This window comes from Serratia sp. MF1(2023) (assembly GCF_030954545.1).
GTDB lineage: Bacteria > Pseudomonadota > Gammaproteobacteria > Enterobacterales > Enterobacteriaceae > Serratia > Serratia sarumanii.
This window is the reverse complement of sequence record NZ_JAVHUX010000018.1, coordinates 55,606-167,502: the sequence shown is the minus strand read 5'-3', so window position 1 is coordinate 167,502 and position 111,897 is coordinate 55,606. Positions and strand designations below refer to the sequence as shown.

Annotated in this window: 116 protein-coding genes and 1 riboswitch (2 of these 117 cut by a window edge); of the genes, 76 read left to right on the top strand and 40 right to left on the bottom strand. The window is 59.6% G+C overall.

Annotated features, from left to right (window positions below; translation table 11 throughout):
* The 23 genes from REA38_RS10770 to REA38_RS10660 all read left to right on the top strand — a co-directional run.
* Positions 1-612, top strand: the 3' portion of a protein-coding gene (locus REA38_RS10770) for a polysaccharide export protein (RefSeq protein WP_033647730.1). Its footprint begins 522 nt before the window's first position; the window shows 612 of its 1,134 coding nt (coding positions 523-1,134); its start codon lies off the left edge, out of view; the stop codon is at positions 610-612.
* A 27-nt stretch (positions 613-639) separates the two neighbouring features.
* Positions 640-2,820 (top strand): polysaccharide biosynthesis tyrosine autokinase, encoded by a 2,181-nt coding sequence (locus REA38_RS10765; protein ID WP_033647729.1) that lies wholly within the window; start codon positions 640-642, stop codon positions 2,818-2,820.
* Between the two features lie 4 nt (positions 2,821-2,824).
* Complete coding sequence (locus REA38_RS10760) at positions 2,825-4,123, top strand: flippase (protein WP_033634932.1); 1,299 nt, start codon at positions 2,825-2,827, stop codon at positions 4,121-4,123.
* Positions 4,104-4,952: an ATP-grasp fold amidoligase family protein gene (locus REA38_RS10755; protein WP_033647726.1), complete on the top strand. Its 849-nt coding sequence runs from the start codon at positions 4,104-4,106 to the stop codon at positions 4,950-4,952. Before REA38_RS10760 ends, REA38_RS10755 begins: the two co-directional genes overlap by 20 nt.
* 6 nt (positions 4,953-4,958) lie before the next feature.
* A complete protein-coding gene (locus REA38_RS10750) occupies positions 4,959-6,113 on the top strand; it encodes a hypothetical protein (RefSeq protein WP_033647724.1) in 1,155 nt (384 codons plus the stop codon).
* A 3-nt stretch (positions 6,114-6,116) separates the two neighbouring features.
* Positions 6,117-7,022, top strand: coding sequence for a glycosyltransferase family A protein (locus tag REA38_RS10745; protein WP_033647723.1), 906 nt, complete (start codon positions 6,117-6,119; stop codon positions 7,020-7,022).
* A gap of 1 nt (position 7,023) precedes the next feature.
* A complete protein-coding gene (locus REA38_RS10740; RefSeq protein WP_033653670.1) occupies positions 7,024-8,079 on the top strand; it encodes a glycosyltransferase family 4 protein in 1,056 nt (351 codons plus the stop codon).
* A 7-nt stretch (positions 8,080-8,086) separates the two neighbouring features.
* Positions 8,087-8,830, top strand: coding sequence for a glycosyltransferase family 2 protein (locus tag REA38_RS10735; RefSeq protein WP_033634927.1), 744 nt, complete (start codon positions 8,087-8,089; stop codon positions 8,828-8,830).
* Between the two features lie 11 nt (positions 8,831-8,841).
* Positions 8,842-10,701, top strand: a complete 1,860-nt coding sequence (locus REA38_RS10730) for a carbohydrate-binding protein CenC (protein ID WP_374213784.1) — start codon at positions 8,842-8,844, stop codon at positions 10,699-10,701.
* A gap of 292 nt (positions 10,702-10,993) precedes the next feature.
* Complete coding sequence (locus REA38_RS10725) at positions 10,994-14,755, top strand: nitrate reductase subunit alpha (RefSeq protein ID WP_197801975.1); 3,762 nt, start codon at positions 10,994-10,996, stop codon at positions 14,753-14,755.
* The gene (gene narH, locus REA38_RS10720) at positions 14,752-16,296 is read left to right on the top strand and encodes a nitrate reductase subunit beta (protein WP_308885849.1); all 1,545 of its coding nucleotides are present in this window, start codon (positions 14,752-14,754) and stop codon (positions 16,294-16,296) included. The genes REA38_RS10725 and narH overlap by 4 nt, the downstream gene beginning before the upstream one ends.
* Entirely contained in the window at positions 16,293-17,015 is a 723-nt protein-coding gene (gene narJ, locus REA38_RS10715) for a nitrate reductase molybdenum cofactor assembly chaperone (protein ID WP_060438561.1), read from the top strand. The genes narH and narJ overlap by 4 nt, the downstream gene beginning before the upstream one ends.
* A gap of 2 nt (positions 17,016-17,017) precedes the next feature.
* Positions 17,018-17,695 (top strand): respiratory nitrate reductase subunit gamma, encoded by a 678-nt coding sequence (gene narI / locus REA38_RS10710; protein ID WP_025303199.1) that lies wholly within the window; start codon positions 17,018-17,020, stop codon positions 17,693-17,695.
* A 279-nt stretch (positions 17,696-17,974) separates the two neighbouring features.
* A complete protein-coding gene (locus REA38_RS10705; protein ID WP_060423503.1) occupies positions 17,975-18,982 on the top strand; it encodes a 3-oxoacyl-[acyl-carrier-protein] synthase III C-terminal domain-containing protein in 1,008 nt (335 codons plus the stop codon).
* Positions 18,979-19,995, top strand: a complete 1,017-nt coding sequence (locus REA38_RS10700; protein ID WP_308885848.1) for an NAD(P)-dependent oxidoreductase — start codon at positions 18,979-18,981, stop codon at positions 19,993-19,995. Before REA38_RS10705 ends, REA38_RS10700 begins: the two co-directional genes overlap by 4 nt.
* On the top strand, positions 19,988-20,794 hold the full coding sequence (locus tag REA38_RS10695) for an MBL fold metallo-hydrolase (RefSeq protein ID WP_060443116.1): 807 nt from the start codon (positions 19,988-19,990) through the stop codon (positions 20,792-20,794). The genes REA38_RS10700 and REA38_RS10695 overlap by 8 nt, the downstream gene beginning before the upstream one ends.
* Entirely contained in the window at positions 20,791-22,077 is a 1,287-nt protein-coding gene (locus REA38_RS10690; protein ID WP_039565606.1) for a F390 synthetase-related protein, read from the top strand. Before REA38_RS10695 ends, REA38_RS10690 begins: the two co-directional genes overlap by 4 nt.
* Entirely contained in the window at positions 22,074-22,691 is a 618-nt protein-coding gene (locus tag REA38_RS10685; RefSeq protein WP_308885847.1) for a phosphatase PAP2 family protein, read from the top strand. The genes REA38_RS10690 and REA38_RS10685 overlap by 4 nt, the downstream gene beginning before the upstream one ends.
* A complete protein-coding gene (locus REA38_RS10680; RefSeq protein WP_308885846.1) occupies positions 22,688-23,821 on the top strand; it encodes a sterol desaturase family protein in 1,134 nt (377 codons plus the stop codon). The genes REA38_RS10685 and REA38_RS10680 overlap by 4 nt, the downstream gene beginning before the upstream one ends.
* Complete coding sequence (locus REA38_RS10675; RefSeq protein WP_308885845.1) at positions 23,814-24,896, top strand: acyl-CoA desaturase; 1,083 nt, start codon at positions 23,814-23,816, stop codon at positions 24,894-24,896. The genes REA38_RS10680 and REA38_RS10675 overlap by 8 nt, the downstream gene beginning before the upstream one ends.
* Positions 24,893-25,978 (top strand): acyl-CoA desaturase, encoded by a 1,086-nt coding sequence (locus REA38_RS10670; protein ID WP_308885844.1) that lies wholly within the window; start codon positions 24,893-24,895, stop codon positions 25,976-25,978. The genes REA38_RS10675 and REA38_RS10670 overlap by 4 nt, the downstream gene beginning before the upstream one ends.
* A 106-nt stretch (positions 25,979-26,084) precedes the next feature.
* Complete coding sequence (locus REA38_RS10665) at positions 26,085-26,309, top strand: hypothetical protein (RefSeq protein WP_025303190.1); 225 nt, start codon at positions 26,085-26,087, stop codon at positions 26,307-26,309.
* Positions 26,306-26,572: a hypothetical protein gene (locus REA38_RS10660; RefSeq protein WP_308885843.1), complete on the top strand. Its 267-nt coding sequence runs from the start codon at positions 26,306-26,308 to the stop codon at positions 26,570-26,572. Before REA38_RS10665 ends, REA38_RS10660 begins: the two co-directional genes overlap by 4 nt.
* Positions 26,573-26,581: 9 nt before the next feature.
* On the opposite strand, the gene REA38_RS10655 is transcribed toward REA38_RS10660, so the two are convergent.
* From REA38_RS10655 to REA38_RS10645, 3 genes are read right to left on the bottom strand one after another with little or no spacing between them, the layout of a single operon-like run.
* Positions 26,582-26,734, bottom strand: coding sequence for a DUF2474 domain-containing protein (locus REA38_RS10655; protein WP_071605360.1), 153 nt, complete (start codon positions 26,732-26,734; stop codon positions 26,582-26,584).
* 14 nt (positions 26,735-26,748) lie between these two features.
* Positions 26,749-27,756, bottom strand: a complete 1,008-nt coding sequence (gene cydB / locus REA38_RS10650; RefSeq protein WP_308885842.1) for a cytochrome d ubiquinol oxidase subunit II — start codon at positions 27,754-27,756, stop codon at positions 26,749-26,751.
* Between the two features lie 2 nt (positions 27,757-27,758).
* Positions 27,759-29,159: a cytochrome ubiquinol oxidase subunit I gene (locus tag REA38_RS10645; RefSeq protein WP_033647706.1), complete on the bottom strand. Its 1,401-nt coding sequence runs from the start codon at positions 29,157-29,159 to the stop codon at positions 27,759-27,761.
* A 144-nt stretch (positions 29,160-29,303) separates the two neighbouring features.
* On the opposite strand from REA38_RS10645, the gene REA38_RS10640 reads away from it, so the two are divergent.
* Positions 29,304-30,722, top strand: coding sequence for a PLP-dependent aminotransferase family protein (locus REA38_RS10640; RefSeq protein ID WP_033647705.1), 1,419 nt, complete (start codon positions 29,304-29,306; stop codon positions 30,720-30,722).
* Positions 30,723-30,737: 15 nt separating this feature from the next.
* Here the strand turns inward: REA38_RS10640 and REA38_RS10635 are convergent, their stop codons facing one another.
* Positions 30,738-31,712 carry an alpha/beta hydrolase gene (locus REA38_RS10635; RefSeq protein WP_308885841.1) on the bottom strand — a complete coding sequence of 325 codons (975 nt, stop codon included), beginning with the start codon at positions 31,710-31,712 and terminating at the stop codon, positions 30,738-30,740.
* A gap of 655 nt (positions 31,713-32,367) precedes the next feature.
* On the opposite strand from REA38_RS10635, the gene REA38_RS10630 reads away from it, so the two are divergent.
* From REA38_RS10630 to ompC, 6 genes are all read left to right on the top strand, one after another.
* Complete coding sequence (locus REA38_RS10630) at positions 32,368-33,582, top strand: aspartate aminotransferase family protein (RefSeq protein ID WP_033647702.1); 1,215 nt, start codon at positions 32,368-32,370, stop codon at positions 33,580-33,582.
* A gap of 52 nt (positions 33,583-33,634) precedes the next feature.
* A complete protein-coding gene (gene astA / locus REA38_RS10625) occupies positions 33,635-34,669 on the top strand; it encodes an arginine N-succinyltransferase (protein ID WP_308885840.1) in 1,035 nt (344 codons plus the stop codon).
* Complete coding sequence (gene astD, locus REA38_RS10620) at positions 34,669-36,141, top strand: succinylglutamate-semialdehyde dehydrogenase (protein ID WP_103798923.1); 1,473 nt, start codon at positions 34,669-34,671, stop codon at positions 36,139-36,141. Before astA ends, astD begins: the two co-directional genes overlap by 1 nt.
* A 52-nt stretch (positions 36,142-36,193) precedes the next feature.
* The gene (gene astB, locus REA38_RS10615; RefSeq protein WP_193146343.1) at positions 36,194-37,534 is read left to right on the top strand and encodes an N-succinylarginine dihydrolase; all 1,341 of its coding nucleotides are present in this window, start codon (positions 36,194-36,196) and stop codon (positions 37,532-37,534) included.
* A gap of 10 nt (positions 37,535-37,544) precedes the next feature.
* Positions 37,545-38,528, top strand: a complete 984-nt coding sequence (gene astE / locus REA38_RS10610; RefSeq protein ID WP_308885839.1) for a succinylglutamate desuccinylase — start codon at positions 37,545-37,547, stop codon at positions 38,526-38,528.
* A 567-nt stretch (positions 38,529-39,095) separates the two neighbouring features.
* Positions 39,096-40,178, top strand: a complete 1,083-nt coding sequence (ompC, locus tag REA38_RS10605) for a porin OmpC (protein WP_308325800.1) — start codon at positions 39,096-39,098, stop codon at positions 40,176-40,178.
* A gap of 241 nt (positions 40,179-40,419) precedes the next feature.
* Here ompC and REA38_RS10600 read toward each other — a convergent pair whose 3' ends face one another.
* Both REA38_RS10600 and REA38_RS10595 read right to left on the bottom strand, forming a co-directional pair.
* On the bottom strand, positions 40,420-40,644 hold the full coding sequence (locus REA38_RS10600; protein ID WP_033634903.1) for a biofilm development regulator YmgB/AriR family protein: 225 nt from the start codon (positions 40,642-40,644) through the stop codon (positions 40,420-40,422).
* Between the two features lie 123 nt (positions 40,645-40,767).
* Positions 40,768-40,959 carry a YebW family protein gene (locus REA38_RS10595; protein WP_004934567.1) on the bottom strand — a complete coding sequence of 64 codons (192 nt, stop codon included), beginning with the start codon at positions 40,957-40,959 and terminating at the stop codon, positions 40,768-40,770.
* Between the two features lie 228 nt (positions 40,960-41,187).
* On the opposite strand from REA38_RS10595, the gene lysM reads away from it, so the two are divergent.
* The 5 genes from lysM (at position 41,188) to REA38_RS10570 (ending at position 44,070) form a co-directional block, all read left to right on the top strand.
* Positions 41,188-41,634: a peptidoglycan-binding protein LysM gene (gene lysM, locus REA38_RS10590; protein WP_308885838.1), complete on the top strand. Its 447-nt coding sequence runs from the start codon at positions 41,188-41,190 to the stop codon at positions 41,632-41,634.
* Positions 41,635-41,913: 279 nt separating this feature from the next.
* A complete protein-coding gene (locus REA38_RS10585; protein ID WP_162846225.1) occupies positions 41,914-42,054 on the top strand; it encodes a hypothetical protein in 141 nt (46 codons plus the stop codon).
* 23 nt (positions 42,055-42,077) lie between these two features.
* Positions 42,078-42,242, top strand: coding sequence for a hypothetical protein (locus tag REA38_RS10580; RefSeq protein ID WP_162846224.1), 165 nt, complete (start codon positions 42,078-42,080; stop codon positions 42,240-42,242).
* 105 nt (positions 42,243-42,347) lie between these two features.
* On the top strand, positions 42,348-43,289 hold the full coding sequence (locus REA38_RS10575; RefSeq protein ID WP_308885837.1) for a pirin family protein: 942 nt from the start codon (positions 42,348-42,350) through the stop codon (positions 43,287-43,289).
* Positions 43,290-43,716: 427 nt separating this feature from the next.
* Entirely contained in the window at positions 43,717-44,070 is a 354-nt protein-coding gene (locus REA38_RS10570; protein WP_060451630.1) for a DUF1304 domain-containing protein, read from the top strand.
* 21 nt (positions 44,071-44,091) lie between these two features.
* On the opposite strand, the gene REA38_RS10565 is transcribed toward REA38_RS10570, so the two are convergent.
* Both REA38_RS10565 and REA38_RS10560 read right to left on the bottom strand, forming a co-directional pair.
* Positions 44,092-44,478, bottom strand: coding sequence for a helix-turn-helix domain-containing protein (locus tag REA38_RS10565; RefSeq protein ID WP_004927697.1), 387 nt, complete (start codon positions 44,476-44,478; stop codon positions 44,092-44,094).
* A 447-nt stretch (positions 44,479-44,925) separates the two neighbouring features.
* On the bottom strand, positions 44,926-45,138 hold the full coding sequence (locus tag REA38_RS10560; protein ID WP_004927694.1) for a YccJ family protein: 213 nt from the start codon (positions 45,136-45,138) through the stop codon (positions 44,926-44,928).
* A gap of 184 nt (positions 45,139-45,322) precedes the next feature.
* Between REA38_RS10560 and REA38_RS10555 the strand changes: the two genes are divergently transcribed.
* On the top strand, positions 45,323-45,562 hold the full coding sequence (locus tag REA38_RS10555) for a DUF2766 family protein (protein WP_004927692.1): 240 nt from the start codon (positions 45,323-45,325) through the stop codon (positions 45,560-45,562).
* A gap of 40 nt (positions 45,563-45,602) precedes the next feature.
* On the opposite strand, the gene REA38_RS10550 is transcribed toward REA38_RS10555, so the two are convergent.
* Positions 45,603-45,836, bottom strand: a complete 234-nt coding sequence (locus tag REA38_RS10550) for a YobH family protein (RefSeq protein ID WP_004927690.1) — start codon at positions 45,834-45,836, stop codon at positions 45,603-45,605.
* A gap of 161 nt (positions 45,837-45,997) precedes the next feature.
* On the opposite strand from REA38_RS10550, the gene REA38_RS10545 reads away from it, so the two are divergent.
* Together REA38_RS10545 and REA38_RS10540 are read left to right on the top strand one after the other, a co-directional pair.
* Positions 45,998-46,156, top strand: coding sequence for a PhoP/PhoQ regulator MgrB (locus REA38_RS10545; protein WP_004927688.1), 159 nt, complete (start codon positions 45,998-46,000; stop codon positions 46,154-46,156).
* An 81-nt stretch (positions 46,157-46,237) separates the two neighbouring features.
* Positions 46,238-46,513: a YebO family protein gene (locus tag REA38_RS10540; protein WP_033647694.1), complete on the top strand. Its 276-nt coding sequence runs from the start codon at positions 46,238-46,240 to the stop codon at positions 46,511-46,513.
* A gap of 36 nt (positions 46,514-46,549) precedes the next feature.
* Here the strand turns inward: REA38_RS10540 and fos are convergent, their stop codons facing one another.
* On the bottom strand, positions 46,550-46,957 hold the full coding sequence (gene fos, locus REA38_RS10535; RefSeq protein ID WP_308885836.1) for a fosfomycin resistance glutathione transferase: 408 nt from the start codon (positions 46,955-46,957) through the stop codon (positions 46,550-46,552).
* 170 nt (positions 46,958-47,127) lie between these two features.
* Here fos and REA38_RS10530 point away from each other — a divergent pair, with 170 nt between their 5' ends.
* The 3 genes from REA38_RS10530 (at position 47,128) to REA38_RS10520 (ending at position 49,278) form a co-directional block, all read left to right on the top strand.
* On the top strand, positions 47,128-47,430 hold the full coding sequence (locus tag REA38_RS10530) for a phage protein NinX family protein (protein ID WP_004927682.1): 303 nt from the start codon (positions 47,128-47,130) through the stop codon (positions 47,428-47,430).
* A gap of 74 nt (positions 47,431-47,504) precedes the next feature.
* Positions 47,505-47,741, top strand: coding sequence for a DUF4060 family protein (locus tag REA38_RS10525; protein WP_025303167.1), 237 nt, complete (start codon positions 47,505-47,507; stop codon positions 47,739-47,741).
* Positions 47,742-47,916: 175 nt separating this feature from the next.
* On the top strand, positions 47,917-49,278 hold the full coding sequence (locus REA38_RS10520) for an amino acid permease (RefSeq protein ID WP_033634896.1): 1,362 nt from the start codon (positions 47,917-47,919) through the stop codon (positions 49,276-49,278).
* A gap of 46 nt (positions 49,279-49,324) precedes the next feature.
* Here the strand turns inward: REA38_RS10520 and REA38_RS10515 are convergent, their stop codons facing one another.
* Positions 49,325-49,615 (bottom strand): hypothetical protein, encoded by a 291-nt coding sequence (locus REA38_RS10515; protein WP_033647690.1) that lies wholly within the window; start codon positions 49,613-49,615, stop codon positions 49,325-49,327.
* Between the two features lie 220 nt (positions 49,616-49,835).
* Here REA38_RS10515 and REA38_RS10510 point away from each other — a divergent pair, with 220 nt between their 5' ends.
* The 3 genes from REA38_RS10510 (at position 49,836) to cspE (ending at position 51,920) form a co-directional block, all read left to right on the top strand.
* Positions 49,836-50,870 carry an MBL fold metallo-hydrolase gene (locus REA38_RS10510; protein WP_308885835.1) on the top strand — a complete coding sequence of 345 codons (1,035 nt, stop codon included), beginning with the start codon at positions 49,836-49,838 and terminating at the stop codon, positions 50,868-50,870.
* A 682-nt stretch (positions 50,871-51,552) separates the two neighbouring features.
* Positions 51,553-51,669 carry a DUF2627 domain-containing protein gene (locus tag REA38_RS10505; RefSeq protein ID WP_002211058.1) on the top strand — a complete coding sequence of 39 codons (117 nt, stop codon included), beginning with the start codon at positions 51,553-51,555 and terminating at the stop codon, positions 51,667-51,669.
* Between the two features lie 41 nt (positions 51,670-51,710).
* Positions 51,711-51,920, top strand: coding sequence for a transcription antiterminator/RNA stability regulator CspE (cspE, locus tag REA38_RS10500; protein ID WP_002221949.1), 210 nt, complete (start codon positions 51,711-51,713; stop codon positions 51,918-51,920).
* Positions 51,921-51,972: 52 nt separating this feature from the next.
* Here the strand turns inward: cspE and REA38_RS10495 are convergent, their stop codons facing one another.
* Entirely contained in the window at positions 51,973-52,689 is a 717-nt protein-coding gene (locus REA38_RS10495; RefSeq protein WP_172904719.1) for a polyphenol oxidase family protein, read from the bottom strand.
* Positions 52,690-52,850: 161 nt separating this feature from the next.
* Between REA38_RS10495 and rlmA the strand changes: the two genes are divergently transcribed.
* On the top strand, positions 52,851-53,669 hold the full coding sequence (rlmA, locus tag REA38_RS10490; RefSeq protein ID WP_033654426.1) for a 23S rRNA (guanine(745)-N(1))-methyltransferase: 819 nt from the start codon (positions 52,851-52,853) through the stop codon (positions 53,667-53,669).
* A 64-nt stretch (positions 53,670-53,733) separates the two neighbouring features.
* Here the strand turns inward: rlmA and mntP are convergent, their stop codons facing one another.
* From mntP to manX, 5 genes are all read right to left on the bottom strand, one after another.
* Positions 53,734-54,303, bottom strand: a complete 570-nt coding sequence (gene mntP / locus REA38_RS10485; RefSeq protein ID WP_033647683.1) for a manganese efflux pump MntP — start codon at positions 54,301-54,303, stop codon at positions 53,734-53,736.
* Between the two features lie 7 nt (positions 54,304-54,310).
* A riboswitch (yybP-ykoY riboswitch) is annotated at positions 54,311-54,498 on the bottom strand.
* Positions 54,499-54,716: 218 nt separating this feature from the next.
* On the bottom strand, positions 54,717-55,175 hold the full coding sequence (locus tag REA38_RS10480) for a DUF986 family protein (RefSeq protein WP_033647681.1): 459 nt from the start codon (positions 55,173-55,175) through the stop codon (positions 54,717-54,719).
* A gap of 54 nt (positions 55,176-55,229) precedes the next feature.
* The gene (locus REA38_RS10475) at positions 55,230-56,072 is read right to left on the bottom strand and encodes a PTS mannose transporter subunit IID (RefSeq protein WP_033634889.1); all 843 of its coding nucleotides are present in this window, start codon (positions 56,070-56,072) and stop codon (positions 55,230-55,232) included.
* 15 nt (positions 56,073-56,087) lie between these two features.
* Complete coding sequence (locus tag REA38_RS10470; RefSeq protein ID WP_033634888.1) at positions 56,088-56,888, bottom strand: PTS mannose/fructose/sorbose transporter subunit IIC; 801 nt, start codon at positions 56,886-56,888, stop codon at positions 56,088-56,090.
* Positions 56,889-56,944: 56 nt separating this feature from the next.
* Complete coding sequence (manX, locus tag REA38_RS10465) at positions 56,945-57,904, bottom strand: PTS mannose transporter subunit IIAB (RefSeq protein ID WP_101427026.1); 960 nt, start codon at positions 57,902-57,904, stop codon at positions 56,945-56,947.
* A gap of 563 nt (positions 57,905-58,467) precedes the next feature.
* Between manX and REA38_RS10460 the strand changes: the two genes are divergently transcribed.
* Positions 58,468-60,012 (top strand): TerC family protein, encoded by a 1,545-nt coding sequence (locus REA38_RS10460; protein WP_033634886.1) that lies wholly within the window; start codon positions 58,468-58,470, stop codon positions 60,010-60,012.
* Positions 60,013-60,028: 16 nt separating this feature from the next.
* Here REA38_RS10460 and REA38_RS10455 read toward each other — a convergent pair whose 3' ends face one another.
* The 4 genes from REA38_RS10455 to pabB all read right to left on the bottom strand — a co-directional run bounded on the left by REA38_RS10455 (position 60,029) and on the right by pabB (position 65,642).
* Positions 60,029-61,615: an EAL domain-containing protein gene (locus REA38_RS10455; protein WP_033634885.1), complete on the bottom strand. Its 1,587-nt coding sequence runs from the start codon at positions 61,613-61,615 to the stop codon at positions 60,029-60,031.
* A 267-nt stretch (positions 61,616-61,882) separates the two neighbouring features.
* Positions 61,883-63,247 carry an L-serine ammonia-lyase gene (gene sdaA, locus REA38_RS10450; protein ID WP_033634884.1) on the bottom strand — a complete coding sequence of 455 codons (1,365 nt, stop codon included), beginning with the start codon at positions 63,245-63,247 and terminating at the stop codon, positions 61,883-61,885.
* Positions 63,248-63,693: 446 nt separating this feature from the next.
* Complete coding sequence (locus REA38_RS10445; RefSeq protein ID WP_033654422.1) at positions 63,694-64,272, bottom strand: CoA pyrophosphatase; 579 nt, start codon at positions 64,270-64,272, stop codon at positions 63,694-63,696.
* Positions 64,269-65,642, bottom strand: a complete 1,374-nt coding sequence (pabB, locus tag REA38_RS10440) for an aminodeoxychorismate synthase component 1 (protein ID WP_308885834.1) — start codon at positions 65,640-65,642, stop codon at positions 64,269-64,271. Before pabB ends, REA38_RS10445 begins: the two co-directional genes overlap by 4 nt.
* Before the next feature lie 519 nt (positions 65,643-66,161).
* Between pabB and REA38_RS10435 the strand changes: the two genes are divergently transcribed.
* Together REA38_RS10435 and REA38_RS10430 are read left to right on the top strand one after the other, a co-directional pair.
* Positions 66,162-67,163: a glycosyltransferase gene (locus REA38_RS10435; protein ID WP_308885833.1), complete on the top strand. Its 1,002-nt coding sequence runs from the start codon at positions 66,162-66,164 to the stop codon at positions 67,161-67,163.
* A 70-nt stretch (positions 67,164-67,233) separates the two neighbouring features.
* Positions 67,234-67,479: a YoaH family protein gene (locus REA38_RS10430; protein ID WP_308885832.1), complete on the top strand. Its 246-nt coding sequence runs from the start codon at positions 67,234-67,236 to the stop codon at positions 67,477-67,479.
* 34 nt (positions 67,480-67,513) lie between these two features.
* On the opposite strand, the gene purT is transcribed toward REA38_RS10430, so the two are convergent.
* A complete protein-coding gene (gene purT / locus REA38_RS10425) occupies positions 67,514-68,692 on the bottom strand; it encodes a formate-dependent phosphoribosylglycinamide formyltransferase (protein WP_041035497.1) in 1,179 nt (392 codons plus the stop codon).
* 246 nt (positions 68,693-68,938) lie between these two features.
* Here purT and cspC point away from each other — a divergent pair, with 246 nt between their 5' ends.
* The 5 genes from cspC (at position 68,939) to yebF (ending at position 71,868) form a co-directional block, all read left to right on the top strand.
* The gene (gene cspC / locus REA38_RS10420) at positions 68,939-69,148 is read left to right on the top strand and encodes a cold shock-like protein CspC (RefSeq protein WP_004927572.1); all 210 of its coding nucleotides are present in this window, start codon (positions 68,939-68,941) and stop codon (positions 69,146-69,148) included.
* 147 nt (positions 69,149-69,295) lie between these two features.
* Entirely contained in the window at positions 69,296-70,678 is a 1,383-nt protein-coding gene (dbpA, locus tag REA38_RS10415; protein WP_060421399.1) for an ATP-dependent RNA helicase DbpA, read from the top strand.
* Positions 70,679-70,766: 88 nt separating this feature from the next.
* Positions 70,767-71,090, top strand: coding sequence for a YebG family protein (locus REA38_RS10410; RefSeq protein ID WP_039565715.1), 324 nt, complete (start codon positions 70,767-70,769; stop codon positions 71,088-71,090).
* Positions 71,091-71,129: 39 nt separating this feature from the next.
* Positions 71,130-71,438 (top strand): N(4)-acetylcytidine aminohydrolase, encoded by a 309-nt coding sequence (yqfB, locus tag REA38_RS10405; protein WP_004927562.1) that lies wholly within the window; start codon positions 71,130-71,132, stop codon positions 71,436-71,438.
* A gap of 70 nt (positions 71,439-71,508) precedes the next feature.
* Positions 71,509-71,868: a protein YebF gene (gene yebF / locus REA38_RS10400; protein WP_039565729.1), complete on the top strand. Its 360-nt coding sequence runs from the start codon at positions 71,509-71,511 to the stop codon at positions 71,866-71,868.
* Between the two features lie 56 nt (positions 71,869-71,924).
* On the opposite strand, the gene REA38_RS10395 is transcribed toward yebF, so the two are convergent.
* The 5 genes from REA38_RS10395 to mdtH form a co-directional block, all read right to left on the bottom strand.
* The gene (locus REA38_RS10395; RefSeq protein WP_004927555.1) at positions 71,925-72,488 is read right to left on the bottom strand and encodes a lipoprotein; all 564 of its coding nucleotides are present in this window, start codon (positions 72,486-72,488) and stop codon (positions 71,925-71,927) included.
* A 152-nt stretch (positions 72,489-72,640) separates the two neighbouring features.
* Entirely contained in the window at positions 72,641-74,281 is a 1,641-nt protein-coding gene (locus tag REA38_RS10390; protein WP_308885830.1) for an AarF/UbiB family protein, read from the bottom strand.
* Positions 74,282-74,313: 32 nt separating this feature from the next.
* Positions 74,314-74,961 (bottom strand): glutaredoxin 2, encoded by a 648-nt coding sequence (grxB, locus tag REA38_RS10385; protein ID WP_039565736.1) that lies wholly within the window; start codon positions 74,959-74,961, stop codon positions 74,314-74,316.
* Between the two features lie 127 nt (positions 74,962-75,088).
* Positions 75,089-75,337, bottom strand: coding sequence for a hypothetical protein (locus tag REA38_RS10380; RefSeq protein ID WP_308885829.1), 249 nt, complete (start codon positions 75,335-75,337; stop codon positions 75,089-75,091).
* 73 nt (positions 75,338-75,410) lie between these two features.
* Complete coding sequence (gene mdtH / locus REA38_RS10375) at positions 75,411-76,616, bottom strand: multidrug efflux MFS transporter MdtH (protein ID WP_308885828.1); 1,206 nt, start codon at positions 76,614-76,616, stop codon at positions 75,411-75,413.
* Between the two features lie 346 nt (positions 76,617-76,962).
* On the opposite strand from mdtH, the gene rimJ reads away from it, so the two are divergent.
* The 4 genes from rimJ (at position 76,963) to murJ (ending at position 80,759) form a co-directional block, all read left to right on the top strand.
* Entirely contained in the window at positions 76,963-77,547 is a 585-nt protein-coding gene (gene rimJ / locus REA38_RS10370) for a ribosomal protein S5-alanine N-acetyltransferase (protein WP_033638511.1), read from the top strand.
* Positions 77,548-77,556: 9 nt separating this feature from the next.
* On the top strand, positions 77,557-78,204 hold the full coding sequence (locus tag REA38_RS10365; RefSeq protein WP_033647660.1) for a YceH family protein: 648 nt from the start codon (positions 77,557-77,559) through the stop codon (positions 78,202-78,204).
* On the top strand, positions 78,197-79,117 hold the full coding sequence (locus tag REA38_RS10360) for a Gfo/Idh/MocA family oxidoreductase (protein WP_308885827.1): 921 nt from the start codon (positions 78,197-78,199) through the stop codon (positions 79,115-79,117). The genes REA38_RS10365 and REA38_RS10360 overlap by 8 nt, the downstream gene beginning before the upstream one ends.
* A 106-nt stretch (positions 79,118-79,223) precedes the next feature.
* The gene (gene murJ / locus REA38_RS10355) at positions 79,224-80,759 is read left to right on the top strand and encodes a murein biosynthesis integral membrane protein MurJ (protein WP_033654412.1); all 1,536 of its coding nucleotides are present in this window, start codon (positions 79,224-79,226) and stop codon (positions 80,757-80,759) included.
* A 62-nt stretch (positions 80,760-80,821) separates the two neighbouring features.
* On the opposite strand, the gene argS is transcribed toward murJ, so the two are convergent.
* Positions 80,822-82,552, bottom strand: coding sequence for an arginine--tRNA ligase (gene argS / locus REA38_RS10350; protein WP_033634864.1), 1,731 nt, complete (start codon positions 82,550-82,552; stop codon positions 80,822-80,824).
* An 829-nt stretch (positions 82,553-83,381) separates the two neighbouring features.
* Between argS and REA38_RS10345 the strand changes: the two genes are divergently transcribed.
* Positions 83,382-83,948 carry a VOC family protein gene (locus tag REA38_RS10345; RefSeq protein WP_033647652.1) on the top strand — a complete coding sequence of 189 codons (567 nt, stop codon included), beginning with the start codon at positions 83,382-83,384 and terminating at the stop codon, positions 83,946-83,948.
* Here the strand turns inward: REA38_RS10345 and REA38_RS10340 are convergent.
* Entirely contained in the window at positions 83,945-85,093 is a 1,149-nt protein-coding gene (locus tag REA38_RS10340; protein ID WP_074026455.1) for a MalY/PatB family protein, read from the bottom strand. The genes REA38_RS10345 and REA38_RS10340 overlap by 4 nt on opposite strands.
* Positions 85,094-85,194: 101 nt before the next feature.
* On the opposite strand from REA38_RS10340, the gene cutC reads away from it, so the two are divergent.
* The 3 genes from cutC to REA38_RS10325 all read left to right on the top strand — a co-directional run bounded on the left by cutC (position 85,195) and on the right by REA38_RS10325 (position 88,615).
* Positions 85,195-85,953, top strand: a complete 759-nt coding sequence (gene cutC, locus REA38_RS10335; RefSeq protein ID WP_033634860.1) for a copper homeostasis protein CutC — start codon at positions 85,195-85,197, stop codon at positions 85,951-85,953.
* Between the two features lie 428 nt (positions 85,954-86,381).
* A complete protein-coding gene (locus REA38_RS10330) occupies positions 86,382-86,786 on the top strand; it encodes a hypothetical protein (RefSeq protein WP_033654407.1) in 405 nt (134 codons plus the stop codon).
* Positions 86,783-88,615: an FKBP-type peptidyl-prolyl cis-trans isomerase N-terminal domain-containing protein gene (locus tag REA38_RS10325; RefSeq protein ID WP_308885826.1), complete on the top strand. Its 1,833-nt coding sequence runs from the start codon at positions 86,783-86,785 to the stop codon at positions 88,613-88,615. Before REA38_RS10330 ends, REA38_RS10325 begins: the two co-directional genes overlap by 4 nt.
* Positions 88,616-88,651: 36 nt before the next feature.
* On the opposite strand, the gene cmoB is transcribed toward REA38_RS10325, so the two are convergent.
* The 5 genes from cmoB to REA38_RS10300 all read right to left on the bottom strand — a co-directional run bounded on the left by cmoB (position 88,652) and on the right by REA38_RS10300 (position 92,411).
* Entirely contained in the window at positions 88,652-89,623 is a 972-nt protein-coding gene (cmoB, locus tag REA38_RS10320; protein ID WP_033634857.1) for a tRNA 5-methoxyuridine(34)/uridine 5-oxyacetic acid(34) synthase CmoB, read from the bottom strand.
* Positions 89,620-90,363 carry a carboxy-S-adenosyl-L-methionine synthase CmoA gene (gene cmoA, locus REA38_RS10315; protein WP_033634856.1) on the bottom strand — a complete coding sequence of 248 codons (744 nt, stop codon included), beginning with the start codon at positions 90,361-90,363 and terminating at the stop codon, positions 89,620-89,622. The genes cmoB and cmoA overlap by 4 nt, the downstream gene beginning before the upstream one ends.
* Positions 90,364-90,465: 102 nt before the next feature.
* On the bottom strand, positions 90,466-90,861 hold the full coding sequence (locus REA38_RS10310) for an MAPEG family protein (protein WP_004932387.1): 396 nt from the start codon (positions 90,859-90,861) through the stop codon (positions 90,466-90,468).
* 102 nt (positions 90,862-90,963) lie between these two features.
* Positions 90,964-91,779: a DUF72 domain-containing protein gene (locus tag REA38_RS10305; RefSeq protein WP_086581081.1), complete on the bottom strand. Its 816-nt coding sequence runs from the start codon at positions 91,777-91,779 to the stop codon at positions 90,964-90,966.
* Between the two features lie 53 nt (positions 91,780-91,832).
* Entirely contained in the window at positions 91,833-92,411 is a 579-nt protein-coding gene (locus REA38_RS10300) for a hydrolase (protein WP_033638510.1), read from the bottom strand.
* Positions 92,412-92,626: 215 nt separating this feature from the next.
* Between REA38_RS10300 and REA38_RS10295 the strand changes: the two genes are divergently transcribed.
* From REA38_RS10295 to ruvB, 7 genes are all read left to right on the top strand, one after another.
* The gene (locus tag REA38_RS10295; RefSeq protein ID WP_320204121.1) at positions 92,627-92,857 is read left to right on the top strand and encodes a zinc ribbon domain-containing protein; all 231 of its coding nucleotides are present in this window, start codon (positions 92,627-92,629) and stop codon (positions 92,855-92,857) included.
* 74 nt (positions 92,858-92,931) lie between these two features.
* Positions 92,932-94,716 (top strand): aspartate--tRNA ligase, encoded by a 1,785-nt coding sequence (gene aspS / locus REA38_RS10290; RefSeq protein WP_049196085.1) that lies wholly within the window; start codon positions 92,932-92,934, stop codon positions 94,714-94,716.
* A complete protein-coding gene (gene nudB, locus REA38_RS10285) occupies positions 94,716-95,162 on the top strand; it encodes a dihydroneopterin triphosphate diphosphatase (RefSeq protein ID WP_004932373.1) in 447 nt (148 codons plus the stop codon). Before aspS ends, nudB begins: the two co-directional genes overlap by 1 nt.
* Positions 95,163-95,181: 19 nt before the next feature.
* The gene (locus REA38_RS10280) at positions 95,182-95,925 is read left to right on the top strand and encodes a YebC/PmpR family DNA-binding transcriptional regulator (protein WP_004932370.1); all 744 of its coding nucleotides are present in this window, start codon (positions 95,182-95,184) and stop codon (positions 95,923-95,925) included.
* A gap of 57 nt (positions 95,926-95,982) precedes the next feature.
* Positions 95,983-96,504: a crossover junction endodeoxyribonuclease RuvC gene (ruvC, locus tag REA38_RS10275; RefSeq protein WP_033634853.1), complete on the top strand. Its 522-nt coding sequence runs from the start codon at positions 95,983-95,985 to the stop codon at positions 96,502-96,504.
* 112 nt (positions 96,505-96,616) lie between these two features.
* Positions 96,617-97,231, top strand: a complete 615-nt coding sequence (gene ruvA, locus REA38_RS10270; protein ID WP_033634852.1) for a Holliday junction branch migration protein RuvA — start codon at positions 96,617-96,619, stop codon at positions 97,229-97,231.
* A gap of 19 nt (positions 97,232-97,250) precedes the next feature.
* Complete coding sequence (gene ruvB / locus REA38_RS10265; RefSeq protein WP_049196087.1) at positions 97,251-98,255, top strand: Holliday junction branch migration DNA helicase RuvB; 1,005 nt, start codon at positions 97,251-97,253, stop codon at positions 98,253-98,255.
* 66 nt (positions 98,256-98,321) lie between these two features.
* Here the strand turns inward: ruvB and znuB are convergent, their stop codons facing one another.
* Both znuB and znuC read right to left on the bottom strand, forming a co-directional pair.
* Positions 98,322-99,107, bottom strand: a complete 786-nt coding sequence (gene znuB, locus REA38_RS10260) for a zinc ABC transporter permease subunit ZnuB (protein ID WP_033634849.1) — start codon at positions 99,105-99,107, stop codon at positions 98,322-98,324.
* On the bottom strand, positions 99,104-99,862 hold the full coding sequence (gene znuC, locus REA38_RS10255) for a zinc ABC transporter ATP-binding protein ZnuC (RefSeq protein ID WP_004932357.1): 759 nt from the start codon (positions 99,860-99,862) through the stop codon (positions 99,104-99,106). The genes znuB and znuC overlap by 4 nt, the downstream gene beginning before the upstream one ends.
* A 78-nt stretch (positions 99,863-99,940) precedes the next feature.
* On the opposite strand from znuC, the gene znuA reads away from it, so the two are divergent.
* The 3 genes from znuA (at position 99,941) to lpxM (ending at position 103,349) form a co-directional block, all read left to right on the top strand.
* Positions 99,941-100,885: a zinc ABC transporter substrate-binding protein ZnuA gene (gene znuA, locus REA38_RS10250; RefSeq protein WP_033654440.1), complete on the top strand. Its 945-nt coding sequence runs from the start codon at positions 99,941-99,943 to the stop codon at positions 100,883-100,885.
* Positions 100,886-100,906: 21 nt separating this feature from the next.
* Positions 100,907-102,229: a murein DD-endopeptidase MepM gene (gene mepM / locus REA38_RS10245; protein WP_033634847.1), complete on the top strand. Its 1,323-nt coding sequence runs from the start codon at positions 100,907-100,909 to the stop codon at positions 102,227-102,229.
* Positions 102,230-102,380: 151 nt separating this feature from the next.
* A complete protein-coding gene (gene lpxM / locus REA38_RS10240; protein WP_033638507.1) occupies positions 102,381-103,349 on the top strand; it encodes a lauroyl-Kdo(2)-lipid IV(A) myristoyltransferase in 969 nt (322 codons plus the stop codon).
* A gap of 49 nt (positions 103,350-103,398) precedes the next feature.
* Here the strand turns inward: lpxM and REA38_RS10235 are convergent, their stop codons facing one another.
* The 3 genes from REA38_RS10235 to REA38_RS10225 form a co-directional block, all read right to left on the bottom strand.
* A complete protein-coding gene (locus REA38_RS10235; RefSeq protein WP_197846314.1) occupies positions 103,399-104,280 on the bottom strand; it encodes a leucine-rich repeat domain-containing protein in 882 nt (293 codons plus the stop codon).
* A gap of 85 nt (positions 104,281-104,365) precedes the next feature.
* The gene (pyk, locus tag REA38_RS10230; RefSeq protein WP_019452801.1) at positions 104,366-105,808 is read right to left on the bottom strand and encodes a pyruvate kinase; all 1,443 of its coding nucleotides are present in this window, start codon (positions 105,806-105,808) and stop codon (positions 104,366-104,368) included.
* A gap of 189 nt (positions 105,809-105,997) precedes the next feature.
* Positions 105,998-106,870, bottom strand: coding sequence for a MurR/RpiR family transcriptional regulator (locus REA38_RS10225; protein ID WP_033634845.1), 873 nt, complete (start codon positions 106,868-106,870; stop codon positions 105,998-106,000).
* A gap of 448 nt (positions 106,871-107,318) precedes the next feature.
* Between REA38_RS10225 and zwf the strand changes: the two genes are divergently transcribed.
* The 4 genes from zwf to mdtI all read left to right on the top strand — a co-directional run bounded on the left by zwf (position 107,319) and on the right by mdtI (position 110,824).
* Positions 107,319-108,794 carry a glucose-6-phosphate dehydrogenase gene (gene zwf / locus REA38_RS10220; protein WP_308885824.1) on the top strand — a complete coding sequence of 492 codons (1,476 nt, stop codon included), beginning with the start codon at positions 107,319-107,321 and terminating at the stop codon, positions 108,792-108,794.
* 153 nt (positions 108,795-108,947) lie between these two features.
* Positions 108,948-109,589: a bifunctional 4-hydroxy-2-oxoglutarate aldolase/2-dehydro-3-deoxy-phosphogluconate aldolase gene (locus REA38_RS10215; protein WP_033634842.1), complete on the top strand. Its 642-nt coding sequence runs from the start codon at positions 108,948-108,950 to the stop codon at positions 109,587-109,589.
* Between the two features lie 550 nt (positions 109,590-110,139).
* Complete coding sequence (gene mdtJ, locus REA38_RS10210; RefSeq protein ID WP_033634840.1) at positions 110,140-110,508, top strand: multidrug/spermidine efflux SMR transporter subunit MdtJ; 369 nt, start codon at positions 110,140-110,142, stop codon at positions 110,506-110,508.
* Positions 110,495-110,824, top strand: coding sequence for a multidrug/spermidine efflux SMR transporter subunit MdtI (gene mdtI, locus REA38_RS10205; RefSeq protein WP_033634839.1), 330 nt, complete (start codon positions 110,495-110,497; stop codon positions 110,822-110,824). The genes mdtJ and mdtI overlap by 14 nt, the downstream gene beginning before the upstream one ends.
* A 62-nt stretch (positions 110,825-110,886) precedes the next feature.
* Here the strand turns inward: mdtI and REA38_RS10200 are convergent, their stop codons facing one another.
* Positions 110,887-111,231, bottom strand: coding sequence for a RidA family protein (locus REA38_RS10200; protein WP_033634838.1), 345 nt, complete (start codon positions 111,229-111,231; stop codon positions 110,887-110,889).
* Positions 111,232-111,364: 133 nt separating this feature from the next.
* Here REA38_RS10200 and REA38_RS10195 point away from each other — a divergent pair, with 133 nt between their 5' ends.
* Positions 111,365-111,897, top strand: the 5' end (the start) of a protein-coding gene (locus REA38_RS10195; RefSeq protein WP_308885822.1) for an ATP-dependent DNA helicase. It continues 1,384 nt past the right edge of the window; only the first 533 of its 1,917 coding nucleotides appear in the window; it begins with the start codon at positions 111,365-111,367; the stop codon falls past the right edge of the window.

Genomic DNA, 111,897 nt, shown 5'->3' with positions numbered 1-111,897 from the left:
GTGACCGGCGAAGTGAAAACCTCCGGCCAACAGGCGATCACCAACGTGCCGTTGACCATTCTGGACGCGATCAACGCCGCCGGCGGCCTGACGGACAACGCCGACTGGCGCAACGTGGTGCTGACCCATCAGGGCAAAGAGCGGGCTATTTCGCTGCAGGCGCTGATGCAGCGTGGCGACATCAGTCAGAACGCGCTGCTGCAGCCGGGCGACATCCTCTACATCCCGCGCAATGACGAATTGAAAGTGTTCGTGATGGGCGAGGTGGGCAAGCAAGCGACGCTGAAGATGGATCGCAGCGGCATGACCCTGACCGAAGCCCTCGGATCTTCCGAAGGGATCAGCCAGACGGTGGCGGATGCGACCGGGGTGTTCGTGATCCGGCCGAGCGGCGGTAAAACGCCGCAGCGGCTGGCGACGCTGTATCAGTTCGATCTCTCCGACGCCAGCGCGCTGGCGATGGGCGCTGAATTTCAGCTGCAACCTTACGACGTTGTGTACGTCACTGCGGCGCCGATCGCGCGCTGGAACCGTTTGATCAGCCAGCTGGTGCCGACCATCAGCAGCTTTAACGATCTCAGCGAGGCTACCTTGCGCGTGCGCAACTGGTAACTCCGCAGGGTGAATAAGGAACAGAAGATGAAAAACAATGCGCTGTCCGTGATGGTGGCCGAACAAGATGAAAAGCTGGAGTGGGAGCGGCTGATCGGGCCGCTGTGGGATAACCGTTGGCGGATCGCCGTCGTGACCGGTTTGGCCGGCGTGCTGGGCGTCGCCTACGCCCTGTTGGCCACCCCGGTGTATCAGGCCACGGCGGTGGTGCAGGTGGAGAAGCAGCTGTCCGGCGATTCGCTGCTGCGTGAAACGCTGGACAGCACGATGGGGCAAAGCTCGGCGACGCAGGATGAGGTGACGCTGGCCAAGTCACGCTACGTGCTCGGCAAAACGGTGGACGCCCTCGGCCTGACGGTGCGCGTCAGCCCGGACTATTTCCCGGTGTTCGGCAAAGGCCTTGCCCGGTTGAGCGGTGAAAAGCCGCCGGTGCTGAACATCACCACGCTGACGACGCCGGCGGACATGCAGGGCGAAGCGCTGACGCTGACGGTGCGCGACGGGCAGCATTACGAATTGAGCCATGACGGCGACAAACTGTTCAGCGGCGTGGTCGGGCAGCCGGTGGCGCAGGGCGGTTGGAACATGACCGTCTCGGCGCTGGACGCGGCGCCGGGCGCCAGCTTTACCGTGGTCAAAGTCGCGCGTCAAGAAGCGGTGGACGATCTGCGCAAATACCTGGACGTGGTACCGGGCGGCAAGGACAGCGGCATCATGGCCTTTACGCTGCCGAGCGAAGATCCGCAGAGCGCCGAGGCGATGCTGAAGAACATCACCGACAACTACCTGCAACAGAACGTGGATCGCAAAACGGAAGAGGCGCAGCGCATGCTGGCGTTCCTGCAAGAGCAATTGCCGCAAACGCAAACCTCGTTGAACAATGCCGAAACCCAGCTCAATCAGTTCCGCCAGCAAAACGACTCGGTGGATCTGTCGCTGGAAGCCAAATCGGTGCTGGATACTCAGGTGCAGCTCGAAGCCCAGCTCAATGAGCTGACCTTCAAGGAAGCGGAGATCTCCAAGCTCTATACCCGCGCGCACCCGGCTTACCGGGCGCTGCTGGAAAAGCGCGCCACGCTGGAGGCGGAAAAGGCGCGGCTGGGTAAACAGGTGCAGACGCTACCGAAAATGCAGCAGGAGATCCTGCGCCTCACCCGCGACGTGCAGGTGGATCAGCAGGTTTACATGCAGCTGATGAACAAGCAGCAGGAGCTGAGCATCAGCAAGGCCGGCACGGTGGGCAACGTTCGCATCATCGACGAAGCGGAAACCGCTATCCGGCCGATTAAGCCGCAGAAGATGCTGATCGTCTTGTTGGCGCTGCTGCTGGGGGCGGGAGGCGCCGCCTCGGTGGTGCTGCTGCGCGCGGCTTTCCATCGCGGCATCAATGATATCGATACCCTGGAGAAGCGGGGCATCAACGTCTACGCCACGGTGCCGCTGTCGCCGTGGCAGGTCAAGCGCAACCGCGAGCAGCGTCATTTGCTGCCCAAATCCGGCGGCCGGCGCTTGCCGATCCTGGCGGTGGCCGAACCGACGGATCTGTCGGTGGAAGCGATCCGCAGCCTGCGCACCAGCCTGCATTTCGCCATGATGGAGGCCAAAAACAACATTCTGATGGTCTCCGGCGCCAGCCCGGAAAGCGGCAAGAGCTTTACCAGCACCAACCTGGCGGTGGTGGTGGCGCAGGCCGGGCAGCGGGTGCTGTTGATCGACGCCGATATGCGCAAAGGCTTCCTGCATCGCTGGTTGGCGGATGATGGGCATCAGGGCCTGTCCGACATGCTGGTGGGCAACGTGACGGCGGAACAGGCGGTGCGGAAAACCGCCATCGCCAACCTGGACTTCGTGCCGCGCGGCCAGGTGCCGCCGAACCCGTCCGAACTGCTGATGCATCGCCGTTTCGCCGATTTTCTGCGCTGGGCCGGGCAAAACTACGATCTGGTGCTGATCGACACGCCGCCGATTCTGGCGGTGACGGACGCGGCGATCGTCGGCAATCACGCGGGCACCTCGCTGCTGGTGGTGCGCTTTGAGGTGAATACCGTCAAGCAGATCGAAACCAGCATGCGCCGCTTCGAACAGAATGGGGTGACGATCAAGGGCGTGATCCTCAACGGCATGGTGAAGAAGGCGGCAACCGACATGAGCTATTACAACTTCGCCTACCCAAGCCATCGGGAAGAACGCCCGCAGGCAGGGGAGTAAGCGGGTGAAGGCCATTATCACCAATGCCCTGTGGCTGATGCTCGAACGCGTTTCGCTCAGCCTGTCCGGCATCTTCGTCTCCATTTACGTTGCGCGCTATCTGGGGCCCGCGCAGTTTGGCGCGCTCAACTATCTGTTGGCGACGATCGCCATCGTGGTGCCACTGGTGCAGTTGGGCGCCGACAGCATCATTTTCAACCGCGTCGCCCGCCGACAGCCGAGCGGCATTCGCCTGATGCTGGCGTCAATACGCCTGCGCCGCCGGCTGTTCCTGGTGGTGGCGCTGCCGATACTGATATGGAGCTATTTCAGCCAAACGCCCGCCAGCCAACTGATGACGCTGTTGCTGCTTGTCAGCGCCTATTTCTCGATTCAGGACGTGTACAAGATTTATTACGATGCCCGCCTGCAGTCGAAACGCAATACGCTGATCAACAACCTGGCGCTGCTGCTGTCGATCGGGCTGCGGCTGGCGCTGGTGAGCGCCGCGCTGCCGCTGGTGTGGTTCGCGGTACCCTACATCCTCAGCAGCGCCGTGCCTTACCTGGTGCGCCTCTGGTTATTCCGTGGGGAAGCTGCGGCCTCGCCGCGGGTTACGCCGCGCCAGGCCAGGCGCTACGGCCGTTACTTGCTAAAGGTGGGGCTGCCGTTGGCCATCTCCAGCCTGTCGATAGTGATCTATACCCGCATCGATCAAATCATGCTGGGCAATCTGGTCGGCGAGCAGGCGGTAGGCTGGTTCAGCGCCGCCACCACCCTCAGCCAAGGCTGGGTTTTCGTGCCGATGGCGCTGATCACCTCGTTGATGCCGGGCATTGCCAGCTGCCGCGATCCGTTGGAGCAGGAGTACCGTATCCGGGTGCTTTATCTGGTGGTCCTGGGCCTGTCGTTGCCGGTGTTGCTGGGCCTGTGGTGGTTCGCCCACCCGGCCATTGCGCTGCTGTACGGCGCCGCTTTCCAACCGGCCGCCAACATCCTGGCTATCTGTACGCTGACCTCGCTGTTTTCGGTCATGGGGACGGTTTCGTACCGCAGCATCGTGCTGTTCGCCGGCTATCGCTTTATCGCCATCAAGATGCCGTTGGTGGCTGTGGCGAACGTGGTGATGAATCTGCTGCTGATCCCGCGCTATGGCCTGATCGGCGCGGCGGTGTCTACGCTGCTGGCGGAATTCATTTCGTTCTTCGTGCTGAACAGTTTATTCCGTGGCGGAAAAATTACCCGACTGCAGCTGACCTGTTTTTACTGCCTGCCGCGTCTTGTCAGCAAATTAAGGAGAGAGCATGTTAAACATCCTGGTTAAAAACATTTCCAAGCGCCTGCCCGATGCCTGGCACCATCAGGTTAAATACGCGCTCTATTTCAAGAAGCTGCCGCACCTGTCAAAACCGACCGGCTTCAGCGAAAAGATCATGCGCCGTAAAATTTACCCGCGCAGCATCTACACCACCTTGTCGGACAAGTTCAAGGTACGTGAATTTATCGCCGGTCTGTGGGGCGAGGAGTACCTGGTGGAGCTGTATGCGCATGGCACTGAACTCAGCTACGACATGTTCAGGCAATTGCCCAACGCCTTTGTGCTGAAGGCCAACCACGGCAGCGGTTATAACCGGTTGGTGTTCGACAAGCGGCAGGTTAGCTACGCGGAGTTGTACGATCTCAGCAACGCGTGGATGCGCAGCAACTTTTATGAGCAGAGTCGCGAAAAGCATTATCTGGATATCGAACCCTGCATCATGGTGGAGCGCATGTTGCTGGATGGCGAACAGGTGCCGAACGATATCAAGTTTCATTGTTTCAACGACAATCATGAAATTCGCATGTTCATCCAGGTGGATTATCAGCGCTTCGGCACCCATCGGCGCGATATTTTTGATGTCGACTGGAACCGCACCGAAATCCGCATCAGCTTGCCCAATGCCGACGAACCGATGCCGCGCCCTACGCGGCTGGATGAAATGATACGTTTGGCTCGCCAGACGGCGCAGCAGTTCTCTTATGTGCGCGTGGATTTCTACCAGGTCGGCGAGAAGGTGTATTTCGGTGAGTTGACGTTTACGCCTGGCGCGGGGCTAAGCAAGCTGATGCCGAAAAACATTGAGCAGGAATGGGGCAGTTATTTTACTGAGTAAACGCTTATGCAAAGAGTCGCCTCCAATTTTCAAATGCATGCCAATGCCGGTTATAATCAGTCGCGGGATTTGATCAATCAATCCATCGTATTGACCTTCCTGCTGATGTTTTTCGTGAAAACCTTCCTGACCTCGGGATCGTTCAACAGCGAGCTGATTAATAAAGCCGTGCTGGGGCTGAATGGCCTGATGTTGCTCTATGTCGGCTATGCATTTTTTATCGCTACGCTGGCGGAAAAGGCGGTTGCGGGTTTTTTGGTTCTGCTGTTTCTTATGAATATTGCCACCGGGCATGGTGATTATCTGTTTGGTGCGGTATTCAGCACGGCGGTGATAATTTTATTTCGTCGTATCGAAATGGGGCGTGGCGCTGAAATGTTTGCCATCACCTTTGTGGTGGCAGGGTTGCTGGTGGTTATTCCCTATACCTTTTACACTGATGGGTTTGTTTACCTTGATGAACGTTATGGCAACAGATTAACGCTGGGGTTCGATAACCCGAATACCCTGGCGTATTATTCTTTTGCCTTGTTCGCCACACTGCTGTGCCTGATCGACCATGCGAAATTAACGCGTGGAATGAAAAATATCGCTTCGTTGGCGGTATCGGCGTTAATTCTCCCGGTGCTGATGTATTCCTATTCTCGCACCTGTTTTATGCTGGCGTTGTTGATGCTGCTGCTGTTTTGGCTGGCGCCGCTGCTGCGTGTCGCCCCCAACAGAAAAGTCTGCATCGCGCTGACGTTGGTCATTGTCGGCTTTCAATTCGCCAGCGTTATACGCTGGGGGAACAATCCGGCATTGGACGTGCTCTTGAACCAGGCGCTGACCGGCCGGATCTGGTTCTCCTGGCAGATGTTTCAGGCGGTGGGGCTACCCAATCCGCTGTTCGGCATGAATATAGAGCCGTATAAGCCAGTCGATTTCTTCTTCATCGCCATGTTTTATTCGGCCGGTGGCATCGCCTCTGTCGTCATGCTTTTTTGTTATTTTCACTTGTTGGGCAATATGCGCAGGCTGAGTCGATTCATGCGCTGGGTGGTGGTGGTTTTCCTGTTAACAACCTTGACGGAAACCTATTTTTTGGTCCCGGTATTTAACGTGTCGTTATTGTTGCTTTGCCGTGGAAAAGAAATAATAAATTCTAAGCTGGAGGGTTAAGAAATGGATTTCTCTATCGTGATCCCTATTTATAATAGTTCGCGTTACCTGCCTAAAACGCTGAAGCGAATTTTCAACGCTTGCCAAGGGTTCGACTATCAGGTGATTTTGGTTGATGATTGCTCTGACGAGGATGACATCAAATCTATCCGCCAGATAGCGGCGACCAATAGCAATGTGATGCTGCATGAGAAAAAACAGAAGAGCAATGCGGCGGTATCGCGCAACTTAGGCACCAAGTTAGCGCAATCGGAGATCGTGTTTTTCCTCGACTCCGATGATTACTTCACGACCAACTATATTATTCGCCGCATGAAGAAGCATGAAGATCGCCAGATTGACATTATCTTCGGCAACTATGCGGAGGTGAGCGGCGATTCGGTACGCGACTTCAACTTCCACTACAAATCCGGTTCTTCCGGCGAAGATTTTCTTTTTCTGGAAATGGGCGATATTCGGTCATCCACCATCAGCATGCGTAAAAAAAGCGATCGCCGCTTTTTATTTCCCGAGTTTCTCAACAAGCATCAGGATTGGGGTTTTCTGGTCAACGCCACCAATTTGGGCGCGCAAGTGGCGCATGACGCCGGCGGCGGGGTGTTTCTCGACGTGGGGCGCTATGGGCGCATGACGGCGAAGCTTAATCTGGAGGCCAGCGACCGCTTTATCAATACCTTCCTCAGCCCCAGCGATCGCCATATCAGCGGATTCGCCTGTAAGCATCTGCTGGCCTCGCTGTATTCGGAAAACGCCCAGGCGTTCAATTATTACTCGTCGCGCATCGTGCGGCACAGCCTGAGCGGCAAGTTCAAGATGATCAAATGGTATGGCGATTGTCTGGCGCGGTTGGGGTTGTTCTCGGTTGGCGGCCGGCTGCTGCGCAACGTGCGCCAGGGATTCAGGAGATGACATGCAACCACGCAAGATAATCATCGTTATCGAAAATATGGCGGGCAAGGGCGGTACTGAACGGGTCGCCAGCGGTTTGGCCAATGCGCTGGCGCGTTTGCCGGGTTACGAGGTCGCGGTGTTTTCGCTGTTTGGCGAGCGGAGCTTCTTTCCGCTGGCGAGCGACGTCCGGTTGCGCTGCGGCGGTGGCGATTCGCTGTTCTGGCCGTGGCGGCTGGCGTTCGCGCTGCGGCGTGAACGCGCGGACGTGATCATTACCGTTTCCATGGGGAAACTGTCGGTGGTGATGACGCCTTTCCTGCGTTTGTTCTGTGCCCGCAGCCGGCTGCTGTTGAGTGAGCACGTCAGCTTTCACCAGTATCCGCGCGTATTTAAGTGGCTGAAGTTGCTGGTTTACCGGCTGAGCGATCGCGTGATTTTCCTGACGCGGCAAGATAGCGACGCCATCGCTCGCTGGGTGGGGGCCGGGAAATGTCGGGTGATCGAGAACGTTTCGCCGTTCCGCGCACAGGCGCCGACGCCGGCGCTGCAGCAAAAGGTGGCGCTGGCGGTGGGGCGCTTGAGCAATCAGAAGGGCTTCGATCGTCTGATCGCGCTGTGGCGAGGGGTGGCGGCGCAGGTGCCGGATTGGCGGCTGCTGATTATTGGCGACGGCCCGGAGCGCGATGCGCTGCGGCGGCAGATTGAAGACGCCGGGCTGGCGCGGCAGGTGAGTCTGCTGCCGGCCACCGCCGACGTGGCGGACTATTATCGCCAGGCCAGCCTGTATTTGATGACCTCTCGCTATGAGGGATTGCCGATGGTGTTGATCGAAGCCATGAGTTTCGGCCTGCCGCTGGTGGCCTACGACTGCAAGACCGGCCCGGCCGAGTTGATAGACGACGGCGTCAACGGCTATCTGGTGCCCGATGACGACGCCGCCGCCTTCAGCGAAGGGGTGATCAAACTGATGCTCGATCCGGGTTTGCGCGAGCACTTTTCTGTCGCCGCGTTAGAGAAGTCTCGCCGTTTTTCTCCCGAACGTATTTATCCCCAGTGGCAACAGCTCACCGAGTGAGGACAAAATGGAAAAGATATCCGTAATCATGCCGGCCTACAATGCCGCGAACTCTATCAAAGAGTCGATTCTAGGCGTGCTGAACCAGCGATTTACCGATTATCACCTGTATGTGATCGATGATGCGTCCACCGACGATACTGCCGAGGTGGTGCGGCCGTTTATCCACGATCGCCTCACCTATATACGCAATGAGCATAATCAGGGCGTGGCGGAAACGCGCAACATCGGCATTGAGGCGGCGAACGGCGACTATATCGCCTTCTGCGACAGCGATGACGTATGGCTCCCCAACAAGCTGTCGCGCCAGGCGAGCATTTTGCAAACCCGCCGCTACGACGTGGTGTGTTCCCATTACTACACCTTCGAAGACGACCTGAAATTGATCAAAAACACCCGTGGCGCGGAAGAGCTTATCGGCTATCAGGACATGTTGAAAAGCAACTGGATAGGCAATCTCACCGGCATCTACAACCAAAAGCGCATCGGCAAGGTGTATCAGCAAAAAGTGGGTCATGAGGACTATTTGATGTGGCTGGCGGTGCTGCAGAAGGCGCGTAACGGCCTGGCCTACTGCATTCCCGAACCGCTGGCCTGTTACCGATTGTCTACCCATTCGCTGTCGGGCAACAAAATCCGCGCCGCTGACTGGCAATGGCGGATTTACCGTCAGCATTTGGGGCTGTCTTATCAGAAATCCTGCTATCTGTTCGCCACCTATCTGTTCAATGCCGTGGTGAAAAGGAAATGACCATGAGGGGGATGTATCAGAGGGTGGTTCTGGGCTGTTGCGCCTTGTGGGGCGCTTCGGCTCTGGCGCAGAGCTGCCAACCCAATCTGTTGGCCAACCCCGGCTTTGAGCAGGGGCTCGGCGGCTGGCGAGCGCAGGGCGCGCAGGCCGACGGCGATACGCACAGCGGCAATGGCAGTTTGCGCTATGACAATGCAGATGCCGCGCAGTACCGCACCTTCAACCAGGCGCTGCAGGTTGCGCCCGGACAGACGATCGATTTCGGCGTCTGGCTCAAGACTCGCGGCGTACGCGGGCAAAGCCGCGACGGCGGCGCCGGGGTTTATCTGCAGAGCTTTGATGCGCAGGGGCGCTTTCTGGAAGGCAGCTATCCGGCTGGGGTGACCGGCGACAGCGGCTGGCGGCAGGTGAACGCCAGCTATACCGTGCCGCCGCAGGCGGCGCGAATCACGTTTGGCGTTTATCTGCGCAAGGGGAGCACCGGTACCGCCTGGTTTGACGACGCCTATGCGTGTGCTCGCGCGTCTATGCCGGCGTTGTATCAGCTCGGCGCGTCGGCGCAGGGGAAGGTCGACACGCTGGTCGTCACTTCGCAGCCGCAGCGTTTGCAGGTCGACAGCGAATTGCTCAATGCCGAGGGGCAGGTTGTTCACCGTAGCCGCGACCGTTATCAGGTTGAAGGGCAGCGCCGTATCGAATACCCACTGCCGGCCGGCCTGGCCCAGGGCGAATACCGCCTGCGTCAGCAGGTCACCGGGCAGCAATCCCGGCCGGCACCGGACAGCGAGCTGTCTTTTCGCGTCGGGCAGCCTGCGGCCAAAGTGGCGATCGACAGCGAAGGCTTTACCCTGCGCGACGGTCAACGGCTTTTCCCGTTGGGCATTTACGCCAACGTGGCGACCGATGAGCATTTGGCGCGCATCGCATCGGCGGGATTCAACACGGTGCTGAATTATGATTATGGGGAGAAGAAAGACCCTTACGCCTTTTTCCGCAACGCACGCCAGCGCGGGCTGCTGGTCATTTACTCCGTCAAAGATCAGTACCGCGGCAGCCGTTTCGCTCCGGCCGTGCGCGGCGGCGATTATGCGGCGATGACGGCCTGGTACGTGCAGCGCTTGCGCTCTCAGCCCAACCTGCTCGCCTGGTACATCAACGATGAGCTGGGGCCGGAATATCTCGATAAGATCGAGGAAAAAAACCTGCAAATAAAGCGGCTTGACGGCGATCATCCTACCTTCCAGGTGTTGAACAAAACCGGGGAGTTGGACGCTCACTTCAACAGCAGCGACATTTTGGCGACCGACCCTTACCCGGTGGGGAACGATCGCGATCTGACGCGCACCACGCGTTATACCGAACTGACGGTGCAGGCCGCCCGCCAATCGCGCGGGGCCTGGGTGGTGATGCAAATCATGGATCACGCCGCTTATGACGCCCGCCGCAAGCCACATCCGCCGTCAGAGGCGGAAATCCGCAATCAGGCCTGGCAGGCGCTGATCGGCGGCGCCAAGGGGCTGTTGTTTTATTCCTATACCGATCTGTTTTACAAGCGTAAAACCGGCCGCTTCGACCAACGGGAGTTTGACGCCACCTGGCGCGGTGTGGCCGCCGTGTCGCAGCAAATCGCCGCCTTCACCCCTTATCTGCTGACGGGAAAATCGACGCCGCTGGCGGGAAGCAACTCTCAAATGCCGGCGCGGATGTTTGTTCTGGGCGATCGCGCCTTGCTGCTGGTAGCCAACCCTTACTATCGAGAGGGAAGCACCCGATTGCGCCTTCCGGCGGGCTGGCGGCAGCAGGAAGGGGGGACGGAGATCCAGCTGGCGTTGCCCGCCGTGGGCACCGCGACGCTGTGGCTCCAACGCTGAATGCGTCGAGTTAGCGTTACGCGGGAGGTTTCTCCCGCGTCCTACCCCCAAATACCCCATCTTGCCTCCCGCCCGTCAGCCTCTGTCTTCCACTCCTGATTTATTCATTTAAATTCAACATATTAATCTCGTTTATCGCACCTATACTTTGGTGGTATTTCTCACCCGGCGCGTGTATCGCCTCCCGCTTTCTCTTGATCGCAATCAATTTGCCGCCGATTGGCCGTCAGTAGGCTGGCGGCAGATTGAGCATGTCTTCTTATAACGACAAGAGCCTTCAGGAGCATTCCGGATGAGCAAATTTTTAGACCGTTTCCGCTATTTCAAGCAGTTGGCGGAGCCTTTTTCTGGCGATCACGGCCAGACCTTGAACACCAACCGCGACTGGGAAGACGGCTACCGCAGCCGTTGGCAGCACGACAAAGTGGTGCGTTCCACCCACGGCGTGAACTGCACCGGTTCCTGCAGTTGGAAGATCTACGTGAAGAATGGCCTGGTGACCTGGGAAACCCAGCAAACCGACTACCCGCGCACCCGCCCCGATCTGCCCAACCATGAACCGCGCGGCTGCCCGCGCGGCGCCAGCTACTCCTGGTACCTGTACAGCGCCAACCGGCTGAAATACCCGCTGATGCGCAAGCGTCTGCTCAAGCTGTGGCGCGAGGCGAAAGCGCAGCACAGCGATCCGGTCGCGGCCTGGGGCTCTATCGTCGGCGATGCGGAAAAAGCCAAAAGCTACAAGGTGGCGCGCGGCCGCGGCGGTTTCGTCCGCTCCAGCTGGCAGGAGGTCAATGAACTGATCGCCGCAGCCAACGTCTATACCGCCAAAACCTTCGGCCCGGACCGTATCATCGGCTTCTCGCCGATCCCGGCGATGTCGATGGTGTCCTACGCCGCCGGCGCCCGCTACCTGTCGCTGATCGGCGGCGCCTGCCTGAGCTTCTACGACTGGTATTGCGATCTGCCGCCGGCCTCGCCGATGACCTGGGGCGAGCAGACCGACGTGCCGGAATCCGCCGACTGGTACAACTCCTCCTACATTATCGCCTGGGGCTCCAACGTGCCGCAGACGCGCACCCCGGACGCCCACTTCTTTACCGAAGTGCGTTACAAGGGCACCAAAACCGTGGCGGTGACGCCGGACTATGCCGAAGTCGCCAAGCTGTGCGACCACTGGCTGAATCCGAAGCAGGGCACCGACAGTGCGATGGCGCTGGCGATGGGCCACGTGATGCTGAAAGAGTTCCATCTCGATCGCGAAGTCGGCTACTTCCGCGACTACGTGCGCCGCTATACCGACATGCCGATGCTGGTGCTGCTGGAAGCGCGTGAAGGCGGCCATTACGCCGCCGGCCGCCTGCTGCGCGCCGCCGATTTGGTGGACGGACTGGGCCAGGAAAACAACCCCGAGTGGAAAACCGTCGCTATCGACAGCTGCAGCGGCGATCTGGTGGCGCCGCAGGGCTCCATCGGCTTCCGCTGGGGCGAGAAGGGCAAGTGGAACCTGGAACAGCGCGAGGGCAAGTCGCAACAGGAAGTCGAGCTGCAGCTCAGCCTGTTGGGCATGCATGACGATGTTGCCGAGGTGGGCTTCCCGTACTTCGGCGGCGCCGACAGCCAGCATTTCAACAGCGTGGCGCTGGACGAGATCCTGCTGCACAAACTGCCGGTGAAACGCCTGCAGCTGGCGGACGGCAGCGAAGCGCTGGTGACCAGCGTGTACGACCTGACGCTTGCCAACTACGGCCTCGAGCGCGGGCTGGGCGACGCCAACTGCGCCGCCGACTATGACGAGGTCAAGGCCTACAGCCCGGCCTGGGCCGAACAGATCACCGGCGTGTCGCGCCACAACATCATCCGCATTGCCCGCGAGTTCGCGGAAAACGCCGAGAAGACCCACGGCCGTTCGATGATCATCGTCGGCGCCGGCGTCAACCACTGGTATCACATGGACATGACCTACCGCGGCCTGATCAATATGCTGATCTTCTGCGGTTGCGTCGGCCAGAGCGGCGGCGGCTGGGCGCACTACGTCGGCCAGGAAAAACTGCGGCCGCAAACCGGCTGGCTGCCGCTGGCGTTTGGCCTCGACTGGCAGCGTCCGCCGCGCCACATGAACAGCACTTCGTTCTTCTACAACCATTCCAGCCAATGGCGCTATGAAACCGTTGGCACCGACGAGCTGCTGTCGCCGCTGGCGGACAAATCGCGCTTCGGCGGCAGCCTGATCGACTTCAACGTGCGCGCCGAGCGCATGGGCTGGCTGCCGTCGGCGCCGCAGCTGAGCACCAACCCGCTGCGCCTGGCGGAGCAGGCCCGCGCGGCCGGTCAGTCGCCGGTCGAGTTCACCGTCGACAGCCTGAAAAATGGCTCGCTGGGCTTCGCCGCCGAGCAGCCGGACAATCCGCAGAACTTCCCGCGCAACCTTTTCGTCTGGCGCTCCAACCTGCTGGGCTCCTCCGGCAAGGGCCATGAGTACATGCTCAAATACCTGTTGGGCACCGAAAACGGCATTCAGGGGAAAGATCTCGGCCAGCAGGGCGGCGTGATGCCGCAGGAAGTGGAATGGCGCGAGCAGGGTGGCGAAGGCAAGCTGGATCTGGTGGTGACGCTCGATTTCCGCATGTCGAGCACCTGCCTGTACTCCGACGTGGTGCTGCCGACCGCCACCTGGTATGAAAAAGACGACATGAACACCTCCGACATGCACCCGTTCATCCATCCGCTGTCGGCGGCGGTCGATCCGGCCTGGGATTCGAAGAGCGACTGGGAGATCTACAAGGGCATCGCCAAGGCCTTCTCCGAGGTGTGCGTTGGCCATCTGGGCCAGGAAACCGACGTGGTGACCCTGCCTATCCAGCACGATTCCGCCGCCGAACTGGCGCAGCCTTACGGCGTGCAGGACTGGAAGAAAGGCGAATGCGATCTGATCCCGGGCAAAACTGCGCCGCACATCATCGCGGTGGAACGCGATTACCCGGCCACCTACGAGCGCTTCACCTCGCTGGGGCCGCTGCTGGACAAACTGGGCAACGGCGGCAAGGGCATCAGCTGGAACACCCAAACCGAGGTCGACTTCCTCAAGCAGCTTAACTACGTCAAGGCCGACGGCCCGGCGGCGGGGCGGCCGAAGATCGAGAGCGCGATAGACGCGGCGGAAGTGATCCTGTCGCTGGCGCCGGAAACCAACGGCCAGGTGGCGGTAAAAGCCTGGGAGGCTCTGAGCAACGTCACCGGCCGCGATCACCGCCATCTGGCGCTGAACAAGGAAGACGAGAAAATTCGCTTCCGCGACATTCAGGCGCAGCCGCGCAAAATCATCTCCAGCCCGACCTGGTCCGGTCTGGAAGACGAACACGTTTCCTACAACGCCTGCTACACCAACGTGCACGAGCTGATCCCGTGGCGCACCCTCAGCGGCCGTCAACAGCTGTATCAGGATCACGAGTGGATGCGTGCCTTCGGTGAAAGCCTGCTGGTATACCGGCCGCCGATCGACACCCGCGCCGCGCAGCCGTTGCTCAACAGCAAACCGAACGGCAACAAGGAGAAGGCGCTGAACTTCCTGACGCCGCACCAGAAGTGGGGCATTCACTCCACCTACAGCGACAACCTGTTGATGCTGACGCTGTCGCGCGGCGGCCCGATCGTCTGGCTGAGCGAAGACGACGCCAAAGATCTGGGCATCGCGGACAATGACTGGATCGAGGCCTTCAACGCCAACGGCGCGCTGACGGCGCGCGCGGTGGTCAGCCAGCGTATCCCGGCCGGCATGACCATGATGTACCACGCGCAGGAGCGCATCGTGAACCTGCCGGGCTCGGAGATCACCAGCCAGCGTGGCGGCATCCACAACTCGGTGACCCGCGCCTGTCCGAAGCCGACCCACATGATCGGCGGCTATGCGCAGCTGGCCTACGGCTTCAACTACTACGGCACCGTCGGCTCCAACCGCGACGAGTTCGTGGTGGTGCGCAAGATGAACCGCATTGATTGGTTGGATGACGAAGGCAACGACTACGCGCAGGGCAGTCAGCAGGAGAACAGCAAATGAAAATTCGTTCGCAAGTCGGCATGGTGCTGAATCTGGACAAGTGCATCGGTTGCCACACCTGTTCGGTCACCTGCAAGAACGTCTGGACCAGCCGTGAAGGTATGGAATACGCCTGGTTCAATAACGTGGAAAGCAAGCCCGGCGTCGGGTATCCGCACGCCTGGGAAGATCAGGAAAAATGGAAGGGCGGCTGGATCCGTAAAATCAACGGCAAGCTGGAGCCGCGCATGGGCAACCGCGTCGGCGTGCTGGCGAAAATCTTCGCCAACCCGGACGTGCCGGCGCTGGACGACTACTACGAGCCGTTCGATTACGACTACCAGCATCTGCACACCGCCAAACAGGGCAAGCACCAGCCGGTGGCCCGCCCGCGCTCGCTGATCACCGGCCAGCGCATGAACAAGATCGAAAGCGGCCCGAACTGGGAGGAGATCCTCGGCGGGGAATTCGAAAAACGCTCGCAGGACAAGAATTTCGACAACCTGCAGAAGGCGATGTACGGCCAGTTCGAAAACACCTTCATGATGTACCTGCCGCGCCTGTGCGAGCACTGCCTCAACCCGGCCTGCGTCGCCACCTGCCCGAGCGGGGCGATCTACAAGCGCGGCGAAGACGGTATTGTGCTGATCGACCAGGACAAGTGCCGCGGCTGGCGCATGTGCCTGACCGGCTGTCCGTACAAGAAAATCTACTTCAACTGGAAGAGCGGCAAATCCGAGAAGTGCATCTTCTGCTACCCGCGCATCGAAGCCGGGCAGCCGACGGTGTGTTCGGAGACCTGCGTGGGCCGCATTCGCTACCTCGGCGTGCTGCTGTACGACGCCGACCGCATCGAGCAGGCGGCGGCGGTGGAGAACGACAAGGATCTGTATCAGAGCCAGCTCGACATCTTCCTCGATCCGCATGACCCGAAGGTGATTGCTCAGGCGCTGGCGGACGGCGTGCCGCAGGGGGTCATTGAAGCCGCCCAGCAGTCGCCGGTGTACAAAATGGCGATGGACTGGAAGCTGGCGCTGCCGCTGCACCCGGAATACCGCACGCTACCGATGGTCTGGTACGTGCCGCCGTTGTCGCCGATTCAGTCCGCCGCCGACGCCGGCGAGGTGGCGCACAGCGGCGTGCTGCCGGACGTCGAGAGCCTGCGTATTCCGGTGCAGTATCTGGCGAACCTGCTGACCGCCGGCGATACCGAGCCGGTGCTGCTGGCCCTGAAACGCATGCTGGCGATGCGCCACTACAAACGGGCGGAAACCGTCGACGGCGTGGTGGACACCAGCGCGCTGGAGCAGGTCGGGTTGAGCGAAGCGCAGGCGCAGGAGATGTATCGCTACCTGGCGATCGCCAACTATGAAGATCGCTTCGTGGTGCCGTCGAGCCACCGCGAACTGGCGCGCGAAGCCTTCCCGGAAAGCAAAGGCTGCGGTTTCAGCTTCGGCGACGGCTGCCACGGCAGCGACGGCAAGTTCAACCTGTTCAACAGCCGCCGCATCGACGCCATCGACGTGACCGCGAAAACCGCGCGGCCGGAGGATGCCTCATGATCAGCCTGAAAGTGATCGCCCGCCTGCTGGATTACCCGGAGCAGGTACTGTTTGACCATCAGCAGGCGCTGATTGAGGCGCTGGAGCCGGCCAGCGAGCTGGATCTGCACCACAGCGCGCAGCTGATTCTGTTTATCCGCCGCCTGTGCGCCCGCCCGCTGCTGGACGCGCAGGCCGACTATTGCGAGCTGTTCGATCGCGGCCGCGCCACCTCGCTGCTGCTGTTTGAGCACGTGCACGGCGAGTCGCGCGATCGCGGCCAGGCGATGGTCGATCTGATGGCGCAGTACCGCGCCGCCGGGCTCGAGATCGACAGCCGCGAGCTGCCGGATTTCCTGCCGCTGTATCTGGAGTATCTGGCCAGCCGCAGCGCAGCGCAGGCGCGGGAAGGGCTGCAGGACATCGCGCCGATCCTGGCGCTGTTGGGCGCGCGCCTGCAACAGCGCGAAAGCCCGTATGCGGTGCTGTTCGATCTGCTGCTATTGCTGTCCGGCAGCGAGGTGCAGGCTCAGGCGCTGGAAACCCAGGTGGCGCAAGAGGCGCGCGACGATACGCCGCAGGCGCTGGATGCGGTGTGGGAAGAGGAGCAGGTCAAGTTTCTCGGCGAACAGGGCTGCGCCTCCGCCCAGCAGACGGCGCACCAGCGGCGCTTCGCCGGCGCGGTGGCGCCACAGTATCTGGACCTGACGGATGCGTTAACCGGAACCAAAGGACGCTAATCATGCAATTTTTGAATCAGTTCTTCTTCGATATTTACCCTTATCTGGCCGGCGCGGTATTCCTGATCGGCAGCTGGTTGCGTTACGACTACGGGCAGTACAGCTGGCGCGCCGGCTCCAGCCAGATGCTGGATAAAAAGGGCATGCGGCTGGCGTCCAACCTGTTTCACATCGGCATTATCGGCATCTTCGCGGGCCATTTCCTCGGCATGCTGACGCCACACTGGATGTATGAGGCTTTCCTGCCGATCGACGTGAAGCAGAAGCTGGCGATGATCGCCGGCGGCGCCTGCGGCCTGATGACGCTAATCGGCGGTGCGCTGTTGCTGAAGCGCCGGTTGACCAATCCGCGGGTGCGCGCCACCAGCAGCTTCGCCGACATCATGATCCTGACGTTGCTGGTGGTGCAGGTGTGCCTCGGCCTGCTGACCATTCCGTTCTCCGCCCAGCATATGGACGGCAGCGAAATGATGAAGCTGGTGGCCTGGGCACAGGCGGTGGTGACGTTCCACGCCGGCGCCTCTGCGCACCTGGAAGGCGTGGCGATTATCTTCAAACTGCACATGGTGCTGGGCATGACGCTGTTCGTGCTGTTCCCGTTCTGCCGCCTGGTGCATATCTGGAGTGCGCCGGTAGAGTATCTGACCCGCCGTTACCAGCTGGTGCGCAACCGCCGCTGAGCCTGACCCCGCCGCCGCCGCCGCCGATCGCCAGCGGCGGCGCTATTCCGATAATTCCCCCGCCGTCTGCCCATTCTCGCCGCCTTGTCGTAAACTTACTATCTCAGTCATGTTACGCTTATGCTTGCGCCGACGGACGTCGGCCCGTGGTAGCCGATAACAAGAGATAGCGCCTTGATGAAAGGCCTTTTGGGACATAAAAACCGGGGATGATCCGCATGGCCTTCGCGCCGCGCGGGAGAATCGCTTTATGGATAGTCAGGTTAATCAATAACAATAATGACCACACAATGTCGCTCACCCGAGCTGTTGCCTCTGAAAATCATCGCCACCGGGGCCGCGTTGCCGCCCAACCGCGTGGCCTCCTCTACGCTCGATGCCCGCCTGGGGAAACCGGCCGGCTACGTTGAAAAACGCTCGGGCATCGTTTACCGCTATCACGCCGACGACGACGCCAGCCAGGCCGAGCTCGCCGCCGCCGCGCTGCAAAACGCGCTGGCCCGCAGCACTATTCCGGCCGCTTCGATTGACCTGCTGATCTCCGCTTCGGCGATAGCGGTACAGGCGCTGCCGTGCTCTGCCGCGCATATTCTCAAGATCGCCGGATTGGCGCCGGGTACGCCGGGCTTCGACATCAACAGCAGCTGCGTCAGTTTTATCTCTGCGCTGCAGGTGGCGGCGGGGCTGTTGAACGCCGGGACGTATCGGCGTATCGCCATCGTCTCGGCGGATCTCGCTTCGCGCGGCATCGACTGGCAGCACGAAGAGTCGTCGCTGATCTTCGGCGACGGCGCCGCCTGCGCCATCGTGGAGCGCGGTGACGGCACAGGCGGCATCCTCGCCAGCCTGGTGGAAACCTATCCCGCCGGCAGCGAACTGTGCGAGATCCGCGCCGGCGGCACGCGCCGCAACCCGCGTGCCGGGATGTGCGAGCAGGACTTCCTGTTTCATATGCAGGGCAAGCCGCTGTTCCGTCAGGCATCGGCGCTGATTGAGGACTACCTCGACCGGCTGCTGAGCGCCAGCGGCTTGACCCTGGGGCAGATCGCCACCGTGGTGCCGCACCAGGCCAGCCATTTGTCGCTCGAACATATGCGCAAACGGCTGCACGTCTCCAGCGAGGCGCTGGTGGACATCTACCGCCATCACGGCAACCAGGTGGCGGCCTCTATCCCGACCGCGCTGCATGCCGCCGTGACCACCGGGCGCTTTAACCCCGGCCAGCCGGTGATGCTGATCGGCACCGCCGCCGGGCTGGCGCTGGCCGGCATGGTGTTGCTGCCATGAGGGTGCTGGTGACCGGGGCGACCAGCGGGCTGGGGCGCAACGCGGCGCAGTGGTTGCTGGAGGCCGGGCATCAGGTGCGCGCCACCGGCCGCGATGAGCGGGCCGGCGAAGCGTTGCGGCAGATGGGCGCTGAATTTTACTCGCGCGATCTGGCGCAGGCCACGCCGCAGCAGTGCCGGGAGCTGGTGACCGACTGCGAGTGGGTATGGCACTGTGCGGCCAAGTCTTCGCCCTGGGGCAGCAAAGCGGAATTTCACCGCATCAACGCCGCGGCGACGGAGAAACTGGCGGAGGCGGCCGGGCGCTGCGGCGTGCGGCGCTTCGTGCATATCTCCACGCCGGCAATCTACTTCGATTTTCAGCCGCATTACGATCTTGATGAGGGTTATCGCGCCCGGCGCTTCGCCAATCACTATGCCACCAGCAAGCACGCCGCCGAGCAGCGGCTGTTGGCGCAGGCGAAGATCTACCCGCAAACCACCTATATTATGCTGCGGCCGCGCGGCCTGTTTGGCCCGCACGATCGGGTGATCGTGCCGCGGCTGTTGCAGCAGCTCGAACGCGATCGCGGCGTGCTGCGGCTGCCCGGCGGCGGGCAAGCGCTGCTGGATCTGACCTTTGCTCCCAACGTGGTGCACGCCATGGAGCTGGCCAGCCGGCAGCGCGGATTGCCGTCCGGCGCCGTGTATAACATCACCAACCATCAACCACAGCGGCTGGCGGAGATGCTGGATGCGCTGCTGCGCCAGGAGCTGGGGCTGCGTTACCAGCTGCAGGCCGTGCCGTATCCGCTGCTGCAGGCGCTGGCCGGCGGCATGGAGCTGTGGGCAAGCCTGAGCGGCAAAGAACCGCCGCTGACGCGCTACAGCGTGGCGGCGGTGCATTTCGACATGACCCTGAGCCAGACCCGCGCGATCGAAGAGCTGGGCTATCGGCCGCGTTACTCGATGGAAGAGGGGATCCGCCTGACCGGCGAGTGGCTGCGGCAGCAAGGAGGCATACAGCATGGCTAAGGTCACCGTATTTGAAGTGGGCTATTGCACGCATATCGGCTGCATGGCGCTGCGCGGCGCCGGGTTCCGGGTGTGTAAATTCCCGGCACGCGCCTATCTGCTGGAGGTGGGAGAGCGCCGCTGGCTGTGGGATACCGGCTATGCGCATTATTTTCAGCAGCACACGCAGTCGGGGGTGTTCAGCCTTTACCGCCGCATGACGCCGGTCTATTTCGATCCCGCCGAGTCGTTGGCGCATCAGCTGCGCGAAGCCGGTTACGCCGAAGGCGACATCCAGGCGCTGATCGTCTCGCACTTTCACGCGGATCACATCGCCGGGCTGCAGGATTTCAGCCGCCTCGATTTTATTTGCTGCGGCGAAGGCTGGCAGCAAACCCGCGGGCTGCGCGGTTTCGCGGCGCTCAAGCGCGCCTTTATTCCCGGCCTGATTCCGGCGGATTTCGAGAGCCGCCTGCAGTTTATGGAGTCTTTTCCCTCGGTGGCGTTGCCCGCGCTGCTGGCGCCGTTCGATCGCGGTTACGCGCTGCCGGGCAGCGAAGGGCAGATCGTGCTGGTGCCGCTGCCGGGGCATGCGGCCGGCCATATCGGCGCCTTTATTCTCACCGACGCCGGCTGGACGCTGTTGGCCAGCGACGCCGCCTGGTCGCCGCAGAGCTACCAGACGCTGCGCGGGCCTTCGCGCCTGGCCAATCTGGTGATGGACGACGCGGCGGCGTACACCCGCACGCTGGAACGGCTTAACCAACTGTGGGCGGGCGGCCAGGTCAACATTTTGCTGTGCCACGAGGGGGACCTGTGATCCCTTTCATGACCCTGTGGCACTACTTCCGCGCCCGGCGCCTGCGCTTTGGCGATCGTGCGGCGCTGGAGGCGCATCAGGCTCGGCAGCTCGCGGGCTTTGCCCGCCGGGTGCTGAGCAAGAGCCCCTATTTTCAGCGCTTCAGCCGCCGGCCGTTCGCCGAATGGCCGCAGATGGACAAGGCGCTGATGATGGCGCAGTTCGACCGGATGAATACCGCCGGGCTGAGCCGGGAGGCGGTGCTGGCCTGCGCGCAGCGCAGCGAGGCGGATCGCGATTTCACGCCGAAGATCGGCCGCTACAGCGTCGGATTGTCGTCCGGCACCTCCGGGCAGCGCGGCGTGTTTGTCGTCAGCCCGCGCGAACAGCAGGTGTGGGCCGGCGGCATGCTGGCGAAGATGCTGCCGGACGGGCTGCTGGCCGGTGAGCGCGTCGCGTTGTTTCTGCGGGCGGACAATAATCTCTATCACAGCGTAAACAACCGTTGGCTGAGCCTGGCGTTTTACGATTTACTGGCGCCGTTCAGCGAGCATCTGCCCGCGCTGGAACGGCAGGCGCCCAGCATCATCGTGGCGCCGGCGCAGGTGCTGCGCGCCCTGGCGCTGGCGGTGCTGGCCGGGCAGGTGAAGCTGCCGGTCAAAAAAGTGATTTCGGTCGCCGAGGTATTGGAAGAACAGGATCGCCGCCTGCTGATGCAGGTGTTTCCGGCGGTCGGCGAAGTGTATCAGGCCACCGAGGGGTTCCTGGCCGCGACCTGCGCGCACGGCACCCTGCATCTGAACGAAGAGTTTTTGCATATCGAACCGCAGTGGATCGACGAACTGCGTTTCACGCCGCTGATCACTGATTTCACCCGCAGCACGCAGCCGATCGTGCGTTATCGGCTGGACGATGTGCTGGTGCTGCGCAAGGAACCCTGCCCGTGCGGGCAGCCGACGCGCGCGATCGCGCGTATCGAAGGGCGGCGCGACGATCAGCTGATGCTGCCCGATGCGCAGCGGCAACCGCAGGCGGTGTTCGCCGATGCCTGCAGCCGGACGATTGCCAATGCGCTGCCGCTGACCAGCGATTACCGCCTGATCCAGCGCGGCGAGCACCGGCTGGAGTTGATCGCCGATTGCAGCCCGGCGGCGTTGGCGCACTGCCAGGCGCAGCTGATCGCGCTGTTCGCTCGCCAGGGCATCGCCACCGATCGGCTCGAATGGCGGTTGACGGCGCAGGCGGTGTTGCCGCAGTTCGATCGCAAGCGGCGGCGCATCGTGCGCCAGGCGGAGGAAGCATGAAAAATACGCTGTTCAGGCTAGGGCACATGTTGCTCGGCTGGGGGACGGTCGGGGTGGTGTATAGCCTGACCGATCGCCTGCAGGGGGCGGGAACTTTGTTGCCGCCGTCGGCGCTTGACCGGGCGATCCCGTTCAGCCCGGCGGCCATTTGGCTTTACCTGTCGTTCTTCCTCATCGTCCCGGCGGGCTATTTGCTGGCGCCGCTGCAGCGAATCAAATGGCTGACGCTGGCAATGCAGCTGACGGCGCTGGGCGCCGGAGCAGTTTACCTGCTGTGGCCGACCACCATGGCCTATCCGCGGAACGATGGCGTTGGGATCAGCGCGCAGCTGCTGGCGGCGTTAACCCAGGTGGATTCGCCGCAGAACTGCCTGCCTTCGTTGCATATGGCGCTGACGGTGCTGGCGGTGTGGGCGTTGAGCGACGGCGAGCGCAAAGTGCGGACGGCGCTGTGGATGCTGTGGGGCGTGGCGATCGCGTTCTCCATTCTGCAACTGCGCCGCCATTTGTTTGTCGATCTGGCCGGTGGCGCGCTGCTGGCGCTGTGCGCCGGCTGTTTGGCCCTGCGCATCAAGACCCTGCGCCGGCGGGTGGTTAAAGGAGAAATGGGATGAGCGATCTGGCGTTGCCGATAGTGTTCATGCTGTTCATCGTGGTGGCCGAGGCGGTGGCGCTGCAGTGGGGGCGCCGTGAGCCGGTCAACTGGCACGATCTGGTATTTAACCTGAACTCCGGCCATATCATGTTGTGGCTGTTCCGCGGGCTGGAGATCACCTGCTACGGCTACGTGGCCGCGCATTTCAGCCTGGGGCTGCTGGACGCCTGGCCACCGCTGCTGATGTGGCTGTTCGCCCTGCTGGCGTGGGACTTCGGTTTCTACTGGCTGCATCGCCTGCACCACCGCTTCCGCGTGCTGTGGGCGGTACACGTGGTGCACCACCAGGGGGAGCACTTCAACCTGTCGCTGGGGGTGCGCAACTCCTGGTATTCGTCGTTGACGTCGATCCCGTTCTTTTTGCTGCTGGCGCTGGCGGGCGTGCCGCTGTCGGTGTTCGTCACGGTGTCGATTTTTCACTACAGCATTCAGCTGTTTAACCACAATGCGCTGACGCCAAAGCTGGGCGTGCTGGAAAAAATCCTGGTCACGCCGGCGCACCACCGGGTGCACCACGTCAAGGACATGGCGTATTCCAATAAGAACTTCGGCGGCAGCTTTATCTTCTGGGACAAGCTGTTCGGCACGTTCTGCCCGGCGTTGCCGACCACGCCGTTCAGCTACGGCGTCAGCGGCGATCGGCCGTCCGCCAACCCGTTCTGGGCGAGCAATCTGCCGTTTCTGCGCTATTTCCGTCTGGCATGGCGCCCGGCGCCGGGCCGGCCGCGCGACCGCCGTTCGGCGCTCAGCGTCTTCAGCGGCGCCATGCTGCTGTTCTCGTTGGTGGTCGGTTACGTCTACCAATACGGTTACGGCTACGGCGACATCAGCTGGCCGCAAATGGCGCTGCTGGTGCTGCTGGCGTTGGGCTCGGTAGCGCTGGGCGGCATGACGGAAGGGCGGCCGTGGGCGAGCGCCGTCTGGCTGCTGATCGCGCTGGGTATGCCGCTGCTGTTTATCGGCTATCTTGGCTGGCAGCAGCGCTATTGGCATATCGCCATGGCCGCCGTGGCGCTGCATGCCCTGTGCGTGGCGCTGGGCTGGGGGCGAGTGGCCGCGCCGGCCGCCGTGGAGGAACCGCATGGCTGACTCATTACCGCCGCTGCGTTTCCCTGCCGATGGCGAGCAGGCGTTTCACCGCGATCTCAAGCGCGCGGCGCACGCCTGCCTGGCGGGCGATCATCGCTATGCCGATGCCGCGCGATTGGCCAAGGCCGCACTGTTGCTGGCGCTGTGCGTCGGGTTTTATGCCCTGAGCCTGCTGCAGCACCAGCCCTGGGCGTTTTTCCTCTGCTATTTCCTGTTCGTGGCCATGGGCATGCTGCTCAACGTCAACGTCAACCACGATGCTTCGCATAACGCCTTCTTGCGCGCGCCCTGGGCCAATCGCCTGGCGGGGCGGCTGGTGACGCTGCCGCTGGGCGTCGATCCGGACTACTGGCGCACGCGCCACGTGGATTACCACCACGTTTACGCCAACGTCGAACACTACGATCTGGACACCGAAGAGAACGGCTTTTTCCGCCAGACGCCGTTCCAGCGCTGGCGGCCGCATATGCGCTATCAGCATCTGTACTGGCCGCTGATCGCCGCGCTCTCGCTGCCCTACATCGCGTGGATTTTCGATTGGTCCGATCGGCTCGATAAAACGCCGCTGCGGGAAAAACGCGTGCTGGCGGGACGCGGCGGTTGGACGCTGTTCGTGCTGTGCAAATTGCTTCATGTGGCGCTGGTGCTGGTGGTGCCGCTGATCCTGTGCCACCTGCACGGCATCGGTTGGGGCTGGGTGCTGTTGGCTTACGCGCTCAGCCAGATGTTTGCCTCGCTGCTGGTGGTGTTCCTGCTGCTGGGCACCCACTGGGCGCAGGCCGAGTTCTATCCGGCGCCGGCGGGCGACAGCATGCCGCACGGTTGGTACCAGCACAATTTCGCCACCGCCTGCGATTGGCAGCCCGAGCCGCGCTGGCTGGAACACCTGACCGGCGGGCTGAACTATCACCTGACCCACCACCTGTTTCCCGGCTGGAATCACCGCCACTATCCGGCGCTGGCCGCCGCGCTGGCGGAAGTGGCTCAGCGGCACGGCATGGCATATCGCTGCATCGGCTATCGCGAACTGCTGGCGCAGCAACAGCGCTTCTTGCGCCTTATGGGGCAGCCATGAAAGCGCTGCGCCCGTTAGCCTATCGGCGCGACGACGGCGGGCTACATCGCGCGCTGATGCAGGCCGCCCAGCATTATCTGGCGGCCAACGGCGATCACCGCTTCGCCGACGGCGGCATGCTGGCGAAGGTGGCGCTGCTGCTGGCGCTGTGCGGCCTGTGTTACGGGCTGAGCCTGCAGCAGCAAAACGGCTGGGCGTTTTTCGCTTGCTACTTCGGTTTTATCTTTATCGGCATGTTCCTGACGGTGAACGTGGTGCACGATGCCTCGCATAACGCGTTTTTCCGTCGGCCCTGGGCCAACCGCTGGCTGAACGCCCTGGTGAGCGTGCCGCTGGGGCTGGATCCCGACTGCTGGCGCGTGCGGCACGTGCTGTTCCACCATGCCCATAACAATATCGAACATTACGACCCCGACATCGACGCCAACGGCGTGCTGCGGCAAACGCCGTTCCAGCGCTGGCGGCCCTTTATGCGCGCCCAGCGCTACTATTGGCCGCTGGTGGCGGCGCTGACGTTCCCGTACTACATCTGGCTGTTCGACTGGCTGGATCGTGCGGGCCGCACCCGCGTGGCGGCACGCATGGCGCAGCAGGGCGTGCGCGGCTGGTGCGGATTTCTGGCGGGCAAGGCGGCGCACCTGCTGCTGGCGCTGGCGATCCCGTGCTGGCTACTGCCGCCAGCCATCGGCATCGGGCAAATCCTGCTGGTCTATTTGCTGAGCCAGATGCTTTCTTCATTGCTGTTCGTGATGTTGATCATCGGCACCCACTGGGCCAAGGCCAATTTTTACCAGGCGCCGGCGCAGGGTGCGATGCCGCACGGCTGGTATCACCATGTGTTCGCCACCACCTTCGACTGGCTGACCCGGCCGCGTTGGCTGGGATACTGGCTCGGCGGGGCGAACCTGCATTTGACGCATCATCTGTTCCCGCACTGGAGCCACCGCCATTACCCGGCGCTGAGCCGCATCATCGGCGAGGTAGCGCCGCGTTTCGGCATCGACTACCGCCTGCTGGAGTTGGAGGAGCTGTTGCGCCTGCAGCAGCGCTTCCTCAGCGCGATGGGGCGCAAACCGCATTAGCGTTGCATGCGGATTGTGCGAGGCGTTACGCAGTTCACTAATTGAACGATAGTTGCCCTTCCAGTAGACTTTCCTCCTGTGAATCAACGGCCACAGGAGGTGGACTATGCGCAGCTTGCCTATTCGGTTATCGAACAAAATTGATGATGATCTGAACGATATTGCCCGGCGTCATGGGATGGAAAAAACCGAGGTAATCAAAATGGCGTTTGCACTGATTACCCTTGCCGATAAGTACTGGATGAAACAGGATGGTACTTCTCTTGGCATTGTACGGGAGAAGGGTGAACAGCTTGAAGCGGTGGGGCGGGTCGTGGAGATCTTCCCATGAACATCGAAAGCCGTAATCTGCGCGATGAGGCCAGCCAGGTTTATCTGGAGCAGGTGTTGGTCTTCGACGAAATGGAGCGTCTGCGCCTGGCGCGCCAGGTATTGTGCGGGATATTCTCGGTCAGCGTGGGCGTATTCGCCGCCCACGCGTATTGGGACAAAAATGAAGCGCTGAGGCAAGCGTTCGAACTGGTGAAGATCGGCGCCTTGCCGCTGGTCACGCTGGTGGTTTCCTTCTACTTTCCCACCAGCGCGGCCAGATAAGGCGCCGCGTCAATGCGACTTCATGCCCGCCGCGGTCATCAGCAGGCGGAACAGCGAGGCGACCACGAACAGCCCCAGCACGCTGGCGCTCCAGATGATCACCAGCCAACCGATGCGTTTCCACCAGGGCGCCGGCGCGGCGGTTGCCGTTTTATCTTGCATAGCGTCCTCCCTTCTCAGTGATAGCCGTGTTCATGGCTGATCTTGCCGCGGAACACGTAGTAGCTCCAGAAGGTGTAGACCAGAATGATCGGGATGATGAACAGCGCGCCCACCAGCATAAAGCCGAGGCTCTGCGGCGGGGCGGCGGCGTCCCAAAGGCTGATGGCCGGTGGGATCAGGTGCGGCCAGATGCTGATGCCAAGCCCGCTCAGGCCGAGGAACACCAGCAGCAGCGTCAGCATGAACGGCGAGTAGTGCGCGCCGCGTTTCACCCCGCGTTGAATTCCCCAGGCGCTGAGCAGCACCAGCACCGGCACCGGCAGCAGCCAGAACAAATTCGGCAGCGTAAACCAGCGGGCGGCGATTTCAGGATGCGCGATCGGCGTCCAGATACTGACCGCGGCCAGCACCAGCAACAGGATCGCCAGCAGCGGCGTCGCCAGATGATACATGCGCGCCTGCAGGTCACCGACGGTTTTCATCACCAGCCAGGTGCAGCCTAGCAGGGCGTAGGTCACCACCAGCCCCAGCCCGCAGAACAGCGCGAACGGCGTCAGCCAGTCCAGTGCGCCGCCGGCGTAGGTGCGGCCTTCGACCGGGAAGCCATTGATCACGGCGCCCACCACCACCCCCTGGCTGAAGGTGGCGAAGATTGAGCCCCAGATGAACGCCTTGTCCCAGATATGGCGTTTCTCCGGCGTCGCCTTGAAGCGAAACTCGAAGGCCACGCCGCGGAAAATCAGCCCGATCAGCATCAGCGTCAGCGGGATCGCCAGCGCGTCGAGGATCACCGAGTAGGCCAGCGGGAAAGCGCCGAACAGCGCCGCACCGCCCAGCACCAGCCAGGTCTCATTGCCGTCCCACACCGGGGCGACGGTGTTCATCATCAGATCGCGGTCGCCGCTCTCTTTCACCCACGGAAACAGGATGCCGATGCCCAGGTCGAAACCGTCCATCACCACGTACATCATGGTGCTGAACACGATGATCACAAACCAAATCAGCGGAAGATCGATGCCCATGTTCAGCTCCTGTCGTCCAGAGTGTCGTTGACCGCGGACAGCGGACGCGCCGGCCGGCCCTCGGTATTGTCTTCTTGGTGTTCATGCGGCTGCGGCCCTTTGCGGATCAGGCGCATCATGTAGGAATAGCCCACGCCGAACACCGAGCAGTAGACGATGATGAACGCCAGCAGGCTGATGCTCATGTGCAGATCGCCGTGCGCGGAGACCGCGTCCTTGGTGCGCAGCAGGCCGTACACCACCCACGGCTGGCGGCCGATCTCGGTGGTGAACCAGCCCGCCAGCAGCGCCAGCAGCCCGGAAGGACCCATCCACAGGATGAAGTACAGGAACGGACGCGACTGATACAGCCCGCCGCGCCAGCGCAGCCACAGGCTCCACACCCCGGCCAGGATCATCAGCATGCCCAGCCCGACCATGATGCGGAACGACCAGAACACCACGGTGGAGTTGGGGCGATCTTCCGGCGGGAAGGATTTGAGCGCCGGCACCTGTTCGGTCAGGCTGTGGGTCAGGATCAGGCTGCCGAGGTACGGTACTTCCAGCTTGAAGCGGGTCTCTTCGCGCTCCATGTCCGGCCAGCCGACCAGGATCAGCGGCGTGGCTTCGCCCGGCGGGTTTTCCCAGTGGCCTTCGATGGCGGCGATCTTCGCCGGCTGGTGTTTCAGCGTATTCAGGCCATGCGCATCGCCGATCAGCGCCTGCACCGGCGCGACGATCAGCGCCATCCACATCGCCATCGACAGCATTTTGCGCATCGCCGGGGTATCGCGGCCGCGCAGCAGGTGCCAGGCGGCGGAGGCGCCGACGAAGAACGCCGAGGAGAGGAAGGCGGCGGTGGACATGTGCAGCAGGCGGTACGGGAAGGACGGGTTGAAGATCACCTTCAGCCAGTCGACCGGTACCACCTGGCCGTTGATGATTTCATGCCCCTGTGGCGTCTGCATCCAGCTGTTGGAAGCCAGGATCCAGAAGGTGGAGATCAGCGTGCCGAGCGCCACCATGCAGGTGGCGAAGAAGTGCAGGCCGGGGCCGACGCGGTTCCAGCCGAACAGCATTACGCCGAGGAAACCGGCTTCGAGGAAGAAGGCGGTCAGCACTTCATAGGTCAGCAGCGGCCCGGTAATGCTGCCGGCGAACTCGGAGAAGAAGCTCCAGTTGGTGCCGAACTGATAGGCCATCACCAGCCCGGACACCACGCCCATGCCGAAGTTGACGGCGAAAATCTTTGACCAGAAGTGGTAAAGCTCACGGTAGGCTTCATTGTGCGTTTTCAACCATAATCCTTCCAGCACCGCCAGATAGCTGGCTAAACCGATGGTGATGGCGGGGAAGATGATATGGAAAGACACGGTGAAGGCGAACTGTATTCTGGCGAGTTCCAGTGCATCAAGACCCAGCATGGCGCCTCCTAGGGTTGAACATAAATTAACCTCTTGAGTATAGCTGTCATTTTTATGTGAAATACTTGGCGTTAAGTTAAGCACGGAGTACAGTGACTATAATAGTGACAGTTATTTTACTTTTTCATATAACAGTTAATGGTTATGACCCGATACGAGCAGCTTGCGCAGCAGATTAGAGAACAGATCCAGAACCGGGTGTGGCGGGCGGGCGACAAGCTGCCTTCGCTGCGCGAGAGCGGCAAACGCGCCGGATTGAGCCTGATGACGGTGGTGCAGTCTTACCAACTGCTGGAGAGCCAGGGGTGGATCGTCGCCCGGCCGCAGTCGGGCTACTACGTGGCGGCGCGCCCGCAGCCGCTGCCCCAGCCTTCGCGCGGCGAGAAGCTGTTGCTGAGCGAGCAGGTGGACATCAACGCCTTTATTTTCGACGTGCTGCAGGCCTGCAAGGATCCGGATATCGTGCCTTTCGGTTCGGCCTTTCCCGACGCCACGCTGTTCGCCCAGCCGAAGCTGGCGCGCGCGCTGAGCAGCGTGGCGCGCAAGTTCACGCCGCACAGTTCGCTGGCCAACCTGCCGCCGGGCAACGACGCGCTGCGGCGGCACATCGCCCAACGCTATGCGCTGAGCGGCATGCAGGTCGCGCCGGACGAAATCGTCATCACCGCCGGGGCGATGGAGTCGCTCAGCCTCAGCCTGCAGGCGGTGACCCAGCCGGGCGACTATGTGGCGATCGAATCGCCGGCGTTTTACGGCGCGCTGCAGGCGCTGGAACGGCTGCGGTTAAAGGCGGTGGCGATCGCCACCCATCCGCAGGACGGCATCGATCTGGACGCGCTGCAGCAGGCGGTGGACCAGTATCCGATCAAAGCCTGCTGGCTGATGACCCATTTCCAGAACCCGCAGGGCGCCACCCTGCCGGAAGCCAACAAGCAACGGCTGGTGACGCTGCTGCGCGAACGGCAGATCTCGCTGATTGAAGACGACGTCTACGGCGAACTGTACTTCAGCGCGGAACGGCCGCTGCCGGCCAAGGCGCTCGACAGCGGCGGCCAGATCCTGCACTGCTCGTCGTTTTCCAAATGCCTGGCGCCGGGCTTTCGCGTCGGCTGGGTGGCGGCGGGGCGTTATGCGCAGCAGATCCAGCGTTTGCAGCTGATGAGCACCGTTTCCACCAGCGTGCCGACCCAGATGGCGCTGGCGGATTATCTGCTGCACGGCGGCTACGATACCCATCTGCGGCGGTTGCGGCGCCTGCTGGCCCAGCGCCAAAGCGCGATGCGTCAGGCGATCGCCCACCATTTCCCGCCGACGGTGAAGGTCAGCCAGCCCGACGGCGGTTATTTCCTGTGGCTGGAGCTGGATCCGGCGCTGTCGTCGATGGAACTGTACCGGCGGGCCCTTTCCCGGGGCATCAGCATCGCGCCGGGGCGCATGTTCACAACCGGCGACCATTTCAACCACTGCTTCCGTCTCAACGCCTCTTTTGAATGGAACGACCGCTTTGAAGAGGCGATCAAAACCTTAGCCAAGCTTATCCGGGGGCTGGCGGCGGCAGGCTGAACGGCACACCTGGCGTCAGGACAGATAGTGCTTCAACGCGCGCCCGGCCTGGTGGATCGCCGAATGCACCGCCGGGACGTGGGCGAGCGGATTCAACAGACCGTAGTCGTGGATCAGCCCGTTATAGCGGGTGGAGGTGACCTCGACGCCGGCGGCATCGAGCAGACGCGCGTAGGCTTCGCCCTCATCGCGCAGTACGTCCAGCTCGGCGGTTTGCACCAGCGCCGGCGGCAACCCCCGCAGCTGGTCCGGCGTGGCGTTGAGCGGCGAGGCGTAGATGTCTTTGCGCTGCGCCTTATCGGGCGCGTAGCTGTCCCAAAACCACTTCATCATGTTGCGGGTCAGGAAATGGCCTTCGGCAAACTGATGATAGGAATCGGTATCAAACTGGGCGCGGGTGACGGGCCACAGCAGGATCTGGCAACGCAGCGCCGGTATGCCTTTCTGTTTGGCCATCAGGCTGACCACCGCCGCCATATTGCCGCCGGCGCTGTTGCCGACCACCGCCAGCCGCGTGCCGTCGACGTTGATCTTCTCGCCGTACTCGGCCACCCATTCGGTGGCGGCGTAAGCCAGGTTGATCGCCTCAGGGTAGCGCACCTCCGGTGAGCGGGGATAATTGACGAACACCGCCGCCGCACCTGAGCTGTGCACCAGATCGCGCACCAGCCGTTCATGGGTGGGAAAATCGCCCAGCACCCAGCCACCGCCGTGGAAGAACATGAATACCGGCAGCGCCTCTTTGACCCTGGCCGGCCGCACCAGCTGCAGCAGAATATCCTGACCTTCTACGTGAATGGTTTTCTCGCTGATCTCGACCTCGCGCAGCGGCACCTCGACGCTGCGTTGCGCGTCCTCCAACACCCTGCGCGCCTCTTTGGGCTTCATCTGTTCCATAGGTTTACCGCCGCCGGCATTCAGCGCGTCGAGAAACGCGCGGATGTCGTGTTGGGCGTGCGGCTGGCTGAGATCGGCGGTTTTCTTGGGCATGGTGACTCCTTGTGCGCAGAAGATAAGGGGCGGTCAGGATCACAGTGTAGTCGCTGGCGCACAAAGCAGGAGCCGCGGCCCGCGTGGCCCCTTTTGGCCGGTGGGGTCTCGCGTCGCTGCCGCGATGCACCATTCTGGCGCACCGCTGCACCCGCTGGGGGCAAAAAGTGTGATAGCGAGCAAATCGGGCGAAATTATTTTTGCGAGCCCGATCAGAAATCCTGAAGTTTTTCGCAATTGAATAGGATTTCGCGCGCAATGATGATTTTAGGCCTTATTTTTTAATTTATGCATTACCAATGCATAGAAAATGAATAATTATTCAATATAAGCCGTTGTTTTAACGTCAAAAATAGCAAAATCCGGTAAAAATCCCGTTTTGGCACGATAGCTGCTCTACACTCTTTATCAAACGACATGTATTTTAACTGCTCGTTAACATTTACTCCCCGCTCAGGGACCGGATATACGCCATAAATAGTGAAAAACCGATTTTATGTAACAGATTTGTTTCTAAATCAGCGGTAAGGGGCAGTATTTTCTCCGCCGTGAAAGTCGGTGTTGAACAACGGTTTTTTTGCAGTGTGGCGGCCTAGCCGGGCCTGAGCGGCTCTTACAGTCAAAATTCAGCCTTTGCTGAGATTATGAGGTCACTATGGAACAGCCAATCGCAGTTACCCGCCAGTCTTTCGATGACTGGATGGTCCCGGTTTATGCCCCTGCCGATTTTATTCTGGTGCGGGGAGAAGGCTCGCAGGTGTGGGATCAGCAGGGTAAGTCTTACATCGACTTTGCCGGCGGCATCGCGGTTAACGCGTTGGGGCATGCGCACCCGGCGGTCAAGGCGGCGCTGGTGGAGCAGGCGGGCAAACTGTGGCATCTGGGCAATGGCTATACCAACGAACCGGTGCTGCGCCTGGCCAAAAAATTGATCGACGCCACCTTCGCCGACAAGGTGTTCTTCTGCAACTCGGGCGCTGAAGCCAACGAAGCGGCGCTGAAACTGGCGCGCAAGCATGCGCACGACCAGCACGGCGCCGGTAAAGATCAGATTGTGGCGTTCAACAACGCGTTCCACGGCCGCACGCTGTTTACCGTGTCCGCCGGCGGCCAGCCAAAATACTCGCAGGACTTTGCGCCGCTGCCGGGCGGCATCACCCATACGCCGTACAACGATCTGGCCGCGGCGGCCGAGCTTATCAACGATCGCACCTGCGCGGTGATCGTCGAGCCGATCCAGGGCGAGGGCGGCGTGCTGCCGGCGGAAGCCAGTTTCCTGCAGGGGCTGCGTGAGCTGTGCGATCGCCATAATGCGCTGCTGATCTTCGACGAAGTGCAGACCGGCGTCGGCCGCACCGGCCACCTGTATGCCTACATGCAGTACGGCGTGGTGCCGGACGTGCTGACCACCGCCAAAGCGCTGGGCGGCGGTTTCCCGATCGGCGCCATGCTGACCACCGATGCGCTGGCGAAAACGCTGGGCGTCGGCACCCACGGCACCACCTACGGCGGCAACCCGCTGGCGACGGCGGTGGCGGGGACGGTGTTCTCCATCATCAACACCCCGGAAGTGCTGGAGGGCGTGAAACAGCGTCACCAGTGGTTTATCGACGGGTTGAACGACATCAACCGTCAGTACCCGATCTTCGCCGACATTCGCGGCGGCGGTTTGCTGATCGGCTGCCAATTGACGAAAGACTATGCCGGCAAAGCGAAGCAGATCACCCAACTGGCCAACGAAGAAGGCGTTATCGCGCTGATCGCCGGCCCGGACGTGGTGCGTTTCACGCCGTCGCTGATCATCCCTGAGCAGGATGTGAAAGAGGGGCTGGCGCGATTCGCGCGCGCCGTGGCGCGCATTTGCAGCTAATCAGCGGGCTGCGCCTTCACCGGCGCAGCCTGATTCAGAAGAGGTTCGCATTATGATGATTATTCGCCCTATAGAGCGTCGCGATTTGGCGGATTTATTGACGCTGGCCGGTAAATCCGGCATCGGTCTCACTTCACTGCCGCAAAATGAAGATACCCTGTCGGCACGCATTGAGCGGGCGTTAAAAACCTGGCAAGGCGAACTTCCGCAAAGTGACCAGTGTTATCTGTTCGTGTTGGAAGACAGCGAGCGCCGTCAGGTGGTCGGGGTCTGCGCGATCGAAGTGGCCGTCGGCCTGGCGGAACCCTGGTACAGCTTCCGCGTCGGCACGCAGGTGCACGCTTCCAAACAGCTGAACGTCTATAAATCGGTGCCGACGCTGTTCCTCAGCAACGACCATACCGGCCATTCGGAGCTGTGCACGCTGTTCCTCGATCCGGATTATCGTCACGGCGAGAACGGCAAGCTGCTGTCGAAGGTGCGTTTCCTGTTTATTGCCGCGTTCCGCGAACGTTTCTCCCAGCGCCTGATCGCCGAGATGCGCGGTTTCTCCGATGAAAACGGCCGTTCGCCGTTCTGGGAGAGCGTCGGGCGCCATTTCTTCTCCATCGAGTTCGCCAAGGCGGACTACCTGAGCGGCACCGGGCAAAAGGCGTTTATCGCCGAACTGATGCCGAAACACCCGTTGTATGTCGATTTCCTGGCCGAAGACGCGCAGAAAGTGATCGGCGAAGTGCATCCGCAAACCCTGCCGGCGCGCCGGTTGCTGGAGGCGGAAGGCCTGAGCTATCAGGGCTACGTCGATATCTTCGACGGCGGCCCGACGCTGGAAGCCGAGATCGACCACATCCGCGCGGTGAAGCAGAGCCGCCTGGTGAAAGTGGTGCTGGATGACACGCCGATGCGCGCCGATGCGCCGGTGCATCTGGTGGCCAACGACAACTATCAGCACTACCGCGCACTGTTGGTCAATGCCGATCTGTATGACGACCGCCTGCATATCAACGCCGCCACCGCCGCGGCGCTGGGCGTCGAACAGGGCAGCCCGGTGCGGGTGCTCCCCCTTATTGCACAGGAGAAAGCATGATGTCTCATCCTGCACTGTTGATTAACGGCGTCTGGCGGCAGGGCCGCGGCGCCGAGTTCGGCAAGGCCGATCCGGTCGGCAACCAGCCGCTGTGGCGCGCCAACGCCGCCGATACCGACGACGTCGCCGCCGCCTGCGAGGCCGCGCGCGCCGCGTTCCCGGCCTGGGCGCGTACGCCGTTCGAGCAGCGCGAACAGCTGGTAAGACGCTTCGCCGCCTTGCTGGAAGAACACAAGCAGTCGCTGGCGGAAACCATCAGCCGCGAGACCGGCAAACCGCGCTGGGAAACGCTGACCGAAATTCAGGCGATGATCGGCAAGGTGGGCATTTCGCTGCAGGCCTATCAGACGCGCACCGGCTTTAGCCAGACGGCGATGGCCGACGGCGCTTCGGTGCTGCGCCATCGTCCGCACGGCGTGCTGGCGGTGTTCGGGCCTTACAACTTCCCCGGCCATCTGCCGAACGGCCATATCGTGCCGGCGCTGTTGGCCGGCAACTGCGTGGTATTCAAACCGAGCGAGCTGACGCCGCTGACCGCCGAGGAGACCCTGAAGCTGTGGCTGCAGGCCGGCCTGCCGAACGGGGTGATCAACCTGGTGCAAGGCGGCCGCGAGACCGGCGAAGCGCTGGCGTCCAGTGCGGATATCGACGGCCTGCTGTTCACCGGCAGCGCCGGCACCGGCTATCACCTGCATCGCCAATTGGCGGGGCAGCCGGAGAAGATCCTGGCGTTGGAGATGGGCGGCAACAACGCGCTGATCGTCGACGGTTTTGACGATCGCGATGCGGCGGTCAACCTGGCTATCCAATCGGCGTTTATCTCCGCCGGCCAACGCTGCACCTGTTCACGCCGTATTCTGGTGAAGCAGGGGGCGGAAGGAGACGCCTTTATCGAACGTTTGGTCCAGGTGGCGGGTGAACTGCGCGTCGGCCGCTGGGATGCCGAACCGCAGCCGTTCATGGGCGGGGTGGTGTCGGCAGCCGCGGCGGAAAACATGCTGAACGCGCAGCAGCGCTTGCTGGCGCTGGGCGGCAAATCGCTGCTGAGCATGCGCTTGCTGGAACCGGGCAGTTCGCTGCTCAGCCCGGGCATCGTCGATCTGACCGGCGTGGCCGGCGTACCGGACGAAGAGTATTTCGGCCCCTTGACCACCATCGTGCGTTACCGCGATTTCGACGAAGCGCTACAGCTCGCCAACCGGACGCGCTACGGCCTGTCGGTGGGGCTGGTATCGCCGCAGCGCGAGTTGTTCGAGCGCTTGCTGCTGGAAGCGCGCGCCGGCATCGTCAACTGGAACAAGCCGCTGACCGGGGCGTCCAGCGCGGCGCCGTTCGGTGGCGTGGGGGCCTCCGGCAACCATCGCCCAAGCGCCTTCTATGCGGCGGACTATTGCGCCTGGCCGATGGCTTCGCTGGAAAGCGAAAGCCTGTCGCTGCCGGCGACGCTCTCGCCGGGCTTGTCGTTCCGTTAATCGTCTGCGGCGGCGCGATGGCGCCGCCGCAGACCATCCCCAGGGGATAGCCATGTCAGGATATGAAGTCAATTTCGACGGTTTGGTGGGGCCGACGCACCACTATGCCGGGCTGTCGTTCGGCAATGAGGCCTCGACGCAGCACCAAAACAGCGTATCTAACCCGAAGCTGGCGGCGAAACAAGGTTTGCTGAAAATGAAGGCGCTGGCCGATCTCGGTTTCCAGCAAGGGGTATTGCCGCCGCAGGAGCGGCCGCACTTGCCGATGCTGCGGCGCCTGGGTTTCAGCGGCAGCGATGAGGCGGTGCTGGCGCAGGCGATGCGCCAGTCGCCGCGCCTGCTGTCGGCGCTCAGCTCGGCGTCGTGCATGTGGACCGCCAATGCGGCCACCGTGTCGCCTTCGGCGGACAGCGCCGACGGCAAGGTGCATTTCACCGCCGCCAACCTGAACAACAAATTCCACCGCGCCATCGAAGCGGAAACCACCACCGCCGTATTGCGGGCGATGTTCAGCGACGATCGGCATTTCGCCCACCACGAGGCGTTGCCGCAGGTGGCGTTGTTCGGCGACGAAGGGGCCGCCAACCACAACCGTTTGGGCGGCGACTACGCCAAGCGCAGCGTGCAGGTGTTCGTCTACGGTCGGCAGGAGTTCGGCGGCGAAACGGCGCCGGCGCGTTATCCGGCGCGCCAGACGCGCGAAGCCGGTGAGGCGATCGCTCGCCTGCACCAGTTGGACGAGCAGCATACGGTCTTTGTGCAGCAAAACCCGGCGGTGATCGATCAGGGCGTGTTCCATAACGACGTGATTGCGGTCAGCAACCAAAATGTACTGTTCCACCACCAGCAGGCGTTTCACCGCCAGCAGCAGGCGCTGGATGAAGTGCGCCGCAAGATGGCGACGCTGGACAGCGAGCTGGTGGCGATCGAGGTGCCGACCGAGCGCGTTTCGGTGGCGGACGCGGTGGCGACCTACCTGTTCAATAGCCAAATTCTTACCAAACCGAACGGCAGGATGATGATCGTGGTGCCGGAAGAGTCGCGTCAGCACGCCGGCGTGTGGCGTTATCTGAACGACATGGTCGGCAGCGGCGGCCCGATCGATGAAATCCGCGTGTTCGACCTGCGCGAAAGCATGCGCAACGGCGGCGGCCCGGCCTGCCTGCGGCTGCGGGTGGCGCTCAACGAACAAGAGTTGAGAGCGGTCAATCCGCGCGTGATGATGAACGAGCGGCTGTTTGCGACGCTGAACGAATGGGTGGATCGTCATTACCGCGATCGCCTGACGCAGGATGACCTGGCCGATCCGCTGCTGCTGCGCGAAGGGCGCGAGGCGCTGGATTCGCTGACGTCGATCCTCGGCCTCGGTTCCATCTATCCATTCCAACGCTAAGGGAGGCGGCATGGTCGATCTACTGCCCCTGACGCTGGAAGGGAACGAACCCGTCGAATGGCAGGGTGAAACACCACAGCTGCGCTGGCGCTGGCAGGGGGAAGGGGGGCTGGAGCTCACGCCGCGGCAGCCTTACCGCCAGGCGATGGTGATGTCGGCGGGCGTGCACGGCAACGAAACCGCGCCGATTGAACTGCTCAATCAGCTGGTCGGCGATCTGCTGGCCGGCCGGTTGCCGCTGAAGGTGCGGCTGTTGGTGGTGCTGGGTAACCCGGCGGCGATGCGGGCCGGCAAGCGTTATCTGCACAGCGATATGAACCGCATGTTCGGCGGCCGCTACCGCAACTTCGCCGCCAGCGGCGAAACCGTGCGTGCGCAGCAGTTGGAGCGTGCGCTCGCCGCCTTTTTCGATGGCGAGCAGGCGGCGCGTTTCCACTACGATTTGCACACCGCCATCCGTGAATCGCGTTTGCCGCGCTTCGGCATTCTGCCCTTCCAGAAACGCCCGTACAGCGAGCCGATGTTGCAGCTGCTGGATGCCGCCGATCTGGATGCGCTGGTGGTGCACAGCGCGCCGGGCGGTACCTTTAGCCACTATTCCAGCGAACATCTCAATGCGGCGAGCTGTACGCTCGAGTTGGGCAAGGCGCGGCCGTTCGGCAGTAACGATCTGCAGCAGTTCGCCGCCATCGATCGCGCGCTGCGGGCGGCGGTCAGCGAAGGGCCCCTGCCGATGCGTGCGGGCGCCGAGATTCGGGTTTTCCGTGTGATGCACTCGTTGATCAAGCACAGCGAAGATTTCAAGCTGCACCTGGACGATGACACGGCCAACTTCACCGAGCTGAAACCGGGGATGTTGCTGTGCGAGCAGCCGCAGGAGGAGTATCGCGTGGGCCAGGAGGGGGCGTGGATACTGTTCCCTAACCCCGGTGTGGCGTTGGGCCTGCGTGCCGGTATGTTGTTGAGCGAAGTTTCCCGTTCTACGCTGTATTGATTTATCCACGGCGGCGCCCTCAGCGCGCTGCCGTTATTCCCTTCATTATTTTAGTCTGCTATTTCCCGCTATTTTAATTGCCGTAAGGCGAATTTTATTCGTTCTGAAGAGATTCCCTTATGTGAATGAATAAAAGGCGGTGTCAGATGATTAGCTGAAAGTCTTAATTGCCTGGTGAATATGTTAAGACAAAAATGTGAAATAAGTAACGCTTTTAATAACCATGCTAATTTTATTGTTACTTTTGAATCGCGCAGAAAGCACGCAAAACGAAACCTAAATGCACCATATTGGTGCGTTGCACCATTTTGGTTATAACTTATGTGGCAAAATATTCGTATATTCAATGGGTTGTGCGATGCTTGTTTTGTAATGTTTAGTTACAAATAAACATGCTTTCTCCTCGTTGTTTCATGAACTTTTTGATTTTAAGTTTTGATTCATGATGCTAATGTCACATCACCCCCGTATTAGGGGTGCTCATAAAATACCAAAAGATAAAATCACAGCCCAAATTATAAATGGGCGTGACGGGCAGGGTTCTAATTATAATATCTAGGAAAATAAATGATGAAACGCAGTGTATTAGCCTTAGCTGTCGCCCTCGGGGCGATCACCTCCTTCGCCAACGCGGCTGAAATCTACAATAAGGATGGCAATAAACTCGACCTGTACGGCCGCGTTAACGCCAAGCATTATTTCAGCGACAGTAAATCCAACGACGGTGATATGACCTATGTTCGCCTGGGCTTCAAAGGCGAAACGCAAATCAATGATCAGTTGACCGGGTACGGCCAGTGGGAATACAACGTCCAGGCCAATCACGACGAAGCGCAGGGCACTACCGGCACCAAAACGCGTCTGGGCTTCGCGGGGCTGAAATTCGGCAACTACGGTTCTTTCGACTACGGCCGAAACTACGGTGTGGTCTATGACGCCGAGGCCTACACCGACATGCTGCCGGAGTTCGGCGGCGACTCCTACAGCTATACCGATAACTTTATGACCGCCCGTTCCAACGGTTTGGCCACCTACCGCAACCGTGATTTCTTCGGTTTGGTGGACGGCCTGAATCTGGCGGTGCAGTACCAGGGTAAAAACGATAGCGACGGCCGCAGCGTGACCAAGCAAAACGGCGATGGTTACGGCCTGTCTCTGGACTATCAGGACATCGGCGGTTCCGGCATCGGCGTAGCGGCGGCGTTCTCCGACTCCAACCGCACCAGCGCTCAAAAAGCGCTGCAGTACGGTAAAGGCGACAGCGCCACCGCATGGACCACCGCGGTGAAATACGATGCCAACCAGGTTTACCTGGCTGCGATGTATGCCGAAACCCGCAACATGACGCCGATCAGCGTCAACGGCACTTCCGGTTTCGCCAATAAAACGCAAAACTTCGAAGTTGTGGCCCAGTATCAATTCGAGAACGGTCTGCGTCCTTCCGTGGCTTACGTGCAGTCCAAAGGCAAGGATATCGAAGGGATTGGTGATGCCGACCTGGTGAAATACGTGGAAGTGGGGGCGACTTACTACTTCAACAAAAATATGTACACCTACGTTGATTACCAAATCAACCAGCTGAGCGACGATAACAAACTGAAACTGGCCAACGATGATATTGTTGCCGTCAGCCTGACGTATCGCTTCTAATCTGCAATTCTCTTACCTTCATCCTGTGTCGGGATTGGTAATCAGGCGGGGCGCAAGCCCCGCCTTAGCTCGTTGACAAAGGCGGAAAAAGCGTGGTTTTCCTTCTTTGTGGTGAGCAACCGAAAATCAATGAATTGATTTCCCTTATTTTAAATGCTGTTTTCGGTAAACCTGGCAATGTCATCAGGCTTGTCATTCACCTCAGGCGGGGCGCAAGCCCGGCCTTCGTTTTATCGGGATCTCAGCCTTTGGGCGCCAGCCCGACCAGCTCAATGGCGGAACGCAGCGCGGCGAAACGTTGCTGATCCTGCTCACGCTCTATTTCGTTCACCAACTGTGAAAGAATATTGCCGCCGGAGACCTTTTTATGGTTTTGGATTAACTGCAACACTGCGTCGCCTAACGCTAGGCTGACGTCGTGCAGCAGAGTTTCATATTGCTCGTTGGAGTGAGCCGATGCTGGCATGACCTTTCTCTGTCTCTTTCTTCTTCGGGAGCCGCAATTTAGCAAAACAGCGGCCTTATGCCTCGGAGGAAGACGCAGTTTCCGATGAAATCAGAAATTCCTCAGCGTCGCGCGGGGAGGGCGTTAAAAATCCGAATATTCGCTGGCTGGCAACCAGAAGCCGTCGATAAACTCTTCCATGGGATAACAGCCGGCGTGTCGCAAGTTCTGTTCCTTCATCGCGACCAGGCATTGCGGCTCGTCGCGCAATATGTCGACCACCATTTCACTGCAGCCACCATCCAGATAACAGACAAACATCACCAATGCGTACATCGTTGCACGCCTCCTTCGTCGAGTTGCTCTGTCTGCAACAGTGTAGGTAAAAAAGCGCGATTTTTCAGCATCATTGCGCGATTAATCGCCGCCGAAACGCCGTTGACGACACTTTCGGAATACTCTAACCGTTTCTGACGCCGTGAGCGGATGGCATATCCTTTTGTCGATGCTAAGCTTAACTAGCCTTACTTAAACGCATTAGTGAAACCATCAAAAGGAGTGAATATGGGCTTGTTTAACTTCGTCAAAGAAGCGGGTGAAAAACTGTGGGACACAGTCACCGGTAGTGCCTCCGCCGAAGATCAAGGCGCCAAACTCAAGGAGCATCTCAATAAGAGCGGCTTGCCGGACACCGACAAAGTCAATGTGCAGGTGATCGATGGTAAAGCCGTAGTGACCGGTGACGCCGTCAGCCAGGAGTTAAAAGAGAAGATCCTGGTGGCTATCGGCAACGTGGCGGGCATCAGCGGCGTGGAGGATAAGGTGGCGGTGACGCAACCCGACGCCGAGAGCCGCTTCTATACCGTGAAGAAGGGCGATACGCTGAGCGCCATCTCTAAAGAGATGTACGGCAACGCCAATCAGTACAACAAGATTTTCGAAGCCAACAAGCCGATGCTGTCGAGCCCGGACAAGATTTATCCTGGGCAGGTGTTGCGTATCCCGCAATAACGCGTCGGTCTGCCATAGCCCGGTTGCGTACCGGGCTTTTTTTTTGTCCTCTGCAATAGGCGTCTCTTATTTCCCTGCGATCTTGATGCCGGTTACATTTCCCCTGTGTACCTGCTCGCTTGCCGGCAGGCGCGGTGTTGACCCTGATGGGGAAAATTGATAGCGTCATCCCCCGGTTGAGCCGGAACGACCAAGGCGGCAACGTTGGCGCCTTATTCTGAGGGGATGTTTTGCCCCGTCAAACAGCAATGCAGCAGTTGAACGAGTGAAACCGATTTAGTGAAACAACAGCGTAACGCCTCAACGGATAAAAACTATCGAGAAACCTTGGGTGATGCGCAATTTGCGATCGTCGTGTTGGCGGTGGCGTCCTGCTCACTGATTATCTTTACGCTGGCGGTCACGCTGTGGGTGACCTGACGCGATTAACTAGGGGAGATAAAATGGAGCCTAATCTCCATGATGAGACCAAACTGCTGGCGATTATCGGCCTGTTGGTGTCCGTGCTGCTGGTGGTATCAATTCTCTTTGGCGTGACCTATTTCTCCGATCTCAGGCACGCGCAGGACGATATAGACATCATGAGCTGCTATATCAAAGCGTCCTGAACCGCGCAACTGCGCCTGAGCGTCGCCGCTCTGTGGGGAAGCGGTCCTGTGTTAAGCTTGGGCGGTTACCCTTGGCGAATCGGCGCCATTCAGGAGGTCTTTGCGATGAGTCAGTCACGTCCTACGCTCTCTTCACCTACACGCGAATGCCCTGTCGTTGACGGCGTGCGCCAGATACAACGTATTGCCGTGCGTAACGCAGAAGTGGGGGGCATCCCGATCAACCGCGCGTTACCAACCCGGGAGCGGCGCACCGTCGGCGCCTGGTGTTTTCTCGATCACGCCGGGCCGACGGTATTCAACGGCACCTCGCCCGGCATGGATGTGGGGCCGCATCCGCACATCGGGCTGCAAACGTTCACCTGGATGATAGAGGGGGAGGTGCTGCACCGAGACAGCCTCGGCAGCGAGCAGGTGATTCGCCCGGGCCAGGTTAATCTGATGACCGCAGGGCGCGGCATTGCGCATACCGAACAGTCGGTGGGTGAGCAACGGCGATTGCATGCCGCACAATTATGGATCGCGCTGCCGGCCGAACATGCCGACATGGCGCCACGCTTCGATCATTATCCTGACTTGCCGCAATGGCAGAATAACGGCGTGAATCACCGTTTGCTGGTGGGGGAATTTGGCGCTTACCGTTCACCGGTGTTTACGCTTTCGCCATTAATCGCCATTGACCTGGAATGGCAGGAAGCGGCGAGGATCGAATTGCCGCTGCGCGATGATTATGAAATCGGCTTTTTGCCCCTTATTGGTGCATTTGAACTTAATGGTGAAACTTTTTCACCTGATGAGTTCGCCTATTTGGGCATGAAGAATAACTCTATTGGGTTAAATGCGCAAAAGGGCAGCCGGGGATTATTAATCGGTGGGGCGCCATTAAACGAAGAGATCCTTATCTGGTGGAATTTCGTTGGCCATAGCAAGGCTGAAATTACTCGGGCTCAGCATGATTGGGAACAAGGGGCGCCGCGCTTCCCGGCGGTTAGCGGTTATTCTGGTGAGCGCATGACCGCGCCACGCCTGCCCTGGAGCGATGTTTGATAGCGTTAGGATATAATCGCCGCGATTATTCGGCTTATTTCGCTCTAATAAGGCGCAATTAATGTGATCGCGGCTCCAGCTTTACGACAATATAAGGTTTATCGGCGGAAAAGTGATCTGGCGCATATAATGACAACGAGAAGAAGTTTAGGATAATCCTCAGGAAGTAAGGTTGTCTCCCGTTAGTCAGATGTCAGTGAGGTCATTATGAGCCAGGTACTCTATCGTGCAAGACTGTCCCATGTCGTGGTTGCCACGGCGCTGTTTTGGGCCTCTGTCGCGGCATTGTTGGTCGCCGTATTAAACTAACCTCAAAAAATGACTCCTGCATAAACCCGCCTCGGCGGGTTTTTTTATCTCCGCCGGTGGGAAGATGAGAGGCGGAGTTTATAATTGATGACATCTTCAATAAACGACCGGGATCCCCATGAAGCTCTTTGCCGATATTTTGCTGCTGCTCATCGCAGCGCTCCATCTTTATATCCTGGTGCTGGAAATGTTCCTGTGGCGTACGCCACTCGGCAGGCGCGCATTCGGCACGACGGCGGAGTTCGCCGCCGCCACCCAGGTGCTGGCCGCCAATCAGGGGTTGTACAACGGCTTTCTGGCGGTGGGGTTGGCATGGAGCTACTGGCGTGGGGATATGGCGCTGCAGCTGTTCTTTCTCGGGTGCGTGTTGGCGGCCGGCGTGTTCGGCGGGCTGACCGCCAGCCGCAAAATTCTGTGGGTGCAGGCGCTGCCGGCCGCGATCGCGATACTGGCTGCATGGGCGGCGCGTTAACCCGCCGGTTTGCGGCGGGCTTCAGGCGGATTTTTGATGAATGACGTGCAGCGGCGGATCGATATGTAGATCGACGCTCAAATCCTGGCGGAAATCATAGGGCGTGATATTAAAACGCTTTCTGAACATGTACGTGAAGTGAGACTGTGAACCGAAGCCAAAGTCCAGGGCAATATCGAAGATCGACGCTTCACTGCTGCGCAGTTGGTAGACCGCGCCGGCCAGACGGCGTTCGCGAATGTATTTGCCGAGCGAAATTCCCGTCGCTTCTTTGAACAGCTTCTGCATGTGCCACAGCGAGTAGCCGGAGTACTCGGCCAGCTCTTCGAGATGGATCACTCGTCCGAGGTGAGTTTCGACCCATTTGCTGAGGGCGCAGACCAATGAGAGGTGGTGTTCTTGTATCATCAGTGCGTCAGTGTGAGACCTACATAGCGGTGAAGTATACACAACTTGCCGCCGTGGACAAAAACGCCGCCGGTGTCGGGCGGCAATTATTCGGAAAAACCGCGTAACCGCCGCTTGTCAGCCGAAAGGAAAAACGGCTAATCTGAGACGGTCACCGCCTCGGTGGGGGACGCAAAGAAGGCCGCAGCAAGTAACCGCCAAAACAGAGTCAGCCGTAACAACTCAACGTTGATGGGGTGATCGCATGTTAATGACAGTGATTATTACTCTGGTTGTAATCGTGGGCGTCGGCGCTTTTATGGCGATGCCGGTGATGAGCATGAAAAACGCGGAAGGTGTGGGAGGTGAAGAACCGTGAGAGCAAGAGATATTGCACGCCGCTGAGCGGGGCGAACGCCAATCGGGAAAGCCTGGGTCAGAAACCCGGGCTTTTTGTTGCGCAGGCGCTCAAACGTTTTTCCGCTCGACGGTTTCCTCTCCCCAATAAAGCTGGTCGGCGGTGGTTTTGGCAAAGGCTTTCTCCAGCGCTTCGTCGCTGCCTTCTTCCCAGATTTTCTGCGCCAACACTTCGTCGTTCCCTGCCAGTTCAAAAATGGCTTCGGCGATCTCCACCGAAGTTTCACGCACTGTCGCCCAGGATTTCACATTGTGATTCGCCATAACTTTCTCCTGTTGGTTGTGGCTTGGGGGTGGTTTTTGCCACCGTCATGCTGCAAGTATAGGCTAATCCGCCGCGGGCTTTTGCCCGGCGGTGCGCAGAAGGGGGAAAAAGACGGGGAGAGCGGGCAATGGCGCGGACGTCATGCTATTCTGTGCGGCGTTTGAATCAAGAAGGAAAGTTATTATGTCTGACATGCTGAGCAACGAGCAGGAATTGGCTTCCGATCTGGTCGCTTGCCAACTGGTCATCAAACAGATTCTGGACGTTATCGACGTGATTGCGCCGACCGAAGTGCGCGACAAGATGGCGGGTCAGCTCAAAAGCATCGATTTCTCCACGCACCCTGCTGGCGCCGATCCGGTGACCCGCCGAGCGATTGACAAGGCGATTGCGCTGATCGAGATGAAGTTTACCCGCAACTGAGGCGGGGCCGCCGCAGAGCGGCGGCGTCGGGCGGTGGCGGTTAATCCACCACCGTTTCGATTTTCTTGAACAGCGGGCAGTCGGCTACGCCGATGAAACCGTTGTCGCCATTCACGTACTGGGCGATCGCCACGTTACGCGCCGTCAGGTATTTGCACTGCAATCCCAACCCGCCAACGTTTTTGTTGCTGCCGATCAGCACGCCGTAACCCGAGATCAAAAAGCCGCCGTAAATGACCGCCAACACCAGTACCCACTTAATCAATTTACTCATCGCATTTCCTCGTTGTCCCTGAGGGAGCATCTAGCCACGGCGCGCATGCGAGGGCAAGGGTAACAGTCTGAAAACCGGGCGATAGCCAGAAATCTAAACGAAAAGTTAAACTTCGTTTAACTTCTCTGTGATAACATGCACGATAGATTACCCAGATAACAATGAGGCTGCTAAATTTGTTGCGAAAAAAAATCCTCGTGATAATGACGGCCGTCGCTGCCTGCCTGTTTTTCTACCTGCTGGCGCTGGACAGCTATTGCGACGATGGTGGAAATTTTGCGTTGGGCATCTGTTCGGTGACCCGCTTCGTGCCCTGGTAAGCAATTTTCGGCAGGGATGTTCGCACGGCCGCCGCGAGTGTTAAGATGGCGGCCTGAATGTCGCAGTAGATAGGGTTTTTCATGTACGATTTAGGTTTTGGCCAGAACGGCCTGTTGTCGCTGGCCCTCGCCGCCGTGGCGTTGCTGGCCGGGCTGTGGGTTTGGTTCCTGGTGAACCGCGCCAGCGTGCGCGCCAACGAGCAGATTCGCCTGCTGCAAGAGATTGCCGAGCAACAGCGTCAGCAAACGGCGCTGTTGAAGCGTATGGCGCACCGCGCTGGCACTGACGGCGCTGCTGCAGATGACGACGATCTCAGCCCCGCGCTGGATTTCAAAGGTTTTATCCCCGAACGTTGAGCATGATGCTCCGGCTGGCGCTGCCGCCGGGGCGCCTCAGTAAAACACCATGCCCTGATAAGGTTTTTCCCGGCATGCCGCCAGGCGGCTGGCCAAATCGCTGGCATGGATCTCCAATTGATGCCCATCAGGATCGAGAAAATAAAGCGATTCGCCTTCGCTGCGATTGCTTTTCCACTCTTCGACGCCGGCCTGGCGCAACCGCTGGCTGGCCTGTTCAATATGTTCCGGCGCTACGCTGAAGGCGTAATGGGTGTAATCGCGCTCGTGTTGTTGCGTGCGCCTTTCATCCAGCGACAGGCATAGCCACAATGACCCCAATGAAAGATAGGCGCCGCCTTGCCAGCGGGCGTGCGGGGTAAAACCCAACAGATGACGATAAAAATCGAAGCTGCGATCGAGATCGCTGACGGCAAGCGTCAGATGGTTGAGGCCGGTCAACATGCATGCGTTTCCTGGGCGCAGAACAGAGAGAAAAGTGTACGCAGGCGCTCAGGAAAGATAAAGGGGGCAAAGCATTAGTAGAGATAATGTGAAAACCGGCGGCGCTGTCATAAAACTGTCGTACAGACATCGTAATGTAGCGCGAACCTTACGAAAGATGGATGAAGCCGATGATTAAATGGTACGAAGAAAGCGATGCCGAAGTGAACCGCAGCATCGCGCTGCTGACCGGAGAGAACCCGGACAAGTGGTATCCCTACGGTGGTGTGAAAGGTAAAGATTACTGCAAGAATCCCTCCGATGCCTGGCCGATCATTTGCGCCAACAAAATCAGTCTGAACCCCGATAACCAAAGCGACAGCCCGCAATGGCAGGCGCGCATGAGCACCCAGGGCGGTGAATGGCAGGCGGACAGCGCCAGCCCGCTGCGCGCGGCGATGATCTGCTTCCTGATGAGCCGACAGGCTAACTGAGTCGAACAATACCGGTGATTGGTAAGAGTTTCTCCTTTTTCTAATAACAGAGCTGTCGTTGGCGGAGGCTGTTTATGAAGCGCATTATCAAAGGTGATAAAAACTTGTCTCATCTGGTGATTGCCCATGCGGCGATCGATCGTCATGCCGAAAGCTTCGGCCAGCGCCGTCAGGGCTGGCCCTCGACCTACCTGATAAAATATCAAAACGATCGCGTGGCGGTGGAAGTGGTCACGCGTCGCCAATCCTATGTCGCCACGCTGATGATCGGCGCGCGCAACCTGACCAAACTGTGCGGTATGCCTGGCTGAACGCCACCGTTGCATGCTTTCTCACGGTTAAAAAATCGCGCTCCGGCCTGCCGTCTCGGGGCGCTTCTCCTTGATGCTCACGGGGTTAAGTGTTAAAAAGCCGCCCGCAGATACATTTATTGATTGGTGAAATCTTGGCCGATAGCGGCAAGGGTGTACGCCATATGAGGATAAGATGGGCGGTCAGCATCAGGATACTCCGCTAAAACGCGGCTTAAAAAACAGACATATACAGCTTATTGCCCTCGGGGGCGCCATCGGTACCGGTTTATTTCTCGGCATTGCGCAAACCATTAAAATGGCCGGCCCCGCCGTGCTGTTGGGTTACGCCATCGGTGGTTTTATCGCGTTTTTAATCATGCGCCAGCTGGGCGAAATGGTGGTGGAGGAGCCGGTCGCCGGATCGTTCAGCCACTTTGCCTATAAATATTGGGGCGACTTCGCCGGCTTTCTTTCCGGCTGGAACTATTGGGCGATGTTCATTCTGGTCGGCATGGCGGAACTGACCGCTGTCGGCATCTACATTCAGTACTGGTGGCCGGAGATCCCCACCTGGGCCTCCGCCGCGCTGTTTTTCGTGCTGATCAACCTGATTAACCTGGTGAACGTGCGCCTGTACGGCGAAACCGAATTCTGGTTCGCCATCATCAAAGTGGTGGCGATTGTCGGCATGATCGTGTTCGGCGCCTGGCTGTTGGTCAGCGGCAACGGCGGCCCGCAGGCCAGCATCACCAACCTGTGGCAGCAGGGCGGCTTTATGCCGCACGGCTTCTCTGGGCTGGTGATGGCGATGGCGGTGATCATGTTCTCGTTCGGCGGCCTGGAAATGGTCGGCATCACCGCGGCGGAAGCCGCCGATCCGCGCCGCAGCATTCCCAAAGCCACCAATCAGGTGGTGTACCGCATTCTGATCTTCTATATCGGCTCGCTGACCGTGCTGCTGTCGCTCTATCCGTGGGGGCAAGTGGTGGAGGGGGGCAGCCCGTTCGTGCTGATTTTCCATGCGCTGAACAGCAATCTGGTGGCGACCGTGCTCAACGTGGTGGTGCTGACCGCCGCGCTGTCGGTCTACAACAGCGGCGTTTATGCCAACAGCCGCATGTTGTTCGGGCTGGCCAGCCAGGGCAATGCGCCGCAGGCGCTGACGCGGGTTAACAAGCGCGGCGTGCCGGTGCTGTCCATTGCGCTATCGGCGTTGATTACCTCGATCGGCGTGCTGATTAACTACCTGATGCCCGGCAAGGCGTTTGAGCTGCTGATGGCGCTGGTGGTTTCAACGTTGGTGATCAACTGGGTGATGATCTGCCTGGCGCACCTGAAATTCCGCGCCGCCAAGAACCGCCAGGGCGTCATTCCCAGCTTTAAGGCGCTGTGGTACCCGTTCGGCAACTACCTGTGCCTGGCGTTCCTCAGCCTGATTCTGGTGATTATGTATTTCAGCGAAGGGATCCGCATTTCGGTGTTGCTGATGCCGGTGTGGATTGCGGTGCTGTGGTGCGGGTTTATGCTGACGCGCCGTAAAGGCGCCAAGCGTTAATCGGTATGCTGCGGAGGCGTATTGCGCGCCTCCGCTTCTTTTCTCGTTAGCCGCGCGGCATAAAGGCGCGCCCCTCACTATGCCCCCGCCCCAGCAGTTTCCGACACAGCAGCAGCAGGGTGCTGATCACGTCGATGGCGACCACGCTGAGCATCAGCAGGGTCAGCATGAAGAATCCGAGCAGCGAACCGCCCAGCACCACCAGCGGGGCAGGTACGCGCAGACGGCGCAGCTTCATGGCGAAATACATTTTCCAGTATTGCTTCTGCGCCAGCAGCGCGCTGCGAATACGGCGCCCCAGGCCGATGCCTGATTTGCGGGATGTAGAACGACTCATAACTTCTCCTTTTCTGTATGCCCTACAAGTCAATCACAAAGATCTTAAGAGAGTCTTAACGGGCTCTTGGCGGCCCTGGCTGTCTCACCGGAGTGAGACAACAGCATACGGCAAAAGGTCCCGAGATGCAGCGCACGGCTGACAAAGTGCGAGCTTCATCGGGTTTGTTACACTGAAAGTCATGCCCGTGCAGGGCGCAGAGGTCGGGAGAAAAGGCAGGATGAAGAGAGTCAACCGTTATTACGACGCGGCCAAGGCGCATCACACGCCGGAGGGATTTCGCAACCCGGAACCCTCGCAGCGCCAGGAGGGCGACCTGCAGCGTTGGCAGGATGAACGCAAGCGGCAGGGGCTGCCCAGGCCGCCGCAGCAGGGCTACGCGCAATTTACCGAGCGTTGGTGGCAACCCGCCGATCTCAGCGGCGGCGATGACAGCATCTGGTGGCTTGGGCATGCGTCAATGCTGCTGCGGCTGGGCGGGCGCTATATCCTGATCGACCCGGTGTTGTCCGAACGCGCATCGCCGCTGAGCTTCTACGGCCCGAAGCGCAGAACGCCGACGCCGCTGACGGTGGGGCAACTGCCGGCGGTGGATGCGGTGCTGATCTCCCATAATCATTATGATCATCTCGACAGGCGCACGGTGCGGCAGCTGGCGCGGCGCTTTCCACAGGCCGAGTTTATCGTGCCGCTCGGATTGAAGCGCTGGTTTCGCCGCTATCGGCTGAAGGTGCATGAACTGGACTGGTGGCAGAGCCTGTCGCTGGGCGAACTGACGGTCTACGCCACGCCGGCGCGGCACTGGAGCATGCGCACGCTGTGGGATCGCAATCGCTCGTTGTGGTGCGGCTGGGTGATCCACCATCCGGCGCTGCGGTTTTATTTTTCCGGCGACAGCGGCTATTCGGAACGGCTGGCGGAGATCGGTCAACGGCTGGGGCCGTTCGACGTGGCGGCGCTGCCGATTGGCGCCTATGCGCCGCGCTGGTTCATGCAGGAGCAGCATATGGATCCGCAGCAGTCGGTGGCGCTATATCGCGAGCTGAATCAGCCGCGCGCCATTCCCATCCATTGGGGGGTATTCGAATTGGCGGATGAATCGCTCGACGAGCCGCCGCAGCAGTTGAACCTGGCGCTGAGCGAGGCGGGGCTGGATCAGCATCAATTCCACCCGTTGAAGATTGGCGAGCGCATCGCGTTGCAGGACTCGCAGCAAGCGTTCTCTCTTCGCCCTGCGGTACCGGGGAAAGAATAAGATCAACGGTTTGAAAGCGTGGCGGTAATTAGCAGAATCGATAAGCACGGGTGGTGATTCAAATAACCACCCGATCTTCAAGATTTAATTCCATGCCACACTTTCGCTATTCATAAGATTATTCCGGTTATTCAGACTCGTGGCTTTCGGATTATTTAGGATGAAACAACCGGCCAGCGGGAGAGGCGTCTGGAGGTTGCATGCTTATGCAACCGTTGCCCGCGGTACCCGCTTCACTTGCGCCTTCCGACGCGATGGGGTTCTCACCCTGTGGCGGCAGGGTTGAAAACCGACGATGACTGCGCTTTCCGGCGCTAAAGGGTCGGAGCAGCATTGAATAAATTGGCCCCCGTTCATCGATATTCAAATGTTGCATATGACATTCCATAAAGATTCAAATTTTTTAACGCTATAAGCGGCAAAAAAGCGAAAGTGCCGAGAAGGAGAGGCGTCAAAACGATGAAAGTTTTGTTAAAACGCTATCAGAATGCGGGGTCTGGCGCAGTGATTTTGGCAAGCAGAAAATAGCCGATGCTTCAACATCTTTTGGGCTATTTAAGCAAATGCGGCGCTCGACCGTTTCAAATATGTGCGACATGTCGTTCAGTGATTAAAAATGGCTTGCCATCGCATACAGAGTATGTGATAACGCATCTGGGTAAAACGAGGTACAGTTCTGTATATGTGTGGCATTTTCAGTAAAGAAGTTCTGAGTAAAGACGTTAGCGTTGAATACCGCTTCTCTGCCGATCCTTATCTTAGTGCCTCAAGCAGTAACGACTCTAGTTTGTCTATGTAACGCCCACGGGCGGTTTAAACAATCCAAAGGAAATACTCAAGATGGCAAAGATCAAAGGTCAAGTTAAGTGGTTCAACGAGTCTAAAGGTTTCGGTTTCATCACCCCGGCTGACGGCAGCAAAGACGTGTTCGTACACTTCTCTGCAATCCAGGGTAACGGCTTCAAAACCCTGGCTGAAGGCCAGAACGTTGAGTTCGAAATCCAAGATGGCCAGAAAGGCCCATCTGCAGTAAACGTTACTGCTATCTAATCAGCGTCAGCTGTACAAAAAGCCCGCCTCCGCGCGGGCTTTTTCGTTTCCGTCATCCGGCGGCGATGATGATGCCGGCATACTGGTTGCGGCCTTTGATCCCCGGATGCGTCGGATCCTGCGCGCGCCGGTGGCTGTTGCGGCGATAGCTGGTGTACTTGAAGCGCTGCGGCCGCTGCGGGTCGACGTCGGGCGTGCAGATGGTGCAACTGCCGGCGCGGTCAACGGCGGCGAAGCCCAGCGCCGCCAGCTTGTGTTCGGCAATCGCAGCCAGATCCAGATGCCGGTAATGCGGGCTGATCAGCGTGGCGGGCAGCGGCAGGCGCTGTTTAAAATTCTCCACCAGCGCTTCGTCGACTTCGTAGCAGCACGCGCCGGCGGCGGGGCCGATAGAGACCACCCAGTCGGCGGTGTCGCCGTCCTGGCGAATGCGCGCTGCCATCTGTTCCAGAATGCCGTCCAGCAACCCGCGCCAGCCGGCATGAACCGCGGCGATGGCGCCGCCGTCGCGGCGGCTGAACAGCACCGGCAGACAGTCCGCCGTCAGCACGCCGAGCAGAATGCCGGGCTGGCGGGTGTAGAAGCCGTCGGCTTCACCGCACACCTGCGCCGGTTGCAGCACCTCGACGATACGGGTGCCGTGCACCTGCTTCTTTTCCGGCAGCGTGGCGCTGTAGGGCAGCAGATGCCCCGGCAGCAGCGCGAGTTTGCTGCCGAAGCCGTGCTGAATGTGGGGCACCGCATCGAGCAGCGCGGAACGATCGCTCATAAGTTATTTTCACCTGCGTGAGAAAACAGACTCACAGTGTAGCCAGCTTTTTCCCCGCTTGACCAGGCGTTGTTGGCGGCGAAAGCGAGCGGGGATGCGCCTTGCATCGAGCCGACGCCTTCTTTAGACTGGCCGCGCCCTGTCTTTCTGGAAGCCCATTCATGTCTTATCAATGCCCTCTGTGTCATCAACCGCTGCATTTCTCATCGCAACGCTGGCGTTGCGACGGCAATCATCAGTTCGATCAAGCCAAAGAAGGCTACGTCAATCTGCTGCCGGTACAGCACAAGCGATCGAAGCAGCCGGGAGACAGCGCGGAAATGATGCAGGCGCGGCGCGCGTTTCTCGACGGCGGTTTTTATCAGCCGCTGCAACAGCAGGTGGCAGAGTGGCTGGATTTGGCGCTGGCGGCCGATGCAGGCGCGTTATTGGATATAGGCTGTGGGGAAGGGTATTACACCGCCGCCGTGGCCGCACGGCTGGCGCAGGCGCGCAATATGGCGGTCTATGGGCTGGACGTCGCCAAGGTGGCGATCCGCTACGCTGCCAAGCGTTATCCCGCGGTCTCGTTCTGCGTCGCCTCCAGCCATCGCCTGCCGTTCGCCGACGGGGCGCTGGATGCGGTGTTGCGCATCTATGCGCCCTGCAAGGCGGCGGAGCTGGCGCGAGTGGTGAAGCCGGGCGGCGTGGTGGTGACGGTTTCGCCGGGCCCGCGTCATCTGTACCAGCTGAAAGAGCAGGTCTACCAGCAGGTGCAGCTGCATGCCGAGCAGGACGAACAGTTCGACGGTTTCGAGTGCGAGCGTAAAGAGGCGCTGGCCTATACGATGGCCCTGCCGGGCGCACAGGCCGCCAACCTGCTGCAGATGACACCGTTCGCCTGGCGCGCTACGCCGGAGGTGCAGCAGCGGCTGGCGCACGGCGGCGAGTTTGAGTGCGAAACGGATTTCGTGCTGGCGTTGTACCGGCGCCGTGCTTAACAGGCGCAGTGAGCCCAGAAACAAAAAAACCTGCCGCGGCAGGTTTTTTTGTAGCGCGAGCGCCTCAGGCCAGGTAGCCAAGATGCTCCAGCAGAATGTTGACGCCGATACCGATCAGCACCACGCCGCCGAGGATCTCGGCGCGTTTGCCCAGCAGCGGGCCGATAAAGCGGCCGATCATCATGCCCAGCGTCGCCATGATCATGGTGGCGCAACCGATGGCCATGGCGGTGTGCACGATATTGACCTGCAGGAAGGCCAGGCCGACGCCGATAGCCATGGCGTCGAGGCTGGTGGCGATAGCGGTAGCCACCAAGATCCAGAAGCCGTGGCGTTTGACCTTCTCTTCTTCATCGGGTTTGTTGCGCACCCCTTCGACAATCATGCGCATGCCGAGAATGAACAGCAGCGAGAAGGCGACCCAGTGGTCCCATTCCATGATGTATTGGCTGGCGAACAGGCCGATGGCCCAACCGATGAGCGGGGTGATCGCTTCGACCACGCCGAAGATCAGGCCGGTGCGGATCGCTTCGCGGAAACGGGGTTGATGCAGGCTGGCGCCTTTGCCGATCGAAGCGGCGAAAGCATCCATGGACATGCCGAAAGCGAGAATGAGTGTTGCTGAAAGGTTCATGTGAAATAGCCTCGGCCGGGTGGCTCCATATACACGTAACCCACCCCCAACCAAACGACGGAGTTACGTGTCTATGGTCTCGCCAACCTTACCTGGCTGCCCGCACCACGTTTCATACGGCGAAACGAGTATGTTGATACGGGCGTTTCTGGCGTTTTATTCTCCAGAAACCGGCTACTCCCCAATGACGGCGCAACCATACCATATTATTTCCGCCACCGACAACTTTATTCTGGCGTGATGTTCGCGCTTAATTGAGACTCGTTTTCATTAATCTAATTTCATGTGGGAATATAATGTAGACGTGGGTAACAATGTTGCGGAAATAATAGTCAGAGTGAAAGTGACGCAGCCCATTAATTACCCACAGGCCGCGCAAGGTTTGAGCGGTAACAAAGCGGTTATTTATTTATCTATTGATTATCAACGAAAAATTGATAAATTTTCTCCAGGTCGTCCAGGTGTGTCACCTGAACCAACAGCCGGCGCTGTTCCAGGTCGATGGCCAGAATACCGTCCTCCGATAAATTCATGGCTTTAATGCGGTTATATTCAACAAACACATTGGCGAAGAAAAAACCCTGCGCTTTAAACACCATCTTTGGAGCGCGAATATAAGAAACATAGATAGCGAGCAGCGCCAAGGAAATAAGCAGGTAGGTGGTTAATACCGCACCATTGTCGGTGACATTGCGGTAAATCAGAATGGCGATCAGGCCAACGAAAATCAGGCTGTCGAGGCGGTGGCGGCGTTTGAGCAGCACCTTGAGGCGCGTTTTGCCTTTCAGCAGATCCATGCCGAATTCGTCATACAGCGAGTACAGCAACAGCAGGGTGATAAACAGCATCAGTACGGCGTCGGTCAGTGACATCTCTTGCTCCACACATAAAAAAGCCGGGGGTTGCCCCCCGGCCGTTTCGAACGATTACAGGCCCAGCAGGCCAATCCAATAGCCAAAGATACCGATGACGAAGAAGCCGATGATGATCCACAGCGCGTTGACTTTCTTGCGCAGCAGCCACATACAGGCGAAGGTCAGCAGCAACGGCACCAGGCCCGGCATCAGTTGGTCGAGGATGGTCTGCACCGTGGTCACGTTGGTATGCCCGGTCTGGTCGGTGATCTTGGACACCACCAGCGGGATATTCACGTGCGTCCACTTGTTGACCAGCGCCCCCATGACAAACAGGCCGAGAATGGACGCCCCTTCCGTCAGTTTCTGCAAGAAGCCGCCGCCCATGTCGTTGACGATATCCACCCCTTTACGGTAACCGTAGGCCACGCCGTAGTAGCGGGTCAGCAGCCGCACCAGGTTGAACAGCACGAAGAACAGGATTGGCCCGAGCAGGCTGCCGCTCATGGCGATGCCGGCGCCGAGCGCGGCGAATACCGGCCGCACGGTGCCCCAGAAAATCGGGTCACCGACGCCGGCCAACGGCCCCATCAGGCCGACCTTGATGCCGTTGATCGCGCCGTCGTCGATCGGCGCGCCGTTCGCGCGTTGCTCTTCCATCGCCATGGTTACGCCGAGCACCGGCGCCGCCACGTAAGGGTGGGTGTTGAAGAACTCGAGGTGGCGCTTGATCGCCTGTTTGCGATCGTCATTGTTTTCCGGATACAGGCGACGGATCACCGGTACCATCGAGAAGCAAAAACCCAGCGCCTGCATGCGTTCGAAGTTCCACGAACCCTGGAACAGGTTCGAGCGCAGGAATACGCCGCGAATATCGGCCGGCGTGAGTTTCTTTTGAGCAGTTGTATCAACCATTTCTCTCACCTATTCCTAGTCGAGTTCGTTATCGAGATCGTTCGCGTTAGCCGGGCCGGCCTGGACAACCTGAGACTTGTTGTATTTCGGGCTGAGCTGGATATACAGCACGGCCATCACCACGCCGATGACGCCGAGCGCCACCAGGTTGAAGTTGGTGAAGGCGGCGGTCACGAAACCCAGGTAGAAGAACGGCATCAGGTAGCCGGCGCGCATCATGTTAATCACCATCGCGTAACCGACCACCACGATCATGCCGCCGGCGATGTTCAGGCCGCTGGTGACCACTTCCGGGATCGAGTTGAGCAGGGCGTGTACCCCGGCGGTGCCGACCGAGATGGCGACGATGACCGCCGGGATGGCGATACGCATCGCCTGCAGCAGCAGGGCGCCGATGTGGATCCAGGTGATGGCCCGCAGGCTGCCGCGCTCCGCCGCGCTGTCCGCCGCGTGCTGGAAGGCCACGGTGAGGGTGCGCACGATGATGGTCAACACCTGGCCGGCCGCCGCCAGCGGAATGGCCAGGGCGATACCGGCGCCGACGCTTTGCCCGCCGGCGATGACCAGAATGGTCGAGATGATGGACGCCAGGGCGGCATCCGGCGCGACCGCCGCGCCGATGTTCATCCAGCCCAGGGCGATCATTTCCAGCGTACCGCCGATAATGATGCCGGTTTTCATATCGCCGAGAATGAAGCCGATCAGGGTACAGGCGACCAGCGGACGGTGGAACTGAAACTCGTCGAGGACGGAACCCATCCCGGCGATACAGGCAACGATAAATATCAGCACAATCTGAAGAGTGGTGATCTCCATTGCACTTCTCCTATGACCAAAAAAGCTCTGAGTAAAATAATCAGCGGCTGGCGCCACTAATTGAGTTTGTTAATCAGGTCCATCATTTTTAGCCGGCTGTCGGACGAGACCTTACGCACCTCCAGCTCGATACCGCGATCGTTCAGTTTCTTAAACGCTTCGATATCTTTTTCATCGACGGAAACGGCGTTGTTCACCTGGGTTTTCCCCTGACGGAACGCCATGCCGCCGATATTGACGGATTGAATATCCACGCCGCCCTCCACCAGACGCAAGACGTCGGTCGGGTTGGTAAACAACAGCATCACGCGGTCGTTGGCGTATTTCGGGTTGTTCCAGACGCGGATGGCCTTCGCCACGTCCACCACGTGGGCGGTGACGCCCGGCGGGGCGACCTGGGTCAGCAGGGTTTTGCGCACATGGTCGGCGGCGACTTCATCGCTGACGACGATAATGCGGCTGACGTTGGTCTCTTTGGTCCAGCGGGTAGCGACCTGGCCGTGAATCAAGCGGTCATCGATGCGCGCCAGGCCGATTTTCATGTGGTCATTCGGCCCCAGCGGCGCCTGAGGGGCAGCGGCTTTGGCGACGGGTGCTGCGGGTTTTACGGGTTCTTCCTGCGGTTTTTTCAGCGCTTTCACGCCTTCGCGGCCGGTTTCCAACGCCAGCGCTACCAGTTCATCGAAGGCGGGGTTGTCGTCCCGCGCCATGAAGGTTTCCACCAGCATCGGAATGTTGACCCCGGTGACGACCTCATAGTTTTCCTTGTCGACCGCAATGCGGCTGGCGGCGTTGAACGGGCTGCCGCCCCAGGTATCCACCAGGAACAGCACACCGCCGCTGGTATCCAACCCACTGATTTTCTCGTTGTACTTGACGATTAACGTCTCGGCATTCTCACCGGGAACGAAGTCTATAAAGGCGACGTTGTCCTGCTCGCCCAATAGCATCTCCGCCGTTTTCAGCAGTTGTTCCGCTGCAGCCCCGTGTGTGCCGATGATAATAGCTATTGCCACTCGCTACCTCCTCGTTGAACTCCAGGCGCGGTTTGTGTCGTTTCTCCGCGCCATCTTGGCAGTCACTTCCGCGGTTCAGATACATTATGGTAGAAAAAAAGAAACGCACGCCTAACATTTCTCACGCAGTTTCAAATGCCTGTGCGCAATACTTCACGAACGCGACATTTATTTTAGTGAGTGAAAAAATATTTTTTGTGACGCTGCTCCGCTATTGAATGCTCGGAGAAATCTTAGCTGTCGCAGATGACATGACGGGGGCGTCATCCTAAACCGCCGTTGAAAAAGCCGCTTTGTCCCCCAGAAAAATCCTGATACAGTAATTCCTTCTTTCATTACTAAGGAGTGAAGGGCCTCAGCCCTCCCTATGGACTGTCACCGAAGTTACTGTTTTTCCAGGTTTCACCCGCCACCCGCTGGCGTTGCATATGCTGTTCGGCCCTTCGGCCATCTCCCGGCAATCCCATCCCGTCACCTTGCTATTGTCGACTGCACCCATGCAGCGGCGGCATCGTCACGTCTGAGCGGCGTGCGCTCATTCCCACTTTTCTCTGGAGTCTGATATGGAATTTTTAATGGACCCCTCTATTTGGGCGGGGTTGCTGACGCTGGTGGTGCTGGAAATCGTGCTGGGCATCGACAACCTGGTGTTCATCGCCATTTTGGCCGACAAGCTGCCGCCGAAGCAGCGCGATAAGGCGCGCATCATCGGCCTGTCGCTGGCATTGCTGATGCGTTTGGGCCTGCTGTCGGTGATCTCCTGGATGGTAACCCTGACCACGCCGCTGTTCAGCGTCGGCGATTTCAGCTTCTCCGGCCGCGATTTGATCCTGCTGTTCGGCGGGGTATTCCTGCTGTTCAAGGCCACCATGGAGCTGCATGAACGGCTGGAAGGGCAGACGCATCAAGACGGCGCTAACCGCGGTTACGCCAAGTTCTGGGCGGTGGTGGTGCAAATCGTGATCCTCGACGCGGTATTTTCGCTCGATGCGGTGATTACCGCCGTGGGCATGGTGAACGATCTGCCGGTGATGATGGCGGCGGTGGTGATCGCGATGGCGGTGATGCTGTTGGCGTCGAAGCCGTTGACCAACTTCGTCAACGCGCACCCGACCATCGTGGTGCTGTGCCTGAGCTTCCTGTTGATGATCGGCCTGAGCCTGATCGCCGAAGGCTTCGGTTTGCACATTCCTAAAGGCTACCTGTACGCCGCAATCGGCTTCTCGATTCTGATTGAATTGTTCAACCAGATCGCGCGCCGCAACTTTATCAAGCATCAAGCGCGTCGCCCGATGCGCGAGCGCACCGCGGAAGCGATCATGCGCCTGATGGGGCAGCAGCGTGCGCAGCAGACGGACGATGCGGTCGCCTTGCCGCGGGATGAAACCTTTGCGGCGGAAGAGCGCTATATGATTAGCGGCGTGTTGACGCTGGCCTCGCGTTCATTGCGCAGCGTGATGACGCCGCGCACCGACATTTCCTGGGTCGACTGCGAGCGCTCCCGCGAGGAGGTGCGCGCACAGCTGCTGGATACGCCGCACAGCCTGTTCCCGGTGTGCCGCGATTCGGTGGATGAGATCGTCGGCGTGGTACGCGCCAAGGATCTGCTGGTAGCGCTGGAGCAAGGGGAAGATATCGCCGAGTTCGCCGCCCGCACGCCGCCGATCGTGGTGCCGGAAACCATGGACGTCATCAAGCTGCTGGCGGTGCTGCGCCGCGCCAAAGGGCGTCTGGTGGTGGTCACCAATGAGTTCGGCGTGGTGCAGGGGCTGGTGACGCCGCTGGACGTGCTGGAAGCGATTGCCGGTGAATTCCCGGACGAGGACGAAACGCCGGACATCGTGGCGGAAGGCGACGGCTGGCTGGTGAAGGGCGGAACCGATCTGCACTCGCTGGAACAGGCGCTGGCCTGCGATGACCTGGTCAGCCCCACTGCCGACTACGCCACCCTGGCGGGGCTGTTGTTGGCCCACTACGGGCAGATGCCGGTAGCGGGAGATAGCATTGAGCTCAACCACCTGCGGTTCGATATCGTTGAGGTGTCCGAATACCGTATCGAACTGGTGCGCGTTACCCGCGTCGTCCTGGACGAGACGGCGCACGCGTAACCCTCACGCCGGGGGCTCAGGCCTCCGGCGGATCCTCTTCCGCTTTTCTGACGCGCGATTCGTACTGTTGCAACCACAGCGGGAAAACGTGGATCGGCATCGGCTTGGCGAAATAATATCCCTGCAGGGCATTGACCTCGCGTGAGCGCAGATAGTCGGCCTGTTCCTCCGTTTCCACCCCCTCTGCCACCAGTTTCAGCTTCAGGCGCTGCGCCAGCGTAATGATGGTGTCGGTCACCGTGGCGTTGACCGCGTCGGTGCCGATGGCGGCGGTAAACCCGCGATCGATCTTCAAGACGTCCGGGCTGAGGTTCTTCAGGTAGCTCAGCGAGCTGTGACCGGTGCCGAAATCGTCGATGGCCAGCATGATCCCCATGTCTTTCAGCGTGCGGATCTGGTCATACTGAATTGCCGACAGCGCGGTGCGTTCGGTCAGCTCCAGCATCAGCGAGGGCATCGGGTGCGCCGGCAGCCAAATCTGGCGAATATCGTCGATGATATTGAGCGTTTTAAAATGCTCGGCGGCGACGTTGATGCTGATGTAGAACGACGGCCGGGGCGGGAACAGCTGCAGATTTTCCGTCACGGTGCTCATCAGGTAGCGGGTGAGCGGAATGATCAGCTCATGCTGCTCGGCCAGCGGAATAAACACGTCGGGCGAGATCCACCCTTGCCGTTTCTTTTTCCAACGCAGCAGCATCTCAACGCCGGCGCAGCGCCCGGTATCGCTGTGGATGATCGGCTGGCAGTAGACACGGAACTCGCGATGGGTGATGGCATGGCCGATGTGATAAGACAGGCTCATGCGGTTGGCGGTGAGCAGATAGACCACATAGGCCGCCAACAGGCTGATCAGCAGCGCCAGCGGAATATGGCGCGGCAGTGCGGAAAGCGCCAGCATGCCGATCTGCGGGCCGAACAGCGAAATCGAGAACGGATACAGCGCGGAGCCGGCGGTGTAGCGCAGATCGTTGGTCAGGGTATCGCGGCTCAGGATTTCGCGGCGGCCGTATTCCAGGCTGCTGTCGGCCACGTTCAGCACCACGCGCTGAACGTAAGGCTCCTGCGGCTCGAGTAAAAAGTTGGACAGCAGTTCGATATTGAATACGTGCAGCACGCCGCTGGTTTTATCGCGGGGCGATGGCGTCCACAGCACCAGCGTAGGCAGACCTTTGCTCACCGCCAGCGAGGGGCGCAGCGCCAGCCTGGCGTCGCTGTTGACGAAAGTAGGCATCACCGCGGCCAGCTGATAATGACGGGCGCCAAATAGGCTGGAGCAATAAATAATGCCGTTCTTCACCAGCAACATGGCGCGCAGCGCCTGATTTTGCGCGGCGCGAAAGCGCAGGGTAGATGACACGTTCTCGCAGGGCTGGTTCAGCATGTCCATGCTGCGTTCCGCCTGCAGCTGCGCCGGCGTCAGCAACTGGTTGAGTTTGCCGACGGTGCGGGTGGCCAACGTGTGTTGGCTCAACTCGATGCTTTTGACCTCTTGATAGTAACGGGTATACAGCGATACCAACAGAATAGCCGCGCCCACCGCTCCGGCCAGCAGCCAACGGTAGTAACGATATCGGGACGCGGCGAGGTGGGTCATCAACATCCGGTAAATCCTTGTTCGGTAATCCAGCTCCGAGTCACAGTCAGGCCATTGATCCTTAAGTTGCGCTCGGCTAATTCTAGCCTGAGGTTATACAAGATTGATGGTAACTCAGTAAATTATTTCAGTTTGGTAAAACAGAAGGCCAATTTGCAGGCTAACCGCCGGATCGATGAGAAAAATGCAGGATATTTTTTTGTGACATTGTCACTAAAACGTTCAATGAATTGATTACCCATAAAAAACCCCGCCGGGCGGCGGGGTTATCTGTCAGTCGCATTGCACCTTGATTGCCAGGCCGCCGCGTGACGTTTCGCGGTACTTGGCGTTCATGTCTTTGCCGGTTTCGTACATGGTCTCGATCACCTTATCCAGCGAAACGCGCGGCTCGCTGGTGCGGCGCAGGGCCATGCGGGCGGCGTTGATCGCCTTGACCGAGGCGATGGCGTTGCGCTCGATGCACGGCACTTGCACCTGGCCGGCGACCGGGTCACAGGTCAACCCCAGGTTGTGTTCCATGCCGATCTCCGCCGCCACGCACACCTGTTCAGGGCTGCCGCCCAGCAGTTCGGCCAGGCCGGCCGCCGCCATGGAGCAGGCTACGCCGACTTCACCCTGGCAGCCGACTTCGGCGCCGGAAATGGAGGCGTTCATCTTGTACAACGCGCCGATGGCGCCCGCCGCCATAAAGTAGCGGATGTAGATATCCGGGCTGACGGACTCGATGAAGTGATCGTAGTAAGCCAGTACCGCAGGCACGATGCCGCAGGCGCCGTTGGTCGGCGCGGTAACCACGCGGCCGCCGGCGGCGTTTTCTTCGTTAACCGCCAGCGCGAACATGTTGACCCAGTCGATCACGTTCATCGGATCGCTGGACAGTTTGTCCGACGCCACCAGCATGCGGCGCAGCGCGGAGGCACGGCGCGGCACGCGCAGCGGCCCCGGCAGCACGCCTTCGGTGTTCAGACCGCGATCGATACAGGCGCGCATGGTTTGCCAGACGTTGCCGAAGTAGGTCTCGATCTCTTGCTTGCTGTGCAGCGCCAGTTCGTTTTGCATCACCATGCCGGACAGCGACAGGCCGGTCTCGCGGCAGTGATCGAGCATTTCGCGCGCGGAGTTGAACGGGTAGGGCATTTGCAGCTCTTGCTCGGCGTCCTTACCGAAGTTCTCCTCGTCGACGATGAAACCGCCGCCGATAGAGTAATAGGTCTTGCTGTACACTTCTTTATCGCCGGCGAAGGCGTGGATCTGCATGCCGTTTTCATGCAGCGGCAGGTTGTCGCTGCGGAAGACCATGCCGCCGTCGCGCGGGAAATCGACTTCATGCAGGCCGTTGGCCAGCATCAGGCGTTGACGTTGTTCTACATCGCGAATAAAACCCGGAATGCTATCGATATCGACGGTGTCCGGCATGTTGCCGGCCAGGCCGAGAATGATGGCGATATCGGTATGGTGACCTTTGCCGGTCAATGAGAGTGAGCCGTAAACGTCTACGGCAACACGCGTGATAGAAGGCATCAGGCCTTTATTTACCAGATCGTCGACAAACTGTTTGCCGGCTTTCATCGGTCCAACCGTATGAGAGCTGGACGGGCCGATGCCGATCTTAAACATGTCGAAAACGCTAATCACGCTAAAACTCCTTAAAGAGACGTATTGTTATGGCTGCGGCGGTTAAAAACCGCGCAGGGAACAGCGATATTGTAAAAGGGCCGTGCGGGTTCGGCTGCCTTTTTCGCATGAAATTAAATAATCCGTGGTGTCGCTTTTTTTCCTGATTACCCGGGGCGAACCCTTAAGCGGGGTATCCGCTTTCGCCCAAGCTCCATTAGCGGTAATCGCGCCAGCCTTCCGTGCTGAACGCCGCCGGCTTAATCCCTGTTTCTACAGTGGTTTATCTCGGACGGTGGTATTTTACAGGTATTTCGTAAGGTTTAAGAGAGGGTTTACAGTTTTTTTAAAACCATTCAACCGGAACGGTAGTTGAAAAAGCGATCAAATGAAGTGATTTCGATCGCTTTACCTGCAGCTGACGCCGACGGCCATGCCAGATTGCGAGTCAGATCACGCAATGCGGGCTAAATACTGACCTGTTGCGCCAGGCGGCGAATGATGGCGGCGGTCAGCCCCCAGATAAACTGGCTGTGATACCAGGAGAGATAAATGCGGTGCGTGCGGCCGGCGCGATGAATATCCAGCGGGTAGTAACGCGACAGGGTCAATGCTTCCCGCAGGGGCATCTCGAACACGTCCGCCACTTCACCCTCGTTGGCGCGAAACTGCACGTCCGGCGGGATCAGACCGACGATAGGCGTGACCTGAAATCCGGTGCTGCTGTCGAGCGGCGCCATTTGGCCGAGGACGGTCACCGCGTGCGGCGGTATCGCCACTTCTTCCTGCGCTTCCCGCAGCGCCGTGACGATCGCCGATCCGTCTTCGGCGTCGGTCTTGCCGCCGGGGAAGGCCACCTGGCCGGCATGTTTGCGCAGCGAGTCAGCGCGGCGGGTCAACAGCAGCGTCGGCTCGGCGCGGCAGACGATCGGGATAAGCACCGCCGCCGGGCGCACATTGTGCGAGATCTGCGCCGCCTGCGGCAGCTGCAGTTGAAAACGGCTGATAAAGGCGTGCAGCGAGGCCGGTGAGTTCGATGGGATCACGACGGGGCATACTCCCCAAGCTGCGGCAGAATACGGCCAACCTTGTCGAAGGTCTCCTGGTATTCCGCCTGCTCCTGGCTGTCCGCCACGATGCCGCCGCCAGCGGAGCAGTGGATGCGGCCGTTTTCGGTGACGAGCGTGCGGATGGTGATGTTGGTATCCATGGTGCCGCAGGCGCTCAGGTAACCGATGCTGCCGCAATAGGCGTTGCGCCGCTGCGGCTCCAGCTCTTCGATGATTTCCATCGCGCGCACCTTGGGCGCGCCGGTGATCGAACCGCCGGGGAAGCAGGCGCGCAGCAGCTCGGTGGCCGAGGCCTGCTCCGGCAGGGTGGCGGTAATGGTGCTCACCAGGTGGTGCACGGCGGGGAACGGCTCCACGACGAACAGTTCCGGCACCCGTACGCTGCCGGGCTGGGCGACGCGGCCGATATCGTTGCGCAGCAGATCGACGATCATCAGATTTTCAGCGCGATCCTTGGGCGAATCGGCCAATCGGCGCGCCTGTGCGGCGTCCTGTTCCGCGTCCGCCAGCCGCGGCAGCGTGCCCTTGATCGGGCGGGTTTGGATGCGCTGCTGCGCCAGCCACAGGAAGCGCTCGGGAGAGACGCTCAGCACGCTGTTGTGCGGCAGCCGCAGGAAAGCGGAGAACGGCGCGCGGTTGCAGGCGCTCAGTCGGCAAAACGCCTGCCATTCATCTCCCTGATAGTCGGCGGAGAACCGCTGCGCCAGATTAATCTGGTAACAGTCGCCGCTGCGCAGATAGTGTTGAATACGTTGGAACTTCTCGCCGTATTGCCGGCGGCTCATATTGGCACGCCAGCCGCTTAGCAGCGTGAAGGGGCGCTCCGTCGGCGCGGTTTGGCTAGTAAGCCAGCGCCGGCGCTGCTCCACATCGCCATAGCTGAGCAGCGTCAGGGTTTGCAATTGGTGGTCGGCGATCAATGCCCAGTCATAAATGCCCACCGCCATGTCCGGCAGAGCGAGGTCGGCTTCAGCCAACTGCGGCAAGGTTTCGACCCGGCGCCCGAGATCGTAGCCGAACAGCCCCAGGGCGCCGCCCTGAAACGGCAGATCCGGGTTAAACGCCGGCTGCCAGCCTTGCGCCGCCAGCTGCTGCTGCAGCAGGGAGAACGGATCCTCCTGAGACTCAATGGTGACGCCGTCACTTTCGATTGTCGTGCCGGCGCCCTGGGTGGTGAGCGTAACGCGCGGCTGTGCGACCAGGATATCGAAGCGGTTATGCGAATGGTCGGCGAAGCCAGAATGCAGCAGCATCGCCCAGGGCTGTGCTGAAAGCGGGGCGAAAAGCGTCATCAGGGCACTGCGGCTGTAGGGCAACGATTTTATGTTTGGGGCGGTTACGCTCATGAACGTCAATAAACCTGGCTGTGAGGGCGGCGATATCTGGCGGCTAGTGTGCCATAGACGGTCACGTCATGCATGTTTTGCCATGCGCGGCATGCAGCACAGTTCACATAAACGGCAGTTCAATAAACCTGAAATAAGGCATTTTTTGCGCCATTGATTATACTTCGATATGTTAAAAATTTAACGTCAAATGCACTGGAAGCCTATTTGCCGCGGGCGCAAGGCCCGAAAAATATAAAAAAAGATTCGTTAATTTCATAAATTTATTATTTCTGCTTGTTATTAGATGCGGAGCGGCGTGGTTTTGCCTGATTTTAGCCAGCGTCGCCGCCCTTTGGAATTAATGGGTTAATTACTTAGCGCTTTCTGGCGCTGGTTTGAAAAAGAAAAGCAGGTTCGGTTCCATTAGCCGCTGCGGGAATTTGCAGGCGTTACGCTATTTCAGCGTGCGCTGAACCCTATGCGTCTTTTAGAAAAGTAAAATTATTATTTTGTTACATTATCCTTGAAGAGCTGCCTATGTCGTTAATGCTGAGCGTGATCGTCCCGATGCACAATGCGGGGGAATTATTGGAGCCTTTCCTGGCCTCGCTGCTGGCCCAGCGTGAGCAGCGGTTGGAGGTGATCATCGTTAACGATGGTTCCACCGACGGTTCGGAGGAGATCGCACACCGTTACGCGGCGGCGCATCCGCATATTCGTGTGATCGATCAAGCCAATGCCGGTGTTTCTAACGCGCGCAATGCCGGGCTCGCCGTTGCCCGAGGCAAATATGTGGCGTTTCCCGATGCCGACGATGTGCTGGCGCCGGACATGTATTCCACGCTGCTGGAACAGGCGGAACAACACCAATTAGACGTGATGCAATGCAATGGCGAACGCTATTTCACCAGCCAGGATGAATTGCAGCCGATTTTTCCCGAGGCGCGTTTGCGCACCACCGACGTTATCACCGGCGTACAGTGGTTTGAACGTGCGCTGAAATCGCGAAAGTTTATTCACGTTGTATGGCTGGCAATATATCGCCTCGACTTTATTCGCCAGCATCGGCTTTATTTCGAGCCGGGATTGCATCACCAGGATATTCCCTGGACAACGGAAGTCATGTTTAATGCCAAACGGGTCAAATATTTAAGCACGCCGCTGTACCGTCAACGGGTGCACGACAAATCGATCAGCAACCGTCGTCGCACCGGTCAGGCGAACGTGGATTATCAACGCCACTATATGAAAATCGTCGAGATGCTGGAGCGGCTCAACCGGCGCTATGCCGGCACTGTCGCCATTCGTCCGGCTTTCCATTGGCAAATCACCCGCGAAGCGCTGGGCATTTGCCACAGCATTCGTCGTGAACCGGATCCGGCAGCCCAGAGTCAGATCACCGAAGAGTTCTATCAGCGCGGCATCGACAGAGCGATGTTCGCCAATGCGCGCGGCCTGAAACAGGGGTGGCATGTCATGCTGTGGCGGCATCGGCTGAAGCAGTGGCGCAGCGATAACGGCTGCTCGCAACCGGCCTGAGCCACAAGACGTTGGGATCCGCCGCGTTAGCGCGTATACTCCTTCTCCCTTTTGCCGGAGAAAACGACACATGCATGCAGGTATGCCATTACTGAGTCACGCGGAGCAGCAGGAAGCGGCGGATCGCATCCATCAACTGATGGAGCAGGGCATGAGCAGCGGTGAAGCCATTGCTCGCGTTGCGCAGGAAATTCGCGAGAAGCATCAGGGCGCTCAGGTTGCGGTACTGTTCGATGACGATGATGAAGACGAGCAGCATGAGGCCGCCCCGGAGGCGTCGCGGAATAACGATGCTGAAGAAGACGAAGACTATTGACGTTATCGGGGCCGCGCAAGCGGCCCCGTGAGTATCAGCCGTTGACCGCCACGGCGGCAGCGGCTTGTTTCGCTTGCTCCACCGCCTGTTCCGTCGTGTCCGCCGTCGCCAGCGCCACGCCCAGGCGACGCTGCCCGGCGATCTCCGGTTTGCCGAACAGGCGCAGCTGGCTGTGCCCGCGCAGCGCGTTTTCCAGGCCGCTGAAGCGCACATCGCTGCTGGTCAGCTGGGGCAGGATCACCGCCGAAGCGGAAGGGCCGAACTGGCGGATGGCGCCAATCGGCAATCCGAGAAACGCGCGAACGTGCAGGGCGAACTCGGACAGATCCTGTGAGATCAACGTGACCATGCCGGTATCGTGCGGCCGCGGAGACACCTCGCTGAAGATCACGTCGTCACCACAGACGAACAGCTCCACGCCGAACAGGCCGAAACCGCCCAGGGCCTTCACCACCTTCTCCGCGATAGCCTGAGCGCGGCTCAACGCCGCAGCTGACATGCGCTGCGGCTGCCAGGATTCGCGATAGTCCCCATCCTCCTGACGATGGCCGATCGGTGCGCAGAAATGTACGCCGTCCACGGCGCTGATGGTCAACAACGTAATTTCAAAATCAAATCTTACCAGCCCTTCGACGATCACCCGGCCGCCGCCAGCGCGGCCGCCCTGTTGGGCGTAATCCCAGGCGCTTTGCAGTTGCTCAGGCGTGCGGATCAGGCTTTGTCCTTTGCCGGAAGAACTCATCACCGGTTTGACGATGCACGGGTAGCCGATGTGCTCGACCGCCTGCCGGAAAGTCGCCTCGCTGTCGGCAAAGCGGTAGCTGGAGGTGGGCAGGCCAAGCTCTTCCGCCGCCAGACGGCGGATGCCTTCACGGTTCATGGTCAGGCGCGTGGCTTCGGCGCAGGGCACCACGCGGTGGCCCTGGCGTTCAAGCTCGACCAGCATGGCGGTGGCGATCGCTTCGATTTCGGGAACGATATAGTCCGGCCGCTCTTGTTCGATAACGGCTTTCAGCGCGTCACCGTCCAGCATATTAATGACGTGGCTGCGGTGCGCCACGTGCATGGCGGGGGCGTCGGGATAGCGATCGACGGCGATCACTTCCAGGCCGAGGCGCTGGCATTCAATGGCGACTTCTTTACCCAGCTCCCCGGAGCCGAGCAACATAACGCGGGTGGCGGAAGGGCGCAGGGCGGTTCCAATCGTTAACATAGTTTCGTACCTGGATCGGTGAAAGTAAGCGGATTGATGATCGGCGGGCAGTATATACGAAAACGATTGCGTGCGCAGCCGCTGCGCCAAGTTTGTTGCTAACTTGCTGTTTTTATAACAAGCAGAAATATTTGCCCTGCATGGGCGATTATGCGTTAATAACCGACGACGAAAGAAGGCCCACATATCGCATGGTTTTCGCGTCTCGTGCCGTCAAGGCAGGTTTATCAAGTAAAGGAAACACAAATGAGCAAGATCACTGGTCACGTTAAATGGTTCAACGAAAGCAAAGGTTTCGGCTTCATCACGCCTGCCGACGGTTCTAAAGACGTTTTCGTTCATTTTTCCGCTATCGTTAGCGATGGTTTCAAGACCCTGGCTGAAGGCCAGCAGGTTGAGTTCTCCATCCAGGACAGCCAACGTGGCCCAGCCGCAGCCAACGTCGTCGCCATTTAACGACGGAGCCGCCAAGAAACCCGCCGCCGGCGGGTTTTTTTATGCCCGCTGCCCGTAACGCCGCCCATCTCTGTTATCATTTGCCGCTGATTCGGCGCCAACCTGCGGGCGCGCCGCCATTCCATTCGTCATATAAGAGTTATCGCCGTGAGCACAGTTTCTTTTTCTTCCCTGCCGCTGCCAGCCGAACAGTTGGCCAACCTCAACGAACTGGGGTACGCCAAAATGACGCCGGTGCAGGCCGCCGCGTTGCCCGCCATTCTGCAAGGGCGGGACGTGCGCGCCAAGGCGAAAACCGGCAGCGGTAAAACGGCGGCGTTCGGCATTGGTCTGCTGAATAATATCGTCGTCGCTCAGGTCGCCACGCAGGCGCTGGTGCTCTGTCCCACCCGTGAATTGGCCGATCAGGTGAGCAAAGAGCTGCGTCGCCTGGCGCGTTTCACGCAAAACATCAAAATCCTGACGCTGTGCGGCGGCCAACCGATGGGGCCGCAGCTCGATTCGCTGGTGCACGCGCCGCACATCGTGGTGGGGACGCCGGGGCGCATTCAGGAGCACCTGCGCAAGAAAACGCTGCTGCTGGACGAACTGAAGGTGCTGGTGCTGGATGAGGCCGACCGCATGCTGGACATGGGCTTCGCCGACGATATCGACGATGTGATCAGCTACACGCCGCCGCAGCGTCAGACGCTGCTGTTTTCCGCCACCTATCCGGCGGGTATCGAACGCATCAGCGAACGCGTTCAGCGCCAGCCGCTGAGCGTCGAAGTGGGCGATGACGAAGCGCAGACCGCCATCGAACAACGCTTCTATGAGACCACGCGCGATCAGCGCCCGGCGCTGCTGGTGTCGGCCATTCGTTATCATCAACCCGCGTCCTGCGTGGTGTTCTGCAATACCAAACGCGATTGTCAGACGGTGCTTGAGGCTTTGGAGGCCCGCGGCATCAGCGCATTGGCGCTGCATGGCGATCTGGAGCAGCGCGATCGCGACCAGGTGTTGGTGCGCTTCGCCAACCGCAGTTGCCGGGTGCTGGTGGCGACCGACGTTGCCGCTCGCGGGCTGGACATCAAAGAGCTGGAGCTGGTGGTTAACTACGAACTGGCGTTCGATCCCGAAGTGCACGTGCACCGTATTGGCCGTACCGGCCGTGCCGGCATGAGCGGGCTGGCGATCAGCCTGTGCACGCCGCAGGAAATGGCGCGGGCGCATGCGATTGAAGACTACCTGCAGATGACCGTCGATTGGGCGCCGGTGTCCGAGCTGAGCGGGGCGGCCAACGGCTCGCTGGAGGCGGAGATGGTGACGCTGTGCATCGACGGCGGCCGCAAGGCGAAGATCCGCCCCGGCGATATCCTCGGCGCGCTGACCGGCGATGCCGGGCTGACGGCGGCGGAAGTGGGCAAGATCGACATGTTCCCGGTGCATGCCTACGTCGCGATCCGTAAAGCCAGCGCACGCAAGGCGCTGCAACAGCTGCAACAGGGCAAAATCAAAGGCAAGAGCTGCAAGGTGCGGCTGCTGAAATAAGCCGAAGGCGGGCGGCGGTTTGCCTTCCCGCCGCTATCCATTTATACTGTATGTATTTACAGTTGTTTGAGTATTTGAGGACGCACGCATGGCGGTTGAAGTTAAATATGTGGTGGTGAGAAACGGTGAGGAAAAAATGACTTTCGCGAGCAAGAAAGAAGCCGACGCCTACGACAAAATGCTGGATTTGGCGGATAACCTCGGAGAGTGGTTGCAACAGGCGCCGCTGAAGCTGGACGACGAACAGCGCGAAGGGCTGAGCTTCTTCCTGGCGGAGAATAAGGATGCGCTGGGGCTGATCCTGCGCGGCGCATCACCGGCGGAAACCGGCAAGAAACCGACGGAAGCGAAAGCGAAAAAAGCGGTCTCTAACTCAAAAGAGGGATCTGCGTCAGAAAAGCAAGCGGCATAATGGCTTATGTTGCGGTGTTGTGATGAAAAAGGATCTAAAATGAGCCGTGAAATAACTTTCTTCAGCCGCTTTGAGCAAGACATTCTGGCCGGGCGCAAAACCATCACCATTCGGGATGCCAGTGAGTCGCACTTCGAACCGGGCGAGGTATTGCGCGTAAGCCGCAATGAAGACGGCGTATTTTTCTGCTTTATCGAAGTGCTGTCGGTAACGCCGGTGCGCCTGGATGCGCTGACCGAACGCCATGCACAGCAGGAGAACATGTCGCTCGGCGAACTGAAGCAGGTGATCAAGGAAATCTATCCGGGCCTGGATGCGCTGTTTGTCATCGAGTTCGTCAAACGGTAACCCTTTGCCGAAACCCTGTTGTGAGCCAGGGATGGGCGCCCGGATAGCGCTAATCACAACGGGAGGAGACATGAAAAAAACGGCTTTGGCTATCACCTTGTTGGCCATGATGGGAGCATCGACTGCGGTGTGGGCGCAGGTTCAAGAGCAACGCAGCGCCAAGGTGGGGCAGTGTGCGGGGCTGCAGCCGGCGGATATCGCCGCCCAGGTCAAGCGCGACTTCTTGCAGAACCGCATCACGCGCTGGGAGGCGGACAAAAAACTGCTGGGCACCGCTACCCCGATCGCCTGGGTCAGCCCGGATGCCATCACCGGCAAGGATCAGGTGTGGCAGGTGCCGCTGACGGTGCGCGGCACCAAAGCGGATAAAACCTACAACGTGACGCTCAACTGCAACACCGGCGAGATCGCCTACAGCGCGCCGCAGTAATCGTTTTCCGCAATAAAAAGCCCGCTTGGCGGCGGGCTTGATGCATCAAGAGGCGGTCAGTCGCTAAACGGGATCACCAACTCACCCGGCTTCACTTCCAATCCCTTCGCCAGTTTTTTCGCCAGCGCTTCGGTTTTGCTGTTGTCAGGATTCAGCACATAAGCCGGCTTTTGGTCGAAGTAAGACTTCAGCGACTGGTTCAGATATGGCGTCAGCGCTTTCATCACCGTCTGCATTTTTTCCGGCTGCACGCTGTAATCGGTCAGTTCCATGTCTTTCAGGTAAATGGCGCCCTGTGCACGGTCGTAAACCGGCTGCGCTTTCAGCGTCAGCTTCAGATCCGCCGCCTGCGGGCCGAGAATCGACGTGATATTGACCTTGGCATCGCCGGAAAGGGTGACCTTGCCCGGCTCGCTGCGGCCAATCTGGCTTTGCAGCTGCGTCAGTACGATGTTGGCGTCCACCAGGCCGGGCACGCCGATCTGCTTCTGATAATCGTTGTGTTTCTGCAGGTAATCATTCACTTCCTGCTCGCTCAGGGTGTACTGGGTCAGTTGATTGCAACCGGCCAATACGCCGGCGAACAGCAGGGCGGCTGCGCCCATCAGGATCTTCTTCATTCATGCCTCATTGCGACTGCTGGCGAAAAGTGCTGCAGATAATTGATTAATCATTATAAACGTTCCGCCTGCGCCTGAAAACGGCAGGCGGCGATGTGCAGGGGATAGTGCGCGCAAAAGTGGGCGACACCTATCGGATAACGCCGAAAGCGTCAACGCCGCAATCGCAGCGCCAAGAGCGCCACGCCAGCCAGGCAGGCCGCGCCCCCCAACAGCGGGAACATCGGAATGCCCCACAGCCGCAGCGAAGAATGCATCAGATAAGGCGCCAGGCCCAGGGCAAAAGCGGCGGTGACGATAGCGATGGCCAGGGTGACGGCGGCGCGCTCCAGCGCTTTGCTCAACTGACCGAGGTTCCTGACGTTGATATCGGCATTGAGCTGCCCGCGTTTCAGACGGCGCACCATCAGCCGCAGGGTTTGCGGCAGTTCTTCTCCGGCGTCGAGCGCTTCCCCGCCCAGAGCCAACAGCCGCTGGCGCACGGCGCCCGGGGCATAGCGTTGCAGCACCGTTTGTTGCAGCATCGGTTTGAGGGTGGCGACGATGTCGAAGGCCGGATCCAATCGGTGCAGCACGCCGTCGGCGGTGATTAACGCCTTGAACAGCAGCACCAGATCGGGCGGCAGCGCCAGTTGGTGCTCACGCGCCATCACCAGCAAGTCGGTCAGGGCCTTGCCCAAGGTCAGAGTGGCGGCGGCCTGTTTGTCGAGAAAGTTTTGCGCCGCCAGCTCCAGATCCATCAAATCCAGCGGTTCGCTGTCCGACCAGGCGATCAGCGTGTTGACGATGCCTTCGGACTGACGATCGGCGATGGCCTGCAGCAGCAGGAGCAACTGGTTGCGCCGCCGCTCGGACAGCTGGCCCACCATGCCGAAGTCGATAAAGCCGACGCGGTCACCGCTCAGCGCCATGACGTTGCCGGGGTGAGGGTCGGCGTGATACAGCCGATGCTCCAGTACCATGCTCATAAAGGCGCGGGCGCCGCGTTGCGCCAGCAGCGGGCCGTCAAAGCCCGCCGCCGCCAGCTGCTGAGGGTTTTCCGGCGCGGTGCCGGGCAGGTATTCCTGCACTAACAGGCGCGGAGAAGACCATTGCCAATAGATTTTGGGCACGACGACGTCAGGTTGATGCGCGAACATCCCGGCGACGCGGTCGCAGTTATGCCCTTCGTGGGTCAAATCCAGTTCATGATTGAGCGCCGTCGCCAGCGCTCTGACCATCTGCCGCGGCCGATAGCGCGCCAGCGCGGGGCTCTGCTGCTCTACGGTTTCCGCCAGCGAGGCCAGCAACCGCAAATCGGCGTGGATGGTTTTCGCCAGACCGGGCCGCAGCACTTTCACCACCACCTGTTCGCCGCTGTGCAGGCGTGCGCGGTAGATTTGCGCCATCGACGCCGCCGCCAGCGGCGTGCGATCGAATTCGGCGAACAGCCGCTCGGGTTCGCCGCCCAGGTCGGCAACGATCTGTGGCGCCAGCGTTTCCCATGGCAACACTGCCGCCCGGCTGTGCAGGCGATCCAGTTCGTCGGTCCAGGCCGGATCCAGCAGGTCGGAACGCGTGGCCAGGATCTGGCCGAATTTGACGAAGGTCGGCCCCAGCGCCTCGAGCGCTTCGCGCAGCCGCTCAGGCAGGGTTTGGGCGTCCTGTTGGGCGGCTCCAGCGCGGGCGCCGTGCAGCAAAGCCCCCAGGCCCAGCAGACGCAGAACGTCTTGCAGGCCGTAACGGATCAGAACGGAGGTAATTTCCTTCAGCCGCGCCCGATCGCGAGCGGTGGCGAGCACCATTTTCAGCATCAGTACGCCATATCCTTTTGGTTGCTCAAACGTTATTGTTCCATATCCAGCAGCAACGGCACCTCGCTGTGCTGCGCCATGCGGTTGCGGTAGGCTTCCACGTTATCCGGCAGCGCAACCCCGGCGACGATCGACAATGAGCGCAGCAGCGGGAACAGGTGAATATCGTCCTCGGACAGTTCGCCGTTCACCGCGTCGGCGGAGACGATCAGCGGCGACAGCGCTTGCAGATCGGCTTCCAACTGGGCGATCAGATCGGCGCTATTGGCGAGATGCTCGGCGAAATCCCCGATTGACGCCTGCTTTTTATCGATAAAGTAACGGCGGGCGCTGTCGGTGGCAAACTCTTCGAAATCGGCATGCGCAATTCGCGGCAACAACAATTTCGCGCTGTAACCGCCCACCCGCTGCAGCCACTCGGCGATGGCCGGGTTGGTGCGGCCGGTCAGTACCGGCTTGCCGTCCAGAGCATCGACATAGCGCACGATATCCAGGCTTTCCGGCATCGCTTCACCGTTGTCTTTGACCAGGATAGGCACCATTTTTTGGCCGATCAGGTTAAACGGAGTCGTTTCATCGTCGTTGAGCAACGTGACCAGGCGAATCGGCAGACGTTTCAGGCCGAAAATCATGCGGGCTTTCACGCAGAATGGGCAATGATCGTAAATAAACAGTTTCATGCTTGCTCCGGGTTGTCAGGTTTTAACAGCAATAGTTACCACAGCTTATCGAGGCTGTCTTGACGTGCGTGTGTTGGATGGTGCGTTATTGCGAAATTGCCCGCGCATCGGCGCGGGCCAGGGGGCGTTATTTCTTGGTCGGTACTGAGTTGAGCACATCGATCAGGTGAATGCGAGCTTCATCCAAATCGATTCGGTCACGTTCGTTGGCGGCGGTGACGACCTGCAGCTGTTTGATAATATCGTTTTTCAGGCCGGCGTCGCTGGCGAGGATATGGGCCAGCGCCTTCTCCACCAGGGTGGCGCGCGCATAAATCATGCGCAAGTTCAGTATCATATGTTCGAGTAGTTGCGGTAATTTTGCTTCTTCACTCATGCCGACGGGCTCCTGTGGGTGTTTTTACTAACAGGATAGCAGCTGTTGCCGATTCGGCCGGATTTCTATGACGTCAACCGCCGCGCAGCATCATCGACGCGCTGCGCCGCGGGCTGAACTGCCAGTACAGCGCCAGCAGCGTAGCGAAGCCTACTGCACCAAGCAGCAACCAGGGCAGCTCCGGCATGTTCATCGTCCGGCCGGTATCGTACATCCAGCCGCCGCCGGTATAACCCAACGCGCCGCCCAGCGCCAGGCCGAGGCGGCTGAAGCCCATATAGCTGCCGCGCGCACGCGGATCGGCCAGCGAAGCGCTCAGCGTTTCGCGCGCCGGTTCAGCGATGATCGATCCCAGATAGAAGCAGCAGATCAGCGTGAATACACCCTGCAAGCTGGTGGCGAGACCGATCGGCAGCAGGCTGAGCGTCATCAGCAACAGGCCCGCCATCAGGCGCTGTTCTAGCCGGAAGTGTTTTTCTCCCCAACGCGCCAGCGGATAGAGCAGCGACAACGACAGCGCCGCTTCAATCGCATACATCCATTTCACCGCCGCCGGTGAACCGGCGATTTCGTTGACCACGATCGGCATCATCAGCATTACCTGCACCGCCAGCATGTAGTAACCGGTCAGCGTCAGGACATAGGTGAGGAAGCGGCGATCGCGCAGGACCCGCAACATGCCTTCCTTCATCGGTATGCGCACGGTAGAGATGCGATAAGCCGGCAGTAGCCAGGCGTTCCAGCCGGCGGCCAGCACGAAGATCGCCGCCCCAACCCAGCAGACAAAGTGAAAGTCGTACTGCAGCAGCCAACTGCCGATCAGCGCGCCGACTACCGCTCCGGCGCTGTCCTGCATCATCAGCAGCGAGAAAAAATGGCCGCGTTCGTGTGGGCGGGTCAGCTTGATCACCAAAGCGGTGCGCGGCGGATCGAATAACGTGCCACCGAGGGCGGACAGCGCGCAAGAGAACCACAGGATCCAGGGGGCATCGGCCATCGCCATGGTGGCGAAACCGGCGGCGCGCAGCAGCATGCCGGTGACGATCATCGGCTTGGCGCCGAAGCGATCGGCGATGGCGCCGCCAAAGATGCCGAGCCCTTGTTGCAACAGCTGCCGCAAACCCAGCGCGATGCCGACGATCAGCGCCGCCCATCCTAATTGATCGACAAAGCGGATCGAAATAAGCGGAAAAACGACAAAGAAGCCTAAAACCACCAGCAGATTATCGAGCAACAGAAAATATTTACCCAAGCTGCGTGCTTGCGACACCAGAGACATGCTTCACCATGAGCAATTAAAGAAAGAGGGGGGAACAACGCTTCCATTCTCTACCCAATTCCCCTACGGCGACAGGGGGCGTGTAGATAATATTTTTTTATCGTCAAGGTGTTACCTGTGCTGCAAAATGGGCGGAAAAACGCCGCAAAACGCGTATTCGGCGATTTACTGAGCGACCGGGATTTTACCTCGGGGGCGGGCTACGGTTATATTGAATGCGGGGAAGTGCGGTTCTGAGGCGCTATTGGCAAAATAAAGTCATGGCATCAGATCGGCGCCGGATAATTATCCACGCGGCTTCCCAATAAATACTTCTTATCGAACCGTTTTGACTGCGGGGGAAATGATGTTCGGCTATCGCTCTGCATCGCCAAAAGTACGTCTTACAACCGACCGGATGGTGGTCCGTTTAGTGAATGAACGGGATGCCTACCGTCTGGCGGATTATTATGCCGAGAACCGAGCCTTTCTCAAACCCTGGGAGCCGGTGCGCGACGAAAGCCACTGTTATCCTTCCGGCTGGCAGGCGCGTCTGGGCATGATCACCGAAATGCAAAAGCAGGGCAGCGCCTACTATTTTATCCTGCTCGATCCAGAAGAGCAGGAAGTGCGCGGCGTGGCTAACTTCAGCAACGTGCTGCGCGGTTCGTTTCATGCCTGTTTCCTCGGCTATTCGCTGGGGGAAAAGTGGCAGGGGCAAGGGCTGATGTTCGAAGCCTTGCAGTCCGCCATCCGCTATATGCTGCGCCAACAGCGCATGCACCGCATCATGGCCAACTATATGCCACACAACCAGCGCAGCGGCGCATTGCTGACTCGTCTGGGATTCGAACGCGAAGGTTACGCCAAGGATTACCTGCTGATCGACGGCCAGTGGCAAGACCACGTTTTGACGGCATACACCAATAAAGAGTGGCTACCCCCACGTTGAGGCCAAACGATGAAATATGAATTGAACGCCAGAGAGGCCCGGGTTATCGGCTGTCTGTTGGAAAAACAGGTCACGACACCGGATCAATACCCGCTTTCGCTGAATGCCATTACGCTGGCATGCAACCAAAAAACCAACCGCGAACCGGTGATGGACCTGAGCGAAAGCGAAGTGCAGCAACTGCTCGATCTGTTGCTGCGCAAACATTTCCTGCGCACCCTCAGCGGGTTCGGCAATCGGGTGGTGAAGTACGAACAGCGGTTTTGCAACTCCGAGTTCGGCCAGCTGAAACTCTCGCCTGCCGAACTGGCGGTGATCGCCACCTTGCTGTTGCGCGGCGCGCAAACGCCGGGCGAGTTGCGCACCCGCACCAATCGGATGCACGAGTTCAGCGATGTCAGCGAGGTCGAACAGGTGCTGCAGCAACTGGCCACGCGCGAAGATGGCCCGTTCGTGGTGCGCCTGGCGCGTGAGCCGGGCAAGCGCGAAAGCCGGTTCATGCATCTGTTCAGCGGCCAGATTGATGAAGCGCCGCCGGCGGCGTTCGACGCTGAGGACGACGGCGAACTGAGCGCCAGAGTCAGCGCATTGGAAAGCGAAGTGGCGGAGCTGAAACGGCAGTTGCAACAGCTGTTGGCGAGGGATGCGAATGACTAAATTGCGTGTAGGCGTGGTGGGGTTGGGCAGTATCGCGCAGAAGGCGTATCTGCCAATCCTCGGCCAGGCGGCGGATTGGACGCTGGTGGGCGGTTTTTCGCCCAATCAGCAAAAAGCCCAGCCGCTGTGCGACAGCTACCGTATGGCCTGTTTCTCCCGCCTGGACAGCCTGGCCGAACAGTGCGATGCGGTCTTTGTTCACAGCAGCACCGCGAGCCATTTTTCGGTGATAGGCGAGCTGCTGAACCGCGGCGTGCACGTTTACGTCGATAAACCGCTGGCGGAGACGCTGGAGCAGGGTGAGCAGTTGCTCGAGTTGGCCGAGCGGCGAGGCAAAACGCTGATGGTGGGGTTCAACCGCCGTTTCGCGCCGCTTTACCGGCAGCTCAAACAGCAAATGAACCAGCCGGCCTCCATTCGCATGGATAAACATCGGGCGGACAGCGTCGGCCCGCACGATCTGCGTTTTACCCTGTTGGATGATTACCTGCACGTGGTGGACACTGCGCTGTGGCTGGCGGGCGGGCGGGAGCAACTGCTGAGCGGCAGCCTGCGCGCCAACGCCGCCGGTGAAATGCTGTACGCCGAGCATCACTTCGCCTGCGGCGACACGCAGGTGACGACCAGTATGCATCGCCGCGGCGGCAGCCAGCGCGAAAGCGTGCAGGCGGTGACCGACGGCGCGCGGTATCAGTTGACCGATATGCGCCACTGGCTGCGTGAAGATGCGCAGGGCGAGTTGGAGCAGCCGGTGCCGGGCTGGCAAAGCACGCTGGTGCAACGCGGCTTCGACGGTGCGGTGCGGCATTTCCTTGATGCCGTCGCCAACCAGAGCGCGCCGGAAACCGGCGGCGAACAGGCGCTGGCCGCCCAGCGGGTGGTCGAGCGTTTGCTGCGGGATAACTCTATGTAACATATGGCGGTAGCTATTCTTTTCCGGATGCGTAAACTGAGCCGATTGTTTCACTGACGCCTGCTGTTGCAGGCGTTGATATTTACGGTACCTATCAGACAACCACATGAACCTACTCAAATCCTTGGCTGCCGTCAGCTCGATGACGATGTTTTCGCGGGTGTTGGGCTTTGCCCGCGATGCGATCGTCGCGCGCGTGTTCGGGGCCGGCATGGCAACGGACGCCTTTTTCGTGGCGTTCAAACTCCCGAATCTGTTACGCCGTATCTTTGCCGAAGGGGCGTTTTCGCAGGCCTTCGTGCCGATCCTGGCCGAATACAAGAGCCAGCAGGGTGAAGAGGCGACGCGCACTTTTATTGCCTACGTCTCCGGGCTGCTGACGCTGGTGCTGGCGGTGGTGACGGTGCTGGGGATGCTGGCCGCGCCCTGGGTTATTTACATTACTGCGCCGGGCTTTACCGATACGCCCGACAAGTTTGCCCTGACGTCGGCGCTGCTGCGCATCACCTTCCCCTATATTTTGTTGATCTCACTGGCGTCGCTGGTGGGGGCGATCCTCAATACCTGGAACCGCTTCTCGATCCCGGCTTTTGCGCCAACGCTGCTTAACGTCAGCATGATCGGTTTCGCGCTGTTCGCCGCCCCGTATTTCAACCCGCCGGTGCTGGCGCTGGCCTGGGCGGTGGTGGTGGGCGGCGTGCTGCAGCTGGGTTATCAGCTGCCGCATCTGCGCAAGATAGGCATGCTGGTGCTGCCGCGCCTCAAGCTGGGCGATGCCGGGGTCTGGCGAGTGATGCGCCAGATGGGGCCGGCGATCCTCGGGGTGTCTGTGAGCCAAATCTCGCTGATCATCAACACCATTTTCGCTTCGTTCCTGGTGTCCGGCTCGGTGTCCTGGATGTACTACGCCGACCGCCTGATGGAGTTTCCCTCCGGCGTGCTGGGCGTGGCGCTGGGCACCATCCTGCTGCCGTCGCTGGCCAAAAGCTTCTCGAGCGGCAACCATGACGAGTACTCGCGCCTGATGGATTGGGGGCTGCGCCTGTGCTTCCTGCTGGCGTTGCCGAGCGCCATCGCGCTCGGCATTTTGGCCAAGCCGTTGACCGTTTCGCTGTTCCAGTACGGCAAGTTCAGCGCCTTTGACGCGGCGATGACGCAACGCGCGCTGGTGGCTTACTCGGTTGGGCTGATGGGGTTGATCGTGGTTAAAGTGCTGGCGCCGGGCTTCTATTCGCGGCAGGACATTAAAACGCCGGTCAAGATCGCCATCATCACGCTGATTATGACGCAGGTGATGAACCTGGCGTTTATTGGCCCGCTGAAGCATGCCGGCCTGGCGCTGTCGATCGGTTTGGCGGCCTGCCTGAACGCCTCGCTGCTGTATTGGCAGCTGCGCAAGCAGAAGATCTTCCAGCCGCAGCCGGGTTGGGCGCTGTTCCTTACCAAGCTGGTGATCGCCGTGCTGGTGATGTCGGCGGTGCTGATTGGCGTGATGTGGCTGATGCCGGCCTGGGATCAGGGCAATATGCTGGAACGTTTGCTGCGTTTGGCTGCGGTGGTGGTGGCCGGTGTGGTGGCCTACTTTGGCGTGCTGGTAGGGTTGGGCTTCCGCCCGCGCGACTTTGCGCGCCGCGCCGCCTGAGCCGAAAGCAAGAACAAAAAAAGGTCGCTCAGGCGACCTTTTTGCTTTCCGCGCGGTGCGGTTTACATGCGTTCGACGGTTTCGATGCCCAGCGTATCCAGACCGGTTTTCAGCGTTTTCGAGGTCAGCAGCGCCAGCTTCAGGCGGCTCTGACGCGCTTCTTCGCTGTCGGCGTTCAGGATCTGGCAGTGCTCGTAGAAACCGGAGAACAAGCCGGCCAGATCGTACAGGTAACTGCACATGACGTGAGGCGTGCCTTCACGCGCGACGGTGGTGAGCACCTCTTCGAACTGCAGCAGGCGGGTAGCCAGCGCAATTTCACGCTCTTCGGTCAGCGTCAGCGGCAGCGTCAGGCTGCTTTCGTCGATCCCGGCGCGCTTGAATACCGATGCCACGCGGGTATAGGCGTATTGCATATAAGGCGCGGTATTGCCTTCGAAGGCCAGCATGTTATCCCAGTCGAAGACATAGTCGGTGGTGCGGCTTTTCGACAAATCGGCGTATTTCACCGCGCCGATGCCGACCACGCGGGCCACGGTCTTCATTTCGTCTTGCGGCATGTCCGGGTTTTTGCCGGCGATCAGCTGTTCGGCGCGTTCGATGGCCTCATCCAACAGATCGGAGAGCTTCACCGTACCGCCCGAGCGGGTTTTGAACGGCTTGCCGTCTTTGCCCAGCATCATGCCGAACATGTGGTGTTCCAGCGAGACGGACTCCGGCACGTAACCGGCCTTGCGCACGATGGTCCAGGCCTGCATCAGGTGCTGATGCTGACGGGAGTCGATGTAATACAGCACGCGATTGGCGCCCAGGGTTTCGTAGCGGTACTTGGCGCAGGCGATATCGGTGGTGGTGTAGAGATAGCCGCCATCCTTTTTCTGGATGATGACGCCCATCGGATCGCCGTCCTTGTTCTGGTATTCGTCGAGGAACACCACGGTGGCACCTTCGCTTTCCACCGCCAGCCCTTTGGCTTTCAGATCGGCGACGATGCCCGGCAGCATCGCGTTATACAGGCTTTCGCCCATCACGTCGTCTTCGGTCAGCGTGACGTTCAGGCGGTTATAGGTCAGCTGGTTTTGCGCCATGGTGATGTCGACCAGCTTGCGCCACATTTTCAGGCAGTACTGATCGCCGCCCTGCAGCTTGACGACGTAAGCGCGCGCGCGCTCGGCGAACTCGGCGTCTTCGTCGTAATGCTTCTTGGCTTCGCGATAGAACTGTTCCAAATCGGACAGGCCCATGTCGCTGGCGTTTTCGTTCTGCATTTTTTCTAGGTAGGCAATCAGCATGCCGAACTGGGTGCCCCAGTCGCCGACGTGGTTGGCGCGGATCACTTTATGGCCCAGAAACTCCTGGGTACGCGCCGCGGCGTCGCCGATGATGGTGGAGCGCAGATGGCCGACGTGCATCTCTTTCGCCACGTTCGGCGCGGAGTAGTCGATAACGATGGTTTGCGGCTCAACCGGCGCAATGCCCAGTTTCGGTGCGTTCAGCACCTGGTCGGCCTGGCGGGCGACCCAGTCGCTGTTCAGGAAAATGTTGATAAAGCCGGGACCGGCGATTTCCACTTTACCGGCGACGTCGCCGAGATCCAGAAGTTGCACCACTTTTTCCGCCAGCTGCCGGGGCGGCATGCCCAGCTTTTTGGCGACGGACATCACGCCGTTGGCCTGGTAATCACCAAACTGCGCCTTGGCGGAAGGGCGGACCTGCGCTTCGCAATCGGCTGGCGCGCCAGCGGCGATCAGCGCCTGGCTGACTTTATCTGAAAGAAGAACCTGAATATTCACCGGGTTACCTTAATGACGAACGAGGGGCTGAAGCCAGCCCCTGTGGGATTCAACGGTGGCGGGCGCGATGGGCGACCGCCACAAAACAGCCTGCAATTGTAACCGATCTGACGGAGTCCGTCAGCAGTTGGCGCGGCCGCTGCGATGAAACAGTTGTCGGGTGCGGCGCGTTGATTGCCGGAAGGTGAAAAGCGGAATGAGCTGAACGGAATGTACGGAGGGGAGAGTTGCGAAGCTAGCGCTTTTTATTGCGGCGACCGGCATCCAGCGTGTTGACGCTGCGTGATTTGAAATGACGGTAGATGGCGTATACGGCGATAATTATCAACACCAAGGATATCGTCAGCAATAACATAATGATCATCTCGAATTTAAATTTCCTCCAAAGTAGCCGAGTTGTCTTGGTGAATCAATTGTCTGGGGTTAAATTAAGATAATCCTTAGCTTTTAATCAATTAATGCGTTTTATTTTCTTTTTTTTACAATGGGTTGTGATTGCGGATTTGTGCGGCATTGATAAGTGAGTCGTTTTGATTAAACCCAGCGATTCAATCGGCTTGACCAATGGCCTGCAGAGGATTTTGTGCAAAATAACTTAAATCATAGCGTCATAAAGAAAAGGTATAATGTCTTGCGAAAAATCTTATTTTTTATTTTTCCGTTGATTTAATAAGCTGTCACCTTAATAAAAATCCGGCTTTTATTCTCCCTGTTCGCAACCAAAAATCATGTTGAACTGCCGCCGAAAAACCTCGCAACGCTGGCGAGCGCTGTCGCCAGCGTGTAAATTACGGCGTTTAACTTTGCGCCCCGTTGTTTTGAGGTTCCTATGACCACTCCCTTGCAGGCCATTGCCGAGCTTGACGATCTGAAGCTCGACCTGCCGCGTTTCGAACAGGCGTTGCACCAATTTGCCGCCAAATTGCGGCTTGATCTGTCCGCGTTTACCGCCGATCACATCTCTCTGCGCTGTCACCAGAACGCCACCGCCGAGCGCTGGCGCCAGGGGCTGATGCAGTGCGGGACACTGCTGTCCGAATCGATGATCAACGGGCGGCCTATCTGTCTGTTCGACTTGTCTCAGCCGCTGGCCGTTGGGCCATGGCGGATAGACTGCATCGAACTGCCGTATCCGGGGGAGAAACGCTATCCGCACGAAGGCTGGGAACACGTCGAATTAGTGCTCAGTGGCGATCCGCAGACGCTGTACGCCCGGGCGTTGAGCCACCTGGCCGATGAAGCGTTGCTGGCGCCGGGGATCAAGCTGAAGCAAAGCTCGCCAAAAGGCGAGGGCGAACGGCTGCCGAACCCGACGCTGGCCATCACCGACGGAACGGTCACGATCAAGTTTCATCCTTATTCCATTCGAGACATCGTCGCCAGCGAACAAGGTTAGCCAGGCAGTGCCGCACAGGCTCGCGCCATGCGATCGAGCGCTTCATCGAGCAGGGCCCATCGGCAACCAAAGTTAAGCCGCACAAAGCGCCGATCGCCAAAGTCCAAACCGGCGCTTAGCCCAACGCCCGCACGTTCGAAGAACTGATGCGGGTTATCCACCGGCAACGCGCTGCAGTCTATCCAGGCCAGGTAGGTGGCCTCGACAGGCAGCAACGTCAATCCCGGCATGGCGTTGATACGCTTTATCAGCCGATCGCGATTGGCGCGCAGATAAATCAACTGCTCATCCAGCCAGGGTTGCCCGTATTGATAAGCCGCCTGCGCCGCCACCAGCGCCAACAGATTGACCTCCGGGACAATACCGCTGCGCGCACGTTTCAGCTTTTGTCGCAACGCTTCGTTGGGAACGATCGCCATCGAGGCGCCGAGCCCGGCGAGATTAAACGTTTTTGACGGCGACATCAGCGTCACGCTGCGTTGGGCCGCATCGTCATTCAGGGTGGCGAAAGGGATATGCCGCACGCCGGGCTCAAGCAGCAGTTCGCAGTGGATCTCATCCGAACAGACGATTAAATCGTGTTCGCGAGCGAACTGATGGTGCTGCAACAGTTCATCCCGGCGATAAACGGTGCCACCGGGATTCTGCGGGTTGCACAGCAACAGGAGTTTCTCGTTGCCGCTCAGCCGATCATGCAGCGAGGAAAAATCCAGCACCCAGCGTTGGCCGGTCGCCTTCAGCGGCACCGCGAGGTGCTTGCGCCCGGCGAATTTGGCCGCTTTGCGAAACGGCGGATAAATGGGAGAGGGGGCCAGCGTGCTCTGGTGTTCTTCGGTGCAGGCGCGCACGCACAGGTTCAGGCCGCACACCAGCCCAGGCAGGAAAATGATCCATTCGGGCTTGATGTGCCAACCGTAGCGCTCTACCATGCGGCGGGTAAAAACCTCAATAAGATCAGGGGATGGGTGAGTGTAGCCGAATACGCCGTGCGCCACGCGGCGCTGCAGGGCTTCGATCACCGCCGGCGGTGAGGTGAAATCGCTGTCGGCGACCCAAAGCGGGATGATGTCGCGGTCGCGATATTTATCCCACTTAACGCTGTCACTGTGACTGCGGTCTACCCATTGATCAAAATTGAATGCCATAGTTACAACCCTGAGCCGGTTTATGCCTATGCATGAGCCTACGTGAGAAATGAAGAAATGAACAATTGCCGCCGTATGTTGGCCGTTATCTGGGGGTGACAATGATAAAACTGGAAGTTTGTTGCTTTAGCGTCGACTGTGCGCTGACGGCCGAACGGGCGGGCGCCGATCGCATTGAGTTGTGCGCCAGCCAGAGCGAGGGGGGATTGACGCCGAGCTATGGCACGCTGCGTCTGGCGCGCGAGCGGGTTTCGATCCCGGTGCATCCGATCGTTCGCCCTCGCGGTGGCGATTTCTGCTACGGCGCGGTGGATTTCGAGGTGATCAAACAGGATCTTCGCCAGATCCGCGAGATGGGGTTCCCCGGCGTAGTGGTCGGCATGCTGGACGAAGAAGGGCACATCGATCTGCCGCGCATGCGCGAAGTGATGAGGCTGTGCGAGGGCATGGCGGTGACGTTCCATCGCGCGTTCGACATGTGCCAGAACCCGATGGTGGCGTTGGAGCAACTGAGCGAGCTGGGCGTGGCGCGCATTCTGACCTCCGGCCAGCAGCAGAGCGCCGAACTGGGCCTGCCGTTGCTGCGCGATTTGCGCCAGGCCAGTCAGGGCCCGGTAATCATGGCGGGTGCCGGCGTGCGCCTCAGCAATCTGCACAAATTTGTCGATATTGGCCTGCATGAACTGCACAGCTCTTCCGGTCACCTGGTGCCGTCGACCATGCGTTACCGCAAGGCGGGCGTCACCATGTGCTCCGATAACGAGTTTGACGAATTTAGCCATTATTGCGTGGATGGCGAAATGGTGGAGGCGATGAAAAACGCGCTGGCCTTGGTTGATCCCCTGGCGCAAAGCGCATAAACACGCAGCTAACCGCGTTTGACAACCGGTTTCCGGGCCGTAAGACCCCTTTGCGTGTCACTGAGCCCTCGGCGATCACGCAAGTACCAGGCCCCGGCGTTTTGCCGGGGCTTTTTTTATGTCTTGCGAAGACGCGGTGCCCGTTTCACGCTGTTTCTCTGTCGCACTGCCCCCCATCTCTTCTTGCGCTCATCATGCCCTGCTGATAAGTTTGTGAGTTAAAATCATTTAAATATCATAATATTAAATGATTTTTTGGTATGCATTTTCGTGGTGAATGATTTGCGCTCTGCCGCTCATCGCCACGTCTGCATTTTCATACCCGTTCATCGCCGGCCTATGGCCGGAACATCACAGCATTAATGAGGAGAGCCGTCGATGCAGCCGCGGAGCGCGTTGGCGGCGGACTTAACAAGGAGATAACGATAATGACCCGAACGGCACACTGTTTGACCGCTGCGCTTTTGCTGACCTTGACCCTGAGCGGCTGCCAGACCGCCAAGCGGCCTGTTTCTACATTAAGTAAGCCGCCCAGCGCAGAAGACATTGCGGAACAAGACAAGCGGCAGCGTGAAGCCGAGCGTATACAGCAGTGCCAGCGCGAGTTGGATGCCATGCGCGGCATGGATAACGAAAAATACCAAAAATTCAAACGTGAATTCGATACCTTGATGGGCGGCGCCGCGCAGTATGCCGGGGTACGCCAGCGGGTCAACACGGGCACGCAGGAAACCGTCGACGCCCTGTATCGTTATCGCACCAGCCGTCTGTGCGCAGACATCAGTTCTGCCATGATGACCGGCCTGGCTGAGCGCGGAGAGCGCGCCCAATGACCCCTCGTGCGAGAAAGGCATTACTGAGCCTGATGATACCGCTGGCGTTTGCGCCAGCGATGGCCGCAGCGGATGACGATGTGCCGGCATTACTGCAGTTCGCCGAGCGCTACCAGCGGCAGGACGCACCGGCAGCTGACGCCGCGGTTACTCCCTCCCGGGAAACCCAAAAGTCGGCGCCCCGGCCGGTTCAACTGCGTGAAACGAGCTCGCAGAGAAAGCAACTGGCGCAGTTGCAAAAGACGCTGCGCGAGAAAGAGGCTCGATTGGAGCAACAGCAAACCGCTATTCAATCACTGCAGCAGGAGCTGACCGCGTTGCGGGTTGCGTCGTCCCTGACGGCTGCCGATAAACCGACAGCTGCTCCCGATCTGAGCGCGTTGAGCGACTTCGCCAGCGGCGTGCGACGGGCGCTGAACCTGACGCCGCAGGAGCGCAAGGCTCAGGCGCAGATCGCCGAGACGCAGGCAGCGTTAGCGCAGGAAAAACAACAAACCGAGGAGCGCGATCGGCGTATCGCCTTGCTGGAACAACGGCTGGCGGCGTTGCCTGAACAGGCGGATAACGCCTGGCAGGAGAAACTGACGGCGGCGCAGACCGCCAACGATAAAGCGCGCCAGCGTTATGAGCAGGACAAACAAGCGGCCGCCGCTGAGCTGGCGCAACAGAAGGCCGAAGCCGCCAAGGCGACGGGCGAACTTCAGCAGCAGCTGGCACTGCGGCAGAAAGAGCTGGATGAACAACGCCAACAGGCCGAGCGGCAAGAGAAAAGCCTGAAAACGGCGCTGGAACAGCAAAAGGCCGAAGCCGCCAAGGCGACGGGTGAACTTCAGCAACAGCTGGCGCAGCTACAGAAAGAGCGTGATGGTCAACGCCAACAGGCTGAGCAGCAAGAGAAAAGCCTGAAGACGGCGCTGGCGCAGCAAAAGGCTGAAGCCGTCAAGGCGACGGGCGAACTTCAGCAACAGCTGGCGCAGCTACAGGAAAAAAACAAGACGCAAGCCGAGCAGGCGAAGGCATTGGCGCAGCGGCTGGCAACGGCGGTGGCGGAAAGCGAAAAATCAACGCTGCAACTGGCGAAAACGACGGAGCAGGCGAAAAAAAACGCATTGGCGCTAGCGGACGCCAACCAAACGCAGCAGGCATTGCGTGAGGAGCTGGATGGGCTGCGCTCTCGCGCCAAATGGCTGCCGGATGCGCAGGCGCTCGGGAAAAAGCCGGCGCAACAGAGCTATGCTGCCGGTGTCGCTTTGGGGCGCGATATTCAAACGATGCTGGCGGAGCGTAAAAATTGGGGTATCAATCCCGATAAAACCGTGCTGCTGGCGGGCGTGATCGATACCTTCAACGGCCATTACCAGCTAAGCGATGCGCAGTTGACCCGCGCGCTGGCGGAGTCGGAAAAAGCGGTGAACGACGCCCGGAACCAGGCAGCGAAGGTGCAAACCAGCAAGGGCGAGGCGTTCGTCACCGAGTTTAAAAAGAAAAAGGGCACGCAGAAGTCGCCTTCCGGTTTCTGGTATCGCATCGAGTATACGGGTGATGAAGCCATTAAGGAAAACGCGCGGGTGGACATCGTGGTGAAGGAAAGTTTAACCGACGGCAGCGTGATTCAGGATATGGATCGCAGTGGGAAGGTGATGTCACAGCCGCTCTCTGCCTATCCGCCGTTGTTCCGCGAGGCGATCGGCCATCTGAAAAATCATGGTTCGCTGACGATGGTGGTGCCGCCGGCGTTGGCGTACGGTGAAACGGGCTATGCGCCGCAGATCCCGCCGAACGCGACCATGGTGTATGAGCTGCGGATTGTCGATGTCAACAACGGGTAACGTCGGGCCGGCCCAGGCCGGCCCGATTAGCGAGCGCTAGGGCTTTTTGGCGGTCAGCACGGCGCGCAGGGGCGCCGGATAGCCTTCGATCGTTTTGCTGCGATCGTTCGGATCGAGGAATTCGGCCAGTGATTCGCTGGTCATCCAGCCGGTGCGGCGCTGCTCTTCGAGGCTGGTGACGCACATATCGGCGATCTTCACGTCGACGAAGCCGCACTTCTCCAACCAACATTTCAGCGCCTCGGCGGAAGGGATGAAATACACATTGCGCATCTGCGCATAACGATCGCCCGGCACCAGCACCTGGTGACGATCGCCTTCCACCACCAGCGTTTCCAGCACCAGTTCACCTTCAGCCACCAGCTGGTTTTTCAACTGATACAGATGATCGAGCGGCGAGCGGCGGTGATACAGCACCCCCATCGAGAACACGGTGTCGAATGCCGCCAATTCCGGCAACTGCTCGATGCCGAGCGGCAGCAGGTGGGCGCGCTGATCGCCGCCTAATAGCTTGCGCACCGCTTCGAACTGACACAGGAACAGCTGCATCGGATCGATGCCGACGGCGAGGTGTGCGCCGGCGCCAATCATGCGCCACAGGTGATAACCGCTGCCGCAGCCGACGTCGAGAATGGTGCGGCCGGCCAGCGGAGAAATGTGCGGCAGCACGCGATCCCACTTCCAGTCGGAATGCCATTCGGTATCGATATCGATGCCATACAGCGAGAACGGCCCTTTACGCCATGGCATCAGGGTGCGCAGCATTTTCTCGATGCCTTCAAGCTGGCCCGGCGACAGGCCCGGCTCCATCTCGGCGCGCACGCCGTGCAGCAGATCGAGACGGGTTGGGGTCAGCGTCGGCAAATGCTCGACCGAGTTGAACCACTGTTTGAATTTGCCGTGCAGCGATTCGCGTTGCCAGGCGCTCAGCTGCGCAGGCAGCGTGTCCAGCCAATGGCTGAGGGGGCTTTTGGCGATGCGTTGATAGAAATCACCGAACTCGATCATTGCGCATCCCCCGCTTTCAGGGCGATCAGCGAACCGAAGTTGAAGCATTGGAACCACACTTCGGCATGCTCGAATCCGGCCTGTTGCAGGCGCGCCTTGTGCGCTTCCACCGAGTCGGTGAGCATCACGTTTTCCAGCATGCTGCGTTTTTGGCTGATCTCCAGCTCGCTGTACCCGTTGGCGCGTTTGAAATCGTGGTGCATGTTGAATAGCAGCTCGCCGACTTCAGCGTCCTCAAAGCTGAACTTCTCCGACAGCACCAGTGCGCCGCCCGGGCGCAGGCCACGATAGATTTTCTCCAGCAGACGCAGGCGATCGGCCGGTTCGAGGAACTGCAGCGTAAAGTTCAGTACCACCATCGAGGCGTTCTCGATCTCGATGTCGCGAATGTCGGCTTCGATGACATCGACCGGCGTGTCGGCGCGGAAGGCATCGATATGGCGGCGGCAACGTTCCACCATCGCCGGCGAATTGTCGACGGCGACGATATTGCAGCCGGGCACCTTGATATTCCGCCGCATCGACAGCGTCGCCGCACCCAGCGAGCAGCCCAGGTCATACACCCGGCTGTCGGGTTGCACAAAGCGCTCGGCCAGCATGCCGATCATCGAGATGATGTTGGAATAGCCGGGAACGGAGCGTTGGATCATGTCGGGGAACACTTCGGCGACGCGTTCGTCAAAGGTCCAGTCGCCCAGTTTGGCGATGGGGGCGGAAAAAAGGGTATCGCGGTTTGGCATAGCGGCAAATCAGTTCAGAATTCGAAGCTGCGTAGTCTAACAGAAAAGCGCAAAAAAGCGGAGCGGAAGCAGGCGGCGCGGCCGCCTGATGATAAAACGAGATCAGTGCAGGCTGAAAATCAGATCCCAGGGCAGATAGAAGATATTTGCCAGAACCATCAACAACAAAGAGATATAGGTCGCGGCCATGCCCGAACGGCGCCAGCGAACCTCGCGGTTGCGTAAACCGTAGTAATGCACCAGTCGCCCGGCCATCAGCATCAGGCCGCAAAGGTGAATCATCCAGATTTCCGCGCCGTTCATTTCCATAATCACCAGCAAGACGGCAGCAATCGGAATGTATTCAACGGCATTGCCATGCACGCGGATGGCGGTCTGCAATTCGTAGAAACCGCCGTCGCCATAGGCTACGCGGTACTGCATCCTTAATCTGACTACGTCATAAGAGAGTTTGATCAACAACAATGCGCCGAGCACCACATAAAGCGCGCTTACCATTTTTAACTCCGTTCCCTAACCAAAACTGGCAGCCAGCATCATAGCCGTCATTGTATTCACTGTCGCGGGGAAATATTTGATGTTATTGGTCAGATTAATAGGTCAAAACAGTGCATCTTGTTCTGGCCAGTCCGGCGGCGCAGGCAAATCGGGGATCGCCAGCCTTAGCTGCTGCCAAATTTTTTGCGCCTGCTGGGGCGAATCGCCGTTGTCCGGCGTATGAATAAACAGATAGGGCTGATGCTGTTGCTGCCACAGCGGTAGTTTTTGCTGCCAGGCCTCGAACCAGCGCAGGTTGTCGGCCAATTGGTCACCGCCTATAAAGCGCACCAGCGGTTGGTCGGCGGTGACCAGAGCGTGCACCGGCAGCTTCGGCTTTTTCTGCTGGGCATCGCGCACGGCGGCGGTGTTGGGGGCGGCGTGATGCACCGGGCGGCTGTCGAGGATCACCCGATTGATGCCGCGCTGGTGCAATCCCTGATTCAGCGCACGCTCTTCCTCGCCCTTGGCGAAAAACGCCGGATGACGCACTTCTACGCCGTAGGTGAATTCCTTCGGCAGGCTTGCGAAGAACTGCCACATGCGCGGCAGCTCATCGGGGCCGAAGGCGGCGGGCAACTGCAGCCACAGTTGGCCGATGCGTTGATGCACCGGGCTCAGGCAGTGGTAAAACGCCTGCAGCTCGGCGGCGCAGTTGCGCAGGGCGGCCTTGTGGCTGATGTCCGACGGGAATTTGAAGCAGAAGCGAAAATCGTCACCGGTCATGTCGCGCCAGCGCTGCACGATTTCCAGCTTCGGCAGCGCGTAGAAGGTGGTATTGCCTTCCACGCAGTTGAAATAGCGGCTGTAATCCGCCAAATCACGCAGCCCGATGCGATTCCAGGCTGCATGTTGCCATTGCGGCAGTCCGATGTAGATCACGGCGTCGTCTTCCTTTACTTGTCCTTGGCTTATCAGGCTACAACTTAACGTTACCGCTCGAGCGCGGCAAGAATTTCGCCGGTGTCGCGCACCCGCGCCAAACGCGGGAAGATGTGTTCGAACGCGAAACGGTGCATTTCCGCGTTCTGCGCGCTGCAGACATCTTCGGCGATCACCAGCTCATAGCCATGCTCCCAGGCGGCGCGGGCGGTGGATTCCACGCCGATATTGGTGGATATGCCGCCCAATACCACGGATTTGATGCCGCGGCGGCGCAGCTGCAAATCCAGATCGGTGCCGTAGAAGGCGCCCCATTGGCGCTTGATGACCAGAATATCGCTGTCGCAGACCGCCAGCGGCGCGGGGAATTCCCACCAACTGGCCGGCAAGCCGCCGGCGGGCGCGGGAGCCGGCTTGTCCACCGGCTGTTTCAGCGCTTCGGCGAAGGAGTCTGACCAGCCGACGCGCACCAGCAGCACCGGCGCGCCCAGCAGACGAAAACGGGCGGCCAGCAGGGCGGCGTTCGCTACCACCTGGTCGGCGCTGTGCGGGCCGCCGGCGTAGGGCAGAATGCCGTTTTGCAAATCGATCAGCACCAGAGCGGTGGTTTGGGCGTCAAGTTTCAGCATGGATTTCATCTCGTTGCAAAGTGGATAAAAACTGATCGGCGCGCCGGGCGAGCTGCGTTCGGCGCAAAACCGGGGGAGAATCAGGCTACGTGAAAAAACTGCCGCAGGTTAATGGGAAATTTGTTAACCGATGTGTTGATTCGAGCAAAAACGCGCCATTTAGTGCAGTAACAATGCTGTGTTCGCACTTATCGGGCGGATGAATTTCCTTTATAATGACTCCCTTTTTTCAACACTCTTTAATCCAACGACCTATGCCGATTTATGAATATGCATGTGGTGCTTGCAACCATCGGTTAGAGAAATTGCAAAAATTTTCCGATGCGCCGCTGGCAGACTGCCCGGCGTGTGGGCAGCCCGCGTTGACCAAGTTGATTTCATCCTCCGGTTTCCAGCTTAAGGGCACCGGCTGGTATGCGACGGATTTTAAACCGGGTAACAAGTAGAATTTATCAGATAACAGCCGCGCGACAGGGGCGCAGTAGCCCGGCGCGGCATCGGCTGTGTAAAAGGATAGCGTATGCGTACTGAATATTGCGGGCAGTTGAATCTGTCCCACGTGGGCCAGGAAGTCACTCTGTGTGGTTGGGTCAATCGTCGTCGCGATCTCGGCGGCCTGATCTTTATTGATATGCGCGACCGCGAAGGCATCGTGCAGGTGTTCTTCGATCCGGACCAGAAAATGGCGTTCGACAAGGCCTACGACCTGCGCAATGAGTTCTGCATCCAGATCGTCGGCACCGTGCGTGCGCGTCCGGACAGCCAGATCAATAAAGATATGGCTACCGGCGAAGTGGAAGTGTTCGCCCACGCGCTGGAGATCATCAACCGCTCCGAGCCGCTGCCGCTGGACTCCAATCAGGTCAACAGCGAAGAAGCGCGCCTGAAATACCGCTACCTGGATCTGCGCCGCCCGGAAATGGCCGAGCGTCTGAAGACCCGCGCCAAAATCACCAGCTTCGTGCGCCGCTTCATGGACAGCCACGGCTTCCTCGATATCGAAACGCCGATGCTGACCAAGGCGACGCCGGAAGGCGCCCGCGATTACCTGGTGCCGAGCCGTGTACACAAGGGCAAATTCTACGCGCTGCCGCAGTCCCCGCAGCTGTTCAAACAGCTGCTGATGATGTCCGGCTTCGATCGTTACTACCAGATCGTCAAATGCTTCCGCGACGAAGACCTGCGTGCGGACCGTCAGCCTGAATTCACCCAGATCGACGTCGAAACCTCCTTCATGACCGCCGATCAGGTGCGTGAAGTGATGGAGAAGTTGGCGCGCGAACTGTGGCTGGACGTGAAGGGCGTGGATCTGGGCGATTTCCCGGTCATGACCTTCGCCGAAGCGATGCGTCGCTTTGGCTCCGACAAGCCGGACCTGCGTAACCCGCTGGAGCTGGTGGACGTGGCCGACCTGGTCAAAGACGTCGAGTTTAAAGTCTTCTCCGGCCCAGCCAACGACGCCAAAGGCCGCGTGGCGGCGATCCGCGTACCGGGCGGCGCGCAGCTGACCCGCAAGCAGATCGACGAGTACGGCGCTTTCGTCAATATCTACGGCGCCAAAGGCCTGGCGTGGCTGAAGGTCAACGACCGCGCCGCCGGCATGGAAGGCGTGCAGAGCCCGATCGCCAAATTCCTCAGCGCAGACGTGCTGGAAGGCATCCTGGCGCGCACCGATGCGCAGACCGGCGATATCCTGTTCTTCGGCGCCGACAGCGTCAAGATTGTCACCGATGCGATGGGCGCGCTGCGCCTGAAGCTGGGGCGCGATCTGGCGCTGACCCAACTCGACAGCTGGGCACCGCTGTGGGTGGTTGACTTCCCGATGTTCGAAGAAGACGACGAGGGCGGCCTGGCGGCCATGCACCACCCGTTCACCTCGCCACGCGACATGAGCCCGGAAGAGCTGGCGGCAGCGCCGGTCAACGCCATCGCCAACGCCTATGACATGGTGATCAACGGTTACGAAGTGGGCGGCGGTTCGGTGCGTATCCACCGTAGCGAAATGCAGCAGACGGTGTTCAGCATTCTGGGCATTAACGAACACGAACAGCGCGAGAAGTTCGGCTTCCTGCTGGACGCGCTGAAGTACGGTACGCCGCCGCACGCCGGCCTGGCCTTCGGCCTGGATCGTCTGGTGATGCTGTTGACCGGCACCGACAACATCCGCGACGTCATCGCCTTCCCGAAAACCACCGCGGCGGCCTGTCTGATGACCGACGCGCCGAGCTTCGCCAACCCGGCTGCGCTGCAGGAGCTGGCGATCAGCGTGGTAAAGAAAGCCGGTGCGGAACAAGAGAGCGAGTGATGAGTTACAAGCGCCCTGAATCTATCCTGGTAGTGATTTACGCGAAATCCAGTGGTCGGGTGCTGATGTTACAGCGGCGCGACGATACCGAGTTCTGGCAGTCGGTCACCGGCAGCCTGGAACAGGATGAGTCGCCACCGCATGCCGCGCGGCGTGAAGTCATGGAAGAAGTCGGCATCGATATCGAAGCAGAGCACCTGCCGTTGTTCGATTGCCAGCGCTGCGTGGAGTTTGAACTCTTTGTCCATTTGCGACATCGCTATGCGCCGGGAACCACGCGCAATAAAGAGCACTGGTTCTGTCTGGCGTTGCCCGAGGAGCGCGATCCGGTGATTACCGAGCATCACGCTTACCAATGGCTTGAGGCGGCCGAGGCCGTGAAGTTGACCAAGTCGTGGAGCAATCAGCAGGCGATTGAAGAGTTCGTGATCAATTCAGTCCAGTAGTTTTTTTCGGAGATTTTTTATGGCAGGTCATAGTAAGTGGGCCAACACAAAGCACCGTAAAGCGGCGCAGGACGCCAAGCGCGGTAAAATTTTCACCAAGATTATTCGTGAGCTGGTCACGGCCGCCAAGCTGGGCGGTGGCGATCCGGATTCCAACCCGCGTCTGCGCGCGGCGATGGACAAGGCGCTGTCGAACAACATGACGCGCGACACCATGAACCGTGCGATTGCGCGCGGCGTGGGCGGCGATGATGATACCAATATGGAAACCATCATCTATGAAGGTTACGGCCCTGGCGGCACCGCCGTGATGATCGAATGCCTGAGCGACAACCGCAACCGCACCGTGGCGGAAGTGCGCCACGCCTTCACCAAATGCGGCGGTAACCTCGGCACCGACGGTTCCGTGGCTTACCTGTTCACCAAGAAGGGCGTGATCACCTACGCACCGGGCCTGGATGAAGACAGCGTGATGGAAGCGGCGCTGGAAGCCGGTGCGGAAGACATCGTGACCTATGACGACGGCGCCATCGACGTGTTCACCGCCTGGGAAAGCCTGGGCGCGGTGAAAGACGCGCTGACCGCGGCGGGCTTCGAAGCCGAAGCGGCGGAAGTGTCGATGATCCCATCGACCAAGGCCGACATGGACGCGGAAACCGCGCCTAAGCTGCTGCGCCTGATCGACATGCTGGAAGACTGCGACGACGTGCAGGAAGTTTACCATAACGGTGAAATCTCCGACGAAGTGGCGGCGACGCTGTAATCCGGTAAAACGGGCGCCGCCGTTCGGCGGCGCCGTGCATGCAAGGTGGATGTAGATATGGCGATCATACTCGGTATCGATCCCGGCTCACGCGTCACCGGCTATGGCCTTATCCGCCAGCAGGGGCGTCAGTTGAGCTATATTGCCAGCGGCTGCATCCGCACGGTGGTGGACGACATGCCGACGCGGCTGAAGCTGATTTACGCCGGCGTCAGCGAGATCATCACCCAGTTTCAGCCCGACTTCTTCGCCGTCGAACAGGTGTTTATGGCCAAGAACCCGGACTCGGCGCTCAAGCTCGGCCAGGCGCGCGGCGTCGCGATCGTCGCGGCGGTGAATCAGAATCTGGAAGTGTTCGAGTATGCGGCGCGGCAGGTCAAACAGACCGTGGTCGGCACCGGCGCGGCCGAAAAGGCGCAGGTACAGCACATGGTGCGCTCGCTGCTCAAACTCTCGGCCAACCCGCAGGCGGACGCCGCCGATGCCCTGGCCATCGCCATTACCCACTGCCACCTCAGCCAGAACGTACTGCGGATGAGCGAAGGGCGGTTGAACCTGGCGCGCGGGCGTTTGCGCTGACGCAAAGCGATGATTGCTCAGGCTGGATATTCATCCAGCCTTTTTTATGTTATAAGCTTTACCAGCAACGGCATGGCAGGGCGCCATGCCCGGTCATTCTGCAGGAGGGTAAATGATAGGTCGTCTCAGAGGAAATATTCTGGAAAAGCAGCCGCCGCTGGTGTTACTGGAGGCGAACGGCGTGGGCTATGAGGTACACATGCCGATGACCTGCTTTTACGAGCTGCCGGAACTGGGGCAAGAGGCCATCGTGTTTACCCACTTCGTGGTGCGTGAAGACGCGCAGCTGCTGTACGGTTTCAACGACAAGCAGGAACGCGCGCTGTTCCGCGAGCTGATCAAGGTCAACGGCGTCGGGCCGAAACTGGCGTTGGCGATCCTGTCGGGCATGTCCGCGCAGCAGTTCGTCAGCGCGGTGGAGCGCGAAGAGATCACCGCGCTGGTCAAGCTGCCGGGCGTAGGCAAGAAAACCGCCGAGCGCCTGGTGGTAGAGATGAAAGACCGCTTCAAAGGGCTGAACGGCGATCTGTTCAACAGCAGCAGCGAGATCAGCCTGCCGTCCGCCGCCGCCAACGCGCCGGAAGCGGACGCAGAAGCCGAAGCTGTCTCGGCGTTGGTGGCGCTGGGCTATAAGCCGCAGGAAGCCAGCCGCATGATCAGCAAAATTGCCAAACCGGGCGCCGACTGCGAGACCCTGATCCGCGACGCGCTGCGCGCGGCTTTGTAAGGCCGCTAAGAGGTAGATAATGATTGAAGCCGATCGCCTGATCTCCGCCGAACCGATCAACGAGGAAGAAGTCCTCGATCGCGCCATTCGTCCCAAGCTGTTGACCGAATACGTTGGCCAGCCGCACGTGCGCGAGCAGATGGAGATTTTCATCCAGGCGGCCAAGCAGCGCGGCGACGCGCTCGACCATCTGCTGATCTTCGGCCCGCCGGGCCTGGGGAAAACCACCCTGGCCAACATCGTGGCCAACGAAATGGGCGTGAATTTGCGCACCACCTCCGGCCCGGTGCTGGAGAAGGCGGGCGATCTGGCGGCGATGCTGACCAACCTCGAACCGCACGACGTGTTGTTCATCGACGAAATCCACCGTTTATCTCCGGTGGTGGAAGAGGTGCTGTATCCGGCGATGGAAGACTATCAGCTGGATATCATGATCGGCGAAGGGCCGGCGGCGCGTTCGATTAAGCTCGATCTGCCGCCGTTTACCTTGGTGGGCGCCACCACCCGCGCCGGCTCGCTGACCTCGCCGCTGCGCGATCGCTTCGGCATTGTCCAGCGGCTGGAGTTTTATCAGGTGGCGGATCTGCAGCACATCGTCTCGCGCAGCGCCGGCTGCCTGGGGCTGGACCTGTCCGACGAGGGCGCCCATGAAGTGGCTCGCCGTGCGCGCGGTACGCCGCGTATCGCCAACCGCCTGTTGCGCCGGGTGCGCGACTTTGCCGAGGTGCGCGCCAACGGCGTGATCAGCGGCGCGGTGGCGGCGCAGGCGCTCGATATGCTCAACGTCGATGCCGAAGGTTTCGACTATATGGATCGCAAGCTGCTGCTGGCGATTATCGACAAGTTTACCGGCGGCCCGGTCGGGCTGGACAACCTGGCGGCGGCGATCGGCGAAGAGCGCGAAACCATCGAGGACGTGATCGAGCCGTTCCTGATTCAGCAGGGCTTTATCCAGCGCACGCCGCGCGGCCGTTTGGCGACCCAGCATGCCTACCGGCATTTCGGGCTGGAACGCGAAGCATAAGTTTGCCATCCTCCATACAAAAGGGCCGCATCTGCGGCCCTCGTCATATTCTGGTTCTGGCTTCAATCAAGCCTGCTGTTTTTTGAACAGGCTCAGCGTGAACAGCACGGCGGCGCAGAGCACTACCGAAGGGCCGGCCGGCGTATCGTAACACGCCGAGAAAGTCAGGCCGCCGGTGACGGCCACCATGCCGAGCAGCACCGCGACGCCGGCCATCTGTTCCGGCGTGCGCGCGAAGCGGCGAGCGGTGGCTGCGGGAATGATCAGCAGCGAAGTGATGATCAGCGCGCCGACGAATTTCATCGCCAGGCCGATGGTCAACGCGGTCACCAGCATCAGCACGGTGCGCGCCCGCGCCAGATTGACGCCGTCGACGTGCGCCAGCTCCGGGCTGATGGTCATCGACAGCAGATCGCGCCACTGCCACCACAGCACCAACAGCACCACGGCGACGCCGCCGGCGATCATCAGGATATCGCTCAGCGTAACCGACAGCAGATCGCCGAACAGGTAGGCCATCAGATCGACCCGCACGTTGGACATCAGCGCCACCACCACCAGCCCCAGCGACAGGGCGCTGTGGGCCAGAATGCCGAGCAGGGTATCCACCGAAAGCTGCGGGCGGCGTTCCAGCCATACCAGGGCCAGAGCCAGCAGCAGCGTAATGGCGATCACCGCATAGAAAGGATTGATGTCGAGCAGCAGACCAAAGGCGACGCCGAGCAGCGAGGCATGCGCCAGGGTATCGCCAAAGTAGGACATGCGGCGCCAGACCACGAAGGAGCCCAGCGGCCCGGCGGCGCCGGCCAACAACACGCCGGCCAGCCAACCGGGAAGTAACAGTTCGATCATGCTTCGCGGCTCCCGGTTTTCTTCAAGACAATTCTTCCCTGCAGGTCGTGGCGGTGATTGTGATGGTGGCGATACACCGCCAGTTGCTCTGCGCCGCGATTGCCGAACATGGCGATGAATTCGGGATGCATCGACACCACTTCCGGCGCCCCTGAGCAGCAGATGTGCTGATTGAGGCACAAGACCTCGTCGGTTTTCGCCATCACCAGATGCAGATCGTGCGACACCATCAGCACGGCGCAGCCGAGCTCTTTACGCAGTTGATCGATCAGATCGTAGAGCGCCAGCTGACCGTTGACGTCCACTCCCTGCGTGGGTTCGTCCAGCACCAGCAGCTGCGGTTTGTTCAACAGCGCTCGCGCCAGCAGCACGCGTTGGTTTTCACCGCCGGAGAGCTTTTGCATCGGCTGGTCGAGCAGGTGGGCGGCGTGCACGCGCTTGAGCGCCGGCAGAATGTCGGCTTTCTTGACGCCGGGCTTGAGGCGCATAAAGCGGCTGACGGTCAGCGGCAGGGTGGCGTCAAGATGCAGCTTTTGCGGCACGTAGCCGATGCGCAGATCGGGCTCACGCTCCAGCGTGCCGGCGGTCGGTTTGACCAATCCCAACACTACGCGCACCAGCGTAGACTTGCCCGCGCCGTTCGGGCCCAGCAGCGTGAGAATACGGCCGGGTTGCAGGCTGAGGGAAATGTTCGACAGCACCTTGCGGCTGCCGAAGGCGACGGAGATATTTTTTAGCGTTATCAGTGTAGACATCTCGAGATTACAGGTTGCAGAACGAAGCGAATGTTATAATATCACGCCTTGTTGATGAAAACGATGGGATTACTGATGATGGCAAAGAAAAATAAATGGCTGCAGCGCACGCTGCTGGCCAGCGCACTGTTGATGGCCGGCCCGCTGAGCAGCGCTTCCGCGGCGGTGGTGACCTCGATTCGTCCGTTGGGCTTTATCGCTTCGGCCATCGCCGACGGCGTGACGCCGACCGAAGTGTTGCTGCCGGATGGCGCTTCACCGCACGATTTTGCGTTGCGTCCTTCCGATATCCAGCGCTTGCGTTCCGCGGACCTGGTGCTGTGGGTTGGGCCGGATATGGAGGCGTTCCTGAATAAGGCGCTGGTGCCGATCTCGGCGACCCGAAAGCTGGCCATCAGCGAACTGCCGGCGGTGAAGCCGCTGCTGATGAAAGGCGAAGAGGACGACGATCATGATCATGCAGGCGAAGCGCATAACCATGCCGATGACGATCATGGGCATCATCACGGCGAGTACAATATGCACGTTTGGTTGTCGCCGGAGATAGCAAAAGTGACCGCGATCGCGATTCACGACAGATTGTTGGAACTTATGCCGCAAAATAAGGACAAATTAGACGCAAACCTGCGCCAGTTCGAGAATCTGCTGACGCAAACTGACAAAAATGTTGGTAACATGCTTACGCCTGTGCAAGGTAAGGGTTATTTTGTTTTTCATGATGCTTACGGCTACTTTGAGAAACACTACGGTTTGAGTCCGCTGGGCCATTTCACCGTCAATCCCGAAATTCAGCCTGGAGCACAGCGCCTACACCAAATTCGAACACAGTTGGTTGAGCAGAAAGCGGTATGCGTTTTTGCTGAGCCACAATTCAGGCCGGCCGTAATCAATGCCGTCGCCAAGGGTACCAAAGTGCGTTCCGGAACGCTGGACCCGCTGGGCGTCGGCATCGCGCTGGGGAAGGACAGCTACGGGAAATTCCTGACTCAGCTGTCAAACCAGTACGTGAGCTGCCTGAAGTAAAGCTTATGAGGATAATATCGAGTGCAGCAGATAGTCCGAACTATCGCTCTGGCGTATAACAACCTGCCACGGCCCCACCGCGTCATGCTGGGGTCGCTGACAGTCGTCACATTGGCCGTCGCTGTTTGGCGGCCTTTTGTTTACCACCCAGAACACAACCCCATTGCCAAGAGCGTCGAGTTAGAATCCAGCCAGATGCGGTCATTGCTCCCCGAAGCCAGTGAGCCGATTGATGCCGACCAACCCACCCCCGATGACGAAATCCCGCAGGATGAGCTGGATCAGAAAGACGCCGGCGACGATGGCGTGCATGAATATGTGGTTTCCACCGGCGACACCCTCGGCAGCATTCTGACGCAATATGGCATCGATATGTCGGATGTCACGCTGCTGGCCTCGCAAAACCGCGATCTGCGTAATCTGAAGATCGGCCAACAGCTGTCGTGGACCGTGAACGATGCGGGCGATCTGCAGCAGTTGACCTGGGAAGTTTCCCGCCGCGAAACCCGCACCTATGACCGCGTCGGCAACAGCTTCAAAGAGTCGAAAGAGGCGCAGCAGGGCGAATGGCGCAACAACGTGATCAGCGGCCGGGTCAACGGCAGCTTCGTCAGCAGCGCCGGCGACGCCGGGCTGAGCCGTAACGAAATCAACTCGGTGATTAAGGCGCTGCAGTGGCAGCTCGATTTCCGCAAGCTGCGCAAAGGCGACCAGTTCTCCGTGCTGATGTCGCGCGAGCATTTCGACGGCAAGAAATCGCAAAGCCAGCTGCTGGGCGTGCGTTTGCGCACCGGCGGCAAGGATTACTACGCGATCCGCGCCGAAGACGGCAAATTCTACGATCGCCAGGGCTCAGGCCTGGCGCGCGGCTTCATGCGTTTCCCGACCATGAAACAGTTCCGCATCTCCTCCAACTTCAACCCGCGCCGCGTGAACCCGGTGACCGGCCGCGTGGCGCCGCACAAAGGCGTCGATTTTGCCATGCCGGTCGGCACGCCGGTGCTGGCGGTCGGCGACGGTGAAGTGGTGATCGCCAAACGCAGCGGCGCAGCGGGCAACTATGTGGCGATCCGCCACGGTCGTCAGTACACCACGCGTTATATGCACCTGAAAAAGCTGCTGGTGAAACCGGGCCAGAAGGTGAAACGCGGCGATCGCATTGCGCTCTCTGGCAACACCGGCCGCTCCACCGGGCCGCACCTGCACTTTGAACTGTGGACCGGCCAACAGGCGGTGAACCCGCTGACGGCCAAGCTGCCGCGTTCCGAAGGGCTGAGCGGCAAAGATCGCAGCGATTATCTGGCGCAGGTGAAGGAAGTGGTTCCTCAACTGCAGTTGGATTAACGCCCGCCCTTTTTCCGGCGCTTCGGCGCCGCTAATTTCATCGGCCTGATTGCGGGCCGATGCTGTTTTATCTGGGCGGTTCGCGGTTGTTAATTGCAAAATCGGTGATGGCAATTATGATTAGCCGAATCGCTAAGCTAAGAGCATGTGCATGCAAAACGAGAAGAAATCGAACGTAGAGTTCATCCCGCAGTTTCAAAAAGCCTTTTTATATCCGCGCTACTGGGGCGTGTGGTTGGGAACCGGCCTGATGGCCGGCATTTCGCTGGTGCCCGCGCGCCTGCGCGATCCGGTGCTGGGTGCGGTCGGCAAACTGGCCGGCAAGCTGGCGAAGGGCGCGCGCCGTCGTGCCCGCATCAACCTGCTGTATTGCTTGCCGGGGCTGCCGGAAAGCGACCGCGAGCACATTATCGACCAGATGTTCGCCTGTGCGCCGCAGTCGATGGTGCTGATGGCTGAGCTGGCTTGCACCAAGCCCGAGAAAGTGCTCAAGCGCGTGCGTTGGCACGGTGAAGAGGTGTTGGACAAAATCCGGGCGGAAGGGCGCAACGTGATTTTCCTGGTGCCTCACGGCTGGGCGGTGGATGTGCCGGCGATGCTGATGGCCGCGCGCGGCCAACCGATGGCGGCGATGTTCCACAACCAGCGTAATCAGCTGATCGACTACCTGTGGAACGCCGTGCGGCGTAAATTCGGCGGCCGCATGCACGCGCGCAACGACGGCATCAAACCGTTTATCAGTTCGGTGCGGCAGGGGTATTGGGGTTACTATCTGCCCGATCAGGATCACGGCGCCGAGCACAGCGAGTTCGTCGATTTCTTCGCCACCTATAAGGCGACGCTGCCGGCGGTGGGGCGGCTGATGAAGGTGTGTCGCGCGGCGATCGTGCCTTTGTTCCCGGTGTACGACGGCAAAACCAGCATGCTGGATATTTATATTCGCGAGCCGATGGACGATCTGGCCGAAGCCGACGATCCGCGCATTGCCCGCCGCATGAATGAAGAAGTGGAAAATCTGGTGGGCCCGAATCCAGAGCAGTATACCTGGATCCTCAAACTGCTGAAGACGCGCAAGGAAGGGGAGATTGAACCTTACTCGCGCGACGATCTGTATCGTTAATCCTTTCTGCCGCTAACGCCGGCCGGGCCGCAATCCGGCCGGCGTCTCTTCATATATGCACCCTACAGCCGCGAGCCCGCAGGATGTCGACGACTTTAGGCGTGCGGGTGAAATCATTCCAGCGCAGGTCCAGTTTGCGCAGTCGGCTCAGTTCGCCGAGGCTTTCCGGCAGGTCGCTCAGGCGGTTGGCGCGCAGATCCAGACTTCTCAGCGCCGTCAGCTCGCCGATATTTTCCGGCAGGCGCGTCAGATGATTGAAACGCAGGTTCAGCTCGCTCAGCCGCGGCAACCGACAGAAGGCCTGCGGCAGCTCGGCGATGGCATTGTTAGCCGCGTCGAGTATCTCCAGCTCACCGAGCTGAGCCATTTCCGCCGGCAGCGAGGTCAGGGCATTTTTCATGATATGCAGTTCGCGCAGCGCGTGCAGTTGCCCGATTTCGGCGGGCAGGTTGCCGATGCGGTTGTTGTATAAACGCAGCTCCTGCAATGCCGCCAGCCTCGGTATCGCCTGTGGCAAAACGGTTAAATGGTTGTCGGTCGCGTTGAGGTAAACCAACTGCTGCAGCTGCGCCAGCGAGCGCGGCAGATCGCTAAAGCCGTTATCGCTCAGATAGAGGTATTTCAACCGATGCAGCTGCCCCATTTCTTCGGGGAGTTCGTTTGCGCGATTGTGGCCAAAGTCGAACATCTCGAGCTGTTGCAACTGGCCAATCTCCGGCGGCAGGCGGTCGAGCTGATTGCAGGAGATATTCAGCACCCGCAGATTTCGGTGCCTGAAGAGGGCGACAGGGAGGGCCGTCAGCTGATTGTCGTACAGGCTAATCTTGCGCAGCGCGTGGCCGGCTAACGGCGACTCGTCGAGCTGCGTCAGGCCGTGGCCGTCGAGATCGAGCTCATCACCGCTCGCTGCGGGAGTGTGTTGGTGGAGCATGGTGTTCTCCGTCTTTTATGGCGGTGCAGGGGCAAAAAAAATGCCGGCCAACGTGAGCCGGCCGGCATTTCGTCTGCGGCGTGGATTACTCGACGCGCAGGATACGGCTGGTATTGGTGGTGCCGACGGTTTCCATCACGTCGCCCTGGGTAACGATCACCAGATCGCCGGAGACCAGGAAGCCCTTGTCGCGCAGGCGATTGACGGCTTCATTGGCGGCGATCACGCCGTCTTTGTGGCTGTCGAAATACACCGGCGTCACGCCGCGATACAGCGCGGTCAGGTTCAGCGTATGCTCATGACGCGACATGGCGAAGATCGGCAGGCCGGAGCTGATGCGCGACATCATCAGCGCGGTGCGGCCGGACTCGGTCATGGCGATCAGCGCGGTAACGCCTTTCAGGTGGTTGGCGGCATACATCGAAGACATGGCAATCGCTTCTTCGATGTTGTCGAACTGCACGTCCAGGCGGTGTTTGGAAACATTGATGCTCGGGATCTTCTCGGCGCCCAGACAAACGCGCGCCATCGCCGCCACGGTTTCCGCCGGGTATTGGCCGGCGGCGGTTTCCGCCGACAGCATAACGGCGTCGGTGCCGTCCAGCACGGCGTTGGCCACGTCCATGACTTCGGCGCGGGTCGGCATCGGGTTGGTGATCATCGACTCCATCATCTGAGTTGCGGTGATCACCGCGCGGTTCAGGGTACGGGCGCGGCGGATCAGTTTCTTCTGAATGCCGACCAGTTCCGGATCGCCGATTTCGACGCCGAGATCGCCACGGGCAACCATCACCACGTCGGAGGCCAGAATAATGTCGTCCATCGCTTCGTCGCTGCAGACCGCTTCGGCACGCTCAACCTTGGACACGATCTTGGCGTTGCAGCCGGCGTCGCGCGCCAGGCGGCGGGCATAGTTCAGGTCTTCACCGGTGCGCGGGAAGGAAACCGCCAGATAGTCGACGCCAATCTTGGCGGCGGTCACGATGTCCGCCTTGTCTTTTTCGGTCAGCGCTTCGGCCGACAGGCCACCGCCGAGCTTATTGATGCCCTTGTTGTTGGACAGCGGGCCGCCGACCGTCACTTCGGTAAACACTTTCATGCCCTGAACTTCGAGCACTTTCAACTGAACGCGGCCGTCGTCGAGCAGCAGGACATCGCCCGGCACCACGTCGGCAGGCAGGCCTTTATAGTCGATACCGACTTTTTCTTTATCGCCTTCGCCTTTTGACAGGTTGGCGTCCAGCAGGAATTTATCGCCCACGTTGAGGAAGATTTTGCCTTCCTTGAAGGTGGAGACGCGGATTTTCGGCCCTTGCAGATCGCCGAGTATAGCGACGTGACGTCCCAGTTTTGCGGCGATTTCGCGCACTTTGTCAGCGCGAGCCTGGTGATCTTCCGGGCTGCCGTGGGAGAAGTTAAGCCGAACTACGTTGGCGCCGGCGGCAATGATCTTTTCCAGATTATTGTCGCGGTCAGTAGCCGGACCCAGGGTGGTAACGATTTTGGTTCTTCTGAGCCGTCTGGACATGTATTACTCCGTTGACTGGTGAAGCAAATATTGGTGTTGCGATAACGTCGGATAACGAAACCAGGCGTGAAATGTAATTTTACAACACTGATATTTCACCCGGGTTACCCGCATGAGCATGTTAACAGGGTACCGCCTCTGATGCCGTCATTCAAATGTCTGTTGAACGGCGATTTTTTCTTCGTCGGGTCACGAATCAAAACTGTTGGGAATGACCACGCCTTTATCAAAGCGCGATTCTTTGAGCGCTTCTTTGACCCGCTTCAAGTTATCTCTGAATTTAGCCCCTCGGCGCAAGGTAAATCCGGTGGCGAGCACGTCAATGAGCGTTAATTGCGCGATCCGCGACACCATCGGCATGTAAACGTCGGTGTCTTCGGGCACGTCGAGCAGCAGAGCGAGGGTCGCCGCCTGGGCGAGCGGGGTGTCGCGCGAGGTGATAGCCAGTACCGTGGCGTCGTTTTCTCGCGCCAGGTGGGCCATCTCCACCAGATTCTTGGTGCGGCCGGTGTGTGAGATCAGCACCACCACGTCGCCTTCGCCGGAGTTCATGCAGCTCATGCGCTGCATAACGATGTCATCGAAGTAGACCACCGGAATGTTGAAGCGGAAAAATTTGTTCATCGCATCGTGCGCTACCGCCGCGGAGGCGCCCAGGCCGAAGAAAGAGATCTTTTTTGCCTGGGTGAGCAGGTCAACCGCACGATTGATTGCGGCAATATCCAAATTTGCCTTTACTGTATCCAGGCTGGCCATGACCGATTCGAAGATCTTGCTGGTATAGGCATCGACGCTGTCGTCTTCCTCGACGTTACGGTTTACGTAGGGCGTGCCGTTAGCCAGGCTTTGGGCGAGATGCAGTTTGAAGTCGGGAAAGCCTTTGGTATCAAGGCGGCGGCAAAAACGGTTGACGGTGGGTTCGCTGACGTCGGCCATGCGCGCCAGCGTGGCGATGCTGGAGTGAATGGCGGTCTGCGGGGAGGCCAGGATCACCTCGGCGACTTTCCTTTCAGATTTGCTCAGGAGTTCCAGATGGCTCTGGATTTTGTCCAGCGTATTCATATAACGAGAGTCACTCATGGTTTTATCCCTGTGGCTTTCAAGCAACAGCGTCGAATCTCGCCCGTGTTCGCCGTGCAAGCAGACGCCAAACGAGCGGCTGTAACCTGGAATCGATAGGGTATGACGATTTCAAACAAAGGAGAAATCAATGCCGGTTTAGTGAAAATATACTACGTGCTGGTAACCGTTGGCAGTCTCGACAGGGCGTATGCAGGCTTTTTTCACCAGAATATGACCTGTGTCTAACTTTCATAATGGTAACAGAGCGTCAAAAAAGACGAAAAATTACAGTTTTGCCCGGGACGAGGGCGCTGGCGCACATTGGCGCTTTCCACTGGAATATTGAGGTCTTTTTTTCTGCTTCTGCGCTGGGTTTGCTGGCCGTAGTCAAACAGAGTACATTAGTAATGTAAGAAAATTACAAATATCCTGCAACGAGGAGATGAACATGGCGGTAACCTCTACAGCCCAGGCGTGTGACCTGGTTATTTTCGGCGCGAAAGGTGATTTGGCGCGCCGTAAGCTGCTGCCTTCCCTGTACCAGTTAGAGAAAGCCGGACACATCCACCCGGAAACGCGGATCATCGGCGTCGGCCGCGCGGAGTGGGATAAAAAAGCCTATACCGAAGTGGTCAAGGAAGCGCTTGGCACCTTCATGAAGGAAAAACTGGATGACGAACTCTGGGCCACGCTGAGCGCACGCCTGGACTTCTGCAATCTGGACGTCAACGACAGCAAGAACTTTACCAAATTGGGTAAAATGCTGGATCAGAAACACCGCACCACCATCAACTACTTCGCCATGCCGCCAAGCACCTTCGGCGCCATCTGCAAAGGGTTGGGCGAAGCCAAGCTGAACCATGAGCCGGCGCGCGTGGTGATGGAGAAGCCGCTGGGCACCGATCTGGCGTCTTCCCGCGTGATCAACGACCAGGTGGCGGAGTACTTCAACGAATCCCAGGTTTACCGTATCGACCACTATCTCGGCAAAGAGACGGTGCTGAACCTGTTGGCGCTGCGTTTCGCCAACTCGCTGTTCGCATCCAACTGGGATAACCGCACCATCGATTCGGTGCAGATCACCGTGGCGGAAGAGGTGGGCATCGAAGGGCGCTGGGGTTACTTCGACCAGGCCGGCCAGATGCGCGACATGATCCAGAACCACCTGCTGCAGATCCTGACCATGATCGCCATGTCGCCGCCGGCGGATCTGACCACTGACCGTATCCGCGACGAGAAGGTGAAGGTACTGCGTTCGCTGCGCCGCATCGATCAGACCAATATACGGGAAACCACCGTGCGCGGTCAGTACACCGCCGGTTTCGTCCAGGGCAAGAAAGTGCCGGGTTATCTGGAAGAGGAAGGGGCGAACAAGAGCAGCAGCACCGAAACTTTCGTCTCCATCCGCGTGGATATCGACAACTGGCAGTGGGCCGGGGTGCCGTTCTACCTGCGTACCGGTAAACGCCTGCCGACCAAATGTTCGGAAGTGGTGGTGTACTTCAAGAACCCACCGCTTAACCTGTTCAGCGATTCTTACCAGCAGCTGCCGCAGAACAAGCTGACCATCCGCCTGCAGCCGGACGAAGGCATCGAAATTCAGGTGCTGAACAAGGTGCCGGGGCTGGATCACAAGCACCGTCTGCAGACCACCAAGCTGGATCTGAGCTTCTCGGAAACCTTCAACCAGGAGCACGTGGCGGACGCCTACGAGCGCCTGCTGCTGGAGACCATGCGCGGCATTCAGGCGCTGTTTGTGCGCCGCGATGAAGTGGAAGAGGCCTGGAAGTGGGTCGACTCCATCATGGACGCATGGAAAGCCGACAACGAGGCGCCGAAGCCTTATCAGGCGGGCACCTGGGGGCCGGTGGCCTCGGTGGCGATGATCACCCGCGACGGCCGTTCCTGGAACGAGTTCGAGTAATGCGCAATGCCGGCAGCCTGTCTGCCGGCTTTTTTTGCCTGCGATCTGCGCGTGGGCCACATCACTTACGGTACGGCCGGACGTCCGCGCATTTGCGCGGAGCCCTGTGGCAGGGGCGTGCCATTGTTAACCGCGAGTAATGGAGAAATAACGATGAAAAACTGGAAAACCAGCGCCGAGCAGATCCTGACGGCAGGGCCGGTGGTGCCTGTTATCGTGATCAACAAGCTGGAGCAGGCGGTGCCGCTGGCGAAAGCGCTGGTTGCCGGCGGCGTGCGGGTATTGGAGGTGACGCTGCGCACCGCCTGCGGGCTGGAGGCGATCCGCGCTATCGCCAAAGAGGTGCCGGAGGCCATCATCGGCGCCGGTACGGTGATCAATCCGCAGCAGCTGCGGGAGGTGACCGAGGCGGGAGCGCAGTTCGCCATCAGCCCGGGGCTGACCGAAGCCTTGCTGCAGGCGGCGACGGCGGGGCCAATCCCGCTGATCCCGGGCATCAGCACCGTTTCCGAGCTGATGCAGGGCATGGATCACGGCCTGCGCGAGTTCAAATTCTTCCCGGCGGAAGCCAACGGCGGCGTGAAGGCGCTGCAGGCGATCGGCGGCCCGTTCCCGCAGGTGCGTTTTTGCCCGACCGGCGGTATTACGCCGAACAACTACCGCGATTATCTGGCGCTGAACAGCGTACTTTGCATCGGCGGTTCCTGGCTGGTACCGGCGGACGCGCTCGAAAGCGGCGACTACGCGCGCATCACTGAACTGGCGCGCAGCGCCGTCAGCGGGGCCGCGTTGTAACCCGCGCCGCGCCTGGGGTTGGCGCTTATTTGCGCGCCGCGAATATCGCAAGGCTCAACGCTCCGTTGAGCCTTTTTTAATTTTTATCGTGATTAACGTTCTTATTTTTAACCCGTTTTTTTTCTATTTTTATGAAAACGGCAGTTTGCTTTCTTATTTTGGCTGTGGTAAAAATATCTCAGTCGAAAATTTTACTTTCATGAGGATATTGGGCAAATCGCACGGTGTGCGGCTGATAATAGAGAACGATTATGATGACTATTAACGGAATTACCCTCAGAACCTCTACGTGCCAACTCTTCCTGTCTGCGATCCTTGCCAGTGAGCATCACTGGTGCAGCGAGCTATAGCGTCTTTCTCCCTTAACCGGTGCCGGTAGCGGGCTTTCGCCTTCGCTCTACCGTTCAGCCGGGCAAACATTCTTTTTGCGTTTGGGTCAGTTTATCCCCAGGGATCTCTGCGTCTTGCGCGCCGCAATGCGGCCGTTCGACGAGATAAATCGGGATAAATATGCCTTGGCGCGCGTTATTCGCCGTTTGGGAGAAAAATTATGATTTATTGGATCTTTTTAGGTTTGGCCATCATGACCGAAATCATCGGCACCTTGTCGATGAAATACGCCAGCGTCAATGGCGGCATGATCGGGCACATCGTGATGTACGTGATGATCACCGCGTCTTATGTGTTGCTGTCCGTAGCGGTAAAACGCGTGGCGCTGGGCGTGGCCTATGCGCTGTGGGAAGGCATCGGTATTCTGTTCATTACCCTGTTCAGCGTGCTGTGGTTCGACGAGCCAATCTCGGCGCTGAAGGTGCTGGGCCTGGCTACGCTGATCGCCGGCATCATGCTGGTGAAATCCGGTACCCGCAAAGAGCGAAAACAGGTCAGCCCGCGAGGTAACAACCATGCAACAGTTTGAGTTGTACCACATTGGGTTCCTGGGGCTGGCGATCGTGCTGGAAATCATCGCCAACATCTTCCTGAAGATGTCGGACGGCTTCCGTAAAATTTGGCTGGGGCTGTTGTCGCTGCTGTCGGTGCTCGGCGCGTTCAGCGCCCTGGCGCAGGCGGTGAAGGGCATCGATCTGTCGATCGCTTATGCGCTGTGGGGCGGTTTCGGTATCGCCGCCACCATCGCCGCAGGCTGGATCATGTTCGGCCAGCGGTTGAACGCCAAAGGCTGGATTGGCCTGGCGCTGCTGCTGATGGGGATGGTGATCCTTAAACTGTCCTGATAACGGGCAATAAAAAACCGCAGGCGTTGCCGTCTGCGGTTTTTTTTCGTCTGCGCTCAGGCTTACAGCGCGGCGATGATTTTGATTTCCACCTTGTACTTCGGATTCATCAGCTGCGCCTGCACCGTGCAGCGCACCGGCGCGCTGCCGGCGACCACCCAGGCGTCCCAGGCGGCGTTCATCGCGGCGAAGTCGGCGCTGTTGGCCAGGAAGATGGTGGCGTCCAGAATGCGGCTTTTGTCCGAACCTACGCGCGCCAGCAGCACGTCGATGGCGGCGAGGGCGTTGGCGGTCTGCGCGGTCGCGTCGTCGTCCAGGTTCTCCGGCACGCTGGTGTAGTAAACGGTCTCGTTGTGCACCACGGCTTCGGACCAGCGCTGATCGGGATCAATTCTTTCGATATTCATTTGCTTATCTCCATATCATAGTCCCGCTAAGGGTAGCACAGCCGGTAATGAAAAAGCGCGGCGATAAAGTGGGTGGTAGCCGGGCGGCAGGCTTGGCATAATCACCGCTGAATGACACCGGCAGAGAGACAGCGTGACAGACGATTTTGCAACAGACGGCGCATTGGCGCAGGCTATCAAGGGATTCAAACCGCGTGAGCCGCAGCGGCAGATGGCGCAAGCCGTCACCGAGGCAATCAATTTCAAGCAGGAGCTGGTGGTGGAAGCCGGCACTGGCACCGGCAAAACCTTCGCTTATCTGGCGCCGGCGCTGCGCGCCGATCGCAAAGTGATCATCTCTACCGGTTCGAAAGCGTTGCAGGATCAGCTGTATGCGCGCGATCTGCCCACCGTCGCCAAAGCGTTGAAGTACAAAGGCAAGCTGGCGCTGCTGAAGGGGCGCTCCAATTATCTGTGTCTCGAGCGGTTGGAGCAGCAGTCGATGGCCGGCGGCGAGCTGGCGGGGCAGACGCTGATCGATCTGGTGCAGCTGCGCAAGTGGTCGTCGCAGACTAAAGAGGGCGACATCAGCACCTGCAGCGAAGTGGCGGAAGACAGCTTCGTCTGGCCATTAGTGACCAGCACCAATGACAACTGCCTGGGCAGCGATTGCCCGCTGTATCAGGA

Coding starts and splice junctions, on each gene's coding strand:
- REA38_RS10520 (WP_033634896.1), top strand. CDS start 47,917: ATGGGCGGTCAGCATCAGGATACTCCGCTAAAACGCGGCTTAAAAAAC.
- REA38_RS10545 (WP_004927688.1), top strand. CDS start 45,998: ATGAGGCTGCTAAATTTGTTGCGAAAAAAAATCCTCGTGATAATGACG.
- REA38_RS10575 (WP_308885837.1), top strand. CDS start 42,348: ATGAGTCAGTCACGTCCTACGCTCTCTTCACCTACACGCGAATGCCCT.
- REA38_RS10570 (WP_060451630.1), top strand. CDS start 43,717: ATGAAGCTCTTTGCCGATATTTTGCTGCTGCTCATCGCAGCGCTCCAT.
- yebF (WP_039565729.1), top strand. CDS start 71,509: ATGAAAAAAACGGCTTTGGCTATCACCTTGTTGGCCATGATGGGAGCA.
- REA38_RS10640 (WP_033647705.1), top strand. CDS start 29,304: ATGACCCGATACGAGCAGCTTGCGCAGCAGATTAGAGAACAGATCCAG.
- REA38_RS10200 (WP_033634838.1), bottom strand. CDS start 111,231: ATGAATATCGAAAGAATTGATCCCGATCAGCGCTGGTCCGAAGCCGTG.
- lpxM (WP_033638507.1), top strand. CDS start 102,381: ATGCAAAACGAGAAGAAATCGAACGTAGAGTTCATCCCGCAGTTTCAA.
- astD (WP_103798923.1), top strand. CDS start 34,669: ATGTCTCATCCTGCACTGTTGATTAACGGCGTCTGGCGGCAGGGCCGC.
- REA38_RS10765 (WP_033647729.1), top strand. CDS start 640: ATGAAAAACAATGCGCTGTCCGTGATGGTGGCCGAACAAGATGAAAAG.
- REA38_RS10730 (WP_374213784.1), top strand. CDS start 8,842: ATGTATCAGAGGGTGGTTCTGGGCTGTTGCGCCTTGTGGGGCGCTTCG.
- REA38_RS10475 (WP_033634889.1), bottom strand. CDS start 56,072: ATGGTTGATACAACTGCTCAAAAGAAACTCACGCCGGCCGATATTCGC.
- murJ (WP_033654412.1), top strand. CDS start 79,224: ATGAACCTACTCAAATCCTTGGCTGCCGTCAGCTCGATGACGATGTTT.
- ompC (WP_308325800.1), top strand. CDS start 39,096: ATGATGAAACGCAGTGTATTAGCCTTAGCTGTCGCCCTCGGGGCGATC.
- REA38_RS10480 (WP_033647681.1), bottom strand. CDS start 55,175: ATGTCACTGACCGACGCCGTACTGATGCTGTTTATCACCCTGCTGTTG.
- pabB (WP_308885834.1), bottom strand. CDS start 65,642: ATGAGCGTAACCGCCCCAAACATAAAATCGTTGCCCTACAGCCGCAGT.
- znuC (WP_004932357.1), bottom strand. CDS start 99,862: ATGTCTACACTGATAACGCTAAAAAATATCTCCGTCGCCTTCGGCAGC.
- REA38_RS10530 (WP_004927682.1), top strand. CDS start 47,128: ATGATTAAATGGTACGAAGAAAGCGATGCCGAAGTGAACCGCAGCATC.
- REA38_RS10670 (WP_308885844.1), top strand. CDS start 24,893: ATGAAAGCGCTGCGCCCGTTAGCCTATCGGCGCGACGACGGCGGGCTA.
- nudB (WP_004932373.1), top strand. CDS start 94,716: ATGAGTTACAAGCGCCCTGAATCTATCCTGGTAGTGATTTACGCGAAA.
- REA38_RS10700 (WP_308885848.1), top strand. CDS start 18,979: ATGAGGGTGCTGGTGACCGGGGCGACCAGCGGGCTGGGGCGCAACGCG.
- REA38_RS10360 (WP_308885827.1), top strand. CDS start 78,197: ATGACTAAATTGCGTGTAGGCGTGGTGGGGTTGGGCAGTATCGCGCAG.
- REA38_RS10215 (WP_033634842.1), top strand. CDS start 108,948: ATGAAAAACTGGAAAACCAGCGCCGAGCAGATCCTGACGGCAGGGCCG.
- cspE (WP_002221949.1), top strand. CDS start 51,711: ATGGCAAAGATCAAAGGTCAAGTTAAGTGGTTCAACGAGTCTAAAGGT.
- lysM (WP_308885838.1), top strand. CDS start 41,188: ATGGGCTTGTTTAACTTCGTCAAAGAAGCGGGTGAAAAACTGTGGGAC.
- REA38_RS10345 (WP_033647652.1), top strand. CDS start 83,382: ATGACCACTCCCTTGCAGGCCATTGCCGAGCTTGACGATCTGAAGCTC.
- REA38_RS10235 (WP_197846314.1), bottom strand. CDS start 104,280: ATGCTCCACCAACACACTCCCGCAGCGAGCGGTGATGAGCTCGATCTC.
- znuA (WP_033654440.1), top strand. CDS start 99,941: ATGGCAAAGAAAAATAAATGGCTGCAGCGCACGCTGCTGGCCAGCGCA.
- astE (WP_308885839.1), top strand. CDS start 37,545: ATGGTCGATCTACTGCCCCTGACGCTGGAAGGGAACGAACCCGTCGAA.
- REA38_RS10525 (WP_025303167.1), top strand. CDS start 47,505: ATGAAGCGCATTATCAAAGGTGATAAAAACTTGTCTCATCTGGTGATT.
- REA38_RS10565 (WP_004927697.1), bottom strand. CDS start 44,478: ATGATACAAGAACACCACCTCTCATTGGTCTGCGCCCTCAGCAAATGG.
- REA38_RS10495 (WP_172904719.1), bottom strand. CDS start 52,689: ATGAGCGATCGTTCCGCGCTGCTCGATGCGGTGCCCCACATTCAGCAC.
- REA38_RS10460 (WP_033634886.1), top strand. CDS start 58,468: ATGGAATTTTTAATGGACCCCTCTATTTGGGCGGGGTTGCTGACGCTG.
- REA38_RS10740 (WP_033653670.1), top strand. CDS start 7,024: ATGCAACCACGCAAGATAATCATCGTTATCGAAAATATGGCGGGCAAG.
- REA38_RS10410 (WP_039565715.1), top strand. CDS start 70,767: ATGGCGGTTGAAGTTAAATATGTGGTGGTGAGAAACGGTGAGGAAAAA.
- mdtJ (WP_033634840.1), top strand. CDS start 110,140: ATGATTTATTGGATCTTTTTAGGTTTGGCCATCATGACCGAAATCATC.
- REA38_RS10580 (WP_162846224.1), top strand. CDS start 42,078: ATGGAGCCTAATCTCCATGATGAGACCAAACTGCTGGCGATTATCGGC.
- REA38_RS10455 (WP_033634885.1), bottom strand. CDS start 61,615: ATGTTGATGACCCACCTCGCCGCGTCCCGATATCGTTACTACCGTTGG.
- cmoB (WP_033634857.1), bottom strand. CDS start 89,623: ATGATCGAGTTCGGTGATTTCTATCAACGCATCGCCAAAAGCCCCCTC.
- REA38_RS10365 (WP_033647660.1), top strand. CDS start 77,557: ATGAAATATGAATTGAACGCCAGAGAGGCCCGGGTTATCGGCTGTCTG.
- REA38_RS10680 (WP_308885846.1), top strand. CDS start 22,688: ATGAGCGATCTGGCGTTGCCGATAGTGTTCATGCTGTTCATCGTGGTG.
- mntP (WP_033647683.1), bottom strand. CDS start 54,303: ATGAACCTTTCAGCAACACTCATTCTCGCTTTCGGCATGTCCATGGAT.
- REA38_RS10675 (WP_308885845.1), top strand. CDS start 23,814: ATGGCTGACTCATTACCGCCGCTGCGTTTCCCTGCCGATGGCGAGCAG.
- REA38_RS10635 (WP_308885841.1), bottom strand. CDS start 31,712: ATGCCCAAGAAAACCGCCGATCTCAGCCAGCCGCACGCCCAACACGAC.
- mdtH (WP_308885828.1), bottom strand. CDS start 76,616: ATGTCTCTGGTGTCGCAAGCACGCAGCTTGGGTAAATATTTTCTGTTG.
- REA38_RS10510 (WP_308885835.1), top strand. CDS start 49,836: ATGAAGAGAGTCAACCGTTATTACGACGCGGCCAAGGCGCATCACACG.
- REA38_RS10280 (WP_004932370.1), top strand. CDS start 95,182: ATGGCAGGTCATAGTAAGTGGGCCAACACAAAGCACCGTAAAGCGGCG.
- purT (WP_041035497.1), bottom strand. CDS start 68,692: ATGTTAACGATTGGAACCGCCCTGCGCCCTTCCGCCACCCGCGTTATG.
- fos (WP_308885836.1), bottom strand. CDS start 46,957: ATGTTGACCGGCCTCAACCATCTGACGCTTGCCGTCAGCGATCTCGAT.
- REA38_RS10395 (WP_004927555.1), bottom strand. CDS start 72,488: ATGAAGAAGATCCTGATGGGCGCAGCCGCCCTGCTGTTCGCCGGCGTA.
- REA38_RS10540 (WP_033647694.1), top strand. CDS start 46,238: ATGTACGATTTAGGTTTTGGCCAGAACGGCCTGTTGTCGCTGGCCCTC.
- cmoA (WP_033634856.1), bottom strand. CDS start 90,363: ATGCCAAACCGCGATACCCTTTTTTCCGCCCCCATCGCCAAACTGGGC.
- cspC (WP_004927572.1), top strand. CDS start 68,939: ATGAGCAAGATCACTGGTCACGTTAAATGGTTCAACGAAAGCAAAGGT.
- REA38_RS10595 (WP_004934567.1), bottom strand. CDS start 40,959: ATGTACGCATTGGTGATGTTTGTCTGTTATCTGGATGGTGGCTGCAGT.
- REA38_RS10555 (WP_004927692.1), top strand. CDS start 45,323: ATGTCTGACATGCTGAGCAACGAGCAGGAATTGGCTTCCGATCTGGTC.
- REA38_RS10560 (WP_004927694.1), bottom strand. CDS start 45,138: ATGGCGAATCACAATGTGAAATCCTGGGCGACAGTGCGTGAAACTTCG.
- rlmA (WP_033654426.1), top strand. CDS start 52,851: ATGTCTTATCAATGCCCTCTGTGTCATCAACCGCTGCATTTCTCATCG.
- REA38_RS10380 (WP_308885829.1), bottom strand. CDS start 75,337: ATGAGTGAAGAAGCAAAATTACCGCAACTACTCGAACATATGATACTG.
- ruvA (WP_033634852.1), top strand. CDS start 96,617: ATGATAGGTCGTCTCAGAGGAAATATTCTGGAAAAGCAGCCGCCGCTG.
- REA38_RS10665 (WP_025303190.1), top strand. CDS start 26,085: ATGCGCAGCTTGCCTATTCGGTTATCGAACAAAATTGATGATGATCTG.
- REA38_RS10705 (WP_060423503.1), top strand. CDS start 17,975: ATGACCACACAATGTCGCTCACCCGAGCTGTTGCCTCTGAAAATCATC.
- REA38_RS10630 (WP_033647702.1), top strand. CDS start 32,368: ATGGAACAGCCAATCGCAGTTACCCGCCAGTCTTTCGATGACTGGATG.
- cutC (WP_033634860.1), top strand. CDS start 85,195: ATGATAAAACTGGAAGTTTGTTGCTTTAGCGTCGACTGTGCGCTGACG.
- REA38_RS10330 (WP_033654407.1), top strand. CDS start 86,382: ATGACCCGAACGGCACACTGTTTGACCGCTGCGCTTTTGCTGACCTTG.
- astB (WP_193146343.1), top strand. CDS start 36,194: ATGTCAGGATATGAAGTCAATTTCGACGGTTTGGTGGGGCCGACGCAC.
- REA38_RS10470 (WP_033634888.1), bottom strand. CDS start 56,888: ATGGAGATCACCACTCTTCAGATTGTGCTGATATTTATCGTTGCCTGT.
- ruvB (WP_049196087.1), top strand. CDS start 97,251: ATGATTGAAGCCGATCGCCTGATCTCCGCCGAACCGATCAACGAGGAA.
- grxB (WP_039565736.1), bottom strand. CDS start 74,961: ATGAAACTGTTTATTTACGATCATTGCCCATTCTGCGTGAAAGCCCGC.
- REA38_RS10750 (WP_033647724.1), top strand. CDS start 4,959: ATGCAAAGAGTCGCCTCCAATTTTCAAATGCATGCCAATGCCGGTTAT.
- zwf (WP_308885824.1), top strand. CDS start 107,319: ATGGCGGTAACCTCTACAGCCCAGGCGTGTGACCTGGTTATTTTCGGC.
- mdtI (WP_033634839.1), top strand. CDS start 110,495: ATGCAACAGTTTGAGTTGTACCACATTGGGTTCCTGGGGCTGGCGATC.
- REA38_RS10430 (WP_308885832.1), top strand. CDS start 67,234: ATGCATGCAGGTATGCCATTACTGAGTCACGCGGAGCAGCAGGAAGCG.
- ruvC (WP_033634853.1), top strand. CDS start 95,983: ATGGCGATCATACTCGGTATCGATCCCGGCTCACGCGTCACCGGCTAT.
- REA38_RS10515 (WP_033647690.1), bottom strand. CDS start 49,615: ATGAGTCGTTCTACATCCCGCAAATCAGGCATCGGCCTGGGGCGCCGT.
- REA38_RS10390 (WP_308885830.1), bottom strand. CDS start 74,281: ATGCTGAAAATGGTGCTCGCCACCGCTCGCGATCGGGCGCGGCTGAAG.
- REA38_RS10685 (WP_308885847.1), top strand. CDS start 22,074: ATGAAAAATACGCTGTTCAGGCTAGGGCACATGTTGCTCGGCTGGGGG.
- REA38_RS10340 (WP_074026455.1), bottom strand. CDS start 85,093: ATGGCATTCAATTTTGATCAATGGGTAGACCGCAGTCACAGTGACAGC.
- REA38_RS10300 (WP_033638510.1), bottom strand. CDS start 92,411: ATGCTGAAACTTGACGCCCAAACCACCGCTCTGGTGCTGATCGATTTG.
- astA (WP_308885840.1), top strand. CDS start 33,635: ATGATGATTATTCGCCCTATAGAGCGTCGCGATTTGGCGGATTTATTG.
- pyk (WP_019452801.1), bottom strand. CDS start 105,808: ATGTCCAGACGGCTCAGAAGAACCAAAATCGTTACCACCCTGGGTCCG.
- REA38_RS10600 (WP_033634903.1), bottom strand. CDS start 40,644: ATGCCAGCATCGGCTCACTCCAACGAGCAATATGAAACTCTGCTGCAC.
- REA38_RS10745 (WP_033647723.1), top strand. CDS start 6,117: ATGGATTTCTCTATCGTGATCCCTATTTATAATAGTTCGCGTTACCTG.
- REA38_RS10755 (WP_033647726.1), top strand. CDS start 4,104: ATGTTAAACATCCTGGTTAAAAACATTTCCAAGCGCCTGCCCGATGCC.
- yqfB (WP_004927562.1), top strand. CDS start 71,130: ATGAGCCGTGAAATAACTTTCTTCAGCCGCTTTGAGCAAGACATTCTG.
- narJ (WP_060438561.1), top strand. CDS start 16,293: ATGATCAGCCTGAAAGTGATCGCCCGCCTGCTGGATTACCCGGAGCAG.
- aspS (WP_049196085.1), top strand. CDS start 92,932: ATGCGTACTGAATATTGCGGGCAGTTGAATCTGTCCCACGTGGGCCAG.
- REA38_RS10505 (WP_002211058.1), top strand. CDS start 51,553: ATGTGTGGCATTTTCAGTAAAGAAGTTCTGAGTAAAGACGTTAGCGTT.
- REA38_RS10225 (WP_033634845.1), bottom strand. CDS start 106,870: ATGAATACGCTGGACAAAATCCAGAGCCATCTGGAACTCCTGAGCAAA.
- REA38_RS10655 (WP_071605360.1), bottom strand. CDS start 26,734: ATGCAAGATAAAACGGCAACCGCCGCGCCGGCGCCCTGGTGGAAACGC.
- REA38_RS10550 (WP_004927690.1), bottom strand. CDS start 45,836: ATGAGTAAATTGATTAAGTGGGTACTGGTGTTGGCGGTCATTTACGGC.
- REA38_RS10735 (WP_033634927.1), top strand. CDS start 8,087: ATGGAAAAGATATCCGTAATCATGCCGGCCTACAATGCCGCGAACTCT.
- REA38_RS10295 (WP_320204121.1), top strand. CDS start 92,627: ATGACTCCCTTTTTTCAACACTCTTTAATCCAACGACCTATGCCGATT.
- REA38_RS10725 (WP_197801975.1), top strand. CDS start 10,994: ATGAGCAAATTTTTAGACCGTTTCCGCTATTTCAAGCAGTTGGCGGAG.
- REA38_RS10660 (WP_308885843.1), top strand. CDS start 26,306: ATGAACATCGAAAGCCGTAATCTGCGCGATGAGGCCAGCCAGGTTTAT.
- narH (WP_308885849.1), top strand. CDS start 14,752: ATGAAAATTCGTTCGCAAGTCGGCATGGTGCTGAATCTGGACAAGTGC.
- cydB (WP_308885842.1), bottom strand. CDS start 27,756: ATGGGCATCGATCTTCCGCTGATTTGGTTTGTGATCATCGTGTTCAGC.
- znuB (WP_033634849.1), bottom strand. CDS start 99,107: ATGATCGAACTGTTACTTCCCGGTTGGCTGGCCGGCGTGTTGTTGGCC.
- REA38_RS10435 (WP_308885833.1), top strand. CDS start 66,162: ATGTCGTTAATGCTGAGCGTGATCGTCCCGATGCACAATGCGGGGGAA.
- REA38_RS10695 (WP_060443116.1), top strand. CDS start 19,988: ATGGCTAAGGTCACCGTATTTGAAGTGGGCTATTGCACGCATATCGGC.
- REA38_RS10645 (WP_033647706.1), bottom strand. CDS start 29,159: ATGCTGGGTCTTGATGCACTGGAACTCGCCAGAATACAGTTCGCCTTC.
- rimJ (WP_033638511.1), top strand. CDS start 76,963: ATGTTCGGCTATCGCTCTGCATCGCCAAAAGTACGTCTTACAACCGAC.
- REA38_RS10325 (WP_308885826.1), top strand. CDS start 86,783: ATGACCCCTCGTGCGAGAAAGGCATTACTGAGCCTGATGATACCGCTG.
- REA38_RS10310 (WP_004932387.1), bottom strand. CDS start 90,861: ATGGTAAGCGCGCTTTATGTGGTGCTCGGCGCATTGTTGTTGATCAAA.
- narI (WP_025303199.1), top strand. CDS start 17,018: ATGCAATTTTTGAATCAGTTCTTCTTCGATATTTACCCTTATCTGGCC.